Origin of the sequence: Stenotrophomonas sp. ZAC14A_NAIMI4_1, assembly GCF_003086915.1 — a bacterium.
Lineage (GTDB): Bacteria > Pseudomonadota > Gammaproteobacteria > Xanthomonadales > Xanthomonadaceae > Stenotrophomonas.
In genome coordinates this window covers 976,676-1,087,287 of sequence record NZ_CP026002.1, presented here as the reverse complement: position 1 = coordinate 1,087,287, position 110,612 = coordinate 976,676, and the positions used below count along the sequence as shown (strand labels likewise).

The 110,612-nt window shown below is 67.3% G+C and carries 110 protein-coding genes, 1 tRNA gene and 1 riboswitch (1 of these 112 cut by a window edge); of the genes, 60 read left to right on the top strand and 51 right to left on the bottom strand.

What is annotated here, in order from left to right; all coding sequences use genetic code 11:
* The first annotated feature begins 90 nt into the window (after window positions 1-90).
* On the top strand, window positions 91-1,563 hold the full coding sequence (locus tag C1926_RS05025; RefSeq protein WP_108758434.1) for a peptidoglycan DD-metalloendopeptidase family protein: 1,473 nt from the start codon (window positions 91-93) through the stop codon (window positions 1,561-1,563).
* 67 nt (window positions 1,564-1,630) lie between these two features.
* Entirely contained in the window at window positions 1,631-2,758 is a 1,128-nt protein-coding gene (locus C1926_RS05020) for an anhydro-N-acetylmuramic acid kinase (protein WP_108760629.1), read from the top strand.
* Between the two features lie 80 nt (window positions 2,759-2,838).
* Here the strand turns inward: C1926_RS05020 and C1926_RS05015 are convergent, their stop codons facing one another.
* The 3 genes from C1926_RS05015 to C1926_RS05005 all read right to left on the bottom strand — a co-directional run bounded on the left by C1926_RS05015 (window position 2,839) and on the right by C1926_RS05005 (window position 5,239).
* Window positions 2,839-3,069 (bottom strand): hypothetical protein, encoded by a 231-nt coding sequence (locus C1926_RS05015; protein ID WP_108760628.1) that lies wholly within the window; start codon window positions 3,067-3,069, stop codon window positions 2,839-2,841.
* A gap of 77 nt (window positions 3,070-3,146) precedes the next feature.
* Complete coding sequence (locus tag C1926_RS05010) at window positions 3,147-4,442, bottom strand: MFS transporter (protein WP_108758433.1); 1,296 nt, start codon at window positions 4,440-4,442, stop codon at window positions 3,147-3,149.
* Entirely contained in the window at window positions 4,439-5,239 is an 801-nt protein-coding gene (locus C1926_RS05005; RefSeq protein ID WP_108758432.1) for an exodeoxyribonuclease III, read from the bottom strand. Before C1926_RS05005 ends, C1926_RS05010 begins: the two co-directional genes overlap by 4 nt.
* A 162-nt stretch (window positions 5,240-5,401) precedes the next feature.
* Between C1926_RS05005 and pyrE the strand changes: the two genes are divergently transcribed.
* From pyrE to C1926_RS04965, 8 genes are all read left to right on the top strand, one after another.
* Window positions 5,402-6,061, top strand: coding sequence for an orotate phosphoribosyltransferase (gene pyrE / locus C1926_RS05000; protein ID WP_079225004.1), 660 nt, complete (start codon window positions 5,402-5,404; stop codon window positions 6,059-6,061).
* Window positions 6,062-6,077: 16 nt separating this feature from the next.
* On the top strand, window positions 6,078-6,722 hold the full coding sequence (locus C1926_RS04995; RefSeq protein WP_108758431.1) for a hypothetical protein: 645 nt from the start codon (window positions 6,078-6,080) through the stop codon (window positions 6,720-6,722).
* A 127-nt stretch (window positions 6,723-6,849) separates the two neighbouring features.
* Window positions 6,850-6,942, top strand: coding sequence for a potassium-transporting ATPase subunit F (locus C1926_RS04990; RefSeq protein ID WP_079225483.1), 93 nt, complete (start codon window positions 6,850-6,852; stop codon window positions 6,940-6,942).
* A 12-nt stretch (window positions 6,943-6,954) separates the two neighbouring features.
* Window positions 6,955-8,664: a potassium-transporting ATPase subunit KdpA gene (gene kdpA, locus C1926_RS04985; protein ID WP_108745770.1), complete on the top strand. Its 1,710-nt coding sequence runs from the start codon at window positions 6,955-6,957 to the stop codon at window positions 8,662-8,664.
* Between the two features lie 10 nt (window positions 8,665-8,674).
* Complete coding sequence (gene kdpB / locus C1926_RS04980) at window positions 8,675-10,732, top strand: potassium-transporting ATPase subunit KdpB (protein ID WP_108758430.1); 2,058 nt, start codon at window positions 8,675-8,677, stop codon at window positions 10,730-10,732.
* Window positions 10,729-11,376 carry a potassium-transporting ATPase subunit KdpC gene (gene kdpC, locus C1926_RS04975; protein ID WP_108758429.1) on the top strand — a complete coding sequence of 216 codons (648 nt, stop codon included), beginning with the start codon at window positions 10,729-10,731 and terminating at the stop codon, window positions 11,374-11,376. The genes kdpB and kdpC overlap by 4 nt, the downstream gene beginning before the upstream one ends.
* Window positions 11,377-11,427: 51 nt before the next feature.
* Entirely contained in the window at window positions 11,428-14,088 is a 2,661-nt protein-coding gene (locus tag C1926_RS04970) for a sensor histidine kinase KdpD (protein ID WP_108758428.1), read from the top strand.
* Window positions 14,069-14,782, top strand: a complete 714-nt coding sequence (locus tag C1926_RS04965; protein ID WP_079224994.1) for a response regulator transcription factor — start codon at window positions 14,069-14,071, stop codon at window positions 14,780-14,782. The genes C1926_RS04970 and C1926_RS04965 overlap by 20 nt, the downstream gene beginning before the upstream one ends.
* A gap of 142 nt (window positions 14,783-14,924) precedes the next feature.
* On the opposite strand, the gene C1926_RS21765 is transcribed toward C1926_RS04965, so the two are convergent.
* Genes C1926_RS21765 through coaBC form a run of 3 tightly spaced genes read right to left on the bottom strand, consistent with a single transcriptional unit; the run spans window position 14,925 to window position 19,048 of the window.
* Entirely contained in the window at window positions 14,925-17,282 is a 2,358-nt protein-coding gene (locus tag C1926_RS21765) for a phosphomannomutase/phosphoglucomutase (RefSeq protein WP_108758427.1), read from the bottom strand.
* Between the two features lie 12 nt (window positions 17,283-17,294).
* Window positions 17,295-17,783, bottom strand: a complete 489-nt coding sequence (gene dut / locus C1926_RS04955) for a dUTP diphosphatase (protein WP_079224983.1) — start codon at window positions 17,781-17,783, stop codon at window positions 17,295-17,297.
* On the bottom strand, window positions 17,780-19,048 hold the full coding sequence (gene coaBC / locus C1926_RS04950; RefSeq protein WP_108758426.1) for a bifunctional phosphopantothenoylcysteine decarboxylase/phosphopantothenate--cysteine ligase CoaBC: 1,269 nt from the start codon (window positions 19,046-19,048) through the stop codon (window positions 17,780-17,782). Before coaBC ends, dut begins: the two co-directional genes overlap by 4 nt.
* Window positions 19,049-19,275: 227 nt before the next feature.
* On the opposite strand from coaBC, the gene C1926_RS04945 reads away from it, so the two are divergent.
* The 4 genes from C1926_RS04945 to C1926_RS04930 all read left to right on the top strand — a co-directional run bounded on the left by C1926_RS04945 (window position 19,276) and on the right by C1926_RS04930 (window position 23,399).
* Window positions 19,276-19,902, top strand: coding sequence for a response regulator transcription factor (locus C1926_RS04945; protein WP_108758425.1), 627 nt, complete (start codon window positions 19,276-19,278; stop codon window positions 19,900-19,902).
* 70 nt (window positions 19,903-19,972) lie between these two features.
* The gene (gene radC / locus C1926_RS04940; protein WP_079225481.1) at window positions 19,973-20,677 is read left to right on the top strand and encodes a DNA repair protein RadC; all 705 of its coding nucleotides are present in this window, start codon (window positions 19,973-19,975) and stop codon (window positions 20,675-20,677) included.
* Window positions 20,678-20,804: 127 nt separating this feature from the next.
* Complete coding sequence (argS, locus tag C1926_RS04935; RefSeq protein ID WP_108758424.1) at window positions 20,805-22,493, top strand: arginine--tRNA ligase; 1,689 nt, start codon at window positions 20,805-20,807, stop codon at window positions 22,491-22,493.
* Window positions 22,494-22,514: 21 nt separating this feature from the next.
* A complete protein-coding gene (locus C1926_RS04930) occupies window positions 22,515-23,399 on the top strand; it encodes an SPOR domain-containing protein (protein WP_108758423.1) in 885 nt (294 codons plus the stop codon).
* 145 nt (window positions 23,400-23,544) lie between these two features.
* Here C1926_RS04930 and C1926_RS04925 read toward each other — a convergent pair whose 3' ends face one another.
* Both C1926_RS04925 and C1926_RS04920 read right to left on the bottom strand, forming a co-directional pair.
* Window positions 23,545-24,297 (bottom strand): SDR family NAD(P)-dependent oxidoreductase, encoded by a 753-nt coding sequence (locus C1926_RS04925; RefSeq protein ID WP_108758422.1) that lies wholly within the window; start codon window positions 24,295-24,297, stop codon window positions 23,545-23,547.
* Between the two features lie 145 nt (window positions 24,298-24,442).
* Complete coding sequence (locus C1926_RS04920; RefSeq protein WP_108758421.1) at window positions 24,443-24,931, bottom strand: hypothetical protein; 489 nt, start codon at window positions 24,929-24,931, stop codon at window positions 24,443-24,445.
* Window positions 24,932-25,015: 84 nt separating this feature from the next.
* Here C1926_RS04920 and C1926_RS04915 point away from each other — a divergent pair, with 84 nt between their 5' ends.
* The gene (locus C1926_RS04915; RefSeq protein WP_108758420.1) at window positions 25,016-25,483 is read left to right on the top strand and encodes a DUF1456 family protein; all 468 of its coding nucleotides are present in this window, start codon (window positions 25,016-25,018) and stop codon (window positions 25,481-25,483) included.
* On the opposite strand, the gene C1926_RS04910 is transcribed toward C1926_RS04915, so the two are convergent.
* Window positions 25,452-26,339 carry a LysR family transcriptional regulator gene (locus C1926_RS04910; protein WP_108758419.1) on the bottom strand — a complete coding sequence of 296 codons (888 nt, stop codon included), beginning with the start codon at window positions 26,337-26,339 and terminating at the stop codon, window positions 25,452-25,454. The two genes, C1926_RS04915 and C1926_RS04910, sit on opposite strands and share 32 nt — an antisense overlap.
* A 158-nt stretch (window positions 26,340-26,497) precedes the next feature.
* Here C1926_RS04910 and C1926_RS04905 point away from each other — a divergent pair, with 158 nt between their 5' ends.
* Entirely contained in the window at window positions 26,498-27,646 is a 1,149-nt protein-coding gene (locus C1926_RS04905) for an MFS transporter (RefSeq protein WP_343125652.1), read from the top strand.
* On the opposite strand, the gene C1926_RS04900 is transcribed toward C1926_RS04905, so the two are convergent.
* The gene (locus tag C1926_RS04900; protein WP_108758417.1) at window positions 27,643-28,344 is read right to left on the bottom strand and encodes a TorF family putative porin; all 702 of its coding nucleotides are present in this window, start codon (window positions 28,342-28,344) and stop codon (window positions 27,643-27,645) included. The two genes, C1926_RS04905 and C1926_RS04900, sit on opposite strands and share 4 nt — an antisense overlap.
* A 171-nt stretch (window positions 28,345-28,515) precedes the next feature.
* Here C1926_RS04900 and C1926_RS04895 point away from each other — a divergent pair, with 171 nt between their 5' ends.
* Entirely contained in the window at window positions 28,516-28,905 is a 390-nt protein-coding gene (locus C1926_RS04895; RefSeq protein ID WP_108758416.1) for a DUF6165 family protein, read from the top strand.
* 9 nt (window positions 28,906-28,914) lie between these two features.
* On the opposite strand, the gene C1926_RS04890 is transcribed toward C1926_RS04895, so the two are convergent.
* Together C1926_RS04890 and C1926_RS04885 are read right to left on the bottom strand one after the other, a co-directional pair.
* A complete protein-coding gene (locus C1926_RS04890; RefSeq protein WP_108758415.1) occupies window positions 28,915-29,592 on the bottom strand; it encodes a response regulator transcription factor in 678 nt (225 codons plus the stop codon).
* A gap of 189 nt (window positions 29,593-29,781) precedes the next feature.
* Window positions 29,782-30,354, bottom strand: a complete 573-nt coding sequence (locus C1926_RS04885) for an Ax21 family protein (RefSeq protein WP_079224960.1) — start codon at window positions 30,352-30,354, stop codon at window positions 29,782-29,784.
* 286 nt (window positions 30,355-30,640) lie between these two features.
* Between C1926_RS04885 and C1926_RS04880 the strand changes: the two genes are divergently transcribed.
* The gene (locus tag C1926_RS04880; protein ID WP_079224958.1) at window positions 30,641-31,000 is read left to right on the top strand and encodes a DUF1428 domain-containing protein; all 360 of its coding nucleotides are present in this window, start codon (window positions 30,641-30,643) and stop codon (window positions 30,998-31,000) included.
* 24 nt (window positions 31,001-31,024) lie between these two features.
* Here the strand turns inward: C1926_RS04880 and C1926_RS04875 are convergent, their stop codons facing one another.
* Together C1926_RS04875 and C1926_RS04870 are read right to left on the bottom strand one after the other, a co-directional pair.
* Window positions 31,025-31,708, bottom strand: coding sequence for a hypothetical protein (locus C1926_RS04875; protein WP_108758414.1), 684 nt, complete (start codon window positions 31,706-31,708; stop codon window positions 31,025-31,027).
* A 107-nt stretch (window positions 31,709-31,815) separates the two neighbouring features.
* The gene (locus C1926_RS04870) at window positions 31,816-32,718 is read right to left on the bottom strand and encodes a histone (RefSeq protein ID WP_108758413.1); all 903 of its coding nucleotides are present in this window, start codon (window positions 32,716-32,718) and stop codon (window positions 31,816-31,818) included.
* 447 nt (window positions 32,719-33,165) lie between these two features.
* Here C1926_RS04870 and C1926_RS04865 point away from each other — a divergent pair, with 447 nt between their 5' ends.
* The 9 genes from C1926_RS04865 (at window position 33,166) to C1926_RS04825 (ending at window position 41,195) form a co-directional block, all read left to right on the top strand.
* On the top strand, window positions 33,166-34,599 hold the full coding sequence (locus tag C1926_RS04865) for a Do family serine endopeptidase (RefSeq protein ID WP_079224953.1): 1,434 nt from the start codon (window positions 33,166-33,168) through the stop codon (window positions 34,597-34,599).
* A gap of 101 nt (window positions 34,600-34,700) precedes the next feature.
* Window positions 34,701-35,063, top strand: a complete 363-nt coding sequence (locus tag C1926_RS04860; protein ID WP_108758412.1) for a hypothetical protein — start codon at window positions 34,701-34,703, stop codon at window positions 35,061-35,063.
* Window positions 35,064-35,071: 8 nt separating this feature from the next.
* The gene (locus tag C1926_RS04855; RefSeq protein WP_108758411.1) at window positions 35,072-35,542 is read left to right on the top strand and encodes a phage holin family protein; all 471 of its coding nucleotides are present in this window, start codon (window positions 35,072-35,074) and stop codon (window positions 35,540-35,542) included.
* The gene (locus C1926_RS04850; protein WP_079224948.1) at window positions 35,539-35,985 is read left to right on the top strand and encodes a protein sip-5; all 447 of its coding nucleotides are present in this window, start codon (window positions 35,539-35,541) and stop codon (window positions 35,983-35,985) included. Before C1926_RS04855 ends, C1926_RS04850 begins: the two co-directional genes overlap by 4 nt.
* A gap of 67 nt (window positions 35,986-36,052) precedes the next feature.
* On the top strand, window positions 36,053-37,159 hold the full coding sequence (locus C1926_RS04845; RefSeq protein ID WP_108758410.1) for an AI-2E family transporter: 1,107 nt from the start codon (window positions 36,053-36,055) through the stop codon (window positions 37,157-37,159).
* Between the two features lie 31 nt (window positions 37,160-37,190).
* Window positions 37,191-37,913: an HAD family hydrolase gene (locus tag C1926_RS04840; RefSeq protein ID WP_108758409.1), complete on the top strand. Its 723-nt coding sequence runs from the start codon at window positions 37,191-37,193 to the stop codon at window positions 37,911-37,913.
* Window positions 37,914-37,916: 3 nt separating this feature from the next.
* On the top strand, window positions 37,917-39,284 hold the full coding sequence (locus tag C1926_RS04835; protein ID WP_108758408.1) for a M17 family metallopeptidase: 1,368 nt from the start codon (window positions 37,917-37,919) through the stop codon (window positions 39,282-39,284).
* A gap of 271 nt (window positions 39,285-39,555) precedes the next feature.
* On the top strand, window positions 39,556-40,662 hold the full coding sequence (locus tag C1926_RS04830; RefSeq protein ID WP_108758407.1) for a catalase family peroxidase: 1,107 nt from the start codon (window positions 39,556-39,558) through the stop codon (window positions 40,660-40,662).
* Window positions 40,659-41,195, top strand: coding sequence for a cytochrome b (locus C1926_RS04825; protein WP_108758406.1), 537 nt, complete (start codon window positions 40,659-40,661; stop codon window positions 41,193-41,195). The genes C1926_RS04830 and C1926_RS04825 overlap by 4 nt, the downstream gene beginning before the upstream one ends.
* Before the next feature lie 84 nt (window positions 41,196-41,279).
* Here the strand turns inward: C1926_RS04825 and C1926_RS04820 are convergent, their stop codons facing one another.
* From C1926_RS04820 to C1926_RS04800, 5 genes are all read right to left on the bottom strand, one after another.
* A complete protein-coding gene (locus tag C1926_RS04820; RefSeq protein ID WP_108758405.1) occupies window positions 41,280-42,257 on the bottom strand; it encodes a leucine-rich repeat domain-containing protein in 978 nt (325 codons plus the stop codon).
* Window positions 42,258-42,463: 206 nt separating this feature from the next.
* Complete coding sequence (locus C1926_RS04815; RefSeq protein WP_079224937.1) at window positions 42,464-43,066, bottom strand: response regulator transcription factor; 603 nt, start codon at window positions 43,064-43,066, stop codon at window positions 42,464-42,466.
* Window positions 43,063-44,277 carry a sensor histidine kinase gene (locus C1926_RS04810; protein ID WP_108758404.1) on the bottom strand — a complete coding sequence of 405 codons (1,215 nt, stop codon included), beginning with the start codon at window positions 44,275-44,277 and terminating at the stop codon, window positions 43,063-43,065. Before C1926_RS04810 ends, C1926_RS04815 begins: the two co-directional genes overlap by 4 nt.
* Before the next feature lie 6 nt (window positions 44,278-44,283).
* Window positions 44,284-45,060 carry an ABC transporter permease gene (locus C1926_RS04805; RefSeq protein WP_108758403.1) on the bottom strand — a complete coding sequence of 259 codons (777 nt, stop codon included), beginning with the start codon at window positions 45,058-45,060 and terminating at the stop codon, window positions 44,284-44,286.
* Window positions 45,057-45,965 carry an ABC transporter ATP-binding protein gene (locus tag C1926_RS04800; protein WP_108758402.1) on the bottom strand — a complete coding sequence of 303 codons (909 nt, stop codon included), beginning with the start codon at window positions 45,963-45,965 and terminating at the stop codon, window positions 45,057-45,059. Before C1926_RS04800 ends, C1926_RS04805 begins: the two co-directional genes overlap by 4 nt.
* A gap of 204 nt (window positions 45,966-46,169) precedes the next feature.
* On the opposite strand from C1926_RS04800, the gene C1926_RS04795 reads away from it, so the two are divergent.
* The 5 genes from C1926_RS04795 (at window position 46,170) to C1926_RS04775 (ending at window position 54,156) form a co-directional block, all read left to right on the top strand.
* Window positions 46,170-47,420 carry an efflux RND transporter periplasmic adaptor subunit gene (locus C1926_RS04795; protein ID WP_079224933.1) on the top strand — a complete coding sequence of 417 codons (1,251 nt, stop codon included), beginning with the start codon at window positions 46,170-46,172 and terminating at the stop codon, window positions 47,418-47,420.
* Window positions 47,421-47,523: 103 nt separating this feature from the next.
* Window positions 47,524-48,213, top strand: coding sequence for an ABC transporter ATP-binding protein (locus C1926_RS04790; RefSeq protein ID WP_108758401.1), 690 nt, complete (start codon window positions 47,524-47,526; stop codon window positions 48,211-48,213).
* 14 nt (window positions 48,214-48,227) lie between these two features.
* On the top strand, window positions 48,228-49,385 hold the full coding sequence (locus tag C1926_RS04785) for an ABC transporter permease (RefSeq protein WP_079224932.1): 1,158 nt from the start codon (window positions 48,228-48,230) through the stop codon (window positions 49,383-49,385).
* Between the two features lie 12 nt (window positions 49,386-49,397).
* Window positions 49,398-50,714: an ABC transporter permease gene (locus C1926_RS04780; protein ID WP_108758400.1), complete on the top strand. Its 1,317-nt coding sequence runs from the start codon at window positions 49,398-49,400 to the stop codon at window positions 50,712-50,714.
* 616 nt (window positions 50,715-51,330) lie between these two features.
* A complete protein-coding gene (locus C1926_RS04775) occupies window positions 51,331-54,156 on the top strand; it encodes a TonB-dependent receptor (RefSeq protein WP_108758399.1) in 2,826 nt (941 codons plus the stop codon).
* Window positions 54,157-54,312: 156 nt separating this feature from the next.
* Here C1926_RS04775 and rarD read toward each other — a convergent pair whose 3' ends face one another.
* Together rarD and yedA are read right to left on the bottom strand one after the other, a co-directional pair.
* On the bottom strand, window positions 54,313-55,239 hold the full coding sequence (rarD, locus tag C1926_RS04770; protein ID WP_108758398.1) for an EamA family transporter RarD: 927 nt from the start codon (window positions 55,237-55,239) through the stop codon (window positions 54,313-54,315).
* On the bottom strand, window positions 55,236-56,141 hold the full coding sequence (yedA, locus tag C1926_RS04765; RefSeq protein ID WP_108758397.1) for a drug/metabolite exporter YedA: 906 nt from the start codon (window positions 56,139-56,141) through the stop codon (window positions 55,236-55,238). The genes rarD and yedA overlap by 4 nt, the downstream gene beginning before the upstream one ends.
* A gap of 424 nt (window positions 56,142-56,565) precedes the next feature.
* Here yedA and C1926_RS21420 point away from each other — a divergent pair, with 424 nt between their 5' ends.
* The 7 genes from C1926_RS21420 to C1926_RS04735 all read left to right on the top strand — a co-directional run bounded on the left by C1926_RS21420 (window position 56,566) and on the right by C1926_RS04735 (window position 62,410).
* A complete protein-coding gene (locus C1926_RS21420) occupies window positions 56,566-56,709 on the top strand; it encodes a hypothetical protein (RefSeq protein WP_159095035.1) in 144 nt (47 codons plus the stop codon).
* A gap of 49 nt (window positions 56,710-56,758) precedes the next feature.
* Entirely contained in the window at window positions 56,759-57,709 is a 951-nt protein-coding gene (locus C1926_RS04760; RefSeq protein ID WP_254057367.1) for a HEAT repeat domain-containing protein, read from the top strand.
* Window positions 57,710-57,716: 7 nt separating this feature from the next.
* The gene (locus C1926_RS04755; protein ID WP_108758396.1) at window positions 57,717-58,643 is read left to right on the top strand and encodes a transposase; all 927 of its coding nucleotides are present in this window, start codon (window positions 57,717-57,719) and stop codon (window positions 58,641-58,643) included.
* A complete protein-coding gene (locus tag C1926_RS04750) occupies window positions 58,630-59,367 on the top strand; it encodes an ATP-binding cassette domain-containing protein (protein WP_108758395.1) in 738 nt (245 codons plus the stop codon). The genes C1926_RS04755 and C1926_RS04750 overlap by 14 nt, the downstream gene beginning before the upstream one ends.
* The gene (locus tag C1926_RS04745) at window positions 59,364-60,485 is read left to right on the top strand and encodes an ABC transporter permease (protein ID WP_254057366.1); all 1,122 of its coding nucleotides are present in this window, start codon (window positions 59,364-59,366) and stop codon (window positions 60,483-60,485) included. Before C1926_RS04750 ends, C1926_RS04745 begins: the two co-directional genes overlap by 4 nt.
* Before the next feature lie 223 nt (window positions 60,486-60,708).
* Window positions 60,709-62,043, top strand: coding sequence for an MFS transporter (locus tag C1926_RS04740; protein WP_108758393.1), 1,335 nt, complete (start codon window positions 60,709-60,711; stop codon window positions 62,041-62,043).
* A gap of 31 nt (window positions 62,044-62,074) precedes the next feature.
* A complete protein-coding gene (locus C1926_RS04735; RefSeq protein ID WP_254057404.1) occupies window positions 62,075-62,410 on the top strand; it encodes a hypothetical protein in 336 nt (111 codons plus the stop codon).
* A 213-nt stretch (window positions 62,411-62,623) separates the two neighbouring features.
* Here the strand turns inward: C1926_RS04735 and C1926_RS04730 are convergent, their stop codons facing one another.
* From C1926_RS04730 to C1926_RS04715, 4 genes are all read right to left on the bottom strand, one after another.
* Window positions 62,624-64,276 carry a M28 family metallopeptidase gene (locus C1926_RS04730; RefSeq protein WP_108758392.1) on the bottom strand — a complete coding sequence of 551 codons (1,653 nt, stop codon included), beginning with the start codon at window positions 64,274-64,276 and terminating at the stop codon, window positions 62,624-62,626.
* Window positions 64,277-64,357: 81 nt separating this feature from the next.
* On the bottom strand, window positions 64,358-65,290 hold the full coding sequence (locus C1926_RS04725) for an MBL fold metallo-hydrolase (RefSeq protein ID WP_108758391.1): 933 nt from the start codon (window positions 65,288-65,290) through the stop codon (window positions 64,358-64,360).
* Between the two features lie 159 nt (window positions 65,291-65,449).
* Complete coding sequence (locus C1926_RS04720) at window positions 65,450-65,746, bottom strand: hypothetical protein (protein ID WP_108760625.1); 297 nt, start codon at window positions 65,744-65,746, stop codon at window positions 65,450-65,452.
* 124 nt (window positions 65,747-65,870) lie between these two features.
* Window positions 65,871-67,163, bottom strand: a complete 1,293-nt coding sequence (locus C1926_RS04715; RefSeq protein ID WP_108758390.1) for a tryptophan--tRNA ligase — start codon at window positions 67,161-67,163, stop codon at window positions 65,871-65,873.
* A gap of 109 nt (window positions 67,164-67,272) precedes the next feature.
* Here C1926_RS04715 and C1926_RS04710 point away from each other — a divergent pair, with 109 nt between their 5' ends.
* Window positions 67,273-68,082, top strand: a complete 810-nt coding sequence (locus C1926_RS04710) for a hypothetical protein (RefSeq protein ID WP_108758389.1) — start codon at window positions 67,273-67,275, stop codon at window positions 68,080-68,082.
* Between the two features lie 85 nt (window positions 68,083-68,167).
* Here the strand turns inward: C1926_RS04710 and C1926_RS04705 are convergent, their stop codons facing one another.
* The 5 genes from C1926_RS04705 to C1926_RS04685 form a co-directional block, all read right to left on the bottom strand.
* Complete coding sequence (locus C1926_RS04705; protein WP_079224919.1) at window positions 68,168-68,389, bottom strand: CsbD family protein; 222 nt, start codon at window positions 68,387-68,389, stop codon at window positions 68,168-68,170.
* Between the two features lie 194 nt (window positions 68,390-68,583).
* Entirely contained in the window at window positions 68,584-68,721 is a 138-nt protein-coding gene (locus C1926_RS04700) for an entericidin A/B family lipoprotein (protein WP_079224917.1), read from the bottom strand.
* A gap of 151 nt (window positions 68,722-68,872) precedes the next feature.
* A complete protein-coding gene (gene rocF, locus C1926_RS04695) occupies window positions 68,873-69,793 on the bottom strand; it encodes an arginase (protein ID WP_108758388.1) in 921 nt (306 codons plus the stop codon).
* A 105-nt stretch (window positions 69,794-69,898) separates the two neighbouring features.
* Window positions 69,899-70,843 carry an ankyrin repeat domain-containing protein gene (locus C1926_RS04690; RefSeq protein WP_108758387.1) on the bottom strand — a complete coding sequence of 315 codons (945 nt, stop codon included), beginning with the start codon at window positions 70,841-70,843 and terminating at the stop codon, window positions 69,899-69,901.
* 58 nt (window positions 70,844-70,901) lie between these two features.
* The gene (locus C1926_RS04685; RefSeq protein ID WP_108758386.1) at window positions 70,902-71,672 is read right to left on the bottom strand and encodes a DUF3011 domain-containing protein; all 771 of its coding nucleotides are present in this window, start codon (window positions 71,670-71,672) and stop codon (window positions 70,902-70,904) included.
* 341 nt (window positions 71,673-72,013) lie between these two features.
* Here C1926_RS04685 and C1926_RS04680 point away from each other — a divergent pair, with 341 nt between their 5' ends.
* The 4 genes from C1926_RS04680 to C1926_RS04665 all read left to right on the top strand — a co-directional run bounded on the left by C1926_RS04680 (window position 72,014) and on the right by C1926_RS04665 (window position 75,173).
* Window positions 72,014-72,964: a hypothetical protein gene (locus C1926_RS04680; RefSeq protein WP_159095034.1), complete on the top strand. Its 951-nt coding sequence runs from the start codon at window positions 72,014-72,016 to the stop codon at window positions 72,962-72,964.
* Between the two features lie 18 nt (window positions 72,965-72,982).
* Window positions 72,983-73,261 carry a hypothetical protein gene (locus tag C1926_RS04675; protein ID WP_108758384.1) on the top strand — a complete coding sequence of 93 codons (279 nt, stop codon included), beginning with the start codon at window positions 72,983-72,985 and terminating at the stop codon, window positions 73,259-73,261.
* A 69-nt stretch (window positions 73,262-73,330) separates the two neighbouring features.
* Window positions 73,331-74,266 (top strand): hypothetical protein, encoded by a 936-nt coding sequence (locus C1926_RS04670; protein WP_108758383.1) that lies wholly within the window; start codon window positions 73,331-73,333, stop codon window positions 74,264-74,266.
* Window positions 74,267-74,768: 502 nt separating this feature from the next.
* On the top strand, window positions 74,769-75,173 hold the full coding sequence (locus C1926_RS04665; RefSeq protein WP_108758382.1) for a hypothetical protein: 405 nt from the start codon (window positions 74,769-74,771) through the stop codon (window positions 75,171-75,173).
* Here C1926_RS04665 and C1926_RS04660 read toward each other — a convergent pair.
* Window positions 75,159-75,647: a hypothetical protein gene (locus C1926_RS04660; protein WP_108745743.1), complete on the bottom strand. Its 489-nt coding sequence runs from the start codon at window positions 75,645-75,647 to the stop codon at window positions 75,159-75,161. The two genes, C1926_RS04665 and C1926_RS04660, sit on opposite strands and share 15 nt — an antisense overlap.
* Entirely contained in the window at window positions 75,644-76,903 is a 1,260-nt protein-coding gene (locus C1926_RS21695) for a PAAR domain-containing protein (RefSeq protein ID WP_254057365.1), read from the bottom strand. Before C1926_RS21695 ends, C1926_RS04660 begins: the two co-directional genes overlap by 4 nt.
* 227 nt (window positions 76,904-77,130) lie before the next feature.
* Between C1926_RS21695 and C1926_RS04650 the strand changes: the two genes are divergently transcribed.
* Window positions 77,131-77,832 carry an NYN domain-containing protein gene (locus C1926_RS04650; protein WP_108758381.1) on the top strand — a complete coding sequence of 234 codons (702 nt, stop codon included), beginning with the start codon at window positions 77,131-77,133 and terminating at the stop codon, window positions 77,830-77,832.
* Window positions 77,833-77,901: 69 nt separating this feature from the next.
* Here the strand turns inward: C1926_RS04650 and C1926_RS04645 are convergent.
* Window positions 77,902-77,977 (bottom strand) — tRNA-Thr (locus C1926_RS04645).
* 258 nt (window positions 77,978-78,235) lie between these two features.
* On the opposite strand from C1926_RS04645, the gene C1926_RS04640 reads away from it, so the two are divergent.
* From C1926_RS04640 to C1926_RS04625, 4 genes are all read left to right on the top strand, one after another.
* Window positions 78,236-78,685: a hypothetical protein gene (locus C1926_RS04640; RefSeq protein WP_108760624.1), complete on the top strand. Its 450-nt coding sequence runs from the start codon at window positions 78,236-78,238 to the stop codon at window positions 78,683-78,685.
* Window positions 78,686-78,766: 81 nt separating this feature from the next.
* On the top strand, window positions 78,767-79,126 hold the full coding sequence (locus C1926_RS04635) for a hypothetical protein (protein WP_108758380.1): 360 nt from the start codon (window positions 78,767-78,769) through the stop codon (window positions 79,124-79,126).
* 54 nt (window positions 79,127-79,180) lie between these two features.
* Complete coding sequence (locus C1926_RS04630) at window positions 79,181-80,164, top strand: hypothetical protein (protein ID WP_159095033.1); 984 nt, start codon at window positions 79,181-79,183, stop codon at window positions 80,162-80,164.
* Complete coding sequence (locus C1926_RS04625) at window positions 80,161-80,709, top strand: GTPase (protein ID WP_108758378.1); 549 nt, start codon at window positions 80,161-80,163, stop codon at window positions 80,707-80,709. Before C1926_RS04630 ends, C1926_RS04625 begins: the two co-directional genes overlap by 4 nt.
* Here C1926_RS04625 and C1926_RS04620 read toward each other — a convergent pair.
* From C1926_RS04620 to birA, 3 genes are read right to left on the bottom strand one after another with little or no spacing between them, the layout of a single operon-like run.
* On the bottom strand, window positions 80,706-81,554 hold the full coding sequence (locus tag C1926_RS04620; RefSeq protein WP_108758377.1) for an SPOR domain-containing protein: 849 nt from the start codon (window positions 81,552-81,554) through the stop codon (window positions 80,706-80,708). The genes C1926_RS04625 and C1926_RS04620 overlap by 4 nt on opposite strands.
* 10 nt (window positions 81,555-81,564) lie before the next feature.
* The gene (locus C1926_RS04615; RefSeq protein WP_108758376.1) at window positions 81,565-82,296 is read right to left on the bottom strand and encodes a type III pantothenate kinase; all 732 of its coding nucleotides are present in this window, start codon (window positions 82,294-82,296) and stop codon (window positions 81,565-81,567) included.
* Window positions 82,293-83,258, bottom strand: coding sequence for a bifunctional biotin--[acetyl-CoA-carboxylase] ligase/biotin operon repressor BirA (birA, locus tag C1926_RS04610; RefSeq protein WP_108760623.1), 966 nt, complete (start codon window positions 83,256-83,258; stop codon window positions 82,293-82,295). Before birA ends, C1926_RS04615 begins: the two co-directional genes overlap by 4 nt.
* Window positions 83,259-83,400: 142 nt before the next feature.
* Here birA and C1926_RS04605 point away from each other — a divergent pair, with 142 nt between their 5' ends.
* Entirely contained in the window at window positions 83,401-83,685 is a 285-nt protein-coding gene (locus C1926_RS04605; protein ID WP_079224897.1) for a hypothetical protein, read from the top strand.
* 8 nt (window positions 83,686-83,693) lie between these two features.
* Window positions 83,694-84,440 (top strand): M90 family metallopeptidase, encoded by a 747-nt coding sequence (locus tag C1926_RS04600; protein WP_108758375.1) that lies wholly within the window; start codon window positions 83,694-83,696, stop codon window positions 84,438-84,440.
* A gap of 90 nt (window positions 84,441-84,530) precedes the next feature.
* Here the strand turns inward: C1926_RS04600 and C1926_RS04595 are convergent, their stop codons facing one another.
* The 6 genes from C1926_RS04595 to C1926_RS04570 form a co-directional block, all read right to left on the bottom strand.
* Entirely contained in the window at window positions 84,531-85,955 is a 1,425-nt protein-coding gene (locus C1926_RS04595; RefSeq protein ID WP_079224893.1) for a sensor histidine kinase, read from the bottom strand.
* A gap of 22 nt (window positions 85,956-85,977) precedes the next feature.
* Window positions 85,978-86,661: a response regulator transcription factor gene (locus C1926_RS04590; protein ID WP_079224892.1), complete on the bottom strand. Its 684-nt coding sequence runs from the start codon at window positions 86,659-86,661 to the stop codon at window positions 85,978-85,980.
* Window positions 86,662-86,732: 71 nt separating this feature from the next.
* Entirely contained in the window at window positions 86,733-87,134 is a 402-nt protein-coding gene (locus C1926_RS04585) for a hypothetical protein (RefSeq protein ID WP_079224890.1), read from the bottom strand.
* Between the two features lie 213 nt (window positions 87,135-87,347).
* Window positions 87,348-88,379, bottom strand: coding sequence for a tRNA dihydrouridine(20/20a) synthase DusA (gene dusA, locus C1926_RS04580; RefSeq protein WP_108758374.1), 1,032 nt, complete (start codon window positions 88,377-88,379; stop codon window positions 87,348-87,350).
* 58 nt (window positions 88,380-88,437) lie between these two features.
* Window positions 88,438-88,875, bottom strand: a complete 438-nt coding sequence (locus C1926_RS04575) for a hypothetical protein (RefSeq protein WP_108758373.1) — start codon at window positions 88,873-88,875, stop codon at window positions 88,438-88,440.
* A gap of 115 nt (window positions 88,876-88,990) precedes the next feature.
* Window positions 88,991-90,445 (bottom strand): SulP family inorganic anion transporter, encoded by a 1,455-nt coding sequence (locus C1926_RS04570; RefSeq protein ID WP_108758372.1) that lies wholly within the window; start codon window positions 90,443-90,445, stop codon window positions 88,991-88,993.
* A gap of 232 nt (window positions 90,446-90,677) precedes the next feature.
* Between C1926_RS04570 and C1926_RS04565 the strand changes: the two genes are divergently transcribed.
* Window positions 90,678-91,634 carry a cation transporter gene (locus C1926_RS04565; protein WP_237771993.1) on the top strand — a complete coding sequence of 319 codons (957 nt, stop codon included), beginning with the start codon at window positions 90,678-90,680 and terminating at the stop codon, window positions 91,632-91,634.
* Between the two features lie 109 nt (window positions 91,635-91,743).
* Window positions 91,744-92,169 carry an organic hydroperoxide resistance protein gene (locus tag C1926_RS04560; RefSeq protein ID WP_108758371.1) on the top strand — a complete coding sequence of 142 codons (426 nt, stop codon included), beginning with the start codon at window positions 91,744-91,746 and terminating at the stop codon, window positions 92,167-92,169.
* A 223-nt stretch (window positions 92,170-92,392) separates the two neighbouring features.
* On the opposite strand, the gene mmsB is transcribed toward C1926_RS04560, so the two are convergent.
* The 5 genes from mmsB to C1926_RS04535 are packed head-to-tail and all read right to left on the bottom strand — an operon-like array spanning window position 92,393 to window position 97,932.
* Window positions 92,393-93,283 carry a 3-hydroxyisobutyrate dehydrogenase gene (gene mmsB, locus C1926_RS04555; protein ID WP_108758370.1) on the bottom strand — a complete coding sequence of 297 codons (891 nt, stop codon included), beginning with the start codon at window positions 93,281-93,283 and terminating at the stop codon, window positions 92,393-92,395.
* Window positions 93,280-94,455, bottom strand: a complete 1,176-nt coding sequence (locus C1926_RS04550; RefSeq protein ID WP_108758369.1) for an enoyl-CoA hydratase/isomerase family protein — start codon at window positions 94,453-94,455, stop codon at window positions 93,280-93,282. Before C1926_RS04550 ends, mmsB begins: the two co-directional genes overlap by 4 nt.
* Window positions 94,452-95,249, bottom strand: a complete 798-nt coding sequence (locus C1926_RS04545; RefSeq protein WP_108758368.1) for an enoyl-CoA hydratase — start codon at window positions 95,247-95,249, stop codon at window positions 94,452-94,454. The genes C1926_RS04550 and C1926_RS04545 overlap by 4 nt, the downstream gene beginning before the upstream one ends.
* On the bottom strand, window positions 95,246-96,412 hold the full coding sequence (locus tag C1926_RS04540; RefSeq protein ID WP_108758367.1) for an acyl-CoA dehydrogenase family protein: 1,167 nt from the start codon (window positions 96,410-96,412) through the stop codon (window positions 95,246-95,248). Before C1926_RS04540 ends, C1926_RS04545 begins: the two co-directional genes overlap by 4 nt.
* Before the next feature lie 14 nt (window positions 96,413-96,426).
* On the bottom strand, window positions 96,427-97,932 hold the full coding sequence (locus C1926_RS04535) for a CoA-acylating methylmalonate-semialdehyde dehydrogenase (protein WP_079224871.1): 1,506 nt from the start codon (window positions 97,930-97,932) through the stop codon (window positions 96,427-96,429).
* A gap of 114 nt (window positions 97,933-98,046) precedes the next feature.
* Between C1926_RS04535 and C1926_RS04530 the strand changes: the two genes are divergently transcribed.
* A complete protein-coding gene (locus C1926_RS04530) occupies window positions 98,047-99,414 on the top strand; it encodes a short-chain fatty acyl-CoA regulator family protein (RefSeq protein WP_108745734.1) in 1,368 nt (455 codons plus the stop codon).
* 441 nt (window positions 99,415-99,855) lie between these two features.
* Here C1926_RS04530 and C1926_RS04525 read toward each other — a convergent pair whose 3' ends face one another.
* Window positions 99,856-100,293, bottom strand: coding sequence for a hypothetical protein (locus tag C1926_RS04525; RefSeq protein ID WP_108758366.1), 438 nt, complete (start codon window positions 100,291-100,293; stop codon window positions 99,856-99,858).
* 43 nt (window positions 100,294-100,336) lie between these two features.
* Window positions 100,337-102,211, bottom strand: a complete 1,875-nt coding sequence (locus tag C1926_RS04520; protein ID WP_108758365.1) for a patatin-like phospholipase family protein — start codon at window positions 102,209-102,211, stop codon at window positions 100,337-100,339.
* 189 nt (window positions 102,212-102,400) lie between these two features.
* On the opposite strand from C1926_RS04520, the gene C1926_RS21415 reads away from it, so the two are divergent.
* The 5 genes from C1926_RS21415 to pncA all read left to right on the top strand — a co-directional run bounded on the left by C1926_RS21415 (window position 102,401) and on the right by pncA (window position 108,458).
* Window positions 102,401-103,963 carry a hypothetical protein gene (locus C1926_RS21415; protein WP_159095032.1) on the top strand — a complete coding sequence of 521 codons (1,563 nt, stop codon included), beginning with the start codon at window positions 102,401-102,403 and terminating at the stop codon, window positions 103,961-103,963.
* Window positions 103,964-104,094: 131 nt separating this feature from the next.
* Window positions 104,095-105,150, top strand: coding sequence for a bifunctional nicotinamide-nucleotide adenylyltransferase/Nudix hydroxylase (locus C1926_RS04515; protein ID WP_108758364.1), 1,056 nt, complete (start codon window positions 104,095-104,097; stop codon window positions 105,148-105,150).
* A 64-nt stretch (window positions 105,151-105,214) separates the two neighbouring features.
* A complete protein-coding gene (locus tag C1926_RS04510; RefSeq protein WP_108758363.1) occupies window positions 105,215-106,624 on the top strand; it encodes a nicotinate phosphoribosyltransferase in 1,410 nt (469 codons plus the stop codon).
* Window positions 106,625-106,751: 127 nt separating this feature from the next.
* A riboswitch (cobalamin riboswitch) is annotated at window positions 106,752-106,945 on the top strand.
* 158 nt (window positions 106,946-107,103) lie between these two features.
* A complete protein-coding gene (locus tag C1926_RS04505) occupies window positions 107,104-107,775 on the top strand; it encodes an epoxyqueuosine reductase QueH (RefSeq protein ID WP_108758362.1) in 672 nt (223 codons plus the stop codon).
* A 56-nt stretch (window positions 107,776-107,831) separates the two neighbouring features.
* Window positions 107,832-108,458 carry a bifunctional nicotinamidase/pyrazinamidase gene (gene pncA / locus C1926_RS04500; RefSeq protein WP_108758361.1) on the top strand — a complete coding sequence of 209 codons (627 nt, stop codon included), beginning with the start codon at window positions 107,832-107,834 and terminating at the stop codon, window positions 108,456-108,458.
* Between the two features lie 86 nt (window positions 108,459-108,544).
* Here the strand turns inward: pncA and purU are convergent, their stop codons facing one another.
* Together purU and C1926_RS04490 are read right to left on the bottom strand one after the other, a co-directional pair.
* Window positions 108,545-109,396, bottom strand: a complete 852-nt coding sequence (gene purU / locus C1926_RS04495) for a formyltetrahydrofolate deformylase (protein WP_079224860.1) — start codon at window positions 109,394-109,396, stop codon at window positions 108,545-108,547.
* A gap of 60 nt (window positions 109,397-109,456) precedes the next feature.
* Window positions 109,457-109,711, bottom strand: a complete 255-nt coding sequence (locus tag C1926_RS04490) for a DUF2798 domain-containing protein (RefSeq protein ID WP_216822044.1) — start codon at window positions 109,709-109,711, stop codon at window positions 109,457-109,459.
* 122 nt (window positions 109,712-109,833) lie between these two features.
* Here C1926_RS04490 and C1926_RS04485 point away from each other — a divergent pair, with 122 nt between their 5' ends.
* Window positions 109,834-110,612, top strand: partial view of a LysR family transcriptional regulator gene (locus C1926_RS04485; RefSeq protein WP_108758359.1) — the 5' portion only. The gene runs 133 nt beyond the window's last position; only the first 779 of its 912 coding nucleotides appear in the window; its start codon is at window positions 109,834-109,836; its stop codon lies beyond the right edge, outside the window.

Genomic DNA, 110,612 nt, shown 5'->3' with positions numbered 1-110,612 from the left:
ATAGGCACAAGGGTTTGACGCGGTTTTCTCAGGTGTCTATGGTAACCGGCGATCAGGCCCGCGCTCCCGGGCCGCAGGAAAAAACCACTGATGCAAAATTCCGAACAAGGGCGCGCACGCAAGCAGCGCTTCCAGGAACGTCTCCACGTCCTGCACGACAACGCCCTGCACCGGAAGCTCAGGCAGCACCTCCCCGCCGCATTCAATGAACGCTGGACGCGTCGCCATTGGGTGCACGCGAGCCTGTTCGCCACCATCGGCGCCTTGGTGGCGACGATCGTGCCGGGTTTCTCGCACACCATCGATTCGCCCTATCAGGAAAGCCACACCAGCCTGGCCCTGCCCTTGCCGCCGCTGTCGCTGGCACGCCAGCAGCAGACCCCGGGCGACAGCTGGCAGGTGCTGCGGGTGCAGCGCGGGCAGACCCTGAGCGATCTGTTCGACCAGGCCGGCATCCCCGCCAGCACCCTGCACCGGGTGCTGGACCATCCGGGCGCGCGTGATTCGCTGACCAAGCTGCGCCCCGGGGCCGAGATCGCCTTCGACATGCCGCTCTCGGGCGACCTGCGCAGCATCCGCTTCGACCGCGATGGCGACAACCGGGTGGAACTGAGCCTGGCCGGCGATGACATCAAGGAAAAGGTGACCAAGCGCGAGACCTCCACGCGCACGGTGGTCACCAGCGGCGAGATCACCAGCTCGCTGTATGCCGCAGCCCGCCGGGCCGGGCTGTCGCCGTCGGCGATCGCGACGATGACCGACGACATCTTCAAGTACGACATCGACTTCTCCAAGGACCTGCAGCCGGGCGACCGCTTCAGCGTGGTGATGGACGAGACCTGGCGTGAAGGCGAGAAGGTCGACACCAGCAAGATCCTGGCGGCGACCTTCACCACCGGCGGCAAGACCTACTCGGGCTTCCGCTTCGAGCGCGGTGGCAAGTCGGAGTACTACGACCTCAACGGCCGTTCGCTGAAGAAGAGCTTCATCCGCATGCCGATCCCGTTCGCGCGGCTGAGCTCGACGTTCGGCGCACGCAAGCACCCGGTGCTGGGCAAGATGCGCATGCACAAGGGCGTGGACTATGCCGCGCGTACCGGTACGCCGATCATGGCCGCCGGCGACGCCCGCGTGCAGTTCGCCGGCGTGCAGCGCGGCTACGGCAACGTGGTCATCCTCGACCATGGCCGCGGCCACACCACCCTGTACGGGCACATGTCGCGCTTTGCCAACATCAAGACCGGCCAGCGCGTGGCCCAGGGCACGGTGATCGGCTATGTCGGTTCGACCGGCCTGGCCACCGGCCCGCACCTGCACTACGAATTCCGCGTGAACGGCGAGCACCGCAATCCGCTGACGGTGACCATGCCGCCGCCGGAACCGCTGAAGGGCGCCGAGCTGGTGGCCTTCCGTGCGCAGACCGCGCCGGCCATGGCCCGTATCCAGGGCATGGAGAAGCTGATCTACGCCGAGGCCAGCCCGGCCCCGAGCAGCCGCGAGGCCGCGCCGACCGAGGTGGCCAGCGCCAAGGCCAAGCCGGGCAACAGCCACAAGCGCGGCTGACCCGCGCTGCGTTGACGAGGAAGGACGCGGCAGCCCAAGCTTGCCGCGTCCTTTTTTTATGCCCGCCATGAACACGACCGTCGACGTTGATGCCCCCCTCTACCTTGGCCTGATGTCAGGCACCAGCGCCGATGGCATCGATGCCGCGCTGGTGCAGTTCCCCGCCAGCGGCGGCTGCCGCTTCGTGCGGGGCCTGACCGCCCGCTGGGAGCCGGTGCTGCGCGCGCGGCTGGTGGCGCTGGGCGAAGGCGGGCCGCTGGAGTCGCTGGAAGAGCTGGGCGAGCTGGATGCGCGCATCGCGATCAACTTCGCCGCCGCCGCCAACCAGCTGCTGGACGAGGCCGGCGTGGACCGCCGCCAGGTGCGGGCGATCGGCTCGCACGGGCAGACCGTGCGCCACCGGCCGCTGGCCGACCCGGCCTTCACCGTGCAGCTGGGCGATGGCAACCGCATTGCCGAACTGACCGGGATCACCACGGTGGCCGATTTCCGCCGCCGCGACGTGGCCGCTGGCGGCCATGGGGCGCCGTTGATGCCGGCCTTCCACCTGGCGATGCTGGGCACGGCCGGCGAGGACCGCGCGGTGCTCAACCTGGGTGGCATCGGCAACCTGACCCTGATCCCCCGGCAGGGCGTGCCGCGCGGCTTCGACACCGGCCCGGCCAATGCGCTGATGGATGCCTGGTGCCAGCGCCATACCGGCCGCACCTTCGACGCCGACGGGGCCTATGCGGCCAGTGGTGCGGTGGATGCAGCGCTGCTGGCCAGCTGGCGTGCGGACCCGTGGTTCGACCTGCCGCCGCCCAAGAGCACCGGCCGCGAGCAGTTCCACCTGGCCTGGGCCGAGGCGCGCATGGGCGAAGGCGAGTACGCCGCCGCCGATGTGCAGGCCACCCTGCTGGAACTGACCGCGGTAACCGTGGCCGATGCATTGCTGGCCCACCAGCCGGAGACCCGCCGGGTGCTGGTCTGCGGCGGCGGCGTGCACAACCGGCAGCTGATGCGCCGGCTGGCGGCACTGCTGCCGGGCGTGGCGGTGGAATCCAGCGCCGTGCACGGGCTGGACCCGGAGTATGTGGAGGCGATGGGCTTTGCCTGGCTGGCACAGCGGACCATGGATGGGCTGGCCGGCAACCTGCCGAGCGTGACCGGGGCGAAAGGGCCGCGGATTCTCGGGGCGATCCATCTGGCGTGATGGCAAGGCAGTCGAGCATGGCTCGACTCTACAAGGGCGCGCGGTAGCGCCGGGCCATGCCCGGCGACGCGGTGTCAGATCTACCGGAAGCCCTGCCCCGCCGGCATCGCCTGCAGGGCGGCGATCGCCGCCGACAGGGCGTCCACTTCGGGATCGCCGAAGCCGGAGCGGACCTCCAGCTCGCTGTTCAGCAGGCCCTGTTCGAGCAGCACCGAACAGGCCTGCTCGTGGCTCCAGCCGCGCGCCACGGCCACCCTTCGGATACGTTCATACAGCAGCGGGTCCACGTCCCGCAGCACTACATCGGCCATGCTCACTCCCCGTTCGCAAGGCACCGCCCCCTCGGCGCGTCCCGGGCGATCATCCCGCAGGTTGCGCAGTCAGGCAATCAGGGGGCGCTGCGGTCGTGGATGCGCGGCCACAGCCAGGCCAGCAGCAGCAGGGTCGGTACCACGGTGACCGCGCTGAGCATGAAGAAGGTGCTGTAGGAGCTGGCTTCGACGATATAGCCCGACACGCCGCCGACGAACTTGCCCGGCAGGTTGGCCAGCGACACCAGCAGGGCGTACTGGGTGGCGGTGAAGTTGCGGTCGGTGAGCGAGGACATGAAGGCCACCAGCACGGTGCCGGCGAAGCCCTGGAACAGGTTGTCGGCGCTGAGCGCGGCGTAGAACGCCCACAGCTGGCCCGGGTTGTGCGCCATCAGCAGGAAGGCGAGGTTGGACAGGGCCACGCCCAGCGCCGCCACCAGCAGCATGCGGCGGAAGCCGAAGGCGGCCACGGCGATACCGCCAAGGAAGGCGCCACCGATACCCATCCACACGCCGAACAGCTTGGAGACGGTGGCGATGTCGGCCTTGTCGAAGCCCGAATCCAGATAGAACGGGCCGGCCATCACGCCGATGACCTGGTCGGGGAACTTGAACAGCCCGACGAAAGCCAGCAGGCCCAGCGCCAGGCCGATGCCGTTGCGGGTGAAGAAGCTGGTGATCGGCTTGACGAAGGCTTCGGCGACGTCGATCCGGCGCTGCACGGCCTGCGCCGGGCGATCCGGTTCGCGGCACACCAGGGTGGTGATGATCGGCAGCAGCATCAGCCCGGCCATGGCCAGGTAGGCGACGATCCAGCCTTCGAACTGGGCCAGGTAGAGCGCGCCGGCACCGGCCAGGATCAGGCCGATGCGGTAGCCCAGCGTATAGGTGGCAGCCAGCGCAGCCTGTGCGGTTTCCGGGGCGATCTCGATGCGGTAGGCATCGACCACCGAATCCTGGGTGGCGCCGGCAAAGGACGCCACCAGCACCCAGGCCACCAGCGGCCACACGCCCTGTTCGGGGCGGACGAAGGCCAGCGCGACCAGGCCGATCAGCACCGCCACCTGCGACAGCAGCAGCCAGGAGCGGCGGCGGCCGAGGAATGCCAGCAGCGGGAACGCGTAGCGGTCCAGCAGCGGGGCCCAGACGAACTTGAGCAGGTAGAAGAAGCTGGCCAGGCTGATCAGGCCGATGCTGCCCAGGTCCAGGCCGACATCACGCAGGCGGGTTGAAAGCGTCTGCGAGGCGATCAGCAGGAACGGCAGGCCGCTGCCGAAGCCCAGCAGGGCCATGGTCAGGGCCGAGGGCGTGCCAAAGGCGCGCTTGATCCCGGCCCAGCCTTTGTAGCTGGGCTTTGCAGCGGCTTCGCTCACAGGTCGTAGTCCACGGTGAACGGGGCGTGGTCGGAGAAGCGCTCGTCGCGGTAGATGGAGCAGCTGCGCAGGCGGTCACGCAGGCCGGGGGTGATGAACTGGTAATCGATGCGCCAACCGACGTTGTTGGCGCGGGCTGCGCCGCGGTTGCTCCACCAAGTGTAATCCTCGCCGGTGGGGTGCAGCAGGCGGTAGGCGTCGGCCCAGCCGCGGCCGGTGGCCACGTCGGTGGCCTGCCCGTGGTCGGCACACAGGCCGTTGAGCCAGTCGCGTTCTTCGGGCAGGCAGCCGGAATTCTTCTGGTTGGACTTCCAGTTCTTGATGTCCAGCGCCGAGCGGACGATGTTCCAGTCGCCGCACAGGACGTAGTCGCGGCCGCTGCGCGCCCACTCCTCCAGGATCGGCCGCAGCCATTCCATCACTTCGAACTTGAAGCCCTGGCGCAGGTCGCCCGAGCTGCCGGACGGGATATAGAAGGAGACCACGCTGAGATTGCCGAAGCGGGCCTCGATGTAGCGGCCTTCGTCGTCGAACGGCGCCCAGCCCAGCGAGGTGATGACCTGGTCCGGCTCGCGCTTGCTGTAGATCGCCACGCCGCTGTAGCCCTTCTTGGTGATGGCGTCGCGGTAGAAGCAATGGTGGCCGTCGGGGCGGAACATCGGATCGGTGAGCTGGTCCTCCTGCGCCTTGGTCTCCTGGATGCACAGAACGTCGGCGTCCTGGGCCCGGAACCAGTCGAGGAAGCCCTTGGTGGCGGCCGAGCGGATGCCATTGGCGTTGAAGCTGATGATGCGCATGCGGATGAACCTACGGCGGGAAACCGGGCAAGCATACCGGTTGCCCGGCGGCCCGCGCAGCCCGCCTGCCGGGCCCGGCAGGGCCTTCACAGGGCCTCAGGCGAGCGCGGAACGCCCAGCTGGATTAGGATTTGTGCTCCAAATGAAGACGAATCGAGTTTGATGAGCGACCACCGCCACCGTTTCCTGCAGCTGGCCCTGACCGCCGACGCCCTGCGCTTCGGCCAGTTCACCCTCAAGTCCGGCCGGCTGAGCCCCTATTTCTTCAATGCCGGTCGTTTCGACTCCGGCTCGCTGCTGTCCCAGCTGGGCGCCTGCTATTCGGACGCCATCGACGCCAGCGGAATCAAGTACGACGTGGTGTTCGGCCCGGCCTACAAGGGCATCCCGCTGGCCACCGCGATGGCCTGCGAGCTGGCCCAGCGTGGCCGCGACCTGCCGCTGTCGTTCAACCGCAAGGAAGTGAAGGACCACGGTGAAGGCGGCCAGCTGATCGGCGCCGACCTGACCGGCAAGCGCGTGCTGATCGTCGACGACGTGATCACCGCTGGCACCGCCATCCGCGAAGCCCTGGCCATCATCCGCGCTGCGGGCGGCATCCCGGCCGGCATCGTGGTGGCGCTGGACCGGCAGGAGATCGCCTCGGAAGCCGACCCGCGTTCGGCCGCACAGGCCGTGGCCGAAGAAGCCGGCATCCCGGTGATCGCCGTGGCGACCCTGGCCGACCTGCTTGATTTCGCCTCCGGAAACCCGGAACTTGTGGGCTACCGGCAGCCGCTGGAAGCCTATCGGGCCCAGTACGGCGTCCGTTCCGCACGCTGACCCAGGGGAAGGTCGCATGTTCCGAGTTCCTGCCATCGTTGCCACCAGCCTGCTGCTGGCGCTGCCGGCCAGCCTGCTGGCCCAGTCCGGCGCGCCGGGAAAGAAGCTGTACTGCTGGAACGAGGGCAAGGAGCGGATCTGCAGCGATTCGCTGCCGGCCGACGCGGTCAACAACGCGCGTGAGGAGTTCAATGCCAACAGCGGCGTGCGCAACGCGCAGGTACAGCGCGCGTTGACCGACGCCGAACGCGCCGCTGCCGCCACCGTGGCGGCGCAGGCGCAGCTGGACCAGATGGCAGCGCAGACCAAGCAGCGTACCGAGCAGGCCATGTTGTCGACCTACGGCAGCGAGGATGCACTGCGCAAGGTGTTCAACGAGCGCCAGGAGGTGCTCGACAACAACCTGAGCACCGCCCGCTACAACGTCACCAGCCTGCGGGATTCGCTGGTGACCCTGCTGGGGGCGGCGGGCGATCGCGAGCTGGCCGGCGGCAAGGTGGGCGACACGCAGGCCGAGGCGATCCGCCAGCGCCACGCCCAGCTGCAGGCACAGCAGCGCCTGCAGGCCAGCTTCGAGCAGCAGCAGGTGACGCTGAAGGCCGAGATCGACGCCAGCCTGCAGCGCTACCGCGAACTGAAAGGCATGGCCCCGGGCGGTTGAGGGCCCGGCGACATCGGAATTTATGCACTCTTTACGCGCCGGCCCCGTCCGGCGCGTAGTGCGTTTATGGGGGGCAGGACGACGATGGCGGCCTGAGGTGGAGGGGTTCCACCAGGATGCATTTCCCATGTCCCCCTGGCTGTCGTTGTTCTGTGGCGTGCTGGTGCTGGTTGCCGCCGCCTATCTCCTTTATGTCGTGCTGCGGCCCGAGTCGTTCTGAGCGGAGCCTGCCATGACTGAGATGCTTGTGATTCTTGCTGCCAGCCTGCTGCTGGCCTGGCCGCTGGGCCTGTACCTGGCGCGCGTGATGCGTGGCGCGCCGATGAAGGTGGACGTGCTGTTCCACTGGATCGAAAAACCGCTGTACCGGCTGTTCGGCGTGGATGCCACGCGCTCGATGTCCTGGCGCGGCTACGTGCTGGCCTTCGTGCTGAGCAACGTGGTGGTGGCCGTGCTGACCCAGGCGGTGTTCATGACCCAGGCCTGGCTGCCATTGAACCCGGACCAGATCCCGAACATGCGCTGGGACACCGCGCTGCACACGATGATCTCGTTCCTGACCAACACCAACCAGCAGCACTACTCGGGCCAGGCGCAGCTGTCCTACCTCTCGCAGATGACCGGCATCACCGGCCTGCAGGTGGTGACGCCGATGATGGGCCTGGCGCTGGCGGTGGCGACGCTGCGGGCGCTGTTCGCGCGTGCGCCGCAGACCGTGGCGGCGCCCGCGGCCGGCGGCGACCGGCAGGTGCCGGTGGGCAACTACTACGTGGACGTGGTGCGCCTGTGCGTGCGCTTCCTGTTGCCGCTGTGCCTGGTCTGGACCCTGTTGCTGACCAGCCAGGGCGTGCCCTCGACGATGGCCGGCGGCCCGCAGGCCACGCCGATCGACGCCAGCGCCGGCATGGCGCAGCAGAAACTTCCGCTGGGCCCGGTGGCGGCGATGGTCGCGGCCAAGCAGCTGGGCGCCAACGGCGGCGGCTGGTACGGCCCGAACAGCAGCTTCCCGCTGGAGAACCCGACCCCGGTGTCGAACCTGCTGGAGGTGGTGGGCATCCTGCTGATCCCGATGGCGGTGATCTTCATGATCGGTGCGTTCACCGGCCGACGCCGCTTCGGCGCCCTGGTGTTCAGCTGCATGCTCGGCATGTCGCTGCTGTCCACCGGCGCGATGATGTGGAGCGAGGGCCACAGCGCCAGCGCAGCCACGCCGCTGCTGATGGAAGGCAAGGAGGTGCGCTTCGGCGCCGACGGCACCGCGCTGTGGGCGGCCGTGACCACCCAGGTCTCCAACGGCTCGGTGAACGGCATGCACGATTCGCTGGCACCGCTGAGCGGTGGCATCGCGATGGTCAACATGCTGGTCAGCGCAATCTGGGGCGGTATCGGCTGCGGCCTGCAGCAGTTCATCGTCTACCTGCTGCTCGGCGTGTTCCTGGCCGGGTTGATGACCGGGCGCACGCCTGAGCTGTTCGGCCGCAAGCTGGAAACACCGCAGGTGCGCCTGCTGGCCCTGCTGGTGCTGCTGCAGCCGATCACCCTGCTGGTGTTCACCGCGATCACCCTGGCCGTGCCCGGCCTTTCCGGCACCTCCAACCCCGGCTTCCATGGCATCAGCCAGGTCTTCTACGAGTACGTCTCGGCTTATGCCAACAACGGCTCGGGCTTCGAAGGGCTGGGCGACGCCACGCCGTGGTGGAACCTGAGCTGCTCGCTGGTGCTGCTGCTGGGCCGCTTCCCGCTGCTGATCATCCCGCTGGTGGTGGCTGCACAGCTGGCGGCCAAGCGCCAGGCACCGGAGTCTGCCGGCAGCCTGCAGATCGAAACCCCGACCTTCGCCCTGACCCTGGTCTCGGTGATCGTCATCCTGACCGTGCTGCAGTTCATGCCGGCGCTGGTACTCGGCCCGATCGCCGACCACCTGAGCCTGGGACTGCACTAAGGACACCCCGATGAGTACCCACGCAAGTTCTTCCCGCAGTTCCCTTGCACCGCGCCCTGCCCTGCTCGATGGCGCCGGCCTGCGCCGTGCGCTGGTCGAAGCGGTGCGCAAGCTCGCACCGATGCACCTGGTGCGCAGCCCGGTGATGGCGGTGGTGATGGCCGGCACGATCGTCGCCGCCATCGTCACCCTGACCGGCAACGCGCCGCTGGGCTTCGGCCTGGCAGTGACCGCGATCCTGCTGGTGACCGTGCTGTTCGGCAATTTCGCCGAAGCCGTGGCCGAGGCACGTGGCCGCGGCCAGGCCGCATCACTGCGCCGGGCCCGCCAGGACCTGGTGGCGCGCCGCCTGGCCGCCCCGCAGCCGGGAGCCGCCGAAGCGCAGGTGCCGGCCGCCGAGCTGCGCCCGGGCGACCATGTGATCGTCAGTGCCGGTGAGCTGGTGCCGGCCGATGGCGAGATCGTGCAGGGCCTGGCCACCATCAACGAAGCGGCGGTGACCGGTGAATCGGCGCCGGTGCTGCGCGAGGCCGGTACCGACCGCTCCGGCGTGATCGGCGGCACGAAGGTGCTGTCCGACCAGATCATCGTGCGGGTGACCGCCGAGCCGGGCCACAGCTTCCTGGACCGGATGATCGCGCTGGTGGAAGGGGCCAACCGGCAGAAGACCCCCAACGAGGTCGCGCTGACCCTGCTGCTGGCAGCGATGACGCTGACCTTCCTGGTGGTGGTGGCGACCCTGCCGGCCATCGGTGCGGCCTTGGGCGTGCAGGTCGATCCGCTGCTGCTGATCGCGCTGCTGGTGTGCCTGATCCCGACCACCATCGGTGGCCTGCTGCCGGCGATTGGTATTGCCGGCATGAACCGTGCGCTGGCCGCCAACGTGCTGGCCAAGTCGGGCAAGGCGGTGGAAGTGGCCGGCGACGTGGACGTGCTGCTGCTGGACAAGACCGGCACCATCACCTACGGCGACCGCCAGGCCAGCCACTTCCACCCGCTGGCCGGCATCGACGCCAGCCAGCTGCGTGAAGCGGCGCTGCTCTCTTCGCTGGCCGACCCGACACCGGAAGGCAAGTCGATCGTGCGCCTGGCGCGTGAGCAGGGCTGTGCCACCGCCGAACCGGAGCAGGCCGACTACCTGGCCTTCAGCGCGCAGACCCGCATGTCCGGCGTTGACCTGGAACATGGGCGCCAGATCCGCAAGGGCGCGCTGGATGCGATCCGCAACCACGTGCAGGCGCTGGGCGGCACGGTGCCGGCCGAGCTGGCCGGGCGCGTCGAGCAGGTGGCGCGCAACGGTGCCACTCCGCTGGTGGTGGCCGAGGGCCGCCACGTGCTGGGCGTGATCGAGCTGTCGGACGTGGTCAAGCACGGCATGCGCGAGAAGTTCGCGCAGTTGCGGGCGATGGGCATCCGCACGGTGATGATCACCGGCGACAACCCGCTGACCGCTGCGGCCATTGCGGCCGAGGCCGGCGTGGACGACTACATCGCGGAGGCACGCCCCGAAGACAAGCTGGCACGCATCCGCCAGGAGCAGGCCGGTGGCCGCCTGGTGGCGATGGTCGGCGACGGCACCAACGACGCGCCGGCCCTGGCCCAGGCCGACATCGGCCTGGCGATGAACTCCGGCACGCAGGCGGCGAAGGAGGCCGGCAACATGGTCGACCTCGATTCGGACCCGGCCAAGCTGCTGGCGGTGGTGGAAGTGGGCAAGCAGCAGCTGATCACCCGCGGCGCATTGACCACCTTCTCGCTGGCCAACGACGTGTCCAAGTACTTCGCGATCCTGCCGGCGCTGTTTGCCGCTGCGGTCCCGACCATGGCCGCCTTGAACGTGATGCAGCTGTCGAGCCCGCGCAACGCGGTACTGGCAGCGCTGATCTTCAACGCCTTGGTGATTCCTGCCCTGATCCCGCTCGCCCTGCGTGGCGTGCGCTTCCGCCCGGCCACCGCAACCGCGCTGCTGCGCCGGAACATGCTGGTGTACGGCCTGGGTGGCGTGCTGCTGCCGTTCGTGGCGATCAAGGCCATCGACCTCCTTCTTGTCCTGGTATCCGGCGCATGAACCGTTCTGTCTCCTCTTCCTCCCTGCCCCGCGAACACGCGGCCGAGGCCCGCGTGGCGCGCCTGCAGGACGATGCCACCTGGCGCCCGGCGATCGGCCTGGGCCTGGCCACCCTGCTGCTGGCCGGTGCGGTCTACGCCGGCATCGCCACCGGTTTTGCCGGGCTGAGCTTCCCGACCCAGGCCGAAGGCAGCCTGTTGCGCGATGACAGTGGCCAGGTGCGCGGTTCGGCGTGGCTGGCGCAGCCGTTCACCGGCGATGGCTACTTCCAGGCGCGCCCATCGGCGGCCAACTACGACCCGATGGCCGCGGCCGGGTCCAACCTGGCCCGCAGCAACCCGGCGCTGGCCGAGCGCGTGGCGGCCAGCACCGCTGCGGTGGCAGCGCGCGAGGGCGTGAGTCCGGCACAGGTGCCGGCTGACCTGGTCACCCAGTCCGGCGCCGGCCTGGACCCGCAGCTGTCGCCGGCTGCCGCGCAGGTGCAGGTGGCGCGCGTGGCGCGTGCGCGCGGCCTGCCGGTGGAGCGCGTGCAGGCGCTGGTGCAGGCGCACACCGAAGGCCGCCAGTGGGGCCTGTTCGGGCAGCCGCGGGTGAACGTGGTGACCCTGAACTTCGTCCTGGACCACGCTGCACGGGCGCCGTGATGCCAGCCTGCACCGGCGGCGCGCACAATGGCGGCCATGACAGCAGCTGCGATGAATGATGCACGTACCCGCCAGGCCGATGCCCTGGTGGAAGGCCTGCAGCGCGAAGCCGGCGGCAAGCTGACGGTGTTCCTGGGCGCGGCGCCGGGCGTGGGCAAGACCTACACCATGCTGACCCGCGCGCAGGAACAGCTGCGCCGGGGCGTGGACCTGGTGGTGGCGGTGGTGGAAACCCACGGCCGCGTCGATACCCAGGCCCTGCTGGAAGGCCTGCCGCAGCTGCCATTGAAGGGCGTGGCCTACCACGGCCATGCCCTGCAGGAAATGGACCTCGATGCGGTGCTGGAGCGCCATCCGGCGCTGGTGCTGGTGGACGAACTGGCCCATCGCAACGCGCCGGGCAGCCGCCATGAACGACGCTGGCAGGACGTGATGGAACTGCTGGACGCCGGCATCGACGTCTGGACCACGGTCAACATCCAGCACCTGGAAAGCCTCAACGATGTGGTGATGCGCATCACCGGCGTGCGGGTGAGCGAGACCGTGCCCGACGGCGTGCTCGACCGCCTGCATGACATCGTGCTGGTGGACCTGCCGCCGCGCGAACTGATCGCGCGCCTGCAGCAGGGCAAGGTGTACGTGCCCGAACAGGCTGCGCAGGCGCTGCAGGCGTTCTTCTCGCCGGCCAACCTGACCGCGCTGCGCGAACTGGCGATGCAGGAGGCCGCCGACCGGGTCGACAGCAGCCTGCGCGAAACCCGCGCCGCACGCGGCGAAGGCAACCTGCCGTTGCGCCGCGGCGTGCTGGTGGCCATCGATGGAGGCGGCCAGAGCGAATACCTGGTGCGCGTGGCGCGGCGCATCGCCGAACGCCGCGATGCGCCGTGGACGGTGGTGACCGTGCAGGGCCGGCGCCAGGACGAGGCGACCCGGCGCGAGATCGATGCGGCCTTCGCGCTGGCCCGGCGGCTGGGCGGCGATGCCGAACTGCTGCATGGCTCGAGCATCGCCGATGCCCTGCTGGACCATGCCGCGCACAACGGCGTGTCGACGCTGGTGCTGGGGCGGACCCGCGAGCGGCCGCTGGCACGGATGTTCAACCGCACCCTGACCCAGCAGCTGATCCAGCGCGGCGCGCACTACGAGATCACGATCATCAGCACGCCGCAGGCGCGTGCGCGCGCGCGACGCGAAGGCCTGCTGCCACCGATGCGCGGCATCAGCCACGAGCCGCTGCAGGCACTGCTGGCCACGGCGCTGGCCTGCGGCGTGGCGTGGCTGGGCGAACGCTGGGTGGGGATGGCCGACCTGTCGATGGTATTCATCGTGGCGGTGGTGCTGGTGGCCGCGCGTACCCGTGCCAGCGTGGCGGTGATGGCCGCCATCCTGTGTTTCCTGGCCTACAACTTCCTGTTCATCGCCCCCCGTTTCACCTTTGCCATCGGCGCACGCCAAGGCGTGATCACCGTGTTCCTGTTCCTGGCCGCCGCACTGGTGGCCGGACGGCTGGCATCGCGGCTGCGCATGCAGGTGATCGCGCTGCGTGCGGCCAACCGGCATGCGCGCGCACGCCAGCAGCTGGGCCGGCAGCTGGCCAGCGCGGCCGGCAACGGCGAGGTGGCGCAGGCCGGCAGGCAGGCGCTGGAACAGGCCATGGACGTGCCGGCCTGGCTGCGGATCGGCGCTGACACCGCCACCGGCGGCGGCGCCCAGCCTGGCGACACCGACCTGGCCGCCGCCGACTGGGCCCTGCGCCATCGCCAGCCCAGCGGCCGCTTCACCGATACCCTGGCCGGCGCGCAGTGGTGGTTCCTGCCGCTGCTGGATGGCGAAGACCGCGCCGTCGGCGTTGCCGGGCTGTACCTGCCCGGTGCGCAGGCCCGCCTGCTGCCCGAGCAGCGCCAGCTGGCCGAGGCCATGGTCGACGACATCGCCCAGGCCGCGCTGCGCACGCAGCTGGTGGCCGAACTGGAACAGGCCCACGTGAGCAACGAGACCGAGCGGCTGCGTTCGGCCCTGCTCTCTTCGGTGTCGCACGACCTGCGCTCCCCGCTGGCGGCGATGATCGGTTCGGCCGACAGCCTGGCCAGCTATGGCACGGCGATGGACGCGGCCGACCGGCGTGCGCTGCTGGACACCATCCTGGTGGAAGGCGAGCGGCTGGACCGCTACATCCAGAACCTGCTGGACATGACCCGGCTGGGCCACGAAGGGCTGACCATCCAGCGCGACTGGATCGGCGTGGACGAGCTGATCGGTTCGGCCGCGCGCCGCCTGCAGCGCTACCAGCCCAAGGTGCGGCTGGAACTGGATATCCCGGCCACGCTGGCGCCGATCTGGGTGCACCCGGCGCTGGTGGAACAGGCGGTGTTCAACGTGATGGAGAACGCGGCCAAGTTCTCGCCGCCCGATGCACCGGTGCAGGTGCTGGCACGGGAGCTGGATGGCCAGCTGCGCATCGACGTGATCGATGCCGGCCCCGGCATTCCCGATGACGAGCGCGCGCGCATCTTCGACATGTTCTACAGCGTCGAGCGCGGCGACCGCGGCCGCCACGGCACCGGCCTGGGCCTGACCATCTGCCAGGGCATGATCGGCGCCCATGGCGGCAGCGTGCAGGCGCTGCCGGGACGCGACGGTCGCGGTACCCTGATCCGCATCACCCTGCCCCTGCTCAAGCCAACCGCCCACGATGAGCCCGACCCCGATTGATGCCAGCGTGCCAGCCGCGCGCGTGCTGGTGATCGACGATGAAACCCAGATCCGCCGGTTCCTGGACATCAGCCTGCGCGCGCAGGGCTACCAGGTGCGCCAGGCCGCCACGGGCCAGGAAGGCCTGGACATGGCCGCCAGCGAGGACATGGATCTGGTGATCCTGGATATCGGCCTGCCGGACATGGAAGGCCACGAGGTGCTGGCGCAGCTGCGGCAGTGGAGCCAGGTGCCGGTGATCATGCTGACCGTGCGCGCGGGCGAGCACGAGAAAGTGCGGGCGCTGGATACCGGCGCCAACGACTACGTGACCAAGCCGTTCGGCACGCAGGAACTGATGGCGCGGGTGCGGGCGCTGCTGCGCACCCGCAGCGTGCCCAGCGATGGCACCCCGCCGGTGTTCGACGATGGCCACCTGCATGTGGACCTGGTGCGCCGCGAGGTGGCGATCGACGGCGAGCCGGTGGCGCTGACCCGCAAGGAATACGCGCTGCTGTCACTGCTGCTGCGCAATGCCGGGCGGGTGGTGACCCAGCCGCAGATCCTGCAGGAGATCTGGGGGCCGACCCACCAGCAGGACACCCACTACCTGCGCATCCTGGTCGGCAAGCTGCGGCACAAGCTGGGTGATTCGGCGCTGGATTCGCGCTACCTGTTCACCGAGCCGGGGGTGGGGTTGAGGTTCAAGGGGTGAGGCGTGCCGACCAACGGTCGGCACCTGGGTAGATCCACGCCATGCGTGGATGCCGTCGATTTGGAACCTGGGGTCAGAGCCCGTTGCGCAGCAACGGGATCCGACCCCGTACCGACCAACGGTGGGCACCCACCAGGATTGATCAGAAGCCCAGCGGGGTGTCGCCCAGCAGGCCCTGCAGCTGGCTGCGGAACAGCGCCTGGATGCGTTCCAGCGCGGCGGTGTCGTTGCCTTCGAAGCGCAGTACCAGCACCGGGGTGGTGTTGGAGGCACGTACCAGGCCCCAGCCATCAGGGTAGTCCACGCGCAGGCCATCGATGGTCGACAGGCGGCCACCGGCGTACGGGTTGTCCTCCGACTGCGCCGCGGCCACCAGCATCGCCACCAGCGCATGCGGCGTGCCGGACGCCACCGGCACCTTCAGTTCCGGCGTGGACACCATGTCCGGCAGTTCCTCCAGCACCTCGTGCGGGCTTTCTTCGCGCTGGGCGAGGATTTCCAGCAGGCGGGCCGCGGCGTACAGGCCATCGTCGAAACCGAACCAGCGCTCCTTGAAGAAGAAGTGGCCGCTCATCTCGCCAGCCAGCTCGGCATCGGTCTCGCGCATCTTCGCCTTCATCAGCGAATGCCCGGTCTTCCACATCAGCGGGCTGCCACCGTTGCGCAGTACGTGGTCGGACAGCTTGCCGGTGCACTTCACGTCGTAGATCACCATCGCGCCGGGGTTGCGCATCAGCACGTCGGCGGCGAACAGCATCAGCAGGCGGTCGGCGTAGATGATCTTGCCTTCGCCGGTGACCACGCCCAAGCGGTCGCCATCACCATCGAAGGCCACGCCGAGGTCGGCACCGAAGCGCTTGACCGTCTGCACCAGGTCTTCCAGATTCGCTGGTTCGCTGGGGTCGGGGTGGTGGTTGGGGAAGGTGCCGTCGACATCGCAGTACAGCGGGATGACCTCGGCGCCGATCGCTTCCAGCAGCTGCGGGGCGAACGCGCCGGCCACGCCGTTGCCGGCGTCGGCCACCACCTTCAACGGGCGGTCCAGCTGCACGTCGTCGGCAATGCGCTGGATGTAGTCGGCCGCGACCTCGCGCTGCTGGTAGTCGCCCGGCGCAGCGGCCTGTGCCAGGCGGCCTTCGCTGATGCGCTGGTAGAGGTCGGTGATCGCGTCGCCGGACAGCGTTTCGCCGCCGATGACCACCTTGAAGCCGTTGTACTCGGGCGGGTTGTGGCTGCCGGTCACCGCCACGCAGGTGCCCGTGCGCAGGTGGAAGGCAGCAAAATAGACCAGCGGCGTCGGCGCCAGGCCGATGTCGATGACCGAACAGCCGGCGCGGCGCAGGCCCTCGGCCAGGCTGGCCGACAGTTCCGGGCCGGACAGGCGGCCATCGCGACCGACCACTACCTCGCGCAGCCCCTGTTCGAGGGCGACGGTACCGATGGCCTGGCCGATCAGCGCGGCGTTGCGCGCGTTCAACTCGGTGCCCACCACGCCGCGGATGTCGTAGGCGCGGAAGATGCCGGCCGGCAGATCCACCGGCGGCGGCGGCGGCACGGCCGGCGGGGTGCCGGCTCCGGCATCGTCCGCATCGGCGGCCGGCAGGGCTGGTGCAGCCATCTGCAGGCTTTCGCGCAGGGTCGGGCCGTGATCGGCCTCGGCCGCAGCAGCACGACGCGCCGGCAACGGCAGCGACTTCGGCAGGCGGCCCCGGCCCACCACCAGCAGCACGGCGATGAAGGCCAGCAGCAGCGCCACGATGGCACTGGGCAGGGCGCCCAGGCCCAGCGGGCCCGGGTCGATGTTGGGTGCGCTGGCGGTCAGCCGCAGCGGGGTGCCCTTGATCGGCCGCGCCATTGCCTCGGCACTGTCGGACAGACTGGTGTTGCCCTGGGCAACGATGTCATGCGCGCCCTGGCGCAGCGACAGGAACCCACTGGATGGCGTGCGCAGCTGGTCCAGCGGGCTGGTCAGGCGCAGCAGCGGCTGCCGTACATAGATCACGGCCGGGCCCAGCGAGCCCAGCTGCACCGGTGCCGCCAGGCCGAGGCGGTTGCCACCGCCATCACGGACCACGCGCAGCCCCGGCTTGCCGTCGGCCAGGACCGACTCCAGCAGCGCCAGGCGGGCATAACCGAAGGTCGCGGCATCGGCGTAGGCATCGGCCAGTCCGGCCGTCAGCACGTCCACCTGCTCCACCCCGGACCAGCTTTCACGCAGGGCCTGCGCGGCACCGGCGGCGTCGCCGGCCTGCAGCGACTGCTGCACGCGGTCACCCTTGAGGTGCTGCTGCAGCTGCTGCAACTGGCCGGATGCGGCCTGCTGCACGCCCTGCACCGCCTCGTCGCGTACCTGCGCCAGCGTGTCCCCGCTGGCCTGCTGCCGCCACTGCTGCACCGCGCTCCAGCCGAACCAGCCGGCCAGCAACAACAGCGCTGCACCGAGCAACGGCGCGTTGCGCCCCAATGACTGCTTCTGCCGTCCTTCCCCGCTGCCGCTCATCAGTTTCCCCCGTCAACGCACCCCGGTATGGCCGAATCCACCCGTTCCCCGCACGCTGTCGGTGAAAGTATCCACCACCTGCAGGCTGACGCGGGCAATCGGTACGACAACCAGCTGGGCGATGCGGTCGCCCGGCTCGATGGTGAAGGCTTCGCGGCCGCGATTCCAGACGCTGATCAGCAGCGGGCCCTGGTAATCGGCATCGATCAGGCCGGTGCCGTTGCCCAGCACGATGCCGTGGCGGTGGCCCAGGCCCGAGCGCGGCAGGATCACGGCGCACAGGTTCGGGTCGCCGATGTGGATGGCCAGGCCGCTGGGCACCAGCGCGGTGTCGCCCGGCTGCAGGGTCAGCGCGGTTTCCAGCGCCGCGCGCAGGTCCATGCCAGCGCTGGCTTCGGTGGCATAGGCCGGCAGCGGCCAGCTGTCGCCGAAGCGCGGGTCGAGCAGCTTCACCTGCAATGCCTGCAGAGGGGCCACCGGGGTGGATGTTGCCTGGGTCATGCCTGGAGTCTCCGCGCGATCAGCGCCAGCAGTTGTTCGGCCAGCTCGCGCTTGGAGGTGGCCGGGAATACCTGTTCGCCGTCCTGCCAGAAGGCAGTTGCAGCATTGTTGTCGCTTTCAAAACCGCCGCCGCTGATGCCCACCTGGTTGGCGATCACCAGGTCCAGGCGCTTGTCGACCAGCTTGCCACGCGCGTATTTCTCCACGTCGTGGGTTTCGGCGGCGAAGCCGACCACCAGCTTCAGCGACTGGGTCTGTGCGGCAACCTCGGCCAGGATGTCCGGCGTGCGCACCAGCTCGATCACCAGCGACTGGCTGTCGGCGGTCTTCTTCAGCTTCTGCGCCGCCACCTGGCGCGGGGTGTAGTCGGACACCGCGGCCGCGCCGATATAGATGTCCGCCGGCAGCGCATTCAGCACGGCCTCGCGCATCTGCGCGGCCGAGCGCACGTCCACCCGCTGCACGCCCGGCGGGGTCGGCAGCTGCACCGGGCCGCTGACCAGCATCACCTGGGCGCCGAGGGCGGCGGCGGCACCGGCCAGGGCGAAGCCCATCTTGCCGCTGCTGCGGTTGCCCACGTAGCGCACCGGGTCGATGTCTTCATAGGTCGGGCCGGCGCTGATCAGCAGGCGCAGGCCCTGCAGCGCGCGGGTTTCCGGCGCGGCGGGCCGGGCGGCCGGGGCGGTGCCGCCCAGGCTGGCCAGCGCGGCGACGATGTCGCCCGGCTCGGCCAGCCGGCCGGGACCGGATTCGCCCTCGGCCAGCGGCCCGTCGACCGGACCGATGACCTGCGCGCCACGCTGGCGCAGCAGGGCGATGTTGGCCTGGGTGGCCGGGTGCAGCCACATGCGGTGGTTCATGGCCGGGCACACGGTGAGCGGCGCGGTGCTGGCCAGGCACAGGGTGCTGACCAGGTCATCGGCGTGGCCCTGGGCCAGGCGTGCCAGCAGATCGGCGGTGCCCGGCGCGACCACGATGCGGTCGGCCCAGCGCGCCAGTTCGATGTGGCCCATGGCCTGTTCGGCGGCACTGTCCCACAGGGTGGTACGGGTGGGCTGGCCGGACAGGGCCTGGAAGCTGAGGGGGGTGACGAACTGCTGGGCACCGGCGGTCATCGCCACCTGGACCAGGGCCCCGGCGTCACGCAGGCGGCGGACCAGTTCCAGTGCCTTGTAGGCCGCGATCCCGCCGCCGACGCACAACAGCAGTTTCTGGCCTTCCAGCGCGCGGGCCGGCGCGGGGAGGGCGTTGGGGGAATCAGCCACCTGGAAATCCTGTGCAAACGAGGGCGCTAGCTTACCCGATGGCCGGTAACGTCCCGGTACACAACGCACATAGCGCGCAGCTATCAGCAGATGGAGCTGCGACTACTTCATTTTCCGAATTGTCGCGCTGAGGTTTCAGAACATTCCTATACCTGTAACGGGCGCGGCTTCCGCAGAATCAATGCTGGCCCCCTCGGGTGCGCCATCTGCTATCCGAGGAGCCCACCGTGCCACCGCGCATCATCATCGCCGACGACCATCCGGTCGTACTGCACGGCATCCGCATCGTGCTCGAACGCCACAACATGTGCGTGGCCGGTGCCGCCTCCGACGGAGCGGCATTGCTGGATCTGGTGGCCCGCCGACCCTGCCATGCAGTCCTGACCGACCTGGTGATGCCCGGCACCGGGCCCGATGGCCCCGAACTGCTGGGCACGCTGCGGCACCGCTACCCGGCGTTGCCCGTGGTGGTGCTGACCAGCGCGCGCCATCCCGGCCTGCTCGATGGCCTGCTGCGCGACGGCGTGCAGGGGCTGATCGACAAGAGCGCCGATTTCGCCGAACTGCCACGGGCCCTGCGCGCCGCCATCGCCGGGCGCACGTTCGTTTCCAGGCAGCTGCGCCGCCTGCTGGAATCCCGCGACCTGCTGCTGCAGCGGGTGCCCTGCGCGCCGTCGGCACGCGAACAGGAGGTGCTGGACCTGCTGGGCGACGGGCTGAGCGTGAACGCCGTGGCCGAACACACCGGCCGCAGTGCCAAGACCATCAGCCGCCAGAAGGCCGAGGCCATGCGCAAGCTGGGCCTGGACAACAACCAGGAGCTGTACGACTACCTGCAGGCCCAGCGCGCTTGAGGCATCGACTGACCGCCGCGGGCGGCAAACGCCGATGGCTGGCGCGGGCGGCGGCAGCGACCATGTGGCCATGCCCATCCATGACTGGCCCATCGACGAACGCCCGCGCGAGAAGCTGCTGACGCGCGGCCCCACTGCCCTGTCCGATGCCGAACTGCTGGCATTGTTCCTCGGCTCCGGCTTCGGTGGCCGCGATGCGGTGCAGACCGCGCGCGACCTGCTCGGCAGCCACGGCCCGCTGCGGGTGCTGCTGGACCGCCCCGCCGCCAAGCTGGCCCGCCTGCCCGGGCTGGGGCCGGCGCGCAGCTGCACGCTGGCAGCCGGCCTGGAGCTGGCCCACCGCTATCTGGCCGCCGAACTGGCCCACGGCGAGAGCGTGGGCGACAACCCGCTGGCGGTCGGCCGCTACCTGCAGCACCGGCTGCGCGGGCAGGCGCGTGAACTGTTCCTGGTGCTGTTCCTGGACAACCGGCACCGCCTGATCGCCTGCGAGGAACTGTTCGCCGGCACCATCAACACCGCCCCGGTCTACCCCCGCGAGGTGGTGCGGCGGGCCCTGCTGCACAACGCTGCGGCGGTCATCCTCAGCCACAACCACCCCTCCGGCGACCCTGAACCCTCCGGCGCCGATGCACGGATCACCGAGGAGCTGCAGCAGGCCCTGGCCCTGGTCGATATCCGCCTGCTGGACCACTTCGTGATCGGCGAAGGGCGGCCGGTTTCATTTGCTGAACGCGGCCTCCTGCCGCAGCTGCAACCGCGCCTGTTCGGATGAGGCCAGGGTCCGGGGCGCCCGGCCGGCGGAGGCCGCGCGCGTTCACATGGGCAGGCCTCGGTCAGCGTACGCGCCGGCATCTGCGCTAAAATGGGCGATTCCGCCGCTCATTCTCACAGCAGGCCTCGTGAAAAATCTCCTCCGCGCCCTGATCAGCCAAGGCATCGAAGCCTTGCGCGCCAATGGCACCCTGCCCGCCGACTCCCTGCCGCCGGACTTCGTGGTCGAGCGCCCGAAGACCCGCGACCACGGCGACTTCGCCACCAATGCCGCCATGCTGCTGGCCAAGGCCGCGCGCAGCAACCCGCGCGCACTGGCCCAGGCGCTGGTTGAAGCGCTGCCGCGCAGTGAGGACGTCAGCAAGGTCGAGATCGCCGGCCCCGGCTTCATCAACTTCCACCTGGCCCCGGCCGCGTACCAGCGCGAAGCCGCCTCGGTCATCAAGGAAGCCCACGACTACGGCCGCAACCTGTCCGGCAATGGCCGCACGGTGGGCGTGGAGTACGTGTCGGCCAACCCGACCGGTCCGCTGCATGTCGGCCACGGCCGCGCGGCGGCGATCGGCGACTGCGTGGCCCGCGTGCTCGATGCCAACGGCTGGAACGCCAAGCGCGAGTTCTACTACAACGATGCCGGCGTGCAGATCGAGAATCTGGCGCTGTCCGTGCAGGCCCGCATCAGGGGCATCGCACCGGACCAGGATGGCTGGCCCGAAGGCGGCTACCGCGGTGAGTACATCGCCGACGTCGCCCGTGCCTACCTGGCCGGCGCCAGCGTGGACCTGGAAGGCACCATGGTGGTCGGCGCCAAGGATCCGGACGACATGGCCGCGATCCGCCGCTTCGCCGTGGCCTACCTGCGCAACGAGCAGAACCTGGACCTGGCTGCGTTCGGCGTCGACTTCGACATCTACTTCCTGGAAAGCTCGCTGTACGCCGACGGCAAGGTCGCCGAAGCGGTGGCCAAGCTGCAGGCCTCGGGCCACACCTACGAGGAAGGCGGCGCGCTGTGGCTGCGCAGCACCGACTTCGGTGACGACAAGGACCGCGTGATGCGCAAGTCCGACGGCACCTTCACCTACTTCGTGCCGGACGTGGCCTACCACCTGTCCAAGTGGCAGCGCGGCTACGAGCGCGCGATCACCGAGCTGGGCGCCGACCACCACGGTTCGCTGGCGCGCGTGCGTGCCGGCCTGCAGGCCATGGAAGTGGGCATCCCGCAGGGCTGGCCGGAATACGTGCTGCACCAGATGGTCACCGTCATGCGTGGCGGCGAGGAAGTGAAGCTGTCCAAGCGTGCCGGCAGCTACTTCACCCTGCGCGACCTGATCGAGGAAGCCGGCCGCGATGCGACCCGCTGGTTCCTGATCGCGCGCAAGCCCGATTCGCAGCTGACCTTCGACATCGACCTGGCCCGCCAGCAGAGCAACGACAACCCGGTGTTCTACGTGCAGTACGCGCATGCCCGCGTCTGCAGCCTGCTGCGCCAGGCGCAGGAGAAGGGCCTGGTGTACGACCAGGGCAACGGCCTGGGCAACCTCGGCCGGTTGGCTGACGACGCCTCGCTGCTGCTGATGAACGAGATCTCGCGGTACCCGGAAGTGGTGGAAGCGGCTGGCGTGGCGCTCGAACCGCACCTGGTGGCGCAGTACCTGCGTGAATTGGCGCACGCCTTCCACACGTGGTATCACGGGACGCCGGTGCTGGTGGATGACGCCACCGACCGCAATGCCAAGCTGACCCTGGCCTGCGCCGCGCGCCAGGTACTGGCCAATGGCCTCGACCTCCTGGGCGTCAGCGCCCCGGAAAAAATGTAAGTCTCAGGAGACGCAGTACACATGGCAGCACGACGCGGCAAAAGCCAGGCACGACGCAACAGCAGCAGCCAGGGCACACCCGGATGGGTGTGGCTGGTTGCGGGCGTGGCGATTGCTGCGGTGGTGTTCCTGGCGGCGCCGAACCTGTTCAAGGGCGAAGGCGATGGCTTCCTGCGCGCGGGCCCGCAGCCGAACCCGAACGCGCAGCCGGCCCCGGTTGCCGATGCCGACAGCGATGTCGGCAGCCAGCCGGCGGAAGCACCGGCTACGCCGAAGCCGGCCGAACCGGCCAAGCCTGCAGCCACCCAGTACGACTTCTACACCCTGCTGCCGGGCAAGGAAGTGGAAATGTCCGACGCCGAACTGGCCGCCAGCACGCGCGCCGAGGAACTGCGCCGGGCCAAGGCCGAGGCGCAGCGCGCGCAGGCCGCACTGGAAGGCAAGCCGGTTCCGGCGGCTGCGGCTGCAGCACCGGCGGCGACCCCCAGCGTGGCCACCGCCACCCCGGCCACCCCTGCCGCACGCCCGCTGCCGGCACCGCTGAGCGAACGCCCGGCCACGCCGTCGGCATCGGCGGCGGCACCGGCCAGCACCAGCACCGCTGCGGCCACGCCGGCCGCGCGTGCAGAGGCCGCGCAGGCGGCCGCTGCCGCACCGGCCGCTGCCGCCGACAACGCGCGCTACATCCTGCAGGCCGGCGCCTTCGGGGCGTCCGGCGATGCCGAAGCGACCAAGGCCAAGCTGGCGATGATGGGCCTGGCGGCACGGGTGGAATCGGCGCAGATCAACGGCAAGACCGTGTACCGCGTACGGATGGGGCCCTACGGCAGTGCCGGCGAGCTGTCCGAAGCCAAGCAGAAGCTGGATGGCACCGGGCTGCAGGCGATGGCGATCAAGGCGCAGTAAGTTGTTGCGGATGTGAATGAAAAAAGCCGGGCATTGCCCGGCTTTTTTGCTTTTGTAGAGTCGAGCCATGCTCGACTGCCGCTGAATGCAGCCGAGCGAGAGCAGTCGAGCATGGCTCGACTCTACAAAGGCAATACGACGGCGGTCAGCTTTCGCGGGCGACCTGGAAACCGGCAAACGACTGGCTGACCGGCATCAGTTCCAGCCGATTGATGTTCAGGTGCGGCGGCAGCGTGGCCACCCAGAAGATCTGCTCGGCGATGTCCTCGGCGGTCATCGGGTTGGCGCCGGTATAGAGCTTGTCCGAGGCGGCCTGGTCGCCATGGGTGCGGACCACGGTGAATTCGGTCTCGGCCATGCCCGGCTCGATCGTGGTCACGCGCACGCCGGTGCCATGCAGGTCCGAGCGCAGCCCCAGCGAGAACTGGCTGACGAAGGCCTTGGTACCGCCGTAGGCGTTGCCGCCCGGGTACGGGTACACGCCGGCCACCGAGGAAATGTTGATGATCGCGCCCTTGCGCTCGACCAGCAGCGGCAGCAGGCGGTGGGTCAGGGTCACCAGGGCGGTGATGTTGGTGTCGATCATGGTGGTCCAGTCCGACAGCTTGGCGTTCTGCGCCGGCGCCGTGCCCTGGGCCAGGCCGGCATTGTTCACCAGCAGGTCGATCTCGCCGAAGGCCGGCGGCAGTGCCAGCAGGGCGGCTTCCATCGCCACCGGGTCACGCACATCGAACACGGCAGCGTGCACCACGTCCTTGCCATAGCGGTCGACCAGCGGCTGCAGGCGTTCGCCACGGCGGCCGGTGGCGATCACCTTCCACCCAGCCTGGGCGAAGCGATGGACGGCGGCGGCGCCGAAGCCGGAGGTGGCGCCGGTAATCAGGACGGTGCGGGTCATGCAGACAACTCCGTGGGGAACCAGACCCCCATTCTGGCACCGTCGACTGATGCCTGCGTTGCCCGATCAGGCCGCGATGGTCGGGCTGGGGCCCTGGCTGGGGTCAGAGCCCTTTGCCGTGGCAAAGGGATCCGACCCCGACGGTTCAGCGCAGGCGGAACACGCGCGCCTTGGGCAGATCTTCGTCCACCTGCAGGAACCAGCGCCCGGCGATGCCCGGGATCACTTCGATCTGCGGTGCCTGCAGGGTCTTGCGCAGCTTCATCTCGCCCTTCATCACCTGCCACTGCTGGCCATTGTCGAGGGTGAAGACGGTGCCGGGTTCCCAGCCGGCGACATCGCCCACCACCCGCGCCGTGACCGGGCCTTCTTCCAGGCCCAGGTGCATGGCGGCCGGGGCCGAAACGTTCGCCGGCAGGGGCGCCGCCGGCCGGGCGGCCAGGGCTGCGGGGGCCGGCGCTGCGGTTTCCGCCTCGCGCATCACCCGGTTCAGCGCCTGCAGCTGTGCCGGGCTCAGCCCCACTTCGGCCAGCTGGGCCGCGGTAAGGCGCTGTTCGACCGGCACGAAGCGGTCCTGGGCGGTGGCGGCGAAGCTGCTGGCGACCAGCAGGGCGGACAGGAGGAACCGGCGCATCGGCGAAGTCTCAGCGGAAGTGCGCACACTTTGCTACGACGGGATGACAGTCCGGTGACACGCGCCAGGCCGGTACAATGGGCCATGATCAACAACGATGTACTGCGCAGCGTGCGCTACGCGCTGGACCTGGGCGACCACCACGTGGTGACCCTGTGCCAGATGGCCGACCCGGCCTTCGTGGTCGATACCGAGCAGGTCAAGGCCTGGCTGCGGCGCGACGACGAGGCGGGCTTCGAACCGATGAACGATGGCGCGCTGGCGCACTTCCTGGATGGCCTGATCGTGCACCTGCGGGGCCGCGACGAGAGCCAGCCGCTGCGCGCGGTGGAAACCCGCATCGACAACAACCTGGTGCTGAAGAAGCTGCGCGTGGCCTTCCAGCTGCGCGACGTGGACCTGATGGAGATCTTCGCCAGCGTCGGCTTCAAGGTGTCCAAATCCGAGCTCGGCGCGCTGTTCCGCCAGCCCGGCCATACCAACTACCGGCGTTGCCTGGACCAGATGCTGCGCAACTTCCTCAAGGGCCTGAGCCTGCGCGTGCGCGGCTGAGAACGGCATCGACGAAGGCCCGCGCCGCCGGCGTGGGCAGGCGTTGCCAGGCCAGGTGCACGCGCCGGGTCGGGGTGGGCTGCAGCGGTACCTGCACCACCCCTTCAAAGCCCTGGGCGACCAGCACCGGCACGATGCCCACCGCCAGCCCATGGCGGACGAAGCGCTCGATCAACTCCATCTGGTTGACCTCGAAACGCACCGGGTGCGGCAGCCCGGCAGCGGCGAACGCATCGTCGGTCTGCCGGCGCGCGCCGGTCCCGCGCGCGAAATCCACCAGCGCCTCGTCCTGCAGCCGGGCCAGCGGCAGCCGCGCCTGCCCGGCCAGCCGGTGCGTCGGCGCCACCACCGCCACCAGATCCTCCTCCTGCAGCATCTGGTGGCACACGCCCTCCAGGCTGGCCGAGGGCGCCAGCCCGACCAGGGCCACGTCCAGTTCACGCGCCTGCACCTGCGCGATCAGGGTTTCACTCTTGTCCACGCGCAGCTGGAATTCCACCTGCGGATAGGCCTCGCGGAAGGTGGCGAGGATGGCCACCACGTCGATGTCGGTGAGCGAGGAAATCTGCCCGATCGCCAGCGTGCCGCGTACCGTGCCGGTCACGGCGGCGACATCGGCGCGCAGGTGGCGCAGGCTGGCCTGCACCTGCCGCGCATGCACCAGCAGGGCCTCGCCGGCCGGGGTGACCCGCACCTGGCGCGGCAGGCGCTCGAACAGCGGCGTCCCCAGTTCTGCTTCCAGATGCGCGATCTGGTGGCTCAGCGCCGACTGCACCACGTGGCAGCGCGCGGCGGCACGGGTGAAGTTGCCCTCCTCGGCCAGGGCCACGGCGAATTCAAGCTGCTTGAGGTTCACGGCGTGCCGCCCCGCATCATCATCTGGTTTCCAGATGCCAAGGATGATGATGATTCATTTCCATCATCAATGCAGCAGGAGGACACTGTGCTCCCCACGTTCTGGAATGCCCCGTGAGCCCGTCCCTCCCTCCCCTGCACCGCTGGCAGGTGCTGCTGATGTCGGTGGCCACCGGCGTGGCGGTCGCCAGCAACTACTACGCGCAGCCACTGCTGCACACCATTGCCGATGCCTTCGGCGTGCCGTTCGGCCAGATCGGGATGGTGGTGACCGCTGCCCAGCTGAGTTACGCCGCCGGCCTGATCCTGCTGGTGCCGCTGGGCGACCTGTTCGAGCGGCGGCGGCTGATCGTGGTGATGAGCCTGCTCTCGGCCACCGGGCTGGTCATCAGTGCCTGTGCGCCGTCGCTGGCCTGGCTGCTGGTGGGCACGGCCATCACCGGCCTGTTCTCGGTGGTGGCGCAGGTGCTGGTACCGTTCGCCGCCACCCTGGCCGCGCCGGAGCATCGCGGCAGGGTGGTCGGCACGCTGATGAGCGGGCTGCTGCTGGGCATCCTGCTGGCGCGTACCGTGGCCGGCCTGCTGTCCAGCCTGGGCGACTGGCGCCTGGTCTATGCCATCGCCGCCGCCGTGCTGGTGCTGACCGCACTGGCCCTGCAGCGCGGGCTGCCGCGCTTCCACCACAGCGCCGGCCTGGGCTACTTCGCCCTGCTGCGTTCGATCGGCACCCTGTTCGTGCAGGAACCGGTACTGCGCCAGCGCACCCTGCTCGGTGCCTGCAGCTTCGCCATGTTCGCCATCTTCTGGACGCCGCTGGCCTTCCTGCTGGCACAGCCGCCCTACGAATACAGCGACGCCACCATCGGCCTGTTCGGCCTGGTCGGTGCCGCCGGCACGCTGGCAGCGGGGCTGGCCGGGCGCATGTCCGACCGTGGCCAGACCGGCCGCGCCACCGCCATCGCGCTGCTGATGCTGCTGCTGTCGTGGCTGCCGCTGGGCCTGTCAGCGCACTCGCTGCTGGCGCTGCTGGTGGGCGTGGTGGTGCTGGACCTGGCCGCGCAGCTGCTGCACGTCAGCAACCAGAACCTGATCTATGCGCTGCAGCCGGAAGCACGCAACCGCCTCAACGCCGGCTACATGACCGGCTATTTCATCGGTGGCTCGCTGGGTTCGCTGCTGTCGGCGCAGGTCTACCAGCACTTCGGCTGGGCCGGTGTATGCGTGGCCGGTGCCGCGGTGGCCGTGCTGGCCCTGCTGCTGTGGCTGCCCGGCGCGTGGCGTGCGCGCCAGGCGGCCATCGCCCGCTAGAAGCTGCCCTGCAGGGCCAGCTCCCAGCGCCCGCCGGCATTGCCGGGGAACAGCCGGCGCGCGGCATTGTCGGTGTCATGCACGGTGGCCCGCAGTTCCCACGCCGGTGCCAGGGTGGCGATGGCGCTGAGCTGGCCATGCAGGTAGTCCGGGCCCTGTGCGTCGGCCAGCCAGTAGTGGCCGACGGCCGCTTCCAGGCGGAAGCGTTCGTTCAACGGCAGGCGTGCCCCCAGCTGTGCATAGGTGCCGCGATGGCCACCGGCCAGCGCATCGCTGGAATGGGCCAGCTGCAACCAGGCCCGCTGCTTCCAGCTGAGCGTGGCGCCCAGTTCGGTCCAGTCCAGTGCACGGCCGGTGCCCGGGTAGAGATAGCGGGTGAGGTTGGCATCCAGGGTCCAGTCCTGCGCCACCGCGCCGGACCAGCCGGCCACCAGATCGAATTCACTGCGCGCACCGATGTCCGGGGTGAACGATACGTTCGATCCCCACACGATGGCATACAGGCCTGAAGGCAGAGCGAGCTTCGCCCCGGCCTGCACCGCCGGGTCGCCGCCGGTCTGCGAGCTGCCGCGCCACACGTAATCGCTGGTCACGGCCATGTTGCCGCTGGCCTGCACCTGCTGCGCCTGCGCGCTGCCAATGCCGAGCAGGCCGGCCACCAGTGCGGCCACGGCCGCGCTCATCCCCTTGCTGTCCACTGCGTGGTGTTCCTCGTCGAAGGCGGTCGCGCCGCCGGGACGGCAGTGTCGGCGGCAGCGCCGTAACGGATCGATGGCGCAGCCACGCCCAACGCGCAAATTCACCGTAAAGCGACCGGGCGCCGGCAACAGGCGGGGTATCATGGCCGCCTGTTTCCAGGAACCAACCGCGTGGACGCCATCCTGACCCCGGTATCGATCGGCGAGCTGATCGACAAGATCACCATTCTCGAGATCAAGGCCGAGCGCATCGACGATGCCGCCAAGCTGGCCAACGTGCGCACCGAACTGGACGGCCTGCTGCCGTCGCTGCAGCAGCAGCTGCAGGCGCAGCCGGCGCTGGGCGCGCTGCGCACCCAGCTCAAGGCCATCAACGAACGCATGTGGGACATCCAGGACCAGCTGCGCGACAAGGAAGCAGCGCAGGTGTTCGATGATGCGTTCATCCAGCTGGCCCGCGGCGTCTACGGCACCAATGGCGAACGCATTGCGGTGAAGAACGAGATCAACCGCGTCGCCGGCTCGGCGCTGGTGGAAGAGAAGCAGTACCAGGGCGAGTAAGCCCGCGCTTCAACAGGAGTCCAGCAGGTGGCGGATGCGGAACAGCTCGCCATCGCTGCGGATGCCCAGCTTCTGGTAGGCCGTCTTCTTCTGCGTGCTGATGGTGCTGGCCGAGCGCTGGAAGCGCCGTGCCACTTCGCCGGTGCTGCAGCCCTGCAGCACCAGCCGCAGCACTTCGCGTTCGCGCCGGCTGAGGGGCGTGAGCGCCAGCGCAGGCGCACGCCGCGTGCGCGATCGGTTGAGCTGCGTGCGCAGCTCCGGCGGCACGAAGCGGCCGCCCCGCGAGAGCGTATCCAACGCGCGCAGCAGCACGTCCGGCGAGGTGGCCTTGGAGATGAAGCCACGCGCACCGGCCTTCATGGCGGTGGCCACCGTGCTGGCATTGCAGTGGGCGGACAGCACCAGCACCGGCAGGTGGGGGCAGCGCTGGGCCAGCTCGCGCAGCAGGGCCAGGCCATCGCCACGATCGCCCAGCGCGAACGCATCCACCACCAGCAGGTCCACGGACTGCGGGTCACGCTGCAGCCGTGCCAGCAGCAGTGCCGGGTCGGAATAGCTGGCGCAGACCTGCACGCCGCTGTGCTGGCTCAACAATACTTCCACCCCCAGCCGCAGCACCGGATGCGGATCCAGCAACGCCAGGCGACGCGGCTGATCGGGAAGCAAGGGAGGTAGCGCAGGTGGCATTGCGTCGGGTCCTGTTGCACAGGATCCCCACCGTAGGTGCGCGCCGCCAGCAGCGGAATCCAATTTCTTGCAATGCAACAGAATCCGCGACAAACGGTCGCATGCCGTTGCGAGCGGTGCAAACGCAACAGGCCCGGCAATGCCGGGCCTGTCGATGCATATCCAGCGCGCAGGTGCGCGGCGGTGCGATTACCAGCTGAAGCGCGGGCCGACGGTGTATTCCTTGTCGCCGTGGCGGTTCATCTTCAGCTCGCCGTTCAGGCCCCAGTTCTGGTTCAGCTTGACTTGGCCACCCAGGCGGCCGTACCACTGGCCTTCCGGATTGACACCGTGCTTCTTCGAGTAATCTTCGTAACCCACCAGGCCGTAGACTTCGGCGTGCGGGCCGAAGGCGGTGCGGATACCGGCTTCAGCGCTGTAGCCGTTGAAGTCCAGGCCGTGCTTCGGGTCGAACTTCTGGTAGGCGACGCGGGCAACGAAGTCGCTCGACGGGGCGATTTCAACGTTGTAGCCGGCACCGATCTTCCACTGGTCAACCTTCAGGTTGGTGTGGTCGATTTCCTGGCGGCTGTATTCACCGAAGGCATGGAAGTTCGGCAGGAAGCCATAGGAACCCTTGACGCCCCAACCGTCGGCCTTGATGCCGTCGACGTCGGTCTTGGCGTAGTCGGCTTCAGCGTAGTTGTAGGACAGGTTCTCGGCGGCCGAGGCAGTGAACGGCAGGGCAGCGGCCAGCGCCAGGGCAATCAGCGAATTCTTCATGGGGGTACACCTTTACTTTCTTATGTTGTGCAGCAGCGCCAGGGCGCCATCGCATCGGGAATGTAAATTCTCCGTTATTCGCCACAACGCTCCCTGAAAACAGCGACCTTCGCATTGCTGAATTTTTTGCCTTGATTCAGGCACTTTCAGGCATACGCGCGCGGTCGCGAACGCAGCTCTGGCGTGATTGCCGCGTGTTGCCAGCACCGTTGTCGATTTCCCCCACGCTGGTTCGTCGGGTCATTGAAGGCCGTGCATGTGGCACGGCCCACCTCGGAGGCAAGCGATGAGTTACATCGATGGTTTCGTCCTGGCGGTGCCCACCGCCAACAAGGAAAAATTCCTCGCCCACGCGCGCAGCGGCGACGTGGTGTTCATCGAGTACGGCGCGCTGCGCGTGGTCGAGTGCTGGGGCGATGATGTGCCACACGGCAAGACCACCGATTTCTTCGGTGCGGTGAAGGCCACGCCGGAGGAAACGGTGGTGTTCTCCTGGATCGAGTGGCCGGACAAGGCCACCCGCGATGCCGGCATGCAGAAGATGATGGAAGACCCGCGGCTGGATCCGGCAAAGAACCCGATGCCCTTCGACGGTGCGCGGATGATCTACGGTGGCTTCATCCCGATCTACGAACTGACCGCCTGAGCACCGATGGCCGGGCGCGCGCGCTCAGCGCGCGTCCGTGTCATCACTTCCGGCCGCATGGCCGGCGCCCAGCGCGGCACCGGCACCCAGGCCCATGCCACCCATGCCGCCGCCCATGCCACCACCACCGCCGCGGCCGCCCTTGGCATCGCCGTCGTTGCGCCCCTTGCCGCTGCCACCGCCACTGCCACCGGGCCGGGTTGGGCCCTGCGGGGGAATGCGCAGATCGCCCGGGATGGGCGCCAGATCGAGTGCCTCGCGCACGAAGTCACGCAGCGATATCACCAGTTCGTGGGTGTGCACCGGCCGGCCCTGTGCCAGTTCCTCGGCGGCACGCGCAGCCAGGCGCACCTGTTCGTCGGTGCCCAGCAGCAGGATGTCGGACAGGGCAGCTTCCACGGCATCGCGGATGCGCCGGGCGCGGTCCGAGCGTGGCTCGGCGATGCCTTCGGCTTCTTCGCGCTGGCGCAGGTCACGGCGATGGGTGGGGTCCACGCCCAGTTCGCCGGTGAAGGAACCACCCAGGGTCTTGTAGGCCGCCATCAGCGTGCGCAGGCGTTCGTTGATCTGCCGGTTCTCGCGCTCGCGGCGCTGCTGCAGGGTCTGCATCACCAGCAGGCGGATGCCCACGCCCAGCAGGGTGATCAGGACCAGGCCGGCCAGGGTGGACAGTACGCCCTGCCAGGAACTGAAATCGATACCGCGCATGCCCGGGGCTCCAGCGGGAAGAACCCGCATCTTGCCGCAAAGCCTGCCCCTGGAATGCGAAAGGCCCTCCCGCCCGGGGGGCGGAAGGGCCTTCTGTCACCGCGCGATTACTTGCGCTTGGCGACCTTGCGCACGGCCTTGGCCGGAGCCTTCTTGGCAGCGGCCTTCTTGGCGACGACCTTCTTGGCCGGGGCCTTCTTGGCGGCAACCTTCTTCAGCGGCGCAGCCTTCTTGGCGACGGCCTTCCTGGCGACGGCGACCTTCTTGCCGACAACCTTCTTGGCAGCAGCGGTCTTCTTGGTGGCAACCTTCCTGGTGGCTGCAACCTTCTTGCCGACGACCTTCTTGGCAGCGGCGGTCTTCTTGGTGGCGACCTTCCTGGTGGCGGCGACCTTCTTGCCGACAACCTTTTTCGCAGCCACAGCCTTCTTGCCGGCAACCTTCTTGGCGGCGACGGTCTTCTTGGCCACAGCCTTCTTGGCGGTAGCAACCTTCTTGCCGACAACCTTCTTGGCGGCCGCGGTCTTCTTGGCAACGGTCTTCTTGGCGACGGCAGCCTTCTTGGTGGCGGCCTTCTTCACAGTGGCGACCTTCTTGCCGGCAGCCTTGGTGGCGGCCTTGGTGGTCTTCTTGGCCGCAGCGGCCTTCTTGGTCACGGCCTTGCCGGCAGCAGCCTTCTTCTTGGCCACTTCCTTCTTCAGGGCAGCGGCTTCGGCCTTGGCGTTCTTCTTGGCCGTTTCCAGCTTCTGCTTCGCCTTGGCGACGGTCTTGCCGACCGACTTGGCAGCCTTCTCGGCCTTCTTGGCAACGGTCTTCTCGACCTTGACCACAGCCTTCTTGGCCTTGGCAACGCGGGTACCGGCAGCCTTGGTGGCGCGCTTGACGGTCTTCTTGACCGACTTCACGGCGTCTTCGGCGGCGTGGGCGATGGTCTCGCCAACGTTGGCGGCGGTTTCTTTAACGTTCTCGACGGCGTCGGTCACGACCGACACACCATTACCGTTGCTCATGTTGCCCTCCTGGGGGCCTGGATTGTCAAAACGGGGCGATGCTATACCGACATTGTCCATCGTGGAACGGGGCGCACATATCCAATCGCATCGGATGCGACGGCCCTGGTGTAAGCGACAGCCAGTGCCAGGCCGACCTTCATTCAGAAAACCCCTTTATTTAAGTGCTACGCGATGATGCCCGCGTGTGCACGGGCATCCCGCCCGTGGCGCTGCATGGCCCGTGCATGAGATGCGCGGCAAGCGCCATGGCAACGCCAGGATGCGCCGAACTGCGCAAGGTTCGGCGCGTGCGGGCATGCTGCGGAGGCACGCCTGCACGGTCGCCACGCGCGTCGCATGGCCGTCATTTTTCATGGGCCATTTATCCGGATCGCGACACACTCATTCAGCTTGTTCTACCGTATAGCCCTACGGCCCCACTCCACCGCCAGCGAACCGACTCCCATGCGACCGCTTCCCACCCTGCTCACGCTCGCAATCGCCGCTGCCTTCGGCGGCTTCGTCGCCACCGGCATCAACGCCCACCTGGACAACCGCGCCGATGCCGCGCCGCTTCCCGCCGCGCTGCCGACCAGTGCCGCGTTGCCGGCCGCGGTTGCCGGGCAGGCGGTCCCGTCGCTGGCGCCGATGCTGGAAAAGGCCATGCCGGCCGTGGTCAGCGTCAACACCAAGCAGGTGGTGCGGGTGCGCAATCCGTTCTTCAACGACCCGTTCTTCCGCCGCCTGTTCCCGGACGTGCCGCAGGAACGCATCAACGAATCGCTCGGTTCGGGCGTCATCATCGATGCCAGCGAGGGCCTGGTGCTGACCAACCACCACGTCATCGACAACGCCGACGACGTGCAGGTGACCCTGGCCGACGGGCGCACGGTGAAGGCCGAATTCCTCGGTTCGGACCGCGATACCGACATCGCCCTGATCCGCATCCCGGCGCAGAACCTCACCGACATCAAGCTGGGCAACAGCGACCAGCTGCGGGTGGGCGACTTCGTGGTGGCCATCGGCAATCCGTTCGGTTTCAGCCAGACGGTGACCTCGGGCATCGTCTCGGCGGTGGGCCGCACCGGCATCCGCGGCCTGGGCTACCAGAACTTCATCCAGACCGATGCGTCGATCAACCCGGGCAATTCCGGTGGCGCGCTGGTCAACCTGCAGGGCCAGCTGGTCGGCATCAACACGGCCAGCTTCAACCCGCAGGGCAGCATGGCCGGCAACATCGGCCTGGGCCTGGCCATCCCGTCCAACCTGGCGCGCAGCGTGGTCGACCAGCTGGTCAAGCACGGCGTGGTGGTGCGCGGCACCCTGGGCGTGGAAGCACAGAACCTGAGCGCGCAGATCGCCCAGGGCCTGGGCCTGGGTGAAACGCGTGGCGCGCTGATCACCCGCGTGCTGGCCGGTTCGGCCGCCGCTGCAGCCGGGCTGAAGCCGGGCGACGTGGTGGTGTCGGCCAATGGCCAGCGCGTGGACAGCGCCGAAGCGCTGCACAACGTCGAAGGCCTGGCCGCCGTCGGCAGCGTGCTGGCGCTGGACGTGCGCCGCGAAGGCAAGGCGGTGCAGGTCAAGGCCACGTTGAAGGAACAGGCACGCTCGGTCACCGGCGAAAGCCTGGACCCGCGCCTGACCGGCGCCACTTTCACCGACCTGCCCGAGTCGCTGCGCCAGTCCGGCGTGGGCGGCGTGCTGGTCAGCGAGGTCAAGCGCGGCAGCCGCGCGGCCAGCAACGGCCTGCAGCAGGGCGACATCATCGCCGAGGCCACGGTGGGCGAATTTGCCGACCTGGCCAGCTGGCGTGCCAACTTCCAGCAGCGCCCCGCCAACCTGGTACTGCGCATCCTGCGCAACAATGGCCAGCAGCAGGGCCAGCTGGTGATGCGCTGATCGCCCCGCCGTAACACCCCCTATACCCGGCCGATGCTATTGCTGTACGCCCTATCGGCCGAACCCTTCGTTCGTCCCCCCATCGCAACAGGAGTGATTCGATGAGCCCCACCAATACCGAGAACCTGAAGGAACACCTGGGTGAAGCCGGTTCCCACCTGAAGCAGGCCGCCACCGCTGCCGGCGGTGCGATCAAGGGTGCTTCCGGTGCCGCCACCGACGAACTGCGCATCGGCAAGGCCAACGTCAAGGCCGAACTGTCCGACAGCGCGCTGTCCGGCCTGGCCGCTGCCGAGTTCGGCGGTGCCGCTGCCAAGGAACAGGTGGACGCACTGATGGACAAGGGCAAGGACCTGGTCGACAGCGCCGCCGAGCTGATCCGCGAGCGTCCGCTGGCATCGTTCGGCGTGGCCTTCGCCGCTGGCTGGCTGATCGCCAAGCTGGCCAGCAGCAGCGACAAGTAAGCTGCGGCGTGAGCGAAGAGACCACGCAAGCACCCGATCCAGCGGCGACCCCGCCGCTGGACGAGAGCATCCGCCAGGTCGGCGCGGCAGGTAAGGCCGCCGCCGATTCGGCCAAGAATTCGCTGCGCTCGCTGCGGCGGTTGGCTTCGGCCGACTTCGCCCTGGCCCGCAGCGCATTCGGCCGCGCCCTGGCCTGGGCCGGGGTGGGCATCGTCTTCGGGGCCTCGGCCTGGCTGCTGATGGCCGCCACCCTCATCGCCCTGCTGCAGAGTTGGGGCTTGAGCTGGCTGCAGGCCCTGCTGATCACCTCGCTGCTGAGCCTGGCCGTGACCGGCTATGCGATCTGGCGGGTGTCCTACTTCTTCCACCACACCGGCATGCATGCCACGCGGCGCCAGTTGTCGAAGTTGGGCCTGTTCGACGAGCCCAGCGAAGACGACCCCGATGCCGAGGTGCAGATACCGGAGGGCAAGCCATGAAGTTCGGCGCGCTGCAGCGGCGGGTGAAGCGCTGCGAACAGGTGATGGCCGTGCGCATGGCCGAAACCGAAGACAACTGGACCGTGCTCAGCCAGGTCTGGCGGCAGGGCTGGTCGCCGCTGCGCATCATCACCGTCGGCCTGGCCGGCGGTTTCCTGGCCGGCAAGCTGGAAGTACCGGGCAAGGTGAACGGTGCACGCTGGCTGCAGATGATCGGCTCGGTATCGAACCTGTTTGCCAGTGGCCAGGCCGCGTTTGCCGCCGCGATGGCTGCACACGCGGCCGATACGGCCGATGAAGCCGCCGACCAGGCCGATGAGGCGGCCGAGCAGATGGCCCCGCAGGCCGCAGCCCGCCCTGCCCCGCGCGCGGCTGCCACGCCCGAACCGGAACTGCGCGAACCACAGCCGGCCGAAGCGGCCACCGACGTCTCCGAGCGTTGACTTGACACACCCGCCGCGTTGATCGCGGCGGGCTGATAATGGGCCTCCCTTCCCGGTTGGTGCGTCGATGAGCGAGTCCCTGCTGTCCCCTGCCGCACCCCAACCGGACAACGCGGCGCCCCTGCCGCCGCCGTCGCGCCCACGCGGGCCGATGTCGCTGGTGGTGCTGGCCACCCTCGCCGTGGCCTTCACCCTGTGGGCTGCGCAGGACATCATCCTGCCCGTGCTGCTGGCCATGTTCTTCGCGCTGGTGGGCAACCCGATCCTGCGCTTCCTGCGCCGGCTGTGGATCCCGCGCGCGATCGGTGCGCTGCTGATCCTCGGCACCGGCCTGGGCGTGACCGGCTCACTGGGCGTGCAGCTGATCGGCCCGGCGATGGACTGGGCCCAGGAAGCACCGCAGCAGCTGCGCAAAGTCGCCCGCCAGGTGCAGGACCTGACCAAGCCGGTGCAGCAGGCCAACCAGGCGGCGGAAAACTTCGCGCGCGTTGCCGGCGGCGAAAGCAACCGCAGGATCCAGGTCATCCGCACCCAGCTGGACGACCCTTATCGTGTATTGACCCGGGCCCCCAAGCTCGCCGCATCGGTGCTGGCGGTGGTGCTGCTCACCCTGTTCTTCATGATCTATGGCGAGAGCCTGCAACGCGCAGCCATCGCGCTGTTCCCCAACCGCCAGCAACAACGGTTCACCACGGACATCCTGCGCTCGATCGAACGCGAGGTCTCGCGCTACGTGCTCACCATCAGCGTCATCAACACGCTGGTGGGGCTGGTGTTTGCCGGCGTGCTGATGCTGCTCGGCATCGGCCTGCAGGAGGCGCTGCTGTGGGGCACGGTGGCCGCGCTGCTGAACTTCGCGCCGTACGTGGGCCCGCTGATCGGCGTGGCGATGATGCTGCTGATGGGCTTCGTCGAGTTCCGCGACCCGCTGCAGGCCCTGCTGCCGGCCGCGGCCTACCTGGGCCTGCATACGCTGGAAGGGCAGCTGGTGACCCCGATCGTGCTGGGCCGGCAGATGAAGCTGTCACCGCTGGTGCTGATCCTGGCCCTGATGGTGTTCGGCTGGGCGTGGGGCATGGTCGGCCTGCTGCTGTCGGTGCCGCTGCTGGTCTGCATCAAGCTGGTGCTGGCCCGCCTGGAAGGCATGCAGGGCTGGGCGCGGCTGCTGGAATGAAAGCCCCGGCGGGCAGGCGTAGAATGGCCGGGTGAAATTTCCAGTCCAAGCCATCACCCTCGACCTCGACGACACGCTGTGGCCGTTCGCGCCGATCGGCGCCCGCATCGACGTGGTCCTGCACGAATGGATGTGCGAGCACAGCCCCGCCACCGCTGCCATGTACCCGGTGGCGGCGATGCGTGAACTGCGTGAGCGCTCCTTCCGCGACAACCCGCACCTGCATTTCGACCTGAGCGCATTGCGCCGGCTGACGATCCAGGAGGCGCTGCAGAACAGCGGCGCCAGCCTGGACCTGCTGGAGCCGGCCTACGAAGTGTTCTATGCCGCGCGCAACCAGGTCGAGTACTACCCCGACGCGCTGGAGGCGCTGGCGCGCATCGCCGCGCGGGTGCCGGTGGCAGCGCTGAGCAACGGCAACGCCGACCTGGAGCGGATCGGCCTGTCGCATCTTTTCGCCTTCCAACTGGGCGCGCGCGAACACGGCGCGGCCAAGCCGGAGGCCAGCATCTTCCATGCCGCCTGCCAGCGCCTGGGCGTGGCCCCGGCGCAGGTGCTGCACGTGGGCGACCATGTCGAGATGGACGTGGCCGGGGCGATCGCCGCTGGCCTGCGCGGTTGCTGGATCAACCGCGACGCCGCCACCTGGACCCACCCGCAGCTGCAGCCGGACCTGCAGTTCGACACCCTTACCGGCCTGGCCGACTGGTTGGACGCCAACCTTGATGCCGCCGACGAACACCGGAGTAACTGACGCATGAGCGAGATCACCGGCTTCACCGCCACTGCCACCGCCGCACTGCCGCTGCACGTGCTGGACCGCGACCAGTTCGCCCGCTGGAAGGCCGCCCAGCCGGCCGCCCAGCAGGCATGGCTGGACGCACAGGGCTTCACCGCCGGCGCCCACAGCGTGGCCCTGCTGCCCGGCGAGAATGGCCTGGCCGGTGCGGTGATCGGGGTGGGCGACCGCGCCGATGCCTACGCCTATGCACATGCCCCGCACGCCCTGCCCGAAGGCAGCGTATGGCAGCTGGCCACCGAGCTGCCGGCCGCCGAACAGGCGCTGCTGCAGCTGGGCTGGGGCCTGGGCAGCTACCGCTTCGACCGCTACCGCAAGCGCAACCGTGCACCGGCGCAGCTGCTGGCCAGCCCCGGCGCGGAAGTGGCCGACCTGATCGCCGCCAGCCTGCGCGTGCGCGACTGGGTCAACACCCCGACCGAGGACATGGGCCCGCAGCAGCTGGAAGACGCCGCGCGTGCGCTGGCCGACACCCATGGCGCGCAGGTCGAAGCGATCACCGGCGATGAACTGCTGAAGCAGAACTTCCCGGCCATCCATGCGGTGGGCCGTGCCTCGCACCGTGCGCCGCGCCTGATCGTGCTGCGCTGGGGCAAGGACAGCGACCCGGCGCTGGCGCTGGTCGGCAAGGGCGTCTGCTTCGACACCGGCGGCCTGGACATCAAGCCGGCCGATGGCATGCGCAACATGAAGAAGGACATGGGCGGCGCCGCCCACGCGCTGGCCCTGGCCGGGCTGGTGATGGCCCAGCAGCTGCCGGTGCGCCTGACCCTGCTGATTTCGGCGGTGGAAAATGCAATCGGCCCCGATGCGTTCCGTCCAGGCGAGATCATCGCCACGCGCAAGGGCCTGAGCATCGAGATCGACAACACCGACGCCGAAGGCCGCCTGGTCCTGTGCGACGCGCTGACCTTCGCCGGCGAGCAGAAGCCTGACCTGGTGCTGGATTTCGCCACCCTCACCGGTGCGGCGCGCATTGCCCTGGGCCCGGACCTGCCGGCGCTGTTCAGCAATGACGACACCGTGGCCCAGCAGTGGCTGCAGGCCGGCGATGAAACCCGCGACCCGGTGTGGCGCATGCCGCTGTGGCGCCCGTACCTGCGTTACCTGAGCAGCGGCGTGGCCGACCTGGCCAATGCCGGCTCGCGCATGGCCGGCTCGGTGACCGCCGCGCTGTATCTGGAACGTTTCCTGGAAAACGACCAGCGCTGGGCGCACCTGGACGTGTACGCCTGGAACGACGGCGAACGCCCGGGCCGTCCGGCCGGTGGCGAGGCCCTGGCCCTGCGTTCGGCCTGGGCGATGCTGAAAGCGCGGTACACCTGAGCCTGCGCGCTCCCCTGCCCCACCGGCCTGGCCGGTGAGGCGGCGGGGCGGCGGCACGCGCTCCACGGTAGAGTCGACTGTCAGTCGACTATGGCGCGCAGCGCGGGATTTTCCAGGGGCGGTCGGAGAGCAGTCGACCAACGGTCGACTCTACCGCTGCCGGGGACCGGGCTGGCAAATCTGACGAAAAATTGAATTTCGGCCCCGGCCGGGTTCTGCGAGGATGTGCGGGTCGACCACCCACACGATCCGTGAAGGCAGGAACCCGACCATGTCGCTCTTCCGCTACACCCGCGCCGGCCAGACGCCCGGCGCACCGCGCGCCCATTCCCCGTTGCCTTGGATCGCCCTGATCGCCTTGATCCTGGGCGGCGTCGCGCTGGCCTTCGCCTGGCTGGCCGGCTGGATCGGCAACCGCCTCACCGCGCAACGCTTCACCGACACCATCGAAGCCACCGGCCCGGCCCACCCGGGCTTCCGCCGCGCGCACAGCAAGGGCATCTGCGTGAGCGGCTGGTTCGAACCCAGCGCGCAGGCACCCACCCTGTCCAGCGCGCGGGTGTTCTCCCAGGCCCGCGTGCCGGTGATGGGCCGCCTGTCGATCGGTGGCGGCGACCCGTACGGCGCCGACAACACCGCCCGCGTGCGCAGCATGGCCGTGCAGATGGTCAGCGACGATGGCCAGGAATGGCGGATGGCGATGAACAGCTTCCCGTTCTTCGCGGTGCCCGACGCCGAGGCGTTCTACGAGCAGACCCGCGCGTCCATCCCCGACCCGGCCACCGGCAAGCCCGACCCGCAGAAGATGGCCGCCGTGCTGGCCAGGTATCCCAGCGCGCAGGCCTTCCAGCAATGGGCGAAGACTGCGCCGTGGACCAGCAGCTGGGCCGACACCACCTACAACAGCGTCAACAGTTTCTGGTTCACCAACGCGCAGGGACAGAAGCGCGCGGTGCGCTGGCGCTGGCAGCCGCTGGCGCCGGTGGTGGAGATGGATGCGGACACGCGCAAGCAGGCCAGCGTCGATTTCCTCAGCCAGGAACTGCAGCAGCGCCTGGCCAAGGGCCCGGTGCAGTGGAACCTGGTGGTCAGCACCGCCGCGCCCGGCGATGCCATCGACGATCCGTCCACGCCATGGCCGGACACGCGCGACCAGGTGGTGGCCGGCGTGCTCAGCCTGGACCGCATGCAATCGCAGGAGGAAGGCGCCTGCGGCCAGATCAACTTCGACCCGTTGATCCTGCCCAGCGGCGTGCGCGGCAGTGACGACCCGATCCTGGCCGCGCGCTCGGCCGTGTACTCGCAGTCCTTCAACCGCCGCGAACGCGAACGCGCCGCCGGCAACGTCGAACAACCGAAGAAGGAGGCCGCACGATGAGTACCGGCAACGGCCACTTCAACCTGCTCGCGCGCATCCTGCACTGGACCATGGCGGTGATGATCCTGGCCATGCTGTTCGTCGGCGTCACCATGGTCGCATCGCTGCACCTGCGGCCGATGCTGGTCGACCTGCACCGCCCACTGGGCATCGCCATCCTCGTGCTGGTGCTGCTGCGCCTGTACAACCGCCTGCGCCACCGCCCGCCGCCGCTGCCGGCGGACCTGCCGGTGTGGCAGGCGTTGGCAGCCAAGGCATCGCACTGGATGCTGTACGGGCTGATGCTGGCGATGCCGCTGATCGGCTGGGCGATGCTGTCGGCCGGCGGCTACCCGATCACCCTGTGGGGCGGCGTGCACCTGCCGCCGATCGTGCCGCACACTCCGGCGCTGTATGCGGCCCTGCGCAACGCGCACAGCCTGCTGGCGTATCTGTTGTTCGCCACGGTGCTGATGCACGTGGGCGCGGCACTGTTCCACCTGTGGGTGCGCCGCGATGGCGTGTTCCAGGCGATGGCGCGCGGAAAGGATTGAGCAGGGCCGCGAACTGGTAGCGCCCGAGCCCATGCCCGGGCGGCGGCGCGCAGCGACGAACAGCAGCCGAGCGTGGGCTCGGCTCTACTGGCCCGGAACACCTTCGCCGCTGAACTGTTCGACCAGGGCACGGTAGCGCTGCGCATGTTGCCCGCATTTGGCCAGCACGCTGGCCGATCTGCCTTGGGCCATGCGCTCGCCCTTGCCCAGCAGGTAGGCACTGTCGACCAGGTGCTCGCGACGGCGGCCCTTCGCATCGACCCAGAACCCCGGCACCGCCAGGAAAGCTTCCAGCGGCAACGCAGCCGCGTCCTCGCGAGGGTCGATGAGGCGCTGATTCTCACCGCAGAGTACGAACGGCTCACGCACCGCACCCTCGACCCCAGGCAGCCACGCCTGGATGCGCGCGAAATCCTCCAACGGCAGCTCGGACATGCTGAAATGCACCTTGCGCAGCTTCGGCACGCGCAGCAGCGAACCGGGCATGCCGGACAACAAGGGGCTGCGGAACCAGGTGATGCTCACCGCCTCCAGCGCGGGCAGTCGCGCCAGGAAACCCGGATCAGCAACCGGCTGGTTCCAGTCCAGCGTGCCCATCACGGTCAGGCTGCGCAGCGCGGGCGCGCCGGCCAGGCCGGAAAAATCACTGACCCGGCGCAGGTTTTCCAGATGCAGCGCGCGCAGTGCGGGCAGCCGCCCCACGGGCGAAAGATCGCTGAACCCCGACACGTACTCCAGCACGAGCTCGCGCAGGGCCGACAGGCCTTCCAGCATCGCCAGCGATGCCGGGCGTGCATGGCTGATGCGCAACGCGGTCAGTTGCGGCATCTGGGCCAGGGCGAGAAGCTGGTCCCGGTGGGGCTCGTGCAGGGTCAGTTCGCGCAACTGCGGCAACTGCAGCATCCGCTGCCAGTTGCGATCACCCGCGGTGACGGTCAGACGCTCGGTGTCCTCCGGCACGTCAGCCAGGTCATCGACATGGCAGGACCAGCGCTGCCCGTTCGGCGTGATGGTCCAGGTATCGCCGTTGCGATCCAGGAAATCGGCAAAGTGGTGTTTCAACGCGACAGCCCCGTCCGTGAGAGCGCCAAGAATACGGCAGCAGGCCGGCCGCTTCGCCCGCCGGGCGCGGCAAGGATCAAGCGACGCGTCGAATCGGTAGCGCCGGGCCACGCCCGGCGGATCGTTTCGTCGCACGTGCAGGTGCAGGTCAAGGGCGGCCGCTTCGCTCGCCGGGCATGGCCCGGCGCTACCGGCGCATCGCGCGCCTACAACCAGCCCTTCTGCCGGGCCAGCCGGTACGCCTCGATGCGGTTGGCCACGCCCAGCTTGCCGATGCATTCGGACAGGTAATTGCGCACGGTGCCGTGCGACAGCCCGAGCTGCTCGGCAATCTCGCTGGCGGTGCGGCCTTCGCCGGCCAGGCGCAGCACGCGCCGCTCGCGGTCGGTCAGCGGATCGGCCTGCGACCATGCGTCCATCGCCAGCTGCGGGTCGATCGCGCGGATGCCCTGCTGCACCTTACGCAACGCGTCGGCCAGGTTCTCCGCCGGGGCGTCCTTCAACAGGTAGCCCAGCACGCCCGCTTCCAGCGCGCGGCGCAGGAAACCGGCGCGGGCGAAGGTGGTGACGATGACCACCTTGATCGGCAGCTCATGGCGGGCAATGCGCTGGGCCAGCTCCAGGCCGGTCAGCCCGGGCATCTCGATGTCGGTCACCAGGATGTCCGGCTGCAGCTGCTGCAGCATGCGCCAGGCCGCCTCACCATCGGCAGCGCTGCCCAGCACCTCGATGTCCGGTTCCAGGCCCAGCAGCGCCGACAGCGCGCCACGCACCATCGCCTGGTCCTCGGCCAGCAGGATGCGGATCATGCCGCACCGCCCTGTGCCAGCGACGCCGGCGGGACCGGCGTGGTGGCCGCCGCCAGCGGCACGCGCAGGGTCAACAGCGTGCCCTCGCCCTTGCCCGACTGCACCTGCAACTGGCCGCCCAGCGCGGCCACGCGCTCGCGCATGCCGCACATGCCGTTGCCCTCGGCCTGCAGGCCACCCCGTCCGTCATCGCGTATCTGCATCACCAGCTGCCGTCCTTCCTGCATGAACTCCACCCGTGCCTGGGTCGCCTGCGCATGGCGCACGATATTGGTGGCCGCCTCGCGCAGCACCAGCGCCAGGCCGCGCTCCACCTCCACCGGCATCGGCGGCGGCACCGTGTAATGCAGGTGCACCTGCTGGCATTCCAGCAGCAGCCGCGCCGAGGCCAGCTCGCCGGCCAGATCGCTGGCACGGATGCCGGTAACCGCGCTGCGCACCTGCGCCAGCGCTTCGCGGGCAATGGCCTCGGCCTCGCCGATCTCCTGCCGCGCACGCGCGTCATCGCGGTCGTACAGCTTGCGCGCCAGTTCCAGCTTCAGCGTGATCAGCGACAGCGTGTGGCCCAGCAGATCGTGCAGGTCGCGGCCGATACGCTCGCGCTCGGCCGTGGTCGCCAGCCGCCGCACTTCCTCCTGCGACAGCTGCAGGGCCACGTCGCGCTGCTGGCTCAACGCCTCCACGTTCACCACCAGGCCGACGATGAAGGACACCGCCGGCATCCACACCAGCGCCTGCCACGGGTAGCCGAAGTACAGCGCAGCGGCGCAGAACACGATGTTCAGCGCGGTCAGCTGCAGCAGGTACATCCACCAGCCACTGCGCCCGCTCATGCGCATCATCACGCAGCCGAACACGAAGTAGCTCAGGCCGGACGGATACCAGGGCAGCAGCACCAGCGACAGCGCGACCATCGCCAGTGCATAGCGCGGGCCGTGGTGGCGCGGCGCCAGCATCACCCGCGCATACAGCAGCAGGAACAGTGGATAGCTGGCCAGGGTGAGGAACAGCCAGCGCAGGGTGAAGCCGTTGCCCAGCGCGGGGGTGAGGAAGATCCACACCGACCAGAGCAGGTGGATCGCACCGCTCCACGGCGATTTGCCCCGCCGCAGCAGGTCGGCCACGGCCGAATCCGGCGCGGGGCGCAGCAGCGACGCAAGCCGGTTCGAGGGCACGGGCGGATCCAGGCGGGAACGTTCGCTGCCGATCATGCCAGTTCAGCCGACCCGGCGCAGGCGGCGGCGTGCCAGCAGCAGCGCCGCCACGGTCACGCCCAGCAGCACCAGCAGATGCCCGGCGATGCTGCCCACCGCCGGCTGCCCCACCACGGGCAGTGCCAGCTGGGCCAGGTGCCAGGTCGGCCACAGCGGTGCCATCGTGGAAAACAGCTTCGGCAGCGCCGACAGCGGCAGCCACAGCCCCGACAGCAGGGCCAGCGGCAGGTACACCAGGTTGACCATCGCCGGTGCCGCGCTGGCACTGGCATGGCTGCCGATCAGCAGGCCGATGGCGCCCAGCGGCAGCGCTGCCAGTGCCGCCACCGCCAGCAACTGCAGGATCTGCTGCGCCTGCAGATGCACGCCGCCCAGGGTGCAGGCCACGGTGACCAGCAGCCCGGCCACCAGCAGCGCAAACAGCACCGCCATCGCCAGCCGCGCCAGCAGGGGCGCTGCGGCCGGCATCGGCAGCGCGCGCTTCAGGGTCAGCAGGCCACCCTCGCGGTCCAGCGCCAACTGCACGCCGAAGCCGAACAGGGCCGGTGCCATCGCGCCGAACACGCAGTAGGTGGCCAGCAGGTACAGCGGCGCATGGCCACGCCCCAGCAGCACGCCGAACAACAGGTAGAACAGCACCGGGAACAGCAGCGAGGGCACGGCGAAGGCCGGCGTGCGCCAGGCCCGGCGCAGTTCGGCCTGCAGTTCGGCGATGTAGGGGCGCAGGACGGCACGCACCGATGGGCGCGGCGCAGCGAGGGAACGGGTCACGGTGTTCATGCAGCCTCCCGGGTCATGTCGAGGAAGGCGTCGGCCAGCGCCGCGCCCTGTACTTCCAGTTCCTGCAGCTGCGCATCGGCGGCCAGCAGGCGGGCCACCACCGGTTCGGCCGGGCTGGCCAACAGGTGCAGGTGCGCGCCATCGCGCTGCACCTGCTGCACGCCCGGCCAGCGCTGCACGTCCTCCACCGCCAGGCTGCTGCGGCAGCGGATGCGGCGCGGCCGGTCGGCCAGGCGCAGTTCGGCCAGCGGCGCATCGGCCAGCACGCGGCCCTGTTCCAGCACCACCACCTGCTGTGCCAGTGCTTCGGCTTCCTCCAGGTAATGGGTGGTCAGCAGCACGCCGCAGCCTTCGGCTACCAGCTGCCGGATCGCCTGCCACATCACCTGCCGCGCCTGGATGTCCAGGCCGGTGGTGGGCTCATCCAGGAACAGCACGCGCGGGCGGCCGCACAGCGCGATGGCGAACTGCACCGTGCGCTGCTGGCCACCGGACAACTGCCCATAGCGACGGCGGGCCAGATCCTGCAGGCCGGTGCGCTGCAGCACCTCCGCCAGCGGCATCGGCTCGGCGTAGCAGGCACTGGCCTGCGCCACCAGCTCATCCACCTGCAGCATCGGCGGCAGGCTGGTGCTCTGCAGCATCACGCCCAGCCCCAGGCGGCTGGCGCGCTGCTGCGGATCGCCGCCGAGCAGTTCAACCTGCCCGGCATCGGCGCGGCGCAGGCCCAGCAGCACGCTGATCGCGGTACTCTTGCCAGCACCGTTGCGGCCCAGCAGGGCCAGGACCTGGCCGGCACGCACCTGCAGGTCGATACCCTGCAGCGCGGCATGGCCGGCGTAATGCACCTGCACCTGGTGCAGGCGGGCCAGTGGGGCCGTCGTGGGGGCTGCGGTCGGATCCATCGGTGCGGTACCGGTAGCGGGGACGTTGCCATCCTGTGCCGCGCCGGTCACGTTTCGCAGTGGCCGCCGTCAGCTCCATCGGGTGACAGCTGTCACTGCCATCCCGCCCCGTGCCACCTGCATGCTGTGCTGCACGCTTGCCCACCGGAACCGCCGCTGTCGCCCTTCCGGCCATACCCGCCCGAACGCCTGTGATGGAACGCAATGAACGCTTCTGCCGAGCTGTTGAAGGAACTCCGCATCGACCGCAAGAACCCGCCGCCGTCCTCCGGGGATGGCCCGGGTGGCCGCCGCTGGCTGTGGATCGCCCTGGTCGTCATCGTGCTGCTGCTGGCCGGCGGCGCCTTCCTGCTGTTCGGCCGCGAGCCGGCACCTGAGGTCGAGACCGCACCGGCGGTGGCGATCCAGCAGGGCAGTGCCAGCAGTTCGGTGCTCGATGCCAGTGGCTACGTGGTGGCCCGACGCATGGCCACAGTGTCGGCCAAGATCACCGGCAAGGTGCGCGAAGTGATGATCGAGGAAGGCATGCGGGTGGAGGCCGGCCAGATCATGGCCACGCTGGACCCGATCGATGCCGATGCACAGCGCAGCCTGTCCGCGTCGCAGGTGCAGGCCGCGCGTGCGCAGGTGGCCGGCCTGCAGGCGCAGCAGCGCCAGGCCGCCGCCGAAGCCAGCCGCCTGCAGGCACTGGTGGGCCAGCAGCTGGTCTCGCGTTCGCAGTACGACCAGGCCGTGGCCCAGCGTGACAGCGTGCGTGCACAGCTGGATACCGCCCAGCGCAACGTCAAGGTGGCCAGCGACCAGCTCGCCATCGCCGACCTCGGCGTGGACAACAACATCGTGCGCGCGCCGTTCTCCGGCGTGGTCACCGCCAAGGCCGCGCAGCCGGGCGAGATCGTCTCGCCGCTGTCGGCCGGCGGCGGCTTCACCCGTACCGGCATCGGCACCATCGTCGACATGGATTCGCTGGAAATCGAAGTGGAAGTGGGCGAAGCCTTCATCGGCCGCGTGCAGCCGAAGATGCCGGTGGAAGCCACGCTCAATGCCTACCCGGAATGGAAGATCCCCGGCGAGGTGATCGCCATCATCCCCACCGCCGACCGTGGCAAGGCGACGGTGAAGGTGCGCGTCGCGCTGAAGGTGAAGGACCCGCGCATCGTGCCGGAGATGGGCGTGCGGGTCAGCTTCCTGGAGCAGGCGCAGCCGCAGGCCGCCGCCAGCAAGCCGCAGGGCGTGCGCGTGCCGGCCACCGCCGTGGTCGAGCGCGAAGGTGCCAGCGTGGCCTTCGTGCTGGGCGATGCCGACCGCGTGCAGCAGCGCACCGTGCAGGCCGGCCAGGCGATGGGCAAGGACCGCCAGATCCTCAAGGGCGTGAGTGCGGGTGAACCGGTGGTGGTCAACCCACCGCAGACCCTGCGCGATGGCGCCAAGGTGCAACAGAAACAAGCGCAGTAACGGCCAGGCGCCCGCGTGGCGCCGCCGGCAGCACCGTTCGACGCACGCCTGCGGCCACCGCAGGCGCAGTGCCCCGTTTCCCGCCTTCCGTGGAGAACCACCCATGTCGACCCTGGTTTCACTGCGCAACATCACCAAGACCTACCAACGCGGCCCGGAAAAAGTGCAGGTGCTGCACGGCATCGACCTGGACATCGCCAGCGGCGACTTCGTCGCGCTGATGGGCCCGTCCGGTTCGGGCAAGACCACCCTGCTCAACCTCATCGGCGGCCTGGACAACCCCAGCGGCGGCGAGATCAGCATCGAAGGCGAGCGCATCGACCAGATGAGCGGCGGCCAGCTGTCCACCTGGCGCAGCCACCACGTCGGCTTCGTCTTCCAGTTCTACAACCTGATGCCGATGCTGACCGCGCAGAAGAACGTGGAACTGCCGCTGCTGCTGACCCACCTCAGCGCCGCCCAGCGCAGGCGCAATGCCGAGATCGCGCTGACCCTGGTCGGCCTGTCCGACCGCCGCAGCCACCGCCCCAACGAACTGTCCGGCGGCCAGCAGCAGCGCGTGGCGATCGCCCGCGCCATCGTCTCCGACCCGACCTTCCTGATCTGCGACGAACCCACCGGCGACCTCGACCGGCAGTCGGCCGAGGAGATCCTGGGCCTGCTGCAGCAGCTCAACCGCGAACACGGCAAGACCATCATCATGGTCACCCATGACCCGAAGGCTGCCGAGTACGCCACCCACACGGTGCACCTGGACAAGGGCGAGCTGGCCGACGCCCCGCTGGCCCACTGACGGAGGCCCCGGCGATGAAATATTTTTCCCTTGTCTGGGCGCAGCTGTTCCGCAGCCGCACCCGGACCCTGCTGACCCTGCTCTCGGTGGTCGCCGCGTTCCTGCTGTTCGGCATGCTCGATTCGGTACGCGTGGCATTCAACTCCGGCGGCAGCGTGGAAGGTGCCAACCGCCTGGTCACCGCATCGCGCCTGTCGATCACCCAGTCGCTGCCGATCCGCCTGGAAACGCAGATCCGCCAGGTCGACGGCGTGCGCGACGTGGCCTATGGCATGTGGTTCGGCGGCATCTACCAGGACCCGAAGAACTTCTTCCCGAATTTCTCGGTGTCGCCCAACTACTTCGATGTCTACCGCGAACTGCAGATCGACCCGGCGCAGCTGGAAGACTGGAAGCAGACCCGCACCGGTGCCATCGTCGGCGAGAGCCTGGCCAACCAGTTCGGCTGGAAGATCGGCGACACCATCCCGCTGCAGGCCACCATCTTCCCGCGCGGCGGCAGCAACGACTGGCCGCTGGAACTGAAGGGCATCTTCCGTTCCAAGGACCGCGCGCAGGCGGGCAACGAAGAACGCCAGTTGATGATGAACTGGAAGTACTTCGACGAATCCAACGACTACATCAAGAACCAGGTGAGCTGGTACACGATCACCCTGGACAACCCCGACCATGCCTCGCGGGTGGCCCAGGCCATCGATGCGATCTCGGCCAACTCCGACCACGAAACCAAGACCCAGACCGAATCGGCGTTCCAGCAGGCCTTCGTCAAGCAGTTCGCGGATATCGGCATGATCGTCACCTCGATCATGGGCGCGGTGTTCTTCACCCTGCTGCTGTTGACCGGCAACACCATGGCCCAGGCCGTGCGCGAGCGCATTCCCGAACTGGCCACGCTGAAGACGCTGGGCTTCAAGGATGGCACCGTGCTGACGCTGGTGATGGTCGAGTCGGTGCTGCTGATCGGCCTCGGTGGCCTGATCGGCATGGGCCTGGCCGCGCTGGTGCTGCCGGCCATCGCGCCGAAGAGCATGGGCATGCTGCCGCCGCACGTACCCACACCCACCTGGCTGGTGGGCGTGGGCCTGATCGTGGTGATCGGCATCGTGGTCGGGCTGCTGCCTGCGCTGCGGGCCAAGCGCCTGAAGATCGTCGATGCGCTGGCCGGTCGCTGAGGAGGACTTCCAATGAACAAGCTCAAGAAGTGGCTGGGCAACGCGCTGACCGTGCTGCTGCTGGCGGTGGGCCTGGTGCTGTGGATCGGCCTGCCATGGTTTGGCGTGCTGGCCGTGGCCGTGCTGGTGGCGCTGTGGCTGCTGCTGACCCGCAGCGGCCGCCTGGCCCTGGCGGCCACCCGCATCGGCATCGCCAGCCTGCCGCAGCGCTGGGGTGCCTCCTCGGTGATCGTGGTCGGCATCGCCGGCGTGGTCGGCGTGCTGGTGGCGATGCTGGCGATGGGCGAAGGCTTCCAGGCCACGCTCAACAACACCGGCGATGACACGACCGCCATCGTGCTGCGGGGTGGTTCGCAGGCCGAGACCAACTCGGTCATCACCCGCGAACAGGTACCCACGCTATCCACCTTGCCCGGCATCACCCGCGATGGCGAAGGCCGGCCGCTGCTGTCGCCGGAACTCTCGCAGGTGGTGAACCTGGTGTCGCGGGCCGATGGCACCGACGTCAATGCGCAGTTCCGCGGCGTCGGCCCACAGGCGTGGGCGGTGCATGACAAGGTCAGGATCGTGCAGGGCCGCAAGTTCGCCACCGGCCTGCGCGAGATCGTGGTCGGCCAGGGGGCGCAGGGCCAGTTCCGCAACATGGAGGTGGGCAAGACGCTGACCCTGGGCAACCAGGCCTGGACCGTGGTGGGTGTGTTCGCCACCGGCGATGCACATGATTCGGAACTGTGGACCGACGCCGATACGCTGGCCACCACCTACCAGCGCGGTGCATGGCAGTCGATCAGCGTGCGCACCGATGGCAAGGCGGGCTTCGAGCAGTTCAAGGCGGCGGTGGCTGCCGACCCGCGCCTGAAGCTGGACGTGGAAACCACGCGCGCCTACTACAGCAAGCAGGGCGGCGGCCTGACCAAGCTGATCGACATCCTCGGCAAGGTGATCGGCACGATCATGGCAGTGGGCGCGGTGTTCGGTGCGCTCAACACCATGTATGCCGCCGTGGCCACGCGTGCACGCGAGATCGCCACCATGCGTGCGATCGGCTTCCGCGGCCTGCCGGTGGTGACCGCGGTGATGCTGGAAACCATGCTGCTGGCGCTGCTGGGTGGCTTGCTCGGTTGCGCCGTGGCCTGGTTGTTGTTCAACGGTTACAGCGTGTCCACCATCGGCAGCAATTTCAGCGCGGTGGTGTTCAAGTTCCATGTGTCGCCGGAGCTGCTGTGGAATGGGTTGAAGTGGGCGCTGGGCATCGGCCTGGTCGGTGGCCTGTTCCCGGCACTGCGCGCGGCGCGCCTGCCGATCACCACGGCGCTGCGCGAAACCTGATCGGCGCGCGGGCGTTTGGAATGATGGATGTGGAGGGGCGAAGCGAAGGCTTCGCCCTTTTTTTGTTGGGCGCCATCCACGCAGGGCGTGGATCTACTGGTGCCCTATCCACGCATGGCGTGGATCTACCGGTGCTTCATCCACGCATGGCGTGGATCTACTGGTGCCCTATCCACGCATGGCGTGGATCTACTGGTGCCTTGTCCACGCATGGCGTGGATCTACTGGTGCCCTATCCACGCATGGCGTGGATCTACCGGTGCCTTGTCCACGCATGGCGTGGATCTACCGATGCGCCTGTCGATCGCGCGGGTGTCCGCATTCCAGTAGATCCACGCCATGCGTGGATGAACGTCCGCACACTCCGTGCATTACAGATCATGCGATTGCGGCCGTTATCGGTGCCTCTGCGCATCGAAAACCGCGCGCGCGTGACGCTGCGCACAGCCCTCCTGTGGATTGTTGGTTGCGATTCATCTTCAACGCGATGAAACACGCAGGGACAAACAGTTACGAATGAAAACACTCTAGAATCCCGCCCCCCACGTTGGTTTGCAGTACCCCACGCGCCCACAGAACGGGCGCATGTTTTTTTCTGAAACACGAGATTTCACGGATGTCCCTGAAGACCACCCCGCTGCGCAACGCGATCGTCATCGCGCTGGCCGCCAGCTGCACCACCCCCGCCTTCGCACAGGATGCGGGCGACAACACCACCAACCTCGACCGCATCGAAATCACCGGCTCGCGCATCCGCCAGGCCAGTGTCGAGACCGCCCAGCCGGTGGTCGCGCTCAACCGCGCCGACATCGAGAAGAAGGGCTACGTCAACGTCGCCGACATCCTGCAGGACGTGACCGCTGCTGGCTCGCCGAGCATGAGCCGCGCGTCCTCGCTGACCTCCTCGCGCGACTTCGGTGGCATGTATGTCAGCCTGCGCGACCTGGGCCCGGAACGCAGCCTGGTGCTCATCGACGGCCGCCGCATGGGCGTCAGCGCCGGCGGTTACTCCGACCTGGCCTCGATCCCCTCGGCCATCGTCGAGCGCGTGGAAGTGCTGACCGACGGTGCCTCGGCGCTGTACGGCTCGGACGCCATCGCCGGTGTGGTCAACATCATCACCCGCAAGAACTTCGACGGTGGCGAAGCCAGCGTCTACGTCGGCCAGTACGGTGAAGGCGACGGCCAGAAGCGCTCCTACAGCGCCACCTTCGGCAAGACCTTCGACCGCGGCTGGTTCAGCGTCGGTGCCGAGCGCACCAAGGAAGACGAAGTGATGGGCGGCGCGCGCGAGTTCAGCCGCTACGTCAACGGCCCGCGCCACCCGAACGACGGCCTCAACGGCACCACGCCGTGGGGCAGCGTCACCGTCGGCGGCAAGCCGGTGACGGTCGGCCCGGGCGGCGACCCGACCGATGCAGCCAACTTCCACACGCTGAACCCGGCCGACGGTGCCAACACCAAGACCAACATGAGCCTGCTGACCGGCCTGGAGCGCACTTCGGTGTTCGCCAACGGCGGCTTCTCGGTCAACGACAACCTGCGCATCGTCGCCGACGCGCTGTACAGCAAGCGCGAATCGAGCAAGCACCTGGCCGGCTACCCGTACTCGGTCACCGCCGCACAGGCCCGCAGCGGCGCCCGTGCCGCCCTGTCCAAGGACAGCGCGTTCAACCTGTGGGGCCAGGACGTGCTGTTCTCGCACCGCACCGAAGAACTGCTGCGCGGCACCGAGAACAACCTGGAAACCAAGCGCGGCAGCCTGGGCCTGGAAGGCAGCTTCGAGACCGGCTCGCGCTACTGGGACTGGAACGTCAACTACACGTACAACCGCAATGAAGGCGAGCGCATCGGCACGGGCAGCATGTTCCAGCCGAACGTGAACCAGGCCGTCGGCCCGTCCTTCATCAAGGATGGCGTGGCCTACTGCGGTACCACCGATGCGATCATCGCCGGCTGCGTGCCGTGGAACCCGGCCGCGCCGATGGGTTACACCGGCCCGGGCTCGCTGAGCAACCAGGACGTGCAGGACTACCTGTTCGCCCGCTTCGTGGACAAGAGCCAGACCACCACCAAGGTGGCCAGCGCCAACATCTCCGGTTCGCTGTTCACCCTGCCGGCTGGCGACGTGCTGACCGCGATGGGCTTCGAGCACCGCACCGAAGAAGCACGCTACACCCCGGACCTGATGGTGCAGAACGGCCAGATCGCCGGCACCAGCGGCAAGCCGACCCAGGGCGACTACTCGCTCAACGAGGTCTACCTGGAACTGCAGGTGCCGCTGCTGGCCGACATGGCCTTCGCCCGTGAGCTGTCGCTGGACGTGGCCGGTCGCTACTCGGATTACAACAACTTCGGCTCCACCACCAACAGCAAGTTCGGCGTGAAGTGGAAGCCGATCGACAGCCTGCTGGTGCGCGCCACCTACGGCACCGGCTTCCGTGCGCCCACCGTGGACGATCTGTACGGCGGCACCGTCAGCAGCCGTGACTCGTTCACCGACCCGTGCGACACCTCGTTCGGCACCGCCGCCACCAGCGCTGCGGTTGCTGCACGCTGCAAGGCCCTGAACGTGCCGGCCAACTTCCGCCAGCTCAACAGCGACGGCACCGTCGCCAGCAAGCCGGGCCAGCAGGCCACCACCGATTTCAGCTCGGGTTCCAACCCGGACCTGAAGCCGGAAACCGCCAAGACCTGGACCGTGGGCCTGGTCTACAGCCCGGACTTCGTGCAGGGCCTGGACGTCAGCCTGGACTGGTGGAAGATCCGCATCGACAACGCCATCGTCGGCGAGTCGGCCACCAGCATCCTTGAACAGTGCTACGTGCAGGGTTCGGATGCGGCCTGCGGCCGCTTCACCCGCGGCAGCAACGGCCAGGTGAACGGGCTGGACCGCTCGCTGGTCAACGCCGGCTACCGCGAAACCGCCGGCTATGACATCAGCGCGCGCTACCGCCTGCCGGAAACCGCGTTCGGCAAGTTCGCCGTCACCTGGAACACCACCTACACCGACTACCTGGAGCAGCGTAACGACAACGCCGCCACCACGCCGGTGGAGCAGCTGACCAGCTGGGGCGGCAACTTCCGCGTGCGCTCGACCTTCAACCTGGACTGGCAGTACGGCAACCTGGGCATCGGTTGGACCGCGCGCTACTACTCCAGCATGAAGGAGAAGTGCTCCTACATGGACGAGTGCAACATCCCGGGCTTCAGCTCGGCCTACACCGATGCCTCGCCGACCAACAAGGTGGGCTCGAACACCTTCCACGACCTGCAGGTGCGTTACAGCCTGCCGTGGGATGGCACCGTTTCGCTGGGCCTGAACAACGTGTTCGACCACCAGGGTCCGGTCATGTACAGCCAGCCGAACAGCAGCTTCGTCTACTACGGCGGCTTCGACATCGGTCGTTTCATGTACATGAAGTACCAGCAGCGCTTCTAAGCCTGCACCCGCGTTCCCGTTCCGGCCAACTCTCTCCTGGCCGGAGATGGAAGCAGAACGGCGCCCCTCGGGGCGCCGTTCTTTTTTGCCGGAACCGGGGTCGGATCCCTTCGCAACGCGAAGGGCTCTGACCCCTTTCTGTGCTCAGCCCGGGGGTCAGAGCCCTCCGCGTTGCGGAGGGATCCGACCCCTCGCCGCCCGCATCGCGCGCACGTTCTCGCCGACAAACAGCACCAGCCCGGCCCAGATCACCGCAAAACCAATCGCCTTGCCGGTGTCGAATGCCTCGTGGAAGAAGAACACGCCCAGCAGCAGCTGCAGGCTCGGCGCGATGTACTGCAGGATGCCGACCAGCGACAGCGGAATGCGCTTCACACCGTAGGCGAAGCCGATCAGCGGCACCGCGGTGACCACGCCACCGAAGACCAGCAGCAGGTCGTTGCGCAACCCCCAACCATGGAAGAACGCGCCGCCATGGCCGTTCTCGGCCCACACCGCAAACGCCAGCGCCGGCAGGAACAGGTACAGGCTTTCCACGCCCAGCCCGGCCACCGGATCCACCGACACCAGCTTGCGCAGCAGGCCGTACAGGCCGAACGAACAGGCCAGCCCCAGCGCGATCCACGGCGGCGTGCCGGCATCGATGGTCAGCCAGGCCACGCCCACGGCGGCCATCGCCACGGCCACCCACTGCAGGCGGCGCAGGCGTTCCTTCAGCACCAGCACGCCCAGCAGCACGTTCACCAGCGGATTGATGAAGTAGCCCAGGCTGGTTTCAATCACATGCCCGGCGTTGACCGCCCAGATGTACAGGCCCCAATTGAAGGCGATGGTCAGGCTGGATACCGCCAGGATCGGCAGCGCGCGTGGCTGCGCGGCGATTTTCCGCCACCAGCCCAGGCGCGCGCTCAGCAGCAGCCACGCCACCACCAGTACCGTGGACCAGATGATGCGGTGGGCGATGATCTGGAACGAAGGCACCTCGTTGAGCAGGTGCCAGTACACCGGCACCAGCCCCCACAGCACGAAGGTGGAGGCGGTGACCAGCAGGCCGCGGCGTTGTTCTTGTTCGTCCATGCTCATTTCTTCCAGGTCCGCGCCAGGGTCAGCACCACCACGCCCAGCAGGATCACCGCCATGGCCAGGAAGTCGCGCCAGCCGAAATGCTCACCGTTCAGTGCCGCACCCAGCAGCACCGCAATCACCGGGTTCACGTACGCATAGCTGCCGGCCAGCGCCGGGCGCACGTTGTGCAGCAACCAGACGTAAGCGGTGAAGGCCACGATGGAACCAAAGACACACAGGTAGGCCATGGCCAGCAGGCCGCTGGTATCGGGCAGCGTGGTCGGGCGCTCGCCCACCGCCAGGCCGATCAGCACCAGCAGCACGCCGCCGCAGATCATCTGCCCGGCGGCGGTCATGAACGGGCCGGGCAGGTCCAGCCCGCGCGCCCACACCGAGCCGAAGGCCCAGCCGATCGGCGCGATCAGCAGCAGCACCAGCCCGGTCGGCGAGGCGGTCAGGCTGCTGCCGGCGTTGAGCCAGACCACGCCGATGAAGCCCACCGCGATGCCCAGCCATTCACCACGGCTGGCGTGCTGGCCGCGCAACGCCGAGAACAGCGCCATCCACAGCGGTACCGAGGCCACCGCCGTGGCCGCCAGGCCTGAAGAGACCTCGCGCTCGGCCAGCACCACCATGCCGTTGCCCAGCACCAGCATGGTCAAGCCCATGATGACCAGGTTGCGCCACTGCCGCAGGGTCGGCCGCGGCATCTTCCAGAACAGGCGCAGGGCCAGGTACATCAGGCCGCCGGCAATGATGAAGCGGCTGCCGGACACCATCGTGAGCGGCAGCGCGCCACCGTGCAGGGCCTTGGCGATGCCCAGGTAGGTCGAGCCCCAGACCACGTAGACCAGCAGCAGCGCCAGCGCGACAAGGCCACCCCGGGGGGCAGCCGCAGAAGGAACAGGGGAAGCCGACATGACGCACCAGCAGGCAGGGGAAAACGGATTCTAGAAGGTTCGGGTGACGGAAATCACCCCGGTTCTGGAAGTGAGCTCGTAAGCCGACGGCCCAATCAGAGTTTCTGGCATCACGCATGGGCTAAAACCCGAGCGGGATCTTCCCCTGAGAACGGAATTCACAAGCGAAGCATGACGCTTTCTATCGAAGCTCCAGCAACTGGGATCCAGGTCATAAAAACCTTCTTCGCGATCATTGAAAACGGATCTGCCCAGCATGAGTTGGGCCACCGATCTGTAAGGAGAAACCAATGGATGGCATTCCGCTCCCCCTCACCCCAGCCGTGGGTTTGGCTGGCACTTCAATGCTCTGCTCGCCGATTGAACCAGTAACGATTGCCGTCGCAATCGTCATCGCCGTTCTCCCCGTATAAGGAATATAGACATGAAACCCACCGCACTTCCGAGGCAACAGCACCCGGTTGGCATGCATGGCTCATGCATCCTGATCGAAACAACGGGAGCTGGCTGCGCAGCAGTTGGCGTCGTCGTCGGCATCCTGATCAATCGTGGCATTCACCCGATTTGAAGTAAATCGGCGGCGGGCCGGATTCCCGGCCCACCGCACTGGAGGCGGCATGGAACGTCCGAGGCAAATGCTTGACCTGGCTGATGATCCTTCCCAGCTTCAGAAACTGAAGACTGCTCATAGAAGGAATACCTCACTCCTCAGCGCACTTGAAGCGACAGGCCAAGCGAATCGAATTCGTGGCTGGAGCAAATGTATCCGCGGCGACGGCGCCACCGCGATGAATCGTAAGTTGATGCTATCCATCTGTCGGGAGTTCGATCTGCCGACTTTGAAGCAGCACTTCGGCAGGGAGTGCCGGAACCATCTTGAGAGCGCGCTCTACACAACGCCCGGGCGATTCTTCGTGAAGCAACCTCTGGCGGGGATGGTCATCTATAAGGACGAGCACGTGCAGATTCATTACATGCACAGGCCGCCACGTCAGCTCATTGCAGCTCCAGAGGGTGACACCGAGACAGGGATCACGATCATCGGGATGGACTCTCTCGTGCTGTTCGCGCAGACAGAGCACGTCAGCCACCAGACATTCTCCATTGAGTGCGACGATGCAGCGGCGCCAGCACTTGGCCCTCCCTCCAGCGGGAACTCCCAATCAGGAGATTTCGTGTTTCTAGAGGGTGGTAGACAGGGAATGCGCCTGCTTCAAGGAGATGCGCCCACGTCGATGATCATTTGCCTCGCCGCGCTGCCGAGATGTGAAGCAACCAAGCACTTCTCCCTCAGGACCAGCCAACTGGTCGGCTGCACAGCAGCCAGGATCACTGACTCCCGCCTCCAGCTCATCGCTACGGCACTTGCCCAGCTAGGGGGCAGCGGAGCTGCAAATTCGCTTCTTGACCTATCCCATCATCCGACGACGTTCGTGCGCTGGAATGCCCTCCGGGCGCTTTACCAGATCGACCCGAAATCAGCATCTACGCGCCTGTCGGAGATGAGAGAAGACGATCCTAGTGATGAGATAAGAAGCCTCGCGGCCCGTTCAATGGAACAAGGATGAAAATTCCATGCCCATCCAGATATTAGACCCGTCTACTGATTCGATCACGCTGACAGATCTTGTGGAGCACCTCGAGCAATCGTTATTCGATCCACGTGACCAACACTCGATGATAGCGGTGGCCCCCATGCTCAAGAGGCTTGGAAACAACCGCACATTTCTCAGCGATGCCATTTGCACCGAGCTCAAGGATTCGAAGGAGATCCAGGTCGACAACGACTACACGCCACAGGTCATCATGCTTCACGCCCCCCAGTCTTCAGGTCAGAGCTACTTCATTCGTGCGTGCTTCTGGCCCGGGAAGAATGACGAAATTCTTGCTGCGAGCGGCCCCAAGGCGTTCTTCTACGGTGTTCCGCATGATCACAATTTCAACTTTCTGACGGTTGGCTACCAGGGACCTGGATACGAAAGCGACTACTTCGAGTACGACTACGCCTCGGTGGCTGGAATTCCCGGCGAGAACGTGGATCTTCGCTTCACCGAACGCTCCCGGTTGAAAAAGGGAAACGTGCTTCTGTACAGGGCATTCAGGGATGTACACCAGCAAATGGCACCCGATGAGTTTTCCGTCAGCATCAACATCATGGAGCACTCCTTGAGAAGCGTAACCATGGATCAGTATGAATTTGAACCTGGCACAGGCACGATCTCACAGATCATCAATCGGTCCAGTGCATCCGCCCTGTTCATGATTGCCGCCGGAGATGCGGATGGAGAGGCGCAGCAGCTGCTGAGAGACGTGTTCCGATGTCATCCAATGGAGCGTGTACGTATGGCTGCCTTGGAGGCACTGGTCGCAAATTCTCGCAGCCATGAGGCATCACTGCAGTTGATCGCAATGGTGGAGAACCGTCACAGCCGTTTCATGCAATCCAGAGCTCGTCAAATTGCCGAGAGAATTGAGAAGGGAGCCTCAGATGCTGCACGCTGAACACCTTTGCAAAAATTACGGATCACGCGTAGTCCTGCATGGCCTGGAAATGCAGGTCGATGCTGGAGAAATCGTCGGAATCATAGGGGCCAATGGTGTCGGCAAGACGACGCTGTTCCGTGTCCTCTGCAACCTCATCCCGGCCGATTCCGGCGTCGTCTCAGTTGCTGGGAGTGAAAACGGAGCGCGGGCGCCATGGTGTGACATCGGCTATCTGCCAGAGTCCCGGAGCCTGTTCCCCGAGGTTACCGTTGGCCGATCACTGGAGTTCTGGTCTGCCATGAGAGGCATGACGAGGTCGGATGCTGTCCGCGCACGTGACCTTTGGCTGGGCAAGATCGGGCTTCTTGATCGTGCTTCACACCGGGTTTCCAGCCTGTCAAAGGGCAACCTGCAGAAGCTTCAGATTGCAGCCTGCATGCTTCATTCACCGAAGGTGCTTGTACTGGATGAGCCTTTTTCAGGACTGGATCCGGCCAATCAGGTTGCGGTCGTCGAGCTGATCTCGGCCGCAGCGCGTCAAGGCGCAGCGGTGGTCCTTTCAGCGCATCACATTGAACTTCTGCAGCGATTCTGTGGAAGGATCCTGGTGCTCAAGAACGCGCAACTCCAGCCTGCCAAAGCTGAGGACCTTCATCTGCCCGCGGGCTCTCATCACCGGGATGACACTGGCGATCCCCCGTCACAGGCATCGACGTCATGGGAGGACAGAGCATGCGCATGAGCCACTACGCCAGGGTCAGCGGCTTTGAGTTCAGACGGCACCTGGATATTCGAGGCGAGCTGGTTGGTCTGCTCCTGCTGGCAGTGATTGCTTTGGTGAAACTGGGAGGCGACGCCATTCTGGCGAAGGAGGCCGCGACCACCATCCAGGTTTCTGCCGGAGGAACTCCCGTGGCCGGAATGAATGAGGGACGCTTCCAGTTCGCCAACACCAAGGGCGATACCGCCACTAATGGACAGCCAACGCTATCGATGGAGTCCGGTGACTACGTACTCCGAGTCGCACGGTCGCCGGGCTGGATTGCGGAGCTGCAACACAGTCTCGATTCGCTTCAGCGTCAGCACTCGCTTCAGGCGCTCGGAGTTTCCGCCGACCAGCTGCGGCATGCTGAGTCACCGGCACCACTCAGGGTAGTGGATCTCTTCGGAGTACCGGCTCTCCCGAACTCATCACTCACCGCTATTTCGATCAGCATGGTCGTACTGACCACACTTGCCATTCTCGGTTGCCTCGGCATGTTGTTTCAGGGCTTGCTCAGTGAGCGCTTTGCTCATGTGACAGAAATGATCCTCAGTGCGTCTCCGCCGGGCTTCTGGCTCGACTGCAAAGTTGCAGCGTCGATCTGCCAAGGAATGAAGACGATCACAATCTATGGCGTTTACACGGCTTTCGCCTGGATGCTTATGTCGGGATCGACCAGTATGTTCGCAGACATTTCCGGCCGGAGCTGGGGCCTCGTAGCTGGCCTGTTGGCATTCTGTTTCCTGGGTCTGATGCTGTGGAACTGGTTCTTTGCCGCGTGCGCTACCGCAATCCGGTCACCCCATTCAGCATTCCGCAACACCCTCGCAGCCTTTCCTTTGACCATGATCATGATCGGCTTTGGCGGGCTACAGGCCCCGGAGGGCCTATTCATGCAGGCCATGTCGCTCTTTCCGTTCACTTCAATGGCGGCAATGCCGATCCGCCTGCTCTACGTGGATGTGCCGAAGTGGCAGCTTCTGGTGTCGGTGGTACTTCTGGCAGCGAGTGCAGCCATTTTGAGGACCTGGGCCAGGAGAAACTTCAGAGACGCCATCGTTTCTCCGATCGACGGTTCGGCTTCAGCGCTTCATTGAGTCGATCATGTGACAAATGGGGACCACCGCGTACGACGATCTAGCTATGGTCCCTTCCCCCTCACGCTGTCACCCTGTGCGGTCCCCATGCCCTGCCCGCCCCTCCGGCACCCGGCGTTGACGTGGGATGCAGTACCTAGGAGGCTGGCTGGCAGCGCCCCACGCGCGCCCCTGGCACCGATCTTTCCCGCATGGAAGCACCGCATCGAGGATCCTCACCCAGATGAGCACCACGTCCCAACCTGCTGTCCCCAGCACCGACGGCGCCGCGCTGCGCCGCTCGATCTCCAATACCCTCAAAGGCTCCGCCGGCAACCTGGTGGAGTGGTATGACGTCTACGTGTACTCGGTGTTCGCCGTGTACTTCGAATCGCAGTTCTTCTCGCCCGAAGACAAGAACTCCACGATGTACGTGTGGGCGATCTTCGCCGCCACCTTCCTGATGCGCCCGATCGGCGCCTGGTTCTTCGGCCGCTTTGCCGACCGCCACGGCCGCCGCCTGGCGCTTACTGTGTCGGTCACCCTGATGGCCGTCTGCTCCTTCCTCATCGCCATCACGCCCACGGCGGCCAGCATCGGCATCTGGGCGGCGATCATCCTGCTGTTCGCGCGCCTGCTGCAGGGCTTCGCCACCGGCGGCGAGTACGGCGCCAGCGCCACCTACATGTCCGAGGCCGCCATTCCCGGCCGCCGCGGCTTCCTGTCCTCGTTCCACTACGTCACCCTGGTCGGCGGCCACGTGCTGGCGCAGCTCACCCTGTTCCTGATGCTGAATTTCTGGGGCAAGCCGGAAATCTCCGAGTTCGGCTGGCGCATCGCCTTCGGCATCGGTGGCATCGCCGCGGTCGTGGTGTTCTGGCTTCGCCGGGGCATGGACGAGACGATGGAAGAGTCGTCGATCGAGGCCGCGCGCGAGGGCAAGGCGAAGAAGTCCGGCTCGATGTACGAGCTGGTCGTGCACCAGTGGCGCCCGCTGCTGCTGTGCTTCCTGATCACCGCCGGCGGCACCATTGCCTTCTACACCTACTCGGTGAACGGCCCGAAGATGATCCAGAGCGCCTTCGCTGCCGATGATCCGATGACCGCCACCCTGGTCAACCTGGGCGTGCTGACGTTCCTGATGGTGCTGCAGCCGGTCGGTGGCTGGCTGTCGGACATCATCGGCCGCAAGAGCCTGCTGGTGTTCTTCGGCGTGGGCGGCGTGCTGTACAGCTGGTACCTGATCACCCAGCTGCCGCACCAGCACGATGCCACCCTCGCCTTCCTCACCCTGGCGCTGGGCTTTGTCATCCTCACCGGCTACACCTCCATCAACGCGGTGGTGAAGGCCGAACTGTTCCCCACCCACATCCGTGCACTGGGCGTGGGCCTGGGCTATGCGCTGGCCAACTCGCTGTTCGGTGGTACCGCGCCGCTGCTGTACCAGGGCGCGCTGAAGACCGGCCACGTTGACTGGTTCGCCATCTACGTCACCGCCACGATCGCGGTATCGTTGGTGGTCTATGTCTTCTTCCTCACCAACAAGGGCCCGAACTGGCTCGACGGCACCCGCAAGTAAGGGCGCTGTGTTGATGGCAGCCACCGGTGCAATGCCGGTGGCTGCTGCGTCTCCGGCGTCGCCGCTGATGTGGATGGCGGTGGTGCTGGCTGCAGCTACGGCAGTGGCCTGGCTGCTGCGCCGCCCCAGCGCGCAGGCCGGGTGGCCGCGCATCGGCTTCGGGGTGGCATTGCTGGTGTTCGGTGCCGCGCTGGCGCTGCAGCTGGGGGTGGACCTGGGCAGCGGCCACAGCTCGATGCAGCTGCGCCTGCACCGCGGCATCAACCCGGGTGCTCCGGTGGGCCTGCGCACCATGGTGGTGTGCTATCTGGCCCTTCTCGCCGCCAGCGGCTGGGGCGCATGGAAGCTGCTGCGCCAGCGACGGTAGTGCCGGCCGCTGGCCGGCAACCGGCGACCGGTGACCGGCGACCGGCGACCGGCGACCGGCGACCGGCGACCGGCGACCGGTAGAGTCGACTGTTAGTCGACTGCTCTTCGATCAGGCTGCCAAGAACCCCGCGCTGCGCGCGTAGTCGACCAACGGTCGACTCTACCTCCGTCGTCGCACCGGATTGCCGGCCAGCGGCCGGCACTACCCCCCTCAACGACGGGCGGCGTCGCTCTTCTCGCGGGCACCGTGGAATTCCGACGCCTTCTCCCACTGCGGCCAACGGCGGCTGTTGGCCAGCTCGGCGCCCAGGTCGTAGACCAGCAGGGTGTCGGCAGCGTGGCCGGCCGGGTCCCAGCTCGGGGTCCAGGCATCGCAGGCCTGGTGGTAGCAGTCGGCGAAGTACTTCTCGCGCAGCGCGCGGCCGGCCTCGACGCCGCCGTCCAGCTTGTCCAGGCCCGGGCCGATGGTGATGGCCGGCACGCCCAGGCGGGCAAAGGCGAAGTGGTCGGCGCGGTAGAAGAAGCCCGCTTCCAGGTTCGGGTCGGGGCTGTAGCTGCGGCCACGGGCCTTGGCCACGCGTTCCAGGTCGCCTTCCAGCGACACCCGGCCCTTGCCCCACGACGCGATGTCACGCGTCGCACCGTCCGGGCTGAACATTTCGATGTTCAGCACGGCGGCGGTCTTTTCCAGCGGCGCCAGCGGGTGCGCGGCGTAGTAGCTCGCACCCAGCAGGCCCTTCTCCTCGGCGGTCAGGGCCACGAAGTACAGGCTGCGCTGCGGCTGCGGGCCGGCCGCGAACACGCGGCCCAGTTCCAGCACGGCGGCCACGCCGGTGGCGTTGTCGATGGCACCGTGGCGGATGCGGTCACCCTTGGCATCGGGCTGGCCGATACCGAAGGCATCCCAGTGCGCCGAGAAGATCACGGCCTCATCGCCATGCTCGCCACCGGGCAGCTTGGCCACCACGTTGCGGGTCACCACCTGCTCGCGCTTCAGTGCGAAATCCACGCTCAGCTTCGCGTTGTCCAGCACCATCGGGCGGAAATCGGCCTGCATGGCCTTGCGCTTCTCGGCGTCGAAATCCAGGCCCGCGTCGGCGAAGATCGCCTCGGCCAGTTCGCGCTGCATCCAGCCACGCAGCGGCGTGTGCTGGGCCATCGCTTCGGCCTGGCCGCGTTCGATGTCGAACAGCGGCGAGGTGCCCGAGCTCTTCACCGTGGCCCAGCCGTAGGCGGCCGGCGCGGTCTCGTGCACGATCAGCACGCCCTCGGCGCCGCGGCGTGCGGCTTCCTCGAACTTGTAGGTCCAGCGGCCGTAGTAGGTCACTGCCTTGCCGTCGAACGCGCCCGGTGCATCGGCTTCGAAATCGGCGTCGTTGATCAGCACCACGGCGATCTTGCCGTGCAGGTCCACGTCCTTGTAATCGTTCCACTGGCGTTCGGGTGCATCGATGCCGTAGCCGACGAACACCAGCGGCGCGTTGTTGATCTGCACGCGCTTGCGCGGCTGCAGGCTCTGCAGCGTCACGTCCACGCCGTTGGCCAGCGTGCGCTTGCCCTTCTTCAGCTGCAGGCTGGCCTTGGCCGGGCCATCCAGCTGCGCACGCACCAGCGGCACCGGCTGCACCCAGCTGCCATCGGCACCACCGGGCTGCAGGCCGTAGCTGCGGAACTGCTCGATCAGGTACTGCACGGTGCGTTCTTCGCCTGCGCTGGCCGGTGCGCGGCCCTCGAACTCATCCGAGGCCAGCACCCGCACGTGGCGCGACAGTGCCTGCGGATCGATGCCGCCGCCGGGCAGGTCGTTGGCCGCATGGGCCAGGCCCCCGACGAAGAGGCAGGACGACAGCAGCAACACGCGCATCGGATTCACGGCAATACCACGGCAGGAAGGGGAGTCACCAGAGTGTAACGTGGTCGTGACACCACGGCGCAGCCGTGCCGGTCAGCGTCGTGCGCGGTCCAGCCAGCACGCCAGGCCCTGCGCATTGAGCTCGATGTCCATCGCCAGCACCTCGGCCACCGCGGCCTGGTCCAGTGCGCAGCCGTGCTGCTGCGCGCGTTCCAGGTACAGCGCCTGCAGCGCGGCCAGCAGGCAACGGTGGCGGTCGGCGCGGCCATCGCACTGGCGGCCGATCGCCGCCATCGCATCGATCTGCTCGAACAGGTCGCCGGCCAGCTTCTCGACCTGCTGCACGCGACCGTAGTGGGTCAGGTACATCGCCTGCGGGCCGTAGCCCAGCATGCGCTCGATCGAGGCCTTCATCGCCTCCGGGTCGAACTGCACCGGCGAGGAGGTCGGAAAGATGAAGGCGCCCTGCGCGCTGTCCAGCTCGCGGTAGGAAATGCCGAACGTATCGCCGGTGAACCAGCTGCGGCTGCGTGCATCCCACACGCAGTAGTGGTGCTGCGCGTGGCCAGGGGTGTGCAGCAGCAACAGCTCGCGGCCTGCCAGGTCGATGCGGTGGCCGTCTTCGGCCACCACCACGCGGGCCTCGGGAATCGCTTCGATGCGGCCGTAGCTGCGGGCGATTTCCTCGGCGCCATAGACGGCGGTGGCACCGGCAATCAGCCGGGTCGGGTCGATCATGTGCGGCGCACCGCGCGGGTGCAGCACGGCGTTTGCATTGGGCAGCTGCTGCATCAGCAGGCCCGCACCACCGGCATGGTCCAGGTGCACGTGGGTCAGCAACAGCCAGTCCACCGCCTCCACGCCCAGCCCCGCATCGGCCAGCGCCTGCAGCATGGCCGGCACGGACAGGCCGGTGCCGCAGTCGACGAACGCCGCACGGCCGTTCTCGACGATGAGGTAGGCCGCGTCGAAGTCAGGACGCTGGAAGCCGGTATCGATGGTGTGGATGCTGGGATCGGCGGTCATCGGCACGCACCTGGCAGGATCAGGAACAGACCCCCATGGTAGGCGCCAGCGCGGGCCCGGTTCGATGCGGCTTTGGTCGGAGGGGGTTTCTGTAGAGTCGAGCCATGCTCGACTGGACGGAAAAGCAGTCGAGCATGGCTCGACTCTACAAAAGCGGGTTTACCGGGCCAGGTATCTGGGCCGCAGCAGCAACGCCAGCACCAGCACCGCCAGGAACGCGCCGTAGGCATACAGCACGGCCAGCACCTGCGGCCAGATCGGGCCGGCACCGGGCTGCACGCGGCCGATGTGATAGCCCCACAGCATCGAGCCGATGCTCAGGGCGAAGGCCAGCGCCAAGGTGGTGGTATCGAACAGGCGCCGCCGCGCGGTGCGCGGCTGGCGCGGGAACAGCCAGTACAGGCTGCCCAGCAGCAGGAACCAGGGCAGGAACAGCAGCAGCGACAACCAGGCCATCGCAGACTCCATGTCATCGCGCCGGGGGCGCGCGGCCATCATGCCATGGGTGCAATGGCGTGGTGGTGCCGGCCGCTGGCCGGCATGTCCCGTGCGGTTGCCGGCCAGCGGCCGGCACTACCCGTCATTCGGCGCGCAGCACTGCCAGCGCGGCCAGTACGGCATCCACCTCGGCTTCCAGCTTGAACAGCTCGCTCTGCAGCTGGTCGCCCTGCTCGGCCTGCTTGATCACCGCGATCAACTGGCCGGCATCGCGCGGCGAATCGAAGCCTTCGCTCTGGATCAGCAGCGTGCCGTCACCGGCGGTCAGCTTGAAGTAGAAACGGCCGTCCTTTTCGCGGTACTGCTTGAACAGCGGCGGTGCCACGCGGGCCACGCCGGCGTCCTCGCTGGCGATGTCGCCGGCGCTGGACAGGTCACGCAGGCCCACGGCATGGCGCAGCTCTTCCAGCAGCGGTGCCGCCAGCTGCTCGCGCAGCTGCTGGCCACGGCGCTTGAGCAGCGCTTCGATCTTTTCCGGCTCGGCCATCAGCGCGTTGTAGCGCTCGCGCAGCGGCGACAGCTCGCCGTCGATGCGCTCGAACAGCTGCTGCTTGGCATCGCCCCAGCTGATGCCGGCGGCAAAGGCCTTGGCGAATTCAGCGGTCTGTTCCGGGGTGGCAAAGGCCTGGTACATCTGGAACAGCGCCGAGCCCTCGGTGTCCTTCGGCTCGCCCGGTGCGCGCGAATCAGTGAGGATCGAGAACACCAGCTTCTTCAGCTCCTCGCGCGGCACGAACAGCGGAATGGTGTTGTGGTAGCTCTTGCTCATCTTGCGGCCGTCCAGGCCGGCCAGCGTCGCCACCTGCTCGTCGATCACCACGTCCGGCAGCGGGAAGTACTCCTTGCCGTACACGTGGTTGAAGCGCTGGGCGAAATCGCGCGCCATTTCGATGTGCTGGATCTGGTCGCGGCCCACCGGCACCTGGTTGGCCTTGAAGATGAGGATGTCGGCGGCCATCAGCACCGGGTACATGAACAGACCGGCGCTGACGCCTGCATCTTCATCCACGCCCTCTTCGCGGTTCTTGTCCACCGCCGCCTTGTAGGCATGCGCGCGGTTGAGGATGCCCTTGCTGGCGATGGCGGTGAGGAACCACATCAGCTCGGTGGTCTCGCGGATGTCGCTCTGGCGGTAGAACCACACGTGTTCCGGGTCCAGGCCACAGGCCAGCCAGCTGGCGGCGATCTCCAGGGTCGCGCGCTGGGTGCGCTGCGGGTCCTGCGATTTGATCAGGCTGTGCAGGTCGGCCAGAAAGAAGAAGCTCTCGATGTCCGGGGCGCGGCTGGCGGCAATGGCCGGACGGATGGCGCCAACGTAGTTGCCCAGGTGGGGCGTGCCGGAGGGGGTGATACCGGTAAGGACTCGGGTCGTCATGACTGCGTGGGGGTAACCTTCGATGAACGGGGCCAGTTTACCGCGCCCGTGACCAACCCCGTCAGGGCCTGCGGCGCGTTTGTTCACCCAACCCCGCTGGAGACGCCCGATGAAACGCCTGCTGCCCCTGCTGCTGATCCTGCCCCTGGCCGGCTTCCGCCCGGCCCCGCTGCCGCCGCCGATCGCCCAGGACGGCCCGGTCCGCATGACCCTGGTCGACCGCGACCGCGGCACCGAACTGCGCAGCTACCCGGCCGACGGCCAGCGCTGGGTGGCCGGCGATCGTGGCCACCGCTATGCGGTGCGCCTGTACAACGACAGCCCGCGCCGGGTGCTGGTGGTGTTGTCGGTGGATGGCATCAATGCCATTTCCGGCGAGGAGGCCAACCCCTCCCAGACCGGCTACGTGCTCAACCCCGGCCAGCGCGCGGACATCACCGGCTGGCGCAAGAGTCAGGACGAGGTGGCCCAGTTCGTGTTCAGCAGCCCTGGCAACAGCTATGCCAGCCGCACCGGGCGGCCGGACAACGTGGGCGTGATCGGTATCGCGGTGTTCAACGAGCGCACCCAGTGGCGGCCGGAGCCGCGCCCCATCCTGCGCCGGCCGGCGTCGCCCGCACCCATGGCTGAAGCCTCCGCAGCCGCCGACAGCAGTGCCCGTGCCAGCCGTGCCGGAGGCTACGCGGCCAAGTCGCAGGCACCGGCACTCGGCACCGGCCACGGCGACCGCGAGACCTCGCAGGTGCGCGACACCACCTTCGACCGCGCCAGCCGCGATCCGTCCTACGTCAGCGAACTGCGCTACGACAGCGCACGCAACCTGCGCGCACGCGGCATCGTGCTGGATTCGCCCTCGCGCCTGCCGCGCGAACCGCAGGCCTTCCCCAACCGCTACGTGCCCGATCCTCCCTCGCGCTGAGGCAGACAGCACGACGCCCGTACCATCACGGTACGGGCGCCGGGCTGTGGGGGCGCGCTGTGGGGGAAGCGCGATGGACCTTTACTTACTTGAAGTCCGGATAATCCTTGCGGACGCTGTCGGAGAACTCGTGCACTTCCTTCTCCGCGCGGTCCTTGGCCCAGCCATAGCGTTCCTGCAGACGGCCGGCCAGATACTCGGCGTTGCCCTCGGCCACATCGAAATCGTCGTTGGTCAGATCGCCCCACTTGGCCTGTGCCTTGCCCTTGAGCTGCGACCACTTGCCGGAAATGATGTCTTTGTTCATTGCTGGAACCCTTGGTTGCAACGGCGTTCTTACCGTGGTTCCAGCTTCGCGCATCAGCTGTTGGCCAACGGTCAACCTGCAATGAAAAGCGTGCTCACCTGCTTGAATGGTTCACTCCGCCTGCACCCTGGAAAGCGCGCACAAAAAAGGCCGGGACAATGTCCCGGCCTCTTTCATTGGGCACCACCCCGGGCTCAGTTGCCCTTGGCGGCATCCTCAACCGACTGGCCTGCCTTCTGCACATCCTTGCCGGCGCCGGCAACGGTGTTGCAGCCAGCCAGCATGGCCACCGAGAACATCGACAACAGCATCAGGGCAACTACACGCTTCATGGTCTTCTCCTGGGGTTCGCCACTACATGGTTTTCATCGCGCTTGGCCATTCCCGCAGTGGAGTGGCCTTGCGTGAAGTGCAATCTGGCGTCTGCCGCGTGCAGCGAGTGTGAACAGGCTTCCAGGCCGTTCAGGTGCAGGCCGCTGACGCTCAGTCGCGCATCAGCGTGGACTTGCCGAACAGGCTTTCCACGAGGTCCACGGCAAGCTCGGCGGTCGCGTTCTGCTTGTCCAGCAGCGGGTTCAGTTCAACGATGTCCAACGAACCCATGCGGCCGCTGTCGGCAATCATCTCCATCACCAGCTGCGCCTCGCGGTAGTTCACCCCGCCCGGCACCGTGGTGCCCACGCCCGGGGCGATGCTCGGGTCGAGGAAATCCACATCGAAGCTGACGTGCAGGTGGGTGTTCTCGTCGATGCCGGCCAGTGCGGATTCCACGGTGCGCTTCATGCCGTTCTCGTCGATGTAGCGCATGTCGTACACATCGACCTTGTGGGTCTTGATGAGGCGCTTCTCGTCCGGGTCCACCGAGCGGATGCCGATCTGGTGCATCTGCGCCGGGGTGATGGCCGGGCTGCTGCCGCCCAGCTGGGTCAGCGCGTCCGGGCCGAGCCCGCACAGGCAGGCCACCGGCATGCCGTGGATGTTGCCCGACGGGGTGACATCGCTGGTGTTGAAATCCGAATGTGCATCCAGCCACAGCACGCGCAGGGTCTTGCCCTGCTCGCGGCACCAGCGGGCCACGGCGGTGATCGAACCAATGCCCAGGCAGTGGTCGCCGCCCAGCATGATCGGCATGCGCCCGGCCTGCAGTTCAGCGTAGCTGGCGTCCATCAGCGCGCGGTTCCAGGCCACCACCTCGTCCAGGTGGCGGTAGCCCTGCACCGGCGTGGTCCACGGGTTGCGCGGGCCGTCCAGGTTGCCCAGGTCGCGCACGTCCACGCCGCGCGCCTCCAGCGCCTCCGGCAGGCCGGCCACGCGCAGGGCTTCCGGGCCAAGCCGTGCACCGCGATGGCCCGCGCCCACGTCGGTGGGCACGCCGATGAGGGTTACGGAAATGGGATGGGCCATGGGTGCCTCCTGCAGGCGAAAAAGAAGCACAGTCTAGCCAGAGGGATGTGACACCACTCGCGGCGGTGCAGCAGGAAAGCACCGCGATCCTGGCCGCTTCGCCGCTCAGGGAATGGCCGCCGTCCAGGCCTCGGTGAGGTACTGGCGCTTCTTCAGCACGTCGATACGCCACTGGCCACCAACGCGCTTGAGCACGAACAAGTGTTCATAGCGCAGCGAGCGGGACTTCTGCGGGTCATCGCGTACCAGCACTTCCGCCTTCGAGGCCGTCGGCTGCGCAACGGCCACCAGCAGATCCTCAGGCACATACCGCCGGGGGTTGCCGACCGAAACACCGGTTGCGTACGCCCGTTTCCGCTCCGTACACCAGGCCGCCAGGAGATTTGCCTTCTCCTCCTGGAAGCCCGGACTGAGCAGGAGCGTGCCGCCGGCCCGGGAATCAAGGTAACCGCGCGTTTCCCACGCGTAGTGGGCCAACAGATAACCGCGCACCACGGCCGCCGGTTCCCCAGCCGCGTCCGGTTCGGGCCATTCCAGCGGCGGTGCCTCCATCAACACAGGCGGCGGCGTCGCACCGGCGGCGTGCAACAGTGCCACCACCTCGGCATACCCGCGGTCATCGGCCATCGCCAGAGCGTTCCGGCCCTCGAAATCCAGCGGTGCTACGGACGCGCCGCTGTCCAGCAACCGTTCGACCATCGCCAGGTGCCCACCTGCGCACGCCAGCATCAGCGGCGTACGCCGTTGTTCCGGTGAAGCAGGATCGAGCATGGCGCCGCGTGCGATCAGCAGGCCGCCGATTTCAGTACCGCCTTGCTCGGCGGCCCAACCCAGCGCGGTGTAGCCCAGTGCCGTGCAGGCATGCTCGATATTGGCACCGCGATCCAGCAAACGCGCTACGGCATCCCGCTTTCCGGCAATTACGGCCGAAAGCAGTGCGGTGCGCCCCGTACCCTTGTGCTGCCACTCGATATCGGCGCCTGCATCCAGCAAGGCATCGATCCGGTCGAGATCCGCCTTTTCAGCAGCCTTGGCCAGAAGATGGGACATGGTGATGCCACCCGACGTCAGTAAGGGCGGCCACCATAGGGCGGTGGGCGCGACGAACTCAACCCCTGCGGCGGCGCACCGGCGTCACGCTCTGCACTTCGCCGCTGTTGCGCAGCATGCACAGGAAGCGGCCATCGGGGTAATCGATGATCAGTTCCTGGTAATCGCTGCCCACCGGCACCTGGGTCACCAGCGTGCCCTGTGCGCCCTTGCGCGTGTTGCAGGCCCCCAGCGCATTGCCACCGCTGGGCGCGCTGTATGCCGCGCGCGAGGTGTTGCGGAACACCGCGCGGCAGCCGCCATTCACCCACACCGAGTGCCGCGACAGGCCCCAGTTCTGGCCCTGCTCGCAGCGCGTGCGGCTGATCTGGCGGGCAACTTCCACGTTGCCGCGCGTGTCCATCCCGCACGACACCTGGCGCTGGTCGGTGGACTCGCAGGTGACCTCACTCGGCAGCGCCGCCCCCTCATCGTCATCGTGGTGGTGGCGGTCGTGCCGCTCCGTCGCGGCAGGTGCATCGCTGCCGCTGACTTGGCAGATGCCGTTGGCGCCGCCACGGCCGGTGTAGCTGATCTGCGGCGTGCCGTCGTCACCGGTGGTGATCGACAGGGTCACGCCGCTCTGCGCATCGCGCGCTTCGAAATAGCGGTCGTTGAAGCGCTTCAGCGCCGTCTCCCGCCCCTGCACGTAGACCGGCCCGCCCTCGTCGGCGTGCACATCCAGGCCACCGGGGCAGCTCGCGTTGAAGAACGGCACGGCGGCCATGGCCGGAGCCGTGAAGGCGGAGCACACCAGTGCAGCGGTCAGGAAAACAGCGTAGCGACGCATGATGGACTCCCAAGGCGGCCCGGTTGGGCGGATGGCGACAGTATGCGACGGGAGGGGCTTGCCGGTTTGTGAGGAATATCAAGAGGCTGGCGTCGTGTATGGAGAGCGCGAAGATAGGCTGAGACGTCGATCAGACCTCCAAACTCCCGTGTTGGAAGCCTGCAGGCAACACGATTACGAAAAAACAGTTACGAATTGTTGGAAAATCACTTAAACCCATGCACTTTTGCGACTCGGATCACAGAGGCGTCGGGATCAGCCCTTCCACTCCAACCCATCGGCGAGTAATTGTCAGTTCTGCGGGGCGACCGCCCCGCATGCCTTTTATAGAACTGGAAAAAATGAAAAGGATTATTCTTCAAATATCCCTAATGGGCTTGTCATCGCTCTTCAACTTCACCGCTCAGGCTGCAGCAGCATTTGATTGTGACGATTGCAATCTCGGTAAACGGCAGACCATCTCCCGCGAACATGGCGCCGGGGACTACTATTTCTGGGATTTCAAGAATCGACGCCTGTATCACATGAATGTTAAGGGGGACGGCTCTGGTCCACGCGCGCTCGGACTGCCGGTTGTGAAAGAAATCGCGTTGACCGCGGATGAGCACACGATGTTCAATGCGGGCGTCAATCTCTATTACGTGAACGGTGGCTCGGCGACCATCGCATATACGCTGCCTGTTGCTGACGTGGCAATACAGATGATGCCGAATGGTCGCGTGGAAAAGGCGGGCGTTCAGGCCGTCGAGATGTTCGGAAACGAAACTCCGGCTCGGATGAACGCGATGGATGCAGTTTCCACCCCACACATGAGGCACGAGGCAATACAGAAATCGTTGGGCTACGGCAACCTCGGACCATTCTGGTACGCGATCGAAAGTACAAGAATTTCAATATCTTCATTCTCTCAGGCAATCAGCTCCACCCTGCTTCCAACCCCGATAAAAATCATAAACAAAATTCCCTTTCCGGATGGATCATATATCTTGGTGACCTACAACTGGAATGTTCGTGACTACGCGTACATTCCCGGGTCCGCGCGCGACGCCGTGGGAAATATAATCCCGGATGCGCAGAGAGATATCGCCAATTCGGAGCAGGCCAGCCAGAACTACGACTTCCCTCAATCGGACGCAGGCCTTGGCGCCGGGGACGATATGGTGGGTCAGCTCAATCGACTGGGCGTACGCTGGGTTGGGCCGAACACGCCTCCCGTACACACCAGCTATCGCATTGCTTGCTCCTATACCCCCGGAGGAGTTCAATGTCAGATCTTCTCTTTGCGTCCTTAAGGAATAGCGGAGCTCCCGATGCATGGAAACCGGATACTTGTCCGTACGCTGCTGGTCTTCGCCTTCACGGCAGTCGTCTGGATGGGAATGGGCTGGCGAGCCAAGAGCGGCGACACCGCCACGATCCCTTGGGCCTACACGCTGTCATCGGTGGTATTGATGGCGCTCATCGTCTTCTATCGGCAGCGCATCGGCAGAATGCCCGCATTCACCAACCAGGCCCACGCAATGCGGGTGCTTACCTGGTCCTGCGTGGCGTGTGTGGCTGGCGGCGTGCTCGCACTGCTACCACGCTGAGGTGATCCAACGCCGCCCCGGCCATGTCGGGACGGCTATCATCCGGGCACCTTACAGAGGCCCCGGACCATGGCCAGTCCATTATTCGCGCTTGCCCAACAATCGCTGCTGGCGCTGCAGCAGCGCATCCATGCCTTCAGCCTGGACACCGCCAGCGAGTACGACCTGGACATCGACGATCCGGCCGGGCCGTTGTGGCTGGCGCTGCAGACACGGCTGACCGTGGCACCGCTGTGCGGCGGCCTGCATGTGGAGTTTTTCGGCAACCCGTGGGACGAACCGTTCGAATGGACGCTGGCCTGCCTGTCTGATCCGGGCGTGGCCGCTGCGGTCATGTCGCTGCGCTTCACCGGCGGGGATGAAGGTGCCAACGGCAGCCGCGAATGGGAGTTCACTGCCCTGCTGGACAGCAGCGTGCAGTTCCCGCGCCTGCGTTCGCTGGTGATCAGCCCCACCGCGCCGGAGCACCACAACACCTCACTGATCCAGCGCGCGGGCTCGATCATGGAAGAGGCGGGCGAGATCGCCCGCTTCGCCAGCCGTGCCCCGCACCTGACCGAACTGGTGGTGCCCAACGCGCCGGATGCCCGCTTCTTCGACGTGCCACTGCCCCACCTGAACGTGCAGCAGATTGGCGGCGGCTACGGCACCCAGCACTTCATCGAGCACCTGGCCGCATCGCGCAACCTGCCGGTACTGGGCCTGCTGGATTTCAGCGAATCCACCGAACTGCAGTTCACCTGGGCCGATGCACGGCAGGCCGATGCGGTGACACCGTTTGCGGCCTACGAACGGCTGTTCGCCAGTGACGCGTTTGCAGCGGTGCATACCTTCCGCCTGCGCAACAGCGCGCTCAGCGCCGTGCAGTTGCAGACGCTTCAGGCCCTGCGGCCGGGGTTGCAGTTCATGGTCATCCAGGCGGGCATGGGCGGTTACGTCAGCCATTTCGAAAAGAACGTGTTCCCGTGGGCGCATCTGGTGCCGGGCGATACCGGGCAGCGGTAACGCTCTGCTTGGCACCGCACTGAGGGTGTGCATAGCTTGGCGCGGCTGTTAAGCCAGCTTTGCAATGCATGTGGGGCGTGGCTTCAAGCGCTGCGATGTAGTTGATTGCGTCAGCACACCTCGAACACGCTCGCGCACGTTGTCGCTTTTGCCATCGGAGCCTGAAAAACAGGCCAATCCCGATAATTCATTTTTCCTTTCGGAAACAGCGGATTCATCCGAACAATTGATTGGCGCGTCACGACTTTGCGTGCCCAAGATGAATTGCCACCCGCACCTGGTGGCCGGGACTTCCAAACCCGTGTTTTGATGAAGCAAGTTTGCGCTTGTCAGCCGACGTCGCCTGTATGTGGCGGCGTCGGCTGGCAATCCGTCTGCGGCTGTATGGCGGGCGGTGCGTGGGGGCCTTGTGCCCGCCGGCTCATCATTCCCGGTTTTGGAAGCCACGCATCGTCCGCCACCCTCAGTCGGTGGCATCTCCGTTACTGCCGAGGATGCCCGCATGTCCAAATCCCGCCACCCGTACCTGGCCGCCACCCTGGGCGACGCCGCCACGCAGCTGCCGCCCGATCTGGCCCAGCCACTGGAGGACGCCTTCGCTGCCGCAAATGAAGTGCCCTGCACCATCACCCTGCGCAGCTGCCTGCTGAACATTGCCGCCGGCGATGCCGCGGATGGACAGCCCTGGCCGTTGCCAACCCGCACGCCCGGCCAGGCCGTCGACAATGCGCGCCGGGACCGCAGCGCCGCCGGGCTGGTCGCACTGCTGGAGCTGTATCACGCCAACGAACGGGTGCGCGTGGATGGCGAGGAAAAGGACGATATCGGCGACGGTGCGCGCGAAGGGCTCATGCTGGCCTGCCGGGGGCTGGCCGAGTATGTGGCGCTGCAGTCACGGCCGGGGTGAGGCAGCGCACTCCGATTCGCCGGCCTTGGTCACCACCTTTCCGGCCACGTCCACCATGCAGAAGCGGCCGTTGAACCAGCGGGATTGCGCCTCGTCCTTGTTGCCCGGCGTGCCCGGTGTGCGCCCCCAGAGTTCCACCTGGTAGCGCTTGCCGCTCTGCAGCGCGGGCGCGGGCGGCCCGCCTTCGCCGTAGGGCAGGCACTGCCCCGGCGGCAGCGGCGGTTCGGCAGATCCAGACTGCAGGAAGTCGCGTTCCCAGATCGGCGCGCCGCCCGTGCCGACTTCCATCACCGAAACACCGGTGATGAGCGGCGCGTTGGCGCGCGTTTCGCGGGTATCGGGCACGCCGAAGCACGGCACGCCGCCACGATCCTGGATGGTCGCCTGCTGGTAGCGCCCGGCGGGCGACGAACAGCTGGCCATCATCGGCAGCAGCAGGCCCAGCAGCGCGACCGGCACTCGCAGTTGCATCATCGGGTTGTCCTCGGCAGGTTGTCCTTGCTGCTGCGGTCGGCAAGGAACGGGGAAAGCGTGCGTTCCAGCTGTGCGCCGATGCCGGCCACCGCGCGGTATCGGGTGTTGTTCATGCGCGACTGTGAGCCACGGAAGGTGACGAGGAAGTAGTCGGCCAGCATGTCACCCTGCGCCTCCATGTTGTAGTCGTGGAACAGGCGCGTTTCATCCAGTACGTAGTCATAGCTCATGCCCGGCCTCGGCCCGCGCACGAGCTTGACGTTGTAGCCGAGCTGGTACTGCCAGACATGCGTCATCTCGTGGATGAAGAACTGCTGGTTACCGATGCTGTCGGCGGAGAAGTCATCGAGGTAGATGCCCTTGGGGAAGTACATTTCGCCGTTCGGGGTAACAGCGGTGTTCTTGTCCTGGAAGCCGAAGAACAGCCAATACCCGTGGTTGTGGACCTTCACGCTGCTGTAGTCGACTGCATCGCCGAACACCAGCCGTGCCATCTCGATCTCGCCCGGGGTCAGGCTGCGCTCATGGCCCGGCGCACTCACCGGCACGACCGAGGTGCCCATTTCATCGGAGGTGGTCATCACCCCATCAAGCTCGAAGACCTCCTTGGCGTCGGCGCTGGCCGGCGACGTGCGTGCGCAGCAGCCGGTCGGCTGCTCGGGTGGATGCAGCTCGGCACGCGCGATGGGCTGGCTCTGGCCGGATGACACGCGCGCCGTTTCGCCCTGTTCATTGGTGGTGCCGTTGATGGACTGGCCATCGGCCAGATGCAGCGTGTACGGCACATTGGCCAACGGTGTCCCTTGCGAGCCGACGAACCGGACCGCCTGGTCGTACGCAGGCAGCATCTTGCTGGCGAGCGGCGCCACGGCGCCCACGATGGCGGCGACCTTGCCGGCGGCACCTGAGCTTGCGCCTGCACCGCCCGCGGCCGCGGCCGCGCCGCCACCGCCACCGCCGGTGACATGCACCACTGACTGCTGGCTGGACAGCACCCGGCAGCCGCAGGCAAGCGCACTGCCATGCAAGGCAACCGGCTGGCCATCGACCATCAGCGTGGCATCGCCTTCGACAATCGCGAAGACGCCTTTATGCAGACTTGGGCAGGTTGCCTTGTCCCCGATACGTGCGACGCCCTTGCCGGCAACATCGGTGTCACCCGAGGCGGTGATCACCCGACCGCCGCTGGAGGTAACGTCCCCCATCACAATCCAGTTCCGTGCCATGTCCGTCATCCGTTGCAGACCGTGGCCCATGATGCGACGAATCTGGCGGGCTCAACTGAATAGGCGGCTGGGGGTGGCGAGGGGCTGGGCTGCCGTGGGCGGGGTTTTGAATGTCGGCATCTGCCTTGCACTGGCACGCGCGCACCGATATAAAATGGCCGCACCACTCCTCCTTTGCCGCGTCATTCGGTTGACTCAACGGCTCAGGACGAAAAAACCGCCGAAAGGCGGTTTTTTCACATTTGCAGGAAGCAAATATGGCGATCACGACAGCGGTCTACGTGGACGGCTACAACCTCTACTACGGCCGCATCAGAAACACGTGCTTTAAATGGATTGATGTCGTGAGGCTATTCGAGATCCTGCTCCACGATCAGAACCCGACGAATGAACTAGCGCACGTGCACTATTTCACAGCCATGGCATTGGGGCGCTTTGCTACTCATGGCGGCGCTTCAGTTGCAGCACAAGCGTGCTACCTGCGCGCGCATGAACATCTCCACCCTGATCGATTCCTCAAGACATTGGGCAGGCACAGCATGGAGAGGAAGGGAACACTGCTTCCAGTCTTCAACCCAGACGGCCCTTATGACCGCAAGCAACGCATACGGGTGTGGAAAATTGAGGAGAAGCAGACGGATGTGAACATCGCCTTGGCGATGTATCGGGATGCAGCATCCGGGAGATATGCGCAGATGGTTATTTGTTCAAATGACAGCGACGTTGAGCCGGTGCTCAGGGCGATTCGAGAGGACTTTCCTCACATACGACTGGGCGTAGTGACGCCAAGACACCCTCCGGATGGCGGTGGCCCCGCGGGAAGGTCAGTGAGTTCGTCTCTCGATGGGAGGGCGGACTGGACAAGAACACACCTCTTGGACGACGAACTGAAACGCGCCCTGCTGCCACTGCGCGTACAAACGGGAAGGAAGCCCATCCGAAAGCCTGAACACTGGTAGCCATACGAGCGCGCACGGCATGCTCACAGAGGCCAAGAGCCGCGCATTGCGCCATGGTCGGGCATGATCTGGTGCCGCTTATCCGAATCGAACGGATGACCTACTGTTTACAAGACAGTTGCTCTACCAACTGAGCTAAAGCGGCATGGCGCCCGCATGCAGCGGGGCGCGGTGGATTCTAGCGTAGTCGCGCCCTGGCCTGCGAATCCAGATGCGACAGCGGCGCACGGCGTGCCGAAATCTCAGCCCCGTCAAAGACTTGACATCGGTAACAGACGAAACCATTTAGCAAGCGTTTGGGCGAATGAAGACAAATGCGTGCTAGATTTCACAGTTCAGCGGTAGATTGCTTGACTTTGTTGTTTCGCACGGATCGCGCAGACGGTCCACAGGGGAGATGGCCGTGCAGCGCAGTACGATCCATCAGCTGGTTCGCCCGCAGGGCGAAACTCCGGCTGCAAGTTCGATGTACGACGTTGCCGCCATCGAGGCGGTGTTCGCGCAGGCGCGCCAGCGGCAAAGCAGCCTGAGCCTGTTGATGCTGTCCACCGCCGATGGTCGCTCCATTGCCGAAGCGTCCAGCCTGGATGCCGACGGCCGCCGCATTGCGGCCATGGCCAATTCGTTCCTGACACTGGGCGAGACCGTCTCGCGCGAGCTCAAGCTCAGCGAAGCCGACTACGCCACCATCTGCACGCGCATGGGCAACGTGGTGCTGATCCGCATCGCCGCCGCCCGCCCGATGACGCTGACCGCCGTCGGCCGCTCCGAATTGAACCTGGCCGTGCTGCTGTTCCACGCACGCGAATGCGCGCAGCGGCTGTTGCCGCTGCTGGACGCCCGCACGCCCTGATTGCCCCTGTTCGACCTCGTCTGCGCAGGCCCAGCCTGTGCTGTTTCCGTGTGCTCTCCCTGGAACTCAAAAGGATTTTTCGTGCCCGATCTCACCCTGGAAAAACTCAATGGCATCGCCGGTTTCGTCGGCGCTGCACTGGTCGACAGCGATAGCGGCATGGCGCTGGCCATGCTCGGCGGCGGCAACATCAACCTTGAACTGGCCGCAGCCGGCAACACCGAAGTGGTGCGCGCCAAGCGTCGCGTGGCCGAATCGCTGGGCCTGTCGGACAGCATTGAAGACGTGCTGATCACCCTGTCCAGCCAGTACCACCTGATCCGCCCACTGGAAAGCAACCCGCTGCTGTTCCTGTACGTGGTGCTGGACCGTAGCAAGTCCAACCTGGCCATGGCCCGCCATGAACTGAAGTCCGTCGAAAAGACCCTCGATTTCAGCTGATTGCTGTCCCAGTGGGGCGCTGCGCGGCAGTGCCCCACCCTGCGCCCCTTCCCCATGAACACTCCGATACGCTCGTTCCAGGTGGCTGCTGCCGGCCTGGACCTGCTGCACCACACCCGCTTGAAACTGGCCTGTTCGCTGCTGCTTTCCGAGCGCATGGACGTGGCCGTACGGCCCTGGGACGGTACCCCGGCCGATCTGGTGGTCGTGCATGTGGACCATCCCGACAGCCGTGGCGTGCTGGCCGATGCGAACGAGGCCAGCATCGCCGCGCTTCGCGTGTCGCGGCGTGCGACCCAGGCACTGGATGGCCTGTTGCCGCACGGTGCCACCGTGCGCGATTTCAACCAGCAGGTGCGCCAGCTGCTCGGCACGACGCCCGCCACGCCCACGCACGATGCCCCGGCCAGCAGCGGTGCAGCTGCGCCACTGCTGCTGCAGCTGGCCAACACTGCAGGCGAACCGCAGCTGCACCTGCTGCAGCGTGGCGCCATGTGGCTGCTGCTGGACCAGCACACGCGCAGCATCGCACTGCCGATGCAGATCAGCCTTGCCGATGTCTGTGCGCAACTGGATACGACCTCGTGGTCGGCGCAGAGGGTGGACCCCGCCGATTTCCAGCACCAGTACGCCTATCGGCTGCCCCAGCGGCAATCGCTGGAAGCACTGTATTTTGCGATGGCCCAATACCGGCCCGAACTGCTGCCGGCCGCGCCGGCGTCGCTGCAGCTGCGCCACTGGCCTGATCTGGCCGCCGCCGAAGTGCCCAGCGCCTGGCTGCCGGCCATTGCCCGTCTGCACGCGGGTCCGTGCAGCCTGGACACGCTGGCACAGCATTGCCATCTTCCCCGTGCCACCATGGCATCCCTTTTTTCGGCCGCGTCCGCCTGCGGGTTGGCGTTGTCCCCGGAGTCCGTCTTGCCGTCTGTCAGCCAGAGCGCCTTGGGCGCAGGCCGCGCCGCACCTGGCGATACCCCCTTCCTGCTGCGCCTGGCGCGTCGTTTCGGGCTGGGTCTGCCGCGGGGACATGCCGCATGAACCTGCCTGCCAACAAGCTGGTGTTCGTGGGCGTGATGGGCGCGGGCAAGACCACCGCCGTGCGCGCGATTTCCGATGTGGAGCCGGTCAGTACGGAAATGCCGCTGAGCGAGCACGCCACCGCCGACAAGACCGAAACCACCGTTGCCATGGACTACAGCTCCATCGCGCTGGACGATGGAGAGCTGCTTCACGTCTACGGCGTACCCGGGCAGCGCTACCTGGATTTCATGTGGCCGCTGGTGGCGGACGGTGCGCTGGGGGTGGTGGTGCTGGTCAGTGCCGGCACACCGGACCCGGTGCCGACCACGCTGGAACTGCTGCAGGATTTCGCGCGCATTGCACCGCAGGCCAGCCTCGCCGTGGGCATCACCCGCACCGATGAGCACCCCGGCTTCCTTCTGCCGGAATTCCGCGATGCCCTGTTCGCTGCAGGCATGCACCTGCCGGTGCTTCGCGTGGATGCGCGCTCGACCACCCAGGTGACCTTCCTGGTGAAGTCACTGCTCTCCTACCGCTACGCACAGGACCGCCAGGCCCGCTAGCGCAGTCGCGTGCATTCCAGCGACCGCTGCTGCGTAGCACCGCTGCGCTGCTGCACCTGCTTCGGTTCGCTGCCGGCAGCCAACTGCCCTTCCAGCCACCATTGCCCGGCGTCGCCACTGGCAACCAGGCGCGGCTGGAAGCCGGCGGCCTTCACGGCGGCAATGCGGCGCTCGGCGCCCTCGCGGTTGCGGTACTGGCCCAGGGCGATGGCGTTGCTCTCTTCGCCCTGGCTGATGATGTAGTAATCGCTGAGACCGGCGGCGACGATGCGCTTGACCGTGGCCTGCGCCTCTTCGCGGCTGGCGGCGGCTGGCAGCAGCACGCGGTAGCGGGTGCTGCCGCTGGCGGCGGGCTGTTCGCGCAGGCGCGCCGGGGCCAGCAGGCTGCCGGCGCGGCCTTGTGCGGCCACGGCGGCGGCACGGTCGGCAAACGGGCCCAGGGCGACGCAGCGCGGCGGTGCGGCGGGCTTCTCGGCAGCGGGCTTCGCTACGGCTGGCGCTTCGGCCACCAGCTCGGCGGGCTTGGCGGCGGCAGCCACGGCGGGCACTGCGTTGGCAGTGGGGGCGGCTTCGGCGGGCGGCGGTGTCGCCGGTGCCGGTGCCTCGGTGGCCGCCACGGCGGCGCTGGGCGCGGCTTCGCGCTCCTGCAGGGCCTCGGTGGGCGTGGCGGCGCTGGTCTGGGCCACGGCAGCGGCATCGGTGCCGCCCGGCAGCCAGCGCAGCTCGGCCACGCCGGTGGCGGGCTGGGGCGGCGTGGCCGGCGCGGGTTCACTGCGCAGCAGCCACCAGCTGGCGACGCCTACGTTGAGGATGGCCAGCACGACGATCAGGGCACGGGTCAGCATGCTGCCGATACTAGCCTGCGGGCTGGTGCACCGCCCAGCGGGCGAGGCCGTCCAGCACCAGCGACGGGTGGTAGTCGGCGCCGTCCAGCAGCGGCATCAGCGCGGGTGCGCCGCCGCCATGCACCAGCAGCGCGGGGGCCACGCCCAGCAGCGCCTGCGCGTGGCGGGCACTGCGTTCCACCAGCGCCACGGCAGCACCGTCGCAGCCGGAGGCCAGCGCATCGGCGGTGTCGTTGGCAAATTCGCTGTAGTCGCCCCCACTGGCCGGCAGCTGCACCGCACGCGCGTGCAGCGCTTCGCGCATGGTGGTGGGCGAAGCGGAAATGCGGCCGCCATGGTGCTGGCCCTCGGCGTCCAGCAGATCGATGGTCAGCGCGGTGCCCACGCCCACCACCAGCACCGGGCGGCGCGCGGTCGCGGCGGCCAGCAGGGCCAGGAAACGATCAACGCCGAATTTTTCCGGCTTGGCGTAGGCAATGCGCACGCCCGCGCATTCGGCACTGGTGCGCACCACGCGCACATCGCCGAAGCGGGCCTGCAGCTGCTGCAGCATGGCGGTGGTCAGCGACGGTGCGGCCACGCTGGCAACAAAGGCGATGCCGCCCGTGGGCAGGCTGTGCGGCGGCTGTGCGGCCATGCCTTCGGCGCCATGCGCCCAGGCCTGCACATCGCCGGCACGGTCACCCTGCAATGGCGCAAACTTGAAGCGCGAATTGCCAAGGTCGAACAACCAATCGCTCATGCCTTCCTCACGCTCACTTCGCCGGCGTGCAGCAGGCGCTCGTGGCCATCGATGCGCACGCGCAGGGCGCCGTCATCGGCCAGGCCCAGGGCGGTGCCGTGCTGCCATTGGCCTTCCAGTTCCACGCGCACCTCGCGGCCGGCCAGCATGTCGAAGGCGGCATAGCGCGGCAGGAACGGGGCCAGGCCCTCGCGGTCGAAGACGTCCAGCGCCGGCAGCAGGCGCGCCAGCACGGCGGCCACCACCACGTTGCGGTCCACGTGGGTACCGGCCAGGGCGTCCAGGTCCACCCACGGCTGGGTGATCTGTTCGGCGAAGGCCGGCGGCATGTGCACGTTGATGCCGATACCGATGACGGCACGCGCCGGGCCGGCGTACTCGCCGCCACCCTCGGCCAGCAGGCCGACCAGCTTGCGGCCGTCCACCAGCACGTCGTTGGGCCACTTCAGCTGCGCCTGGGTGTAGCCCAGGTCGTGCAGGGCCTCGGCCACGGCGATGCCGGCCACCAGGCTGAGCCCAGCCAGGCGGCCCAGGCCGCCGGAGAACAGCCGCAGCACCGAGAGATAGACGTGGGCAGCCAGCGGCGAGGCCCAGCTGCGGCCGCGACGGCCACGGCCGCCGGTCTGGCGCTCGGCCAGCAGGACGCAAACGCCGCGCTGTGGCGCGCTGCAACGCAGCAATTCGGCATTGGTGGAATCCACCGTCCAGGCCACCTGCAGCTCATGCAACAGGGCCACGGCGTCGTCGGGCAGGTGCGCGCGGATGGCCGCCGGGTCTAGCAGCTCCAGCGGCTGGCTCAGGCCGTAGCCCTCGCCTGCGCGGCCTTCGATGCCCACACCGGCAGCCCTAAGTCCTTGAATGCGCTTCCAAATAGCCGCCCGGGTCTGGCCCAGCTCACGGGCCAGGGCGTCGCCGGACAGGCGACCGGCAGCGAGTTTGGCCAGCAATTGGCGATCGTCCACGGCAGCTTCCACAAGGTCAGAACGGAATTATGCGGGAAAGCCGCCAGCGACGCCCGCGGGGTGCCAGGGGCGGGGCTTCCAATCCGGGGCCGGGTTCGGGCTAGAATCGGGAACTCACCCTCCCTTAACGTGGATGTCGTCAATGCGCCGTTATGCCCATTGCCTGATCCTGCTGACGATGCCCTTTGCGGCGTCGGCGACGGCATCGCTGGACGACAGCCGCGGGGGCTGCGTGTACTCCACCCCGGACGCGGCTTCGCAGCGTGCCGCCACGTCCACCGCTTCGGCCACGGCGGCCAAGCCGGCGCCGGTACGGCCGGCGGCCAGCAGCGCCACCAGCAGTGGCGGCGGTGGCAGCGATGACGATGTGCTGCAGCGCATCCGCGCGCCGAAGTGGCACAGCTACCTGCCGGGCATGTTCCGCTGATCAAGTCGTTGCTGCGGTGGCTGCGGCCTGCGCCGCGGCCGATTGAAGATGCGGTGTGGAATGAAGCCTGCGGCCGCGCCGCCTGGCTGCGGGGCCTGGGCGATGCGCGCCGCGCGCGCCTGCGCGTGCTGGCCACCCGCTTCCTGCATGAGAAGACCATCACCCCGATTGGCGAGCTGCAGCTGCAGGTGGCCGATGGCGTGCTGCTGGCCGCGCTGTGCTGCCTGCCGCTGCTGGAATTCGGCGAGGTCGGTCTGGAGGGCTGGTCGCAGCTGATCGTCTATCCCGACGCCTTCCGCGTGCACCGCAGCCACATGGATGCGGCCGGCGTGCTGCACGAATGGGATGACGAGCTGATTGGCGAATCGTGGGACAGCGGGCCGTTGATCCTGTCGTGGGCCGACGTGCAGGCCGACTTGGCCGCGCCGCACGAGGGCTACTGCGTGGCGGTGCATGAAATGGTGCACAAGCTGGACGCGCTGGATGGCGCGATGGATGGCACCCCGCCGTTGCCGCGTGCGTGGCAGCGCGAGTGGGCGGCGGCGTTCCAGCAGTCCTACGACGCGTTCTGCGCGCAGGTGGATGCTGGCGTTGAGACGCTGATCGACCCGTATGCGGCCGAGGCGCCGGAGGAGTTCTTCGCGGTGGCCAGCGAGTACCACTTCTCCGCGCCGGATCTGCTGGCGCAGGCGCTGCCGGAGGTAGCCGCGCACCTGCGGCGGTTCTATGGCGAGCCGCCGGCAATGGCCGATTGATTCATCCGTTCGCCGGGCATGGCCCGGCGGATCGAAGTGCACGTCGACCGGTAGCGCCGGGCCATGCCCGGCGGATCGAAGTGCCGGGGTTTACGGTCCTGGCGGCAGGCGCACTTCGAAGCGGGCGCCGCCCAGTTCGCTGGAACGGGCCACCAGCAGCTCGCCGCGGTAATCCTTGATCAGGTCCTGCACGATCGACAGGCCGATGCCGTGGCCCTGCACGCGCTCATCGCCGCGCACGCCACGCTGCAGCACCTTGCCGATGTCTTCCGGGGCGATGCCCGGGCCATCGTCGTCCACCGCCAGCAGCAGGCCGGCGCGGCGCGCGTTGGGTGCCGGCAGCGGCTGTGCGGTCAGCAGCACGCGGCGCTTGGCCCACTTGAAGGCGTTTTCCAGCAGGTTGCCCAGCAGTTCCTGCAGGTCGCCCGGTTCGCCGTGGAAACGCGCGGCCGGGTCGATGTCGAATTCGCACAGCACGCCCTTCGACGCGTAGACCTTTTCCAGGCCACGCACGATTTCCTCGGCGTTGGATTCCACCGGCAGCGGCGCGGAGAACAGCTTGTGGCCCGACGAGGCAGCACGCGCCAGCTGGTAGGACACCAGGTTGTTCATGCGCTGCAGCTGCACGTCCAGTTCCTCGCGCAGGGCGCCATCGCCGGCACCGCTGTCCATCTGCGTGCGCAGCACGGCGATGGGCGTCTTCAGGCTGTGCGCCAGGTCGGCCAAGGTGTTGCGCTGGCGCTCGAGGTTCTCGCGCTCGCTCTCGATGAAGGCATTGATGCTGTCGGTCAGCGGTTCCAGCTCGCGCGGGTGGCGCTCGCTCATGCGCTCGGTCTCGCCGCGCTGCACCTTGGTCAGCTCGGTGATGACCCGGCGCAACGGACGCAGGCTCCACTGCAGGATGACGGTCTGCAGCAGCAGCAGGATCAGGCCGATGCCGCCCAGGTAGAACCAGACCCGGCTGCGGAACACGCGCAGCTGCGCGCCCAGCGCGCGCGAGTCTTCCATCACGTAGATGGTGTACGGGAATTCGGTGGCGGGGTCGGCGTCGGCATCCCACACCAGGCCCAGGCCGTAGCGGTACACCGAGCCCTGGCTGCCGTCGATCTGGATCATCGGCAGCGGGCCTTCGAACACTTCCTGGCGCGGGGCCAGCAGGCCGCCGCCCACGGTGGGCAGCATCGGGCCTTCGGCGGACATCGAATTGCCCTTGCCGTCCGGCATCACCACCTGCAGGTACAGGCCACTGCCGGGCACGTCGAAGCGCGGATCCGGTGGCTGCTCGCGGATGTACAGCGAGCGGTCGCGGGTGAAATCGATGCCGGCCGCGTAGGCCGTGGCGTAGTTCTTCAGACGCTCACGCAGGTTCGCCTTCGCCGTATCGGCGAAGGCGGCATCCAGCGCGTAACCGGCCAGGGCCAGGAACGCGACCAGGCCCACGGACGCGGCGAACAGCTGGCGCGCCTGCAGTGAGCGCGGCCGCCAGCGTCGGAAGAACCACAGACGGCCGGACATCATTTATCGCCTTGTGAAAGGCTCAGCCCTCGTTGCGCGGGATCGCGAAACGGTAGCCGCGGCCACGCACGGTCTCGATCGGCTTCAGTTCGCCGTCCGGGTCCAGTTTCTTGCGCAGGCGGCCGATGAACACTTCCAGCACGTTCGAGTCGCGGTCGAAATCCTGCTGGTAGATGTGCTCGGTGAGGTCGGCCTTGGAGACCAGTTCACCGGCATGCATCATCAGGTATTCCAGCACCTTGTACTCGTAGCTGGTCAGGTCGACATTGCTGCCGGTGACGCTGACCGTCTGTGCTGCCAGATCCAGGGCAACCGGACCGCATTCCAGGGTCGGCTTGCTCCAGCCAGCGGCGCGGCGCAGCAGCGCGTTGACGCGGGCCAGCAGTTCTTCCACATGGAACGGCTTGACCAGGTAATCGTCGGCGCCCTGCTTGAGGCCTTCGACCTTGTCCTGCCAGCTCGAACGCGCGGTCAGGATCAGCACCGGGAATTTCTTGCCCTCATCGCGCAGGGCCTTGATCAGCTCCATGCCCGACATCTTGGGCAGGCCCAGGTCGATGATGCCGACGTCGAACGGCACTTCGCGGCCCATATAAAGGCCTTCCTCGCCGTCCTGTGCAGCATCGACGGCAAAACCTTCGCGCTTGAGCCGGGCTGCCAGGGTCTCACGCAGCGGGGCTTCGTCTTCGACCAGAAGGATACGCATGAACTCTCCCTAGTGTCCTGGGTGTGGCCCGGAGGCCTGTGGGTACGGTGTATTACGGCAACTATCCCTGTTCAGGGGTTATCGCCGCGTAGTGATGACATATCCGACCGCGGCGTGCGCGGCTGTGAACGTGCCGGGGCGGGATCGTCCATGTAGCGGACGCGGCCCCGGTCATCCATGTATTTGACCCGGTTGATGTCCCGGCCATCGAACGGCACGCGCTCGGCGCCGAGGATGTGGCCACCGGTGGAGCGTTGCACCCGGCGCACGGCATCGGACAACGAACGATCATCGCCACGGCCACCACGATCCATCATGTCCGTACGCATGTCCGCGCGCATGGCTGCACGCGGCTCACCGCCACCACCACCACCGCGCGGTGGCTGCTGGGCCATCGCTGCAGAAAGGGGGGCAGCCGCCAGGACCACGCAGGTGGCCAGAGCAATGCGGCGGTGGAAGGGAGCGGAAGACATCGATGCGATCCTAGCCGAGCACGGCGATTCGTTCAAAAGTCGTAAATCCGGAGCGCCGGATACGGAACCCGGCCTTTACATTTCCTTTGCAAATGATTGGTTTGGCGCGGTGAATCCGATCTGAACTTTTCCGGGTGCTCTCCGGCGTCGTTCATCTAAGTGAACATTCGGGACGAATCTACGGGCCTTGTCAAGTCAGGAACGTGACTGCGGTCACGCTGCAGCACGGTCCGATGCGCGCTCGGTGACCGCCAGCGCCTGCTCGATCAGCGCCCAGTCGGCGCCGGGGCGGTGTGCGCCCTCGCTCAGCACCTGGCGGAAGGCGCGGCCGCCCGGCTGGCCATGGAACAGGCCCAGCAGGTGGCGGGTGATGTGCTTCAGGGCCAGGCCCTCGCCCAGGCGGGCCTCGATGTAGGGGCGCAGCGCGCGCAGCAGTTCGCCACGCGGGCGCAGCGCGGCGCCGGTCTGCAGCGCTTCCAGCTGATGCAGCAGGTAGGGGTCGTGGTAGGCCGCGCGGCCCAGCATCACGCCGTCCACGTGCGCGGCCTGGGCCTGCACCGCCTCCACGGTGGCCAGGCCGCCGTTGATGACCACCGGCAGCGCCGGGCGCGCCTGCTTGAGGCGGTAGGCCCAGTCGTACTTCAGCGGCGGAACCTCGCGGTTCTCCTTCGGCGACAGGCCCTTCAGCCAGGCGTTGCGCGCGTGGACCACGACCATGGCGGCACCGGCGGCGACCTGGCGGTCGACGAAGCCGGCGAACACCTCGTAATCGTTGTCCTCGTCCACGCCCAGGCGGCACTTCACCGTCACCGGGATGTCCACCGCCGCAACCATCGCGGCCACGCACTCGGCCACCAGCGCCGGTTCGCGCATCAGGCAGGCACCGAAGCGCCCGGCCTGCACGCGGTCGGACGGGCAGCCACAGTTGAGGTTGACCTCGTCGTAGCCCCAGTCGGCGGCGATGCGCACGGCCTGCGCCAGCAGGGCCGGATCGCTGCCGCCCAGCTGCAGGGCCAGCGGCTGTTCGCTGGCGTCGAAGCCGAGCAGGCGCTCGCGATCGCCGTGGATGACCGCGTTGGCGTGCACCATCTCGGTGTAGAGCCGCGCACCCGGCGCCAGCACGCGGTGGAACACGCGGCAGTGGCGGTCGGTCCAATCCATCATGGGGGCAACGGACAGGCGCAGGGAATCGGCGTAACGGGCGGTGGCGGACGTCATCGGGGTGTTGATCGTGGAGACTGGCATTGCCAGTGAGATCAATAGTTTACACCGCGTGGCTGAATCTGCCCGCGCTGGCATCCCGTCAGAGTTCCTGCGGGCGCTCCGGCTCGATCACCGGCGCGTGCATCTCGTAGTCTGTCTGCTTCCAGCCACCGCCGCCGTCCCCCGACACCCATTGGAACGTCCAGGTCTCGATGAAGCCGCCAGGCAATTCGTTGGTGATGGTGATCCGCTCACCAGGCGCACCGGACCCTGGCAGCGGAACGGGCGTCGTCGCGCCCGCGCGAGCCAGGGCGTCGTACCCGACCCGGCGTTGGCGCACGGTCAGCCTTCCCGGCTCCATCACCCGGCGGTCCGCATCTGGAAGACCGTCCAGCCAACCCATGATCGCCGTTGCTTGGCGGGTACCGGCCCGATGATGTGACACGTGCTCGACGAACGCCGTCGGCGTCCCGGCGCCCGCGACGGCCGGTACCGGGGCCAGGCCAAGGGCCAGCAGCGGTGCGAGAAGAAGCGACATGTTCCTGCGTCCTGCCATTGTTCATTCCATGAGGTGTGCGCGATTGCACGCTACCAGCATGGGTTGCCCAGGGACATCAATCCATCAGGAAAATTGCAGTTGTACGCGCGACGGCTCAGTGCCCGCCGCGCGCGCCGCCCACCTGTTCGATGAGGGTCTGGCTGGCGGCATTGAGGCCCACCACCGTCACCTGCGCACCATGCGCGGCCAGCTTTTCCTGTGCGCGCTCCAGCGCGGCCACGGCGGTGAGGTCCCACAGATGGGCGTCGCACAGGTCGATCTGCACCTTCGGCGCGACGTGCTGGTAGTCGAAGGCCGCCCCGAGCTGGCCAGCCGAGGCAAAGAACACCTGCCCGCGCACGCGGTAGACCTGGGTATCAGCGGTGTCCTCACGCTGCACGTCCAGCATGCGGCCCACCTTGCGGGCGAAGAACAGCGCCGACAGCAGCACGCCGCTGAGCACGCCCTTGGCCAGGTCGTGGGTGGCCACGGTGACCACCACGGTCAGCAGCATCACCGCAGACGAGCTGCGCGGATGCGTGCGCAGGTCGCGCAGCGAGCGCCAGCTGAAGGTGCCGATGCTGACCATGATCATCACCGCCACCAGCGCGGCCATCGGGATCTGCCGCACCAGGTCGCTGCCGTACACCACCAGCACCAGCAGCAGCGCGCCGGCCACCAGGCAGGACAGGCGGCCGCGGCCACCGGAGGTCACGTTGATGACCGACTGGCCGATCATCGCGCAGCCGGCCATGCCGCCGAGGAAGCCGGTGACCGTGTTGGCCACGCCCTGGCCGACGCATTCGCGGTTGCGCTCGCTGGGCGTCTCGGTGATGTCCTCGACGATCTGCAGGGTCATCATCGATTCGAGCAGGCCGACCACGGCCAGCGTGGCCGACACCGGCAGCAGGATGCGCAGGGTTTCCCAGGTGAGGGGCACATCGGGAATGAGGAAGTGCGGCAGGCTGTCGGGCAGCTGGCCCATGTCACCCACGCTGCGCACGTCCACGCCGAAGCCGATGACCACGGCGGTGAGCACGACGATGGCGACCAGCGGCGACGGCACTGCGCGGGTGATGCGCGGCAGCAGGTAGATGATGGCCAGCGCGGCGGCGCACAGCACATAGACAGTGGGGCCGCGGCCGATCAGCTCGGGCATCTGCGCCAGGAAGATGAGGATGGCCAGCGCGTTGACGAAACCGGTGATGACCGAGCGCGAGACGAAGCGCATCAGCGAGCCGAGCTTGAACACGCCAGCCAGCACCTGCAGCAGGCCGGCAAGGATGCTGGCGGCAAACAGATACTGCAGGCCGTGGTCCTTGACCAGATCGACCATCACCAGCGCCATGGCGCCGGTGGCGGCGGAAATCATGCCCGGGCGGCCGCCGGCGATGGCGGTGACCACCGCGATCGAGAACGCGGCATACAGGCCGACCTTGGGATCGACGCCAGCGATGAGCGAGAAGGCGATGGCCTCGGGAATCAGGGCCAGGGCGACGACCATGCCGGACAGCAGATCACCACGGATGTTGCCGAGCCATTGCTGGCGCAGGGGGTAGGACGTTTGCATGGGAAAACTCCGCGCGCACGGGCAAAGGGCCACGTGGCGCTGCAGTGGAAAGACACGGGTTCCTGAGCCGGGCGGGCCGGCTGCCGAGGTGCGGCAAGGGTCAGGGTGGCGTGATCACTGCAGGCGGGTGTCGGTACGTGGGAGGCGCGCAGTCTACGGGAAGCCGCCCGGCGGCGGTAGCGCGGGCAGGCATTGAACGCAGCGTGACATGGCAGCGCCCTACAATCGGGCCATGGCCCTGCCCTCTCCCCGTTTCTTCGACCCCGCCACCGAACAGGGCGTGCTGCGCCTGTCCATTGCCTTCTCGCTGGCGGTCGCGCTGGCCGGGGTGGTGTTCGGCCTGCTGGCCAATTCCTCGCTGATCATCTTCGACGGCATCTACGGCCTGATCGACGTGGTGATGACCTGGCTGTCGCTGCTGGTGGCGCGCCTGATCGCGCTGTCCACGCAGACCGATGCGCTGCAGTCGCGGCTCAACCAGCGTTTCACCATGGGCTTCTGGCACCTGGAGCCGATCGTGCTGGGGGTAAGCGGCCTGCTGATGATCGGCGCGGCGCTGTACGCGCTGGTCAACGCGGTGGATGCGCTGATGTCCGGCGGTCGCCATATCGCGCTGGGGCCGGCGATTGTGTTCGGCGTGGTGTCACTGCTGGCGGAAAGCGCGTTCGGCGCCTTCGTGTGGCGCGCCAACCGTCGCATCGGCTCGGACTTCATCGCGCTGGATGCAAAGAACTGGGTGATCGCCGCCAGCATGTCGGCCTGCTACGTGGCCGCGTTCGTGGGCGGGGTGCTGGTGCAGGGCACATCGCTGGCCTGGGTCGGGCCTTATATCGATCCGGCCATCCTGGCGGTGGTCTGCCTGTTCGTGATGGTGGCGCCGCTGGGCACGGTGCGGCGGGCGCTGGCCGGCATCCTGCTGGTGACCCCGCCGGACCTGCAGGCGCACGTGGACGCCGTGGCGCGCGACATCGTGGCCCGCCATGGCTTCGTCGAACACCGCAGCTACGTGGCCCAGGTCGGCCGTGGCGAGCAGATCGAGCTGTTCTTCGTGGTGCGCGAGGACGACCCGCCGCGGCCACTGGTGGAGTGGGACCAGCTGCGCGATGAGATCGGCGATGCACTGGGCGAAGCGTCCCCGGACCGCTGGCTGACCATCATGTTCACCACCGACCGCGAGTGGACGATCTAGGTCGACAGGACGATGTGTCAAATATTCAGGACGAACTATCACCCATCGTCCTGCAGGACCGGGCAAAGTAGACCCATCGAAACACCCACCCACTGACCAGGAGCATCCCATGTCCATCGAAAAGGTTCTGTACACCGCCCAGGCCACCTCCACCGGCGGCCGTGAAGGCCGTTCGGTCTCCTCCGACAACGTGCTGGACATCCAGCTGTCGACCCCGCGCGAGCTGGGCGGCGCCGGCGGCCCGGGCACCAACCCGGAACAGCTGTTCGCGGCGGGCTACTCGGCCTGCTTCCTGGGCGCGCTGAAGTTCGTGGCCGGCCAGGCCAAGGTCGCCCTGCCGGCCGAGACCACCGTCACCGGCAAGGTCGGCATCGGCCAGATCCCGACCGGTTTCGGCATCGAAGCCGAGCTGACCATCAACGCCCCGGGCGTGCCGCGCGAACAGCTGGAAGAGCTGGTGCAGAAGGCGCACATCGTCTGCCCGTACTCCAACGCCACCCGCGGCAACATCGACGTGACGCTGATCGTTGCCTGATGCGGTCGGGGTCGCTGTGGGGTCGGATCCCTTTGCCAAAAGGGCTCTGACCCCATCCCGACCCATCGCGTCGTCCTCGGGGTCAGAGCCCTTTCGCGCCGCGAAAGGGATCCGACCCCAAAAAAATGGGCGGATGCCGGTCGAAACCGGGCATCCGCCCATCCCACCTTCGTTGTCCCGCACGGGGGCATGAGGTTGCCGGCCAGCGGCCGGCACTACCAGGTCACTTCTCGCTCGTAATGAGCTGCACGACGCTGGAAAAATCCAGCTTGCCGCGGCCGGCCTGATGGTTCATCGAGTACAGGTTGCGCGCCACTTCGCCCAGCGGAATCGAGGCACCTACGCTCATCGCCGCTTCCACGGCCAGGCCCATGTCCTTCAGCATCAGGTCGCTGCCGAAGCCGCCGCTGTAGCCACGCGAGGCCGGCGCATTTTCCAGCACGCCCGGCCACGGGTTGCACACTTCGGTGGCCCAGCTGCGGCCGGTGCTGACCGCCATCATCTGCGACAGCACCTTCGGGTCCAGCCCGTGCGCCACGCCCAGTGCGATGGCTTCGCCGGTGACGGCCATGATCACGCCCAGCGCCATGTTGTTGCACAGCTTGGCGACCTGGCCGGCACCGCTGGCGCCGACATGGAAGATGTTCTTGCCCATGGCCTGCAGCACCGGGCGTGCGCGTTCCAGCGCATCTTCTTCGCCACCGACGATGAAGGTGAGCGTGCCGCCCTGCGCACCGGCGGTGCCACCGGATACCGGCGCGTCGATCATCTGCAGGCCACGCGCGGCAGCCGCTTCAGAGACCTTGCGTGCGCTGGCAGGTGCGATGGTGCTGCAGTCGATGACCAGCGCACCTGCGGGAATGGAAGCGAGAATGCCGTCATCGCCCAGATACACGCCTTCGACGTGGCGGCTGGCGGGCAGCATCGAGATGACCACTTCGGCATCGGCCAGCGTTTCGCGTGCGGTTGCCGCGGCGCTGGCGCCGGCATCGACGGCCGCCTGCACCGCGGCCGGTACCAGGTCGAACACACGCACGCTGTGGCCGTTCTTGACCAGATTGGCGGCCATCGGGCCACCCATGTTGCCCAACCCAATGAATGCAATGCGGCTCATGCCAGGCTCCTTTCAACGACAGGGGTGCCCAGGTCGGCCAGCGGATGCGCGGCATCGGCCCAGGGGGAAGCAAAGAAGGTGTCGGCCCATCCGGCGGTGGCCTCGGCCAGGGTGGCCGGTTTCCACTGCGGGTTGCGGTCCTTGTCGATCAGCAGCGCGCGGATGCCCTCGGCGAAATCGCCATGGGCGGCGCAATGCAATGCGGTGATGTATTCCAGCCGGTACACGCTGGCCAGATCCTGTCCCGCGCTGCGGCGCTGCAGTTCGAAGGCCAGCCGCGCCGAACCCGGTGCACCGGCGGCGAGCGTCTTCTGCGCTGCCTGCAGCCAGGCATCATCGGTCTGCAGGGCGGCGATGCGGTCGATGATGATGGCGAGGTCATCGCCCGCGCACAACGCATCGACCTGCGCGGCATTGGCCAGCAGCGGACCGGTGACGGCATCGCTGGCGAATGACAGCAGCAGCTGCGACAGCCGCTCGTGGTTGCGTGCGGCATCGGCCGACCACGCGACCTGCAGCAACGCATCGAACACGGCACTGCGGCGTTCTTCGCTCACGTGTACGTCGGCCAGGCCGGCGTAGATCGCATCGCCCGGGTTCAGCAGCGCGCCGGTCAATGCCAGGAACACGCCGCCCTTGCCCGGCACGCGAGGCAGCAACCAGCTGCCACCCACATCCGGGAACAGCCCCACGGTGATTTCCGGGAAGGCGAGCTTGGAGCGCTCGCTGACCACGCGGTGGCTGGCGCCGGACATCAGGCCGATGCCACCGCCCATCACGATGCCGTGGCCCCAGCACAGGATCGGCTTGGCGTAGGTGTGGATGAGGTAATCAACGCGGTACTCGACGTCGAAGAACTCGGCGGCGTAGTCGTTTTCGCGGATATCGCCGTGGCCAGCCTCGCGGAAGGCGACCATGGCCTTGTACAGGCTGTGCAGGTCACCACCGGCGCAGAACGCTTTTTCGCCGGCGCCCTGCAGCACCACCATCGCGATGCCATCATCGTCGGCCCAGGCGTTCAGCTGCTTCAGCAGCAGGTGTGCCATCGGCAGCGAGAAGCCATTGAGCGTGCGCGGCGCGTTGAGGGTGGCGATGCCGATGCGCGTGCCGTTGCCGGCCACGCGCTCTTCGAACAGCACCGGTGCGTCGTCGGCAACGGTGTCGGCGGTCATGCGTTCTTCCACTGTGCGGCGCGCTTTTCCAGGAAGGCGGTCACGCCCTCGACCTGGTCGGCGGTGTCGAACAGATCGACGAAGGCTTCGCGCTCGGCCACCAGCGCCGAGGCGTGGGTGCCGGTGCGGGTGGACTGCACCAGGGTCTTGCAGGCGGCGATGCTGGTCGGGCTCTGCTTGCCGGCCTTCTTCGCCCATTCCAGCGCCAGTGCCTTGGCTTCGCCCTTGCCGACTTTCTCTTCGGCCAGGCCGATGCGCAGCGCGGTTTCCGCGTTGACGCGCTCGCCCAGCAGGATCATGCGCTTGGCCCAGCCCTCGCCCACCAGGCGCGGCAGGTTCTGGGTGCCACCGGCGCACGGCAGCAGGCCGACGGTGGCCTCCGGCAGCGCGACCTGGGCGTGGTCTTCGATGATGCGCAGGTCACAGGCCAGCGCGCATTCCAGGCCACCGCCCATGGCGTAGCCGTTGATGGCGGCGATCGACACGCCACGGAACGCGGACAGCGCTTCGAAGGCTTCACCGAAGCGGCGCGCGGCTTCGCGTGCGGCGCCCTTGTCGCCCGAGGCGAACTGGTTGAGGTCGGCGCCGGCGGAGAAGAACTTCTCACCGTCGCCGGTGATCACCAGCGCGTAGATCTCGCGGTCTGCGTTGAGCGCGCCCACCAGGTCGCGCAGCGCGGCCAGGCTGTGCACGGTCCAGGTGTGCGCCGGCGGGTTGTGCAGGGTGACCACGGCGGTGTGGCCATCGGCCTCGACCTTCAGGCCCACGTGCTCCTGGGTACGCCAATCCTTCATCGCAGTTCCTCTTCGGTGTTGAGCAGGTGGCGGGCAACGATCACCCGCATGATCTCGTTAGTGCCTTCCAGGATCTGGTGCACGCGGCTGTCGCGCAGCAGGCGTTCGATCGGGTATTCGCGGATGTAGCCGTAGCCGCCGTGGATCTGCAGCGCTTCGTTGCAGATCTTGAAGCCGGCATCAGTGGCGAAGCGCTTGGCCATCGCGCACCACACGTTGGCATCGCTGGCACCAGCGTCGAGCTTGCGCGCAGCCGAATGCACCATCTGCCGCGCGGCCACCAGTTCGATGGCCATGTCGGCCAGCTTGAACTGCAGCGCCTGGAAATCGGCCAGCGCCTTGCCGAACTGGCGGCGCTCGCCCATGTAGCGGCGTGCGGCATCCAGCGCGCCCTGCGCGGCACCCAGCGAGCAGGCGGCGATGTTGATGCGGCCGCCGTCCAGCCCCTTCATCGCCAGCTTGAAGCCGCCGCCTTCCTCTCCCAGAAGGTGGCTGACCGGCACGCGGACGTTTTCGAAGGTGATGCCACGGGTGGGCTGGCTGTTCCAGCCCATCTTCTCTTCCTTGCGGCCATAGCTGATGCCCGGCAGGTCGGCCGGCACCGCGATGGCGCTGACACCGCCCGCACCGGCACCGCCGGTACGCGCCATCACCACCAGCAGCTCGGTGGCACCGGCGCCGGAAATGAAGGCCTTGGAGCCGTTCAGCACATAGAAGTCACCGTCGCGCACGGCGGTGGTCTTCAGCGAAGCAGCATCCGAGCCAGCGCCCGGTTCGGTCAGGCAGTACGAGGCCAGCTTGCTGCCCGAGGACAGGTCGGTGCCCCACGCATCGCGCAGTTCGGCCTGGCCCCACTTGGACACCATCCACGAAGCCATGTTGTGGATGCTGATGTACGCCGCGGTCGACGGATCGACGTTGGCGAGCTCCTCGATGACGACGGCGGCGTCCAGGCGGCTGAGGCCGCTGCCGCCGACTTCCGGGTCCATGTACAGACCACAGAAGCCCAGTTCACCGGCCTTGGCGATCGCCTCGCGCGGAAAGATGCCCTCCGCATGCCATCGCGCGGCGTGCGGCGCCAGTTCGGCCTGTGCGAAGTCGCGCGCGGCTTCGCGGTACGCCTGCTGCGCTTCTTCCTGGTCCGTCGTCATCGAGTGGCTCATGGCTGCTCCTGCCCTTACTTCAGGCTGATGGTGGTGTTGACGCCGTGGCTCAGCGTCTCGTCATCGAACCAGCGTGCGGTGACGGTCTTGGTCTGGGTGTAGAACAGCACGACCTGCTTGCCGTACGGGCCCAGGTCGCCCAGCTTGGAGGCGCGCGAACCGGTGAACGAGAACAGCGGCACCGGCACCGGGATCGGCACGTTGATGCCGACCTGGCCGACGTCGATGTCTTCCTGGAAGCGGCGGGCGGCCGCGCCGGACTGGGTGAACAGCGCGGTGCCGTTGCCGTTCGGGTTGCTGTTGACCATGGCGATGGCCTCGTCCAGCGTTTCCGCTTCGAGGATGACCAGCACCGGCCCGAAGATTTCTTCCTGGTAGATGCGCATGTCGGTGGTGACACCGGCAAAGATGGTCGGGCCGACGAAGTTGCCCTTCTCGAAACCGTCGACCTGCGGCTTGCGGCCGTCCAGCACCAGCTTGGCGCCCTGCTCCACGCCCGAGGCGATCAGGCCTTCCACGCGCTCGCGGGCGCTGCAGGAAATGACCGGGCCGACGTCGGTGCCGGACACGGTGCCGCCGCTGACCTTGAGGGTCTGCGCCTTGGCCACCAGGTCCTGCACCCAGTTGCGCGCTTCACCGACCAGCACCAGGGTGGAGGCGGCCATGCAGCGCTGGCCGGCCGCACCGAAGGCGGCGCCGACCATCGCGTTGAGGGTCTGTTCCTTGTTGGCGTCCGGCAGCACCACGGCGTGGTTCTTGGCGCCCATCATGCACTGCACGCGCTTGCCGGCCAGCGAGGCGCGGTTGTAGACGTGGGTGCCGACGCGGGTGGAACCGACGAACGACACGGCCTTGATATCCGGGTGGTCGCAGATCGCGTTGACCACTTCCTCGCCACCGTGGACGACGTTCAGCACGCCCTTCGGAATGCCGGCTTCCAGCGCCAGTTCAACCAGGCGCATGGTCACCATCGGGTCCTGCTCGGACGGCTTGAGGATGAAGGTGTTGCCGGTGGCGATCGCCATCGGGAACATCCACAGCGGGATCATCGCCGGGAAGTTGAACGGGGTGATGCCGGCGCACACGCCCAGCGGCTGCATGATGCTGTAGGTGTCCACGCCGTTGGCCACGTTGTTGGCCAGCTCGCCCAGCTGCAGGTTGCCGATGGCAGCGGCGTGCTCGACCACTTCCAGGCCGCGGAACACATCGCCTTCCGCGTCCGGCAGGGTCTTGCCCTGTTCGGCGGTGAGGATGTGGGCCAGCTCGCTCATGTTCTCGCGGATCAGCTGCTGGTACTTCAGGAAGATGCGCGCACGGGTGCCGATCGGGGTCTTGCGCCAGGTCTTGAAGGCTTCCTTGGCGGCAGCAACGGCGGCATCCACTTCGCTGGTGGTGGCGAACGGCACCTGGGCCAGCACGTCCTGGGTGGCCGGATTGATCACGTCCTGCCAGTGGGAGGTGGCCGATTCGACGAACTGGCCATCGATCAGCATGCGGATACGGGGCGCTGCAACAGTCATGACGACAATCCCACTGGCTCGAAAGATGCTTGGCATTATTCACAGCACCCTTCTCGATTTCCGGCCTGAATCCGCTTAATCTGGCCAACACGCCAGACGATTCATGTTAATTCTGTGAACTTCCAGCCTTCACAACGCCAGCTGGGCCTGCGCCTGCTGCGCCTGCGCGAACAGCGCGGCTACAGCCAGGTGGACCTGGCCCGGGCCTTGGGCCTGTCGGCCAGTTATCTGAACCAGATCGAGCGCAACAAGCGCCCGCTAACCCCGGCCGTGCAGAAGAAGCTGGGCGAGGTGTTGGGCGACGTTTCTGCCCTGTTCGACGATGATGAGCCCGCCGCGCTGCAGGAAGCCTTGGGCGAGACCCTGCGCGACCTCGGCCTGGCGGAGGTGAGCGCGACCGAGCTGCGGGCGCTGGCCGGCAACCTGCCGCAGGTCAGCCGCGCCCTGCTGGACCTGCATCGCCGCCACCTGGCCCTGCGCGAGCACGCCGCCGCGCTGGAGTTCCAGCTGGGCGAGCCCGAGGCCGGCAGCACCCTGCCCGCCGGCGACCAGGTGCGCGAGTTCTTCAACCGCATGCACAACCACATCCCCGAGCTGGACGAACTGGCCGAGCGCCTGTTCGCCGAGTGGGGACTGTCACCCGGGCACGTGGCGCCGCGCCTGCGCCAGCTGCTGGCCGACCGCCACGGCGTGCTGGTGGAAGTGGCCGCGCTGCAGGCCGGGCGCGAGAAGCGCCAGTTCGATGCCGGGGCGCGACGGCTGTGGCTGCCCGATTACCTGGAGCCGGGCCAGCAGGCGTTCCAGATGGCCGCCGAGCTGGCCCTGCACGGCTACCTGCCGCAGATCGATGCGGTGATCGCGCGCGCGGGCTTCCACGATGAGGCGCGCATCGCGCAGGCGCGGATTGGTCTGTCGAATTACTTCGCCGGTGCGTTGGTGATGCCGTACATGCGCTTCCTGCGTGCGGCCGAGGCCAGCAGCTATGACATCGAACTGCTGGCGCATCAGTTCGGCGTGGGCTTCGAAGCGGTGTGTCATCGGCTGAGCACGCTGGCGCGGCGCAGTGCGCCGGGGCTGCCGTTCTTCTTCATCCGCGTGGACCGTGCGGGCAATGTGTCCAAGCGCCATTCGGCCACCGATTTCCATTTCTCGCAGGTGGGTGGGTCGTGCCCGCTGTGGATCGTCTACGAGGCGTTCAACCAGCCGGGGCGCATCCTGACGCAGACCGCGCGCATGCCCGATGGGCGACGCCACTTCTGGCTGGCGCGGCAGGTCAGCAGCGGGCCGGTGGGCCATGGGCAGCCGCGCAAGACGTTCGCGGTGGCGCTGGGGTGCGACCTGCAGCATGCGGAGCGGTTGGTGTATTCGCTGGGGCTGGATGTGCAGAGCCCGGGCAACTCGGTGTCGATCGGCCCGGGTTGCCGGGTGTGCCCGCGCGAGGACTGCATGCAGCGCGCGTTTGCGCAGTTGCCGGGGAGGTAGGGGTTTTTGCAGGGCTGCGCCCTGCACCTGCGGTAGTGCCGGCCGCTGGCCGGCAACCTCAACAGCAAGCGCTGGCTTTCCGTGGGATGGCGGGGTGGGTCCGGTTGAGGGGGACGCCGTGAACCCATCCATGGGGGCTTGGTCGCGGCATCCATGCCGCTCACACCCCCTCAACCGGACCCACCCCGCCTTCGACAGTTTCCCGCGGCTGTTGGAACCTGATGCTGATGCTGATGCTGATGCTGATGGTGATGCTGATGGTGGGTGCCGACCGTTGGTCGGCACGCTCTGGCCGTGCGCGAAATGCATCCACGCGTGGCGTGGCTCTACTGGTAGGTGCCGACCGTTGGTCGGCACGGGGTCGGATCCCGTTGCGACGCGACGGGCTCTGACCCCATCCGGAAAGTCGCTCTGGTAGGTGCCAACCTTGGTTGGCAGGTTTTAGTCCCAGAACACGGTCAGTACATGGTGGCCTTCGGAAGGCACGGGGGCATCGATGTGCTGCCCGTAAGGCCAGCCTTCGCCAACGCCGTCGCACTCCAGGCCCTGCAGCCAGCCTTCCACGGTTGCCGCGTCGGCACGGGTCAGCACGTGCACGTTCTCGGCGGCAGGCCATTCGCTGTCGTCTTCCAGTGCACTGCCCCAGTCCTGGTGCAGGCCCACGTACACGCCCTCCACTTCCGGCTTTGCGGCTATCGCGGCCAGGCGTGCGTACAGCTCGGCAATCGGTGGGCGGCCGTAGCCCCACTGGTTCGGTGCGATGCACTCTTCGAATTCGTTGCCTTCGAAGTACGCGGCCAGCGGGACCACCGGCAGGTGCTCGGCATCACGGGCATCGAGTCGTTCCAGCAGATCCAGCAGGTGTTTGCGGGAGGACATGAAGCGTTCCTTGCAGTGGGGGCCGCGATTGTATCCAGCGCGGTCAGTAGATCGGCGTGACCTTCATCTGCGGCAGCGGACGCGGTGCACCGTCGGTCAGGTCCGGGCCCAGGTCTTCCGACGTGCGGCCCTGCTCCACCATCTGCGCCCACAACTGCTGCGACCCGCGACGCTTGTCTTCCGAACCCAGCTTGTACGACGGCGCCACCGGCTCACCATTGGCGACGATGGAATACGCCGCGCGGTAGGCCAGTACCTGCTGCGCCGGGTCATCGGTACGCGCCACTTCCAGCGTGTAGCGCTGGTAGGCCGAAGCGAGGTTGCGCCAGCGGATCCAGTAGTGGTTCTCGAACGAGAACGCGCAGAAGCGTGCGCCGGCCAGGCTGCCCTTGTCGGCAATGCGGCTCAGCACCTCCTGCGGCATGTCCAGGTTCATGCCCCCTTCGTCGCCCTGCAGGCTGACGTGCACGATGCGGTCGCGGTAGCCCGGTGCGCGCGCCTGCAGCAGGTCGCGCCAGTTCTGCATGGTGGCCACCACCGCAAACAGGAAGCGGCCCAGCTCGGCCGCGGCCAGCGGCGTGGCGATGGACTGGTAATGGCGCTGCCAGCCGTGGCGGTTCTCGGTGGGCAGCACCACGGCGCGCTCCAGCGCCTGCTGGCCGGTGGTGCCGTGGCTGACATCCTCGGCATGCTGCGGGTAGACCAGGTTGATGGCGAAGGTCGGCCAGCGCGGCATCGCCGCGTCGAACAGGTGGATGGGGAAGTTGCTGCTGATGCCACCATCGGAGAACCAGCAGATGCGGAACGCGGTGATGACCGGCCCGCAGGACTGGCCGGCACTGGTCAGGCCTTCCATGCTGTCGGCCACGTTGTGCTCGGCATCGGGGGTGGCCGGTGACGGCGCGCAGCGGCGCTCGCGGCGTGCCGGCTCGTGCAGCGGCACCGCACTGATCAGCAGCGGGAAGCTCAGGCTCATCCGGGTGGCCACCAGCACCGGCAACTGCGGGCCCTGTGGCAGGTGGTAGTACTGCCGCCCTTCCACATCCACCGGCGTGCCGGCGTGGTCGACCAGCCACTGCACCACGCTGGCCGGGAACAGCTGCTCGAACTCTTCGCGCAGGAACCAGAACTGCGCACCGCCCAGCGGCAGCGTGCGCGGTTCGTTGTGCGACACGCAGGTGGTGATCATCTGCAGGCTGATGGCATGCGGGCTCTCCGGCTCGCCGGCATAACGCGGTGCATCGTGCAGATCGGCAAAGGTGAGCGGTGCGTCCAGCGGCTTGCCGGACAGCTCCTGCAGGCTCTGGTGCAGCCATTCGGTCAGTGCCGGCTTGCGTGCATCGCGGCCCAGGCCGCTGCACAGGCCCAGCAGGTTGCGCCGTGCCACCCGCGCTACCCGCAGCGCGGCACCGGCCACGCCGGCGCCATAGGCACACAGCAGCGACGGCAGCAGGGTGGCGGCCACGCCGCTCCAGCCACCGCCCCACCAGCCCAGGCCCAGCAGCAGTGCCAGCGACACCAGCACTTCCAGCGGGGCGATCTCGAACACGGCCACCGCCAGGCACAACAGCTTGCGCGGCCACCCGTAGCCGCCGGTCAGCGCCACCAGCAGCCGGTAGGCCGCCCGCGCGCCGCGTGCCGGCTGGAACAGGCTGTAGATGAAGCCGCGCCGCGACAACTGCGCTGACACCGCGGACAGGCCGCCGTAACCGGTGCCGTCGGCCAGGTGCTCACCCGCCTGCTGGCGGCGATCGCCATACGCTGCCGCTGCCGCCACCGCCGCCGCAATGGCGCCGGCCGAGGTGCCACCGATGCTCTTGAACCGGTAATCGCGGGCCAGCGCCAGTACCGCATTGGGGTACACGATGCCGCTGGTGATGCCGCCCTTCATGACCAGATCGCAGTACTTGTCTGCCACTGCGCAACCCCCAGCATGTGTGTGCAAGTAATTTTGCGAAGAACGAATCTCACAAATTGAGACAACTGAGACCACAAGTCAGCAGGAAATCCCCTTTGAAGTGAGTCTTGCCGCGAACCAAGGCACCTGCCACTCTATCCTCAGGTCGTGCCAAGTCGGCACGAATAATATCGTCATTAGGGGATGACAATGCGTCTTTTCGGAGTTGATCCTTCTGAGTTCGCTCAGTTCAAGGCAGCGATTGAGAGCAGACTGGGCATGCTCACAAGCTCTCAGGCCTCGGTGGAGAGCCGACTTGTAGGCATTGAGGTCAAGACAAATGCCATTCTTGGCACACAGATTCCAACACTGGAAGCACGCATCGTCCAAACAGCAGCGGAGTCGGCCTCAGATGCACTGGCTGCCCTCAACTCAACCAAAGAACGAAGCGCAGAGATTGAAGAACTGGCGCGTGAAATGCACGAGGCATACGCACAGATCGTCAATGCAAGGAAAGAGCTCTCTGCCGCGATGGAGAGTGTCTCGTCATCTAAAGACAAATTTCTGAAGAATTCTGAAGAGCTCACATCCAGATCAAGCGAATCGCTCCGCCTTCACGAGGCTATTGCCAACGCCGAGTCCGGAGCGATGGATGCCACCAAATCAATCCAAGAGCTACTCACGAAAACGAGGGAAATATTACAGACAACGGATAGTGTACCCGCCGAACTCGAAGGGATACGAAAGCTGTCGACAGATGCTGCTGCACAGAACGAGAATATCAAAAGTCTACTCTCTCACTCGCTCAGAAGAAAAGGTGAGATGGATGAGCTTCACCGCCAAATTTTCGGCCATGAGATTAAGGATGAAGCTGGAAATATAGAGAGGGTGGATGGCCTTAAAGATGGCCTATCAAAAGCCTATGATGCACTAAGTCTTCGAATTTCATCGCTCAATGAAGAAGCAAATAGCGCAATTGAAAGTGTCGATGTTTCGCATGCAGAATTTCGCAAGAGTCAGACTGCCGAGTTCACGACCATTCTCGAGAGCGGGAAGAGCTCTATAGAAAGCGTTTCGGATCAACTCAAGGCACTGTTGCCCGGAGGACTGGCTGCAGGATTGAGTGCTGCCTATGAGAACAAGAAGGGCGAGGAAGAAAAATTCCTTCAGTCTCATGAGAGGAATTTCAACTATGCGGTATTGCTTCTGGTCGGGATATCAGTAATTCCTTTTGCAATTAACTCATATCTACTTCTGCATGGATCCGAGCTTACTGCGGTACTTAAGGAAACTCCACGCCTAGTGCTGTCGATACTACCGCTGTACTTCCCTGTCCTTTGGCTGGCTTACTCTGCAAACAAACGCCTCAACCTATCTAAACGCTTGATTGAGGAGTACACCCATAAGGCTGTGCTCGGCAAGACGTTCTCAGGACTTTCCAACCAGATCGAAAGTCTGTCCAATGAGGGAACCGTCAAAGATGAGCTCAGGACAAGGCTTCTTTTCAATGTGCTACAGGTCAGCGCTGAGAATCCAGGAAAACTCATTACTGACTACAGCAAGGCAGATCATCCTTTGATGGATGTACTAGAGAAGAGCGCACGCCTTTCAGAGTCAGTCGAAGCGCTTTCAAGAGTTCCGGGCCTTGGTTCAATTGCGAAGATTCTATCAACGCGCAGAGACACCATGATCCGCGAACAAGAGGAGAAAATTGATGACGGCATAGTGATCAATGAAGAAATTGCACCAAAGCCCACCAATGAAATTTCATAATATTTATGCGCAACCCAATCAAACCTCGTCCCCTCCCCCTCATCAAGGTGACCCTTGACCCTGACCACCATCGGCGTAGCATCGACAGCAAGCCAAGGGACAGACCCGCGGCTGCCACAACGACATGAGGGATTCTCATGGAATTCGACTATCTCGTCTTCATCGGGCGTTTCGAGCCCTTCCACAACGGCCACGCCGCCGTTGCCCGCCTGGCCCTGAGCCGGGCCCGCAAGCTGATCTTCCTGGTCGGCTCTGCTGACACCCCCCGCAGCCTGCGCAATCCCTGGACCGTGGCCGAACGTGCCGTGATGATCCAGGCGGCCCTCGATGGCCACACCGATCGCCTGCTGATCCGCCCGCTGCGCGACCACCTGTACAACGAAGCCCAGTGGATCGCCAACGTGCAGCGCCAGGTGGCCGAAGCCCTGCGCAACGACGGCGCCGCCGCCGATGCCAAGGTCGGCCTGATCGGCATGGACAAGGACGCCTCCAGCTACTACCTGCGCGAATTCCCGCAGTGGCCGCTGGTGGACGTGCAGCACACCGCCACCCTGTCGGCCACCGAGCTGCGCCGCTACCTGTTCGAAGCCGGCGACGTCGACTTCCACGGTGCGCTGCTGATGCTGCGTGGCAACGTGCCGGCGCCGGTGTACGACATGCTCGAAGCGTTCCGCAAAAGTGCACCAGCCTATGGCCAGCTGGTGGCCGAGTACCGCTTCATCGAACAGTACAAGGCGGCCTGGAAGGACGCGCCGTACGCGCCCACGTTTGTCACCACCGATGCGGTGGTGGTGCATTCGGGCCACGTGCTGCTGGTGCGCCGCCGGTCGGAACCGGGCAAGGGCCTGTGGGCGCTGCCTGGTGGCTTCGTCGCCCAGGAACAGAGCCTGCTGGACAGCTGCCTGCGCGAGCTGCGCGAGGAAACCCGGCTGAAGATTCCGCTGCCGGTGCTGAAGGGCTCGCTGAAGAGCCAGCAGGTGTTCGACCACCCCGATCGCAGCCAGCGCGGCCGCACCATCACCCACGGCTTCCACTTCGACTTCCCGGCCGGCGACCTGCCGACGGTGCGCGGCGGCGACGACGCCGACAAGGCGCGCTGGATTCCGGTGAGCGAAGCCCTGGAGATGGGCCCGCAGCTGTTCGAAGACCACCTGCACATCCTGGAGTATTTCCTCGGCCGCGGCTGACAGGTCCGGCCTCCCCACCGGCGGATAGACCGCCGGTGTCACTCGACGCGAAGGAGCTTCCGTCATGCACTACCTCGATAATCTTCTCCTCGACACCGACAGCTACAAGGCCAGCCACTGGCTGCAGTACCCGCCGGGTACCGATGCCACGTTCTTCTACGTGGAATCGCGCGGCGGCCTGCACGACCGCACGGTGTTCTTCGGCCTGCAGGCGATCCTCAAGGACGCGCTGGCACGGCCCATCACTCATGCCGACATCGACGACGCCGCTGCGGTGTTCGCCGCGCATGGCGAACCGTTCAATGAAGCCGGCTGGCGCGACATCGTCGACCGCCTTGGCGGCCACCTGCCGGTACGCATCCGCGCCGTGCCCGAGGGCAGCGTGGTGCCCACGCACCAGGCGCTGATGACCATCGAATCGACCGATCCGGCCGCGTTCTGGGTGCCCTCGTACCTGGAAACCCTGCTGCTGCGCGTGTGGTACCCGGTCACCGTGGCCACCATCAGCTGGCATGCGCGGCAGACCATCGCCGGCTTCCTGCAGCAGACCAGCGACGACCCGCAGGGGCAGCTGCCGTTCAAGCTGCACGACTTCGGCGCACGCGGTGTGTCCAGCCTGCAGTCGGCCGCGCTGGGCGGTGCCGCGCACCTGGTCAACTTCCTCGGCACCGATACGGTTTCGGCGCTGTGCCTGGCCCGCGCGCACTACCACGCGCCGATGGCCGGCTATTCGATTCCCGCTGCCGAGCACAGCACCATCACCAGCTGGGGCCGCGAGCGTGAGGTGGATGCGTACCGCAACATGCTGCGCCAGTTCGGCAAGCCCGGTGCAATCGTCGCGGTGGTGTCGGACAGCTATGACATCTACCGCGCGATCAGCGAACACTGGGGCACCACCCTGCGCGATGAAGTGATCGCCTCGGGCGCGACCCTGGTCATCCGGCCCGATTCGGGCGATCCGGTGGAGGTGGTAGCCGAGAGCCTGCGCCGGCTGGATGAAGCCTTCGGCCACACGATCAACGGCAAGGGTTATCGCGTGCTCAACCACGTGCGGGTGATCCAGGGCGATGGCATCAATCCGGACACGATCCGCGCCATCCTGCAGCGCATCACCGGCGACGGCTACGCCGCCGACAACGTGGCCTTCGGCATGGGCGGCGCACTGTTGCAGCGGCTGGACCGCGATACGCAGAAGTTCGCGCTGAAGTGCTCGGCCGCGCGGGTGGACGGCGAATGGATCGACGTCTACAAGGACCCGATCACCGACGCCGGCAAGACCAGCAAGCGCGGCCGCATGCGCCTGCTGCGCCGCCTGGACGATGGCAGCCTGCACACGGTGGCGCTGCCGGCCAGCGGTGACCCGACCCTGCCGGCCGGCTTCGAGGATGCGATGGTGACCGTGTGGGAGAACGGCCGGTTGCTGTACGACCAGCGGCTGGATGAGATCCGCGCGCGGGCTGCGGCGGGGCGTTGAAGGTACCTCCCGCCCGGGGTCAGAGCCCGCTGCATGGCAGCGGGATCCGACCCCTTCCTTCCGCTGGGGTCGGATCCCCTTGCCCCTTGACCCACGCCAGCATCGCGTCCACCGTGGGCACGCCGAAGGTATCCCTGCCGTCGTTGCGACAACGGCAGGGATTTGAACGGGAATCCGGTGAAGGCGCCTCGCGCGCCCATTCCGGAGCTGCCCCGCAGCGGTGAATGGAAACGAATCCTGCCAACAGCACTGGGCTCGCGCCTGGGAAGCGGCAGGTAGTAGGTGGGCTGCGGCCCGTGTCCATCAGCCCGAATACCGGCCCCGGCCGGGGGACACGACCGTCCCCTGACTCGACCTGGAATCTCCGCGGGGAGGTTGCCGGGGCCGTCTTCGTCCTGTGCGTGCAGGCGGGGTGGCCGCGCGCGTCCTGTTCACGGTTTCCGGCCAGACCCGTTGCCCACGCCCAGATGCACCCGACGATGACCGAGTTCCAACGCCCCGACCTGTCCCTGCCCGCCGGCGGCAAGCGCCTGCTGCTGCATTCGTGCTGTGCGCCCTGCTCGGGTGAAGTGATGGAGGCGATCACCGCCTCCGGGATCGACTACGCGATCTTCTTCTACAACCCCAACATCCACCCGGTGAAGGAATACGAGCTGCGCAAGCAGGAGAACATCCGCTTCGCCGAGCAGCACGGCATTCCCTTCATCGATTGCGACTACGACACCGACAACTGGTTCAGCCGTGCGCGCGGCATGGAAAACGAGCCCGAGCGCGGCATCCGCTGCACGATGTGCTTCGACATGCGTTTCGAGCGCACCGCGCTGTACGCGCATGAGCACGGCTACGACACCATCAGTTCGTCGCTGGGCATTTCGCGCTGGAAGAACATGGCGCAGATCAACGACTGTGGCATCCGCGCCGCATCGCGCTACGAGGGCCTGCAGTACTGGGATTACAACTGGCGCAAGGGTGGCGGTGCCAGCCGCATGGTGGAAATCAGCAAGCGCGAGCAGTTCTACCAGCAGGAATACTGCGGCTGCGTGTACTCGCTGCGCGATGCCAACCGCCACCGCCGCGAAACCGGCCGCGAGCGCATCAAGATTGGCCTGCTGTACTACGGCCAGGAGGCTGAAACGCCGCAGGGCGATTGACGTGTGCGCGGGGGGCGGCCACGCTGGTCGCCCCTTCTGTTGTGCTGGACCCTGCCATGACCGCCCTGCCCGCCGATGTCGCCCTGCTGGTGATCGACCTGCAGCCGGACTTCATGCCCGGTGGCGCATTGGCCTGCGACCAGGGTGACGCGCTGGTGGCGCCGATTGCCGAGCTGCTGGCGCAGCGCCACTACCGCACGGTGGTGGCCACCCAGGACTGGCACCCGGCCGACCACGCCTCGTTCGCCAGCCAGCACCCGGGCACGCGCCCGTTCGAGAGCATCCTGCTGCATGCACAGCCGCAGACGCTGTGGCCGGACCACTGCGTGCAGGGCAGCGACGGCGCCGCGCTGCACCCGGGCGTGGACTGGACCGTGGCCGACCTGATCCTGCGCAAGGGCACGCGCCAGCAGGTGGATTCGTACAGCGCGTTCCGCGAGAACCACGGCCCGGAGGGCGAACGCCCGCCGACCGGCCTGGCCGGCTGGCTGCATGAGCGCCGCATCCGCGAGGTGCATGTGTGCGGCCTGGCGCGCGATTACTGCGTGCTGTGGAGCGCACAGGACGCGATGAAATCCGGCTTCCGGGTGAAGTTCCTGTGGGACCTGACCCGGCCGGTGACCGAAGCCAACGACGCGATGGTGCGTGAGTCGCTGGGCAAGGCGGGGATTGCGATCGCCTGACGCCTGGCCGCCGGGCATGGCCCGGCGCTACCGGATGACGCCCGTTGATAGAGCCGGGCCATGCCCGGCGGACGCGGGATGGTTGGTTACCGGAACACCACCGTGCGGTGCCCGTTGAGCAGGATGCGGTGCTCCACGTGCCGGCGCACGGCGCGCGCCAGCACCTGCGATTCGGTATCGCTGCCCAGCCGCACCAGTTCGCGCGGTGCCATGGCGTGGTCCACGCGGGCCACGTCCTGTTCGATGATCGGGCCTTCGTCCAGATCCTCGGTGACGTAGTGCGCGGTGGCGCCGATGATCTTGACCCCGCGCGCGTGCGCCTGATGGTACGGCTGCGCGCCCTTGAAGCTGGGCAGAAAGCTGTGGTGGATGTTGATCGCGCGGCCGGCCAGGGCGCGGCACAGCGTGGGCGAGAGGATCTGCATGTAGCGCGCCAGCACCACCAGGTCGATGCGCTCGCGCTCGACCAGATCGATGATCTGCTGTTCCTGCACGGCGCGCGTTTCGGCGTTCACCGGCAGGTGGTGGAACGGCACCTGGTAGGACGCGGCCAGCGGCGCGAAATCGGCGTGATTCGATGCCACCGCAGCGATGTCCACTTTCAGCTGCCCGCTGTGGGCGCGGAACAGCAGATCGTTCAGGCAATGGCCCTGCTTGCTGACCAGCACCAGCAGGCGCGCGCGGCGGCGGCCGTCGTGCAGCTGCCAGTCCATGCCGTAGTCGGCGGCCAGTGCAGCCATCGCCGCGTGCACGGTGTCGAGCGGCAGGCTGGCGTCGCGGTCGAAATGCACGCGCAGGAAGAAGCGGCCGCTCTCCTCATCGCCGAACTGCTGGGCGTCGAGGATGTTGCAGCCGTGGTCGAACAACAGCCCCGAGACGCGGTAGACGATACCGGTGCGGTCGGGGCAGGACAGGGTAAGAATGGAATCGGGGCGCATCGCCCGAGTGTAGGGCAGCATCCTGCCGCGATGCACAATGCTGTCAGATGCAACCGATCTTCAGTGCGGATGCACCGTCAACGCCACCAGCCGCACCACCAGCGGGCGCACCAGCAGCACGCCGCAGAACGCGACCGGCATGGCCATCTGGTAGGCGGCCATCACCCGCGCCAGATAGCCGCTGCCCAGCCCGGCGTTGGCGGCGGTGATGACCAGGCACATCAGCAGTGCCATCAGGCCGGCCATGAAGAAGGCGAAGACAAACGGCGTGCTGCGGGCGTGCAGCTTCCAGCGGGGCGATCGGGGGTAGGACATGGCATATCGCATCGAGTGAAGGGGGCCGGCAGGCTAGCGGTGCGGTGGCCCGCGCACAGCGCCGCCACGCTTGGCACAGACCCAAGCGATACTTGCCCTTCCGCATGGCAAGCTGGTCGGTCATGAACCTGTTGCAGCTCATCCGCAGCTTCACCCGCACCGCAGAGACCGGCAGCATTGCCGCCGCGGCCCGCCACCTCGGCATCAGCGCCACCGCCGTGGGCCAGAACATCAACCGGCTGGAAGCCCACCTGGGCGTGCGCCTGCTCAACCGCAGCACGCGGCAGCTGGCGCTCAGCGAGGCCGGTGCGGTGTACCTGGCGCAGGTGCGGCACATCGAGGCCGACCTGGCGCGCGCGCAGGCGATGGTCACCGCCGGCGACATCGAACCGTCCGGGCCGCTGCGCATCGCCAGCAGCAGCGCGTTCGGCCGCCACGTGCTGGCGCCGCTACTGCCCAGCCTGCAGCAGCGCTACCCGCAACTGCAGCTGGAACTGTGCCTGAGCGATCGCGCCGTACAGCACGGGCCGGAGGCGGTGGATGCCAGCATCCGCATCGGCGCGCAGCTGGAAGACGGGTTGGTGGCACGGCCGCTGGCGCGCATCCCGTTCGTGTTCTGTGCCTCGCCGGCCTACCTGGAGGCGCACGGCACGCCGGGCGATCCGGCCGCACTGAACGGCCATCGCGGGCTGCTGCACCGCTTCCCCACCGATGGCCGGCCGCTGCGCTGGGGCCTGCTGAAGGACGGCCAGCCGGTGGACGCGGCGCTGCCGCCGAGCATGGTCTGCGATGACATCGACGCGCTGGCCGAGCTGGCGGCAGCAGGCGCGGGCATCACCCGGCTGGCCGCGTTCGTGGCCGAACCGTACCTGCGCGATGGCCGCCTGCAGGCGGTGTTCGG

What these genes read in the sequence shown, in the direction of transcription:
- rocF (WP_108758388.1), bottom strand. Translation starts at nt 69,793, where the DNA reads ATGGCCCATCCCATTTCCGTAACCCTCATCGGCGTGCCCACCGACGTG.
- C1926_RS04720 (WP_108760625.1), bottom strand. Translation starts at nt 65,746, where the DNA reads ATGGCCTGGTTGTCGCTGCTGCTGTTCCTGCCCTGGTTCCTGCTGCTG.
- C1926_RS04680 (WP_159095034.1), top strand. Translation starts at nt 72,014, where the DNA reads ATGAAAAGGATTATTCTTCAAATATCCCTAATGGGCTTGTCATCGCTC.
- C1926_RS05005 (WP_108758432.1), bottom strand. Translation starts at nt 5,239, where the DNA reads ATGCGCATCATCAGCTTCAACGCCAATGGCATCCGCTCGGCCGCCACC.
- C1926_RS04870 (WP_108758413.1), bottom strand. Translation starts at nt 32,718, where the DNA reads ATGAGCAACGGTAATGGTGTGTCGGTCGTGACCGACGCCGTCGAGAAC.
- C1926_RS04815 (WP_079224937.1), bottom strand. Translation starts at nt 43,066, where the DNA reads ATGATCCGCATCCTGCTGGCCGAGGACCAGGCGATGGTGCGTGGCGCG.
- C1926_RS04835 (WP_108758408.1), top strand. Translation starts at nt 37,917, where the DNA reads ATGAGCGAGATCACCGGCTTCACCGCCACTGCCACCGCCGCACTGCCG.
- C1926_RS04865 (WP_079224953.1), top strand. Translation starts at nt 33,166, where the DNA reads ATGCGACCGCTTCCCACCCTGCTCACGCTCGCAATCGCCGCTGCCTTC.
- C1926_RS04890 (WP_108758415.1), bottom strand. Translation starts at nt 29,592, where the DNA reads ATGCCACCTGCGCTACCTCCCTTGCTTCCCGATCAGCCGCGTCGCCTG.
- C1926_RS04755 (WP_108758396.1), top strand. Translation starts at nt 57,717, where the DNA reads ATGCCCATCCAGATATTAGACCCGTCTACTGATTCGATCACGCTGACA.
- C1926_RS04875 (WP_108758414.1), bottom strand. Translation starts at nt 31,708, where the DNA reads ATGCGCGGTATCGATTTCAGTTCCTGGCAGGGCGTACTGTCCACCCTG.
- C1926_RS04715 (WP_108758390.1), bottom strand. Translation starts at nt 67,163, where the DNA reads ATGACGACCCGAGTCCTTACCGGTATCACCCCCTCCGGCACGCCCCAC.
- C1926_RS04670 (WP_108758383.1), top strand. Translation starts at nt 73,331, where the DNA reads ATGGCCAGTCCATTATTCGCGCTTGCCCAACAATCGCTGCTGGCGCTG.
- C1926_RS04800 (WP_108758402.1), bottom strand. Translation starts at nt 45,965, where the DNA reads ATGGATCCGACCGCAGCCCCCACGACGGCCCCACTGGCCCGCCTGCAC.
- C1926_RS04830 (WP_108758407.1), top strand. Translation starts at nt 39,556, where the DNA reads ATGTCGCTCTTCCGCTACACCCGCGCCGGCCAGACGCCCGGCGCACCG.
- C1926_RS04735 (WP_254057404.1), top strand. Translation starts at nt 62,075, where the DNA reads ATGCCGGTGGCTGCTGCGTCTCCGGCGTCGCCGCTGATGTGGATGGCG.
- yedA (WP_108758397.1), bottom strand. Translation starts at nt 56,141, where the DNA reads ATGTCGGCTTCCCCTGTTCCTTCTGCGGCTGCCCCCCGGGGTGGCCTT.
- C1926_RS04675 (WP_108758384.1), top strand. Translation starts at nt 72,983, where the DNA reads ATGCATGGAAACCGGATACTTGTCCGTACGCTGCTGGTCTTCGCCTTC.
- C1926_RS04850 (WP_079224948.1), top strand. Translation starts at nt 35,539, where the DNA reads ATGAAGTTCGGCGCGCTGCAGCGGCGGGTGAAGCGCTGCGAACAGGTG.
- C1926_RS04905 (WP_343125652.1), top strand. Translation starts at nt 26,498, where the DNA reads ATGTCGGTGGCCACCGGCGTGGCGGTCGCCAGCAACTACTACGCGCAG.
- pyrE (WP_079225004.1), top strand. Translation starts at nt 5,402, where the DNA reads ATGAGCGACCACCGCCACCGTTTCCTGCAGCTGGCCCTGACCGCCGAC.
- C1926_RS04785 (WP_079224932.1), top strand. Translation starts at nt 48,228, where the DNA reads ATGAAATATTTTTCCCTTGTCTGGGCGCAGCTGTTCCGCAGCCGCACC.
- C1926_RS04575 (WP_108758373.1), bottom strand. Translation starts at nt 88,875, where the DNA reads ATGTCGCTTCTTCTCGCACCGCTGCTGGCCCTTGGCCTGGCCCCGGTA.
- C1926_RS04550 (WP_108758369.1), bottom strand. Translation starts at nt 94,455, where the DNA reads ATGACCGCCGACACCGTTGCCGACGACGCACCGGTGCTGTTCGAAGAG.
- C1926_RS21420 (WP_159095035.1), top strand. Translation starts at nt 56,566, where the DNA reads ATGAAACCCACCGCACTTCCGAGGCAACAGCACCCGGTTGGCATGCAT.
- C1926_RS04845 (WP_108758410.1), top strand. Translation starts at nt 36,053, where the DNA reads ATGAGCGAGTCCCTGCTGTCCCCTGCCGCACCCCAACCGGACAACGCG.
- C1926_RS04505 (WP_108758362.1), top strand. Translation starts at nt 107,104, where the DNA reads ATGACCGAGTTCCAACGCCCCGACCTGTCCCTGCCCGCCGGCGGCAAG.
- C1926_RS04545 (WP_108758368.1), bottom strand. Translation starts at nt 95,249, where the DNA reads ATGAAGGATTGGCGTACCCAGGAGCACGTGGGCCTGAAGGTCGAGGCC.
- C1926_RS04630 (WP_159095033.1), top strand. Translation starts at nt 79,181, where the DNA reads ATGAACACTCCGATACGCTCGTTCCAGGTGGCTGCTGCCGGCCTGGAC.
- C1926_RS04775 (WP_108758399.1), top strand. Translation starts at nt 51,331, where the DNA reads ATGTCCCTGAAGACCACCCCGCTGCGCAACGCGATCGTCATCGCGCTG.
- C1926_RS04590 (WP_079224892.1), bottom strand. Translation starts at nt 86,661, where the DNA reads ATGCGTATCCTTCTGGTCGAAGACGAAGCCCCGCTGCGTGAGACCCTG.
- C1926_RS04525 (WP_108758366.1), bottom strand. Translation starts at nt 100,293, where the DNA reads ATGTCCTCCCGCAAACACCTGCTGGATCTGCTGGAACGACTCGATGCC.
- C1926_RS04595 (WP_079224893.1), bottom strand. Translation starts at nt 85,955, where the DNA reads ATGTCCGGCCGTCTGTGGTTCTTCCGACGCTGGCGGCCGCGCTCACTG.
- C1926_RS04665 (WP_108758382.1), top strand. Translation starts at nt 74,769, where the DNA reads ATGTCCAAATCCCGCCACCCGTACCTGGCCGCCACCCTGGGCGACGCC.
- C1926_RS04625 (WP_108758378.1), top strand. Translation starts at nt 80,161, where the DNA reads ATGAACCTGCCTGCCAACAAGCTGGTGTTCGTGGGCGTGATGGGCGCG.
- C1926_RS05020 (WP_108760629.1), top strand. Translation starts at nt 1,631, where the DNA reads ATGAACACGACCGTCGACGTTGATGCCCCCCTCTACCTTGGCCTGATG.
- C1926_RS04540 (WP_108758367.1), bottom strand. Translation starts at nt 96,412, where the DNA reads ATGAGCCACTCGATGACGACGGACCAGGAAGAAGCGCAGCAGGCGTAC.
- dusA (WP_108758374.1), bottom strand. Translation starts at nt 88,379, where the DNA reads ATGCCAGTCTCCACGATCAACACCCCGATGACGTCCGCCACCGCCCGT.
- C1926_RS04795 (WP_079224933.1), top strand. Translation starts at nt 46,170, where the DNA reads ATGAACGCTTCTGCCGAGCTGTTGAAGGAACTCCGCATCGACCGCAAG.
- C1926_RS04810 (WP_108758404.1), bottom strand. Translation starts at nt 44,277, where the DNA reads ATGATCGGCAGCGAACGTTCCCGCCTGGATCCGCCCGTGCCCTCGAAC.
- C1926_RS04915 (WP_108758420.1), top strand. Translation starts at nt 25,016, where the DNA reads ATGATCAACAACGATGTACTGCGCAGCGTGCGCTACGCGCTGGACCTG.
- rarD (WP_108758398.1), bottom strand. Translation starts at nt 55,239, where the DNA reads ATGAGCATGGACGAACAAGAACAACGCCGCGGCCTGCTGGTCACCGCC.
- C1926_RS04710 (WP_108758389.1), top strand. Translation starts at nt 67,273, where the DNA reads ATGAAACGCCTGCTGCCCCTGCTGCTGATCCTGCCCCTGGCCGGCTTC.
- C1926_RS04805 (WP_108758403.1), bottom strand. Translation starts at nt 45,060, where the DNA reads ATGAACACCGTGACCCGTTCCCTCGCTGCGCCGCGCCCATCGGTGCGT.
- purU (WP_079224860.1), bottom strand. Translation starts at nt 109,396, where the DNA reads ATGCGCCCCGATTCCATTCTTACCCTGTCCTGCCCCGACCGCACCGGT.
- C1926_RS04605 (WP_079224897.1), top strand. Translation starts at nt 83,401, where the DNA reads ATGCGCCGTTATGCCCATTGCCTGATCCTGCTGACGATGCCCTTTGCG.
- C1926_RS04750 (WP_108758395.1), top strand. Translation starts at nt 58,630, where the DNA reads ATGCTGCACGCTGAACACCTTTGCAAAAATTACGGATCACGCGTAGTC.
- C1926_RS04790 (WP_108758401.1), top strand. Translation starts at nt 47,524, where the DNA reads ATGTCGACCCTGGTTTCACTGCGCAACATCACCAAGACCTACCAACGC.
- C1926_RS04740 (WP_108758393.1), top strand. Translation starts at nt 60,709, where the DNA reads ATGAGCACCACGTCCCAACCTGCTGTCCCCAGCACCGACGGCGCCGCG.
- C1926_RS04880 (WP_079224958.1), top strand. Translation starts at nt 30,641, where the DNA reads ATGAGTTACATCGATGGTTTCGTCCTGGCGGTGCCCACCGCCAACAAG.
- C1926_RS05015 (WP_108760628.1), bottom strand. Translation starts at nt 3,069, where the DNA reads ATGGCCGATGTAGTGCTGCGGGACGTGGACCCGCTGCTGTATGAACGT.
- kdpC (WP_108758429.1), top strand. Translation starts at nt 10,729, where the DNA reads ATGAACCGTTCTGTCTCCTCTTCCTCCCTGCCCCGCGAACACGCGGCC.
- C1926_RS04660 (WP_108745743.1), bottom strand. Translation starts at nt 75,647, where the DNA reads ATGATGCAACTGCGAGTGCCGGTCGCGCTGCTGGGCCTGCTGCTGCCG.
- C1926_RS04965 (WP_079224994.1), top strand. Translation starts at nt 14,069, where the DNA reads ATGAGCCCGACCCCGATTGATGCCAGCGTGCCAGCCGCGCGCGTGCTG.
- C1926_RS04570 (WP_108758372.1), bottom strand. Translation starts at nt 90,445, where the DNA reads ATGCAAACGTCCTACCCCCTGCGCCAGCAATGGCTCGGCAACATCCGT.
- dut (WP_079224983.1), bottom strand. Translation starts at nt 17,783, where the DNA reads ATGACCCAGGCAACATCCACCCCGGTGGCCCCTCTGCAGGCATTGCAG.
- C1926_RS04885 (WP_079224960.1), bottom strand. Translation starts at nt 30,354, where the DNA reads ATGAAGAATTCGCTGATTGCCCTGGCGCTGGCCGCTGCCCTGCCGTTC.
- C1926_RS04825 (WP_108758406.1), top strand. Translation starts at nt 40,659, where the DNA reads ATGAGTACCGGCAACGGCCACTTCAACCTGCTCGCGCGCATCCTGCAC.
- C1926_RS04535 (WP_079224871.1), bottom strand. Translation starts at nt 97,932, where the DNA reads ATGACTGTTGCAGCGCCCCGTATCCGCATGCTGATCGATGGCCAGTTC.
- C1926_RS04490 (WP_216822044.1), bottom strand. Translation starts at nt 109,711, where the DNA reads ATGTCCTACCCCCGATCGCCCCGCTGGAAGCTGCACGCCCGCAGCACG.
- C1926_RS21765 (WP_108758427.1), bottom strand. Translation starts at nt 17,282, where the DNA reads ATGAGCGGCAGCGGGGAAGGACGGCAGAAGCAGTCATTGGGGCGCAAC.
- C1926_RS04690 (WP_108758387.1), bottom strand. Translation starts at nt 70,843, where the DNA reads ATGTCCCATCTTCTGGCCAAGGCTGCTGAAAAGGCGGATCTCGACCGG.
- C1926_RS04615 (WP_108758376.1), bottom strand. Translation starts at nt 82,296, where the DNA reads ATGAGCGATTGGTTGTTCGACCTTGGCAATTCGCGCTTCAAGTTTGCG.
- C1926_RS04925 (WP_108758422.1), bottom strand. Translation starts at nt 24,297, where the DNA reads ATGACCCGCACCGTCCTGATTACCGGCGCCACCTCCGGCTTCGGCGCC.
- C1926_RS04920 (WP_108758421.1), bottom strand. Translation starts at nt 24,931, where the DNA reads ATGCGCCGGTTCCTCCTGTCCGCCCTGCTGGTCGCCAGCAGCTTCGCC.
- C1926_RS04620 (WP_108758377.1), bottom strand. Translation starts at nt 81,554, where the DNA reads ATGCTGACCCGTGCCCTGATCGTCGTGCTGGCCATCCTCAACGTAGGC.
- C1926_RS04990 (WP_079225483.1), top strand. Translation starts at nt 6,850, where the DNA reads ATGTCCCCCTGGCTGTCGTTGTTCTGTGGCGTGCTGGTGCTGGTTGCC.
- C1926_RS04725 (WP_108758391.1), bottom strand. Translation starts at nt 65,290, where the DNA reads ATGACCGCCGATCCCAGCATCCACACCATCGATACCGGCTTCCAGCGT.
- C1926_RS04700 (WP_079224917.1), bottom strand. Translation starts at nt 68,721, where the DNA reads ATGAAGCGTGTAGTTGCCCTGATGCTGTTGTCGATGTTCTCGGTGGCC.
- mmsB (WP_108758370.1), bottom strand. Translation starts at nt 93,283, where the DNA reads ATGAGCCGCATTGCATTCATTGGGTTGGGCAACATGGGTGGCCCGATG.
- C1926_RS04860 (WP_108758412.1), top strand. Translation starts at nt 34,701, where the DNA reads ATGAGCCCCACCAATACCGAGAACCTGAAGGAACACCTGGGTGAAGCC.
- radC (WP_079225481.1), top strand. Translation starts at nt 19,973, where the DNA reads ATGCCCATCCATGACTGGCCCATCGACGAACGCCCGCGCGAGAAGCTG.
- C1926_RS04760 (WP_254057367.1), top strand. Translation starts at nt 56,759, where the DNA reads ATGGAACGTCCGAGGCAAATGCTTGACCTGGCTGATGATCCTTCCCAG.
- pncA (WP_108758361.1), top strand. Translation starts at nt 107,832, where the DNA reads ATGACCGCCCTGCCCGCCGATGTCGCCCTGCTGGTGATCGACCTGCAG.
- C1926_RS04930 (WP_108758423.1), top strand. Translation starts at nt 22,515, where the DNA reads ATGGCAGCACGACGCGGCAAAAGCCAGGCACGACGCAACAGCAGCAGC.
- C1926_RS04650 (WP_108758381.1), top strand. Translation starts at nt 77,131, where the DNA reads ATGGCGATCACGACAGCGGTCTACGTGGACGGCTACAACCTCTACTAC.
- C1926_RS04565 (WP_237771993.1), top strand. Translation starts at nt 90,678, where the DNA reads ATGGCCCTGCCCTCTCCCCGTTTCTTCGACCCCGCCACCGAACAGGGC.
- C1926_RS05025 (WP_108758434.1), top strand. Translation starts at nt 91, where the DNA reads ATGCAAAATTCCGAACAAGGGCGCGCACGCAAGCAGCGCTTCCAGGAA.
- C1926_RS21695 (WP_254057365.1), bottom strand. Translation starts at nt 76,903, where the DNA reads ATGGGCCACGGTCTGCAACGGATGACGGACATGGCACGGAACTGGATT.
- kdpB (WP_108758430.1), top strand. Translation starts at nt 8,675, where the DNA reads ATGAGTACCCACGCAAGTTCTTCCCGCAGTTCCCTTGCACCGCGCCCT.
- C1926_RS04970 (WP_108758428.1), top strand. Translation starts at nt 11,428, where the DNA reads ATGAATGATGCACGTACCCGCCAGGCCGATGCCCTGGTGGAAGGCCTG.
- C1926_RS04730 (WP_108758392.1), bottom strand. Translation starts at nt 64,276, where the DNA reads ATGCGCGTGTTGCTGCTGTCGTCCTGCCTCTTCGTCGGGGGCCTGGCC.
- kdpA (WP_108745770.1), top strand. Translation starts at nt 6,955, where the DNA reads ATGACTGAGATGCTTGTGATTCTTGCTGCCAGCCTGCTGCTGGCCTGG.
- C1926_RS04685 (WP_108758386.1), bottom strand. Translation starts at nt 71,672, where the DNA reads ATGCGTCGCTACGCTGTTTTCCTGACCGCTGCACTGGTGTGCTCCGCC.
- C1926_RS04780 (WP_108758400.1), top strand. Translation starts at nt 49,398, where the DNA reads ATGAACAAGCTCAAGAAGTGGCTGGGCAACGCGCTGACCGTGCTGCTG.
- C1926_RS04510 (WP_108758363.1), top strand. Translation starts at nt 105,215, where the DNA reads ATGCACTACCTCGATAATCTTCTCCTCGACACCGACAGCTACAAGGCC.
- C1926_RS04995 (WP_108758431.1), top strand. Translation starts at nt 6,078, where the DNA reads ATGTTCCGAGTTCCTGCCATCGTTGCCACCAGCCTGCTGCTGGCGCTG.
- C1926_RS04705 (WP_079224919.1), bottom strand. Translation starts at nt 68,389, where the DNA reads ATGAACAAAGACATCATTTCCGGCAAGTGGTCGCAGCTCAAGGGCAAG.
- C1926_RS04560 (WP_108758371.1), top strand. Translation starts at nt 91,744, where the DNA reads ATGTCCATCGAAAAGGTTCTGTACACCGCCCAGGCCACCTCCACCGGC.
- C1926_RS04745 (WP_254057366.1), top strand. Translation starts at nt 59,364, where the DNA reads ATGAGCCACTACGCCAGGGTCAGCGGCTTTGAGTTCAGACGGCACCTG.
- C1926_RS21415 (WP_159095032.1), top strand. Translation starts at nt 102,401, where the DNA reads ATGCGTCTTTTCGGAGTTGATCCTTCTGAGTTCGCTCAGTTCAAGGCA.
- C1926_RS04585 (WP_079224890.1), bottom strand. Translation starts at nt 87,134, where the DNA reads ATGTCTTCCGCTCCCTTCCACCGCCGCATTGCTCTGGCCACCTGCGTG.